This window comes from Psychrobacter sp. PL15 (assembly GCF_035984995.1).
In the GTDB taxonomy this organism is placed as follows: Bacteria; Pseudomonadota; Gammaproteobacteria; order Pseudomonadales; family Moraxellaceae; genus Psychrobacter.
The window spans coordinates 115,344-230,686 of record NZ_JAXCIB010000004.1 but is presented as its reverse complement, the minus strand read 5'-3'; the positions used below and the strand labels follow the sequence as shown (position 1 = coordinate 230,686).

Genomic DNA, 115,343 nt, shown 5'->3' with positions numbered 1-115,343 from the left:
TAATTTTGCTATTTATTTCTGATTTAATAATTAATCTTAACCTATATTTAGGTTTCTTAATTTTTTCTTAATGTTGTAGATTGTTGTCTAGCCCCTGCTTTTACTACCAGTCATCTAGTAGTTGAGCTATAGTCGCCGTTATTATGTTTTATTATATTATGTTGCCTGCATTAGATTACTTGTATTAGCAATGAATGTTGTTAGAAACGGCATTCTTCTAATATTATCACTTTTTAAGTACCCATAATTAAGTAATAACTATAGGGTGACGATAGAGTAATAGTAGGGTAGCGCGCTACGATTGAACTATCGCGCAAAGGTGTTATCGAAGGCTATGCAAAGAGCTATATTTTGATATTGATTGGGCAATAATCCGCGGCGAAGAGTAGATAAATACAAAATCATGGTCTATAGTAACAATCGTTTAAGCACTCATCTCTACATTATTTAAGCACCAGCTTCTAACAGTGACGACATCTATTATGACCATGAATACTCAAATCAAACCAAATATTATCGAGCCGTACATGATTAATAATAAGCCGTCTGATTCTGCCATTGACGGTCGCCAAACGCTAGCCCAGATGCATCAAGGTCAGTCTGGCTTTACCTTGATTGAAATTATGGTGGTGATTGTCATTTTAGCCATTCTTGCCGGCCTAGTCGTACCAAAAGTAGTTGGACAAAGCGATAAAGCGCGGGTAAAAACGACAGAGACCGCGCTAGCGACAGTATCTAACGCACTAGACATGTATAAAATAGATAATTCGCGTTATCCCACCACCGCTCAAGGTCTGGATGCGCTCACTACGCCGCCCGCCGACGCCAAAAATTATCCTGAAGGGGGTTATATCAAAGGCGGTTATCCTACTGATGGTTGGGAAAGCGACATGCAGTATGTCGCTCCAGGCAGCGAAGGTCGGCCTTATGATTTGTTTTCTTTAGGGGCTGATGAACAGCAAGGTGGCGAAGGCCAAGATACGGATATTTATGCCCGACTGTAGTGGTGCTTAGCGTTATTTATTATAGACAGCTTAATACTAAATGACCTATCAATAAGCAACTCATTATAAAAAATACAGCAGCAAGTCATTCGTATAAATAAGCTCAGTGGCAAATAACTTGATATCAAGCAACCAAATATCAAATAGTACATCAGTTCGTAACAGGCTATTTAATAGCTAATGAGTACCAACTAATAAGTACTAATCAATAAGTACCAATCAATAAGTACCAACCAATAAGTACCAATCAATAAGTACCAATCAATAAGTACCAATCAATAAGTACCAATCAATAAGGCGTTATTGGTTGGTATTTTTACTATTATACGCCGTGGTAGCAATAGCAATAAACATGACAAGTTCAATACTGCGCTAGACAGTCTTTTGTCCTTAGTGACCCTGCTATCAACAGTAAGTTTTGATTTTAAACATTAACCGTCAAAGGTAGGTATTTATGTCAATTAAGACGCCAGCATTAATAACAGTACCAACAAAAAAACCAGACTCTAAAAAGACTTATGTGCTGGCGCTGGTCATCGCAAGTACTTCGTTGATGACCGGCTTATTAATGACCTCTATGACTACTCAGGCTGCAGGTCTAAGCGATCTATTTGGTAATAATGGCAATACGGCGCAATCGAAGTTTTTGCCTGTTGATAAAGCTTTTCAAGTGAGTAGTCGTTCTAAAGCGATGGCCAAGGGCACGCGTTTATCGATCGCTTTTGATATCACGCCAGGTCATTATGTTTATAAAGACCAGCTCACTTTAAATTTTCCTAAAGGGGTGAGCGCCACCCCGTTTACTTTTAATCAGTCGCCAGTCTCAATTAATGATCCAACTTTTGGTCAGGTACCGGTGTTTACGCAAAAAAGCGTCGTGGCAACCACGACCTTGACCACCAATAATGGTAAAGGGGCGAAGAATGCACCGCTTATTATTGGTTGGCAAGGCTGTGCAGAAGCAGGATTATGCTATCCACCAGTGAAGATTAAAACCACGGTTGATATTACGGTGTCCCGTAAATAAATATTGAATAGGTCGATTCAAATATTAGTAATAAATAGGTAGCCCTTCATGTCCATCAAGACCCCAGACAGCATCCCATTATTAAAAGCATCGTCACTAACTAAAAATGGCCCTGCAAAAAAGTCTTATTTATTGGCATTTGTTATTGCTGGTAGCTCGTTGCTTACCGGACTAACAGCAACGTCAATGACCACCCAAGCGGCAGGGTTGAGCGATCTATTTGGTAGCAAAAAAACCGATACTCAACCTAAATTTTTGCCAGTGGACAAAGCCTTTCAAGTCAGTAGTAGCAGCAAACCTGCCAGTATTGGCACCCGCTTGGCCATTAACTTTGATATCACGCCTGAGCACTATGTCTATAGAGATCAAATTAAGCTAACCTTGCCTGCTGGCGTGACCGCCGGGCCTTTTAGCTTTAGTCAGTCTCCTAAGTCAATTGATGATCCAACATATGGACAAGTAGCCGTCTTTGATCAGGCCAATGTAGTGGCGACCACCACGCTGACCAATAGTAGCGGCAAAAGCGTAAACAATGCGGCGATTGTTATTGGTTGGCAAGGTTGTGCGTATGCAGGCCTGTGCTATCCACCTGAAAAGATCAAAACTACCGTCAATATTGCTGCTGCACCGCAACAGTCCGCGGTAAATAGCGTCGGCACTGCTGCCAGAAACTCTGCAACTAAAAATAATCTTGCGAATAACGCCCAAGAAAACCTTAATTCTGTGAATGGAGTGGTAGCTGCAGGTACGACGACATCAGCAACTACCAATGTAACTGATGCTAATGGCCTCACGTCTGACGCGGGGCAAGCGCTAACCGATGATGAGGTTATTGACTATGCCTTGATAGATGATGATTCTTTAGAATACAGCTCTCTAAATGAAAACACTGTCAATACAATTTCTGGGGCAGATGGTAGCGTATTAGGTGACGCTACTGACGCTACTGACGCTACTGACGGTGATGCTGGCGCAGTCAATAATTTAGTAGAAAGCGATCCGTTCGGGCTGGCTTCTCATCCGTGGTTGGCATTAGGCTTATTGTTTTTAGCGGGTCTGGGCTTGGCCTTGACCCCATGCGTACTACCGATGTTGCCCATCGTCGCTAATATCGTCGCGCGCGAGGAAAACCCAACAGTCAAAAGAGGGGTTATTTTAACCACTAGCTATGCCATAGGGGTCGCCACTGCTTACGGTATCTTGGGGGCATTGATTGCGGTATTCGGCGAGTCATTAGGTATCATCGGCTGGCTACAAAATCCCATTATCTTAATCAGCTTTGCTATTATATTTGTATTACTCGGCCTATATATGCTTGGAGTATTTACGGTTCGTTTACCACGATTCATTACCCGTAAAATGCAAGGCTTAAGTCAAGCGGGTGATAGCAAGCTTGGTAGTACCGGCGGCAGTCTAGTGGCTGGGTTTTTATCCGCCTTGATCGTTTCACCCTGTGTGTCCGCACCATTATTTGGGGCGTTATTAGCCGTTTCTACCATCGGTAGTCCGTTACTAGGATTTGTGGCCTTATTTATGCTGGGCTTTGGCTTATCAGCACCGTTGATATTAATTGGGGCTACCCAAGGGAAAATTATACCGAAAGCTGGCGAGTGGATGAACTGGGTGAAGCAAGGTTTTGCCTTATTGTTATTCGCAGTGGCTTTGTTATTAATCGAGCGGGTCTTTATCTCGCCAGTGATGCTACTGATATGGGCATTATGGTTCATGGTGGTTGCGACATGGGCATGGAGCTGGATCGGTAAAGGCCGAATGCTCACGCAAGCACTGGGCATGGTAGCGGGTATTTGGGCGGCCTGTTTGATCATCGGTGCAGCACTGGGTAATGATGATAGCTTGCATCCGTTAGCGTCATTAGGCGCGGCGTCAATGATGATCCAATCGACTGATGGTCAATCTATAGGTAATAATAAATCGACCGACGAGACTATTACTACCCTAGCACAGTTAGACCTCATTACTGCTGCAAACCCTAAAGTCTTAGTCGATGTCACCGCTGAATGGTGTATTGAGTGCCGTATTATGGATAAAAATTTATTCTATAATCGTCCCGCGCAAATGCAGGGTTGGAAGCTGGTTAAATTAGACATCACTGAGACCAGCGCTGACTCTAAAGCTATTTTAGCGCGTTATCAGCTATTCGGTCCCCCAACGCTACTATACTATCAAGAGGATCAGCTAGTTGCGAAGCAAGTGGGTGAGGTTGGTCGGCAAGAGTTTGAACAGACGTTGACTAGACTCAATAAATAACGCAATATGCTGAGGGATATAGATTGATATAATTGATTCAATATAAAACAGAGCCACTTGTAGTAGCTTGCCACTGGTATAAACTTAGTAGCTTGCCACTGGTATAAACTTTTCTTGCTTGCTGTGCCTACGCAGACAGAGGCTGCAAAAATTTTATACCAGCAGTACCCTAGTGTTTTTAAGGTAGTTCATCTATAAACTATGGCTACCAAGGTATAACGTTAGTTTTTACTCAACCATACCCTTAAGACTATCCAGATAAATTGACTCTATCTCTATGACTATTTTTAATGTGGTAGCTACAGTTGCCAGGCCAACGCAGCATTTATCAATTGGCGTACTGACGGGTTTGCTTGTTATCGTAGTGCTGCTTAGCGCCTGCCAACCAAGCGACTCCGTGTCTGCTGACCAGCAAAACAACCTCCAAGGCAGCACTGACCAACCCGTTAATAATGATGGGGTCAGTGCTGTAGTTGAGGATGATTTATTCTCTGATATCGTTCCTACTTACGCAGACGCACCAACCGATGAGGCGATAGCAAGCGGCGTAGACGTTAATAGAGATGTCAGCGCCATAACGGTTGCTACTGCCTGTCAAAATGAGACGCTAGTAAAGGCTTTTAAAGCACAGCAATCAGACCGACAGGTTAAAGGTTGTGGGACAATTATCAAGACCTTGCCTGACGACAACGACGGTAGCCGCCATCAAAAGATACTGGTCGAGCTTGAGGGGGTTAGTCCGAAGCAGACGGTATTGTTGGTACACAATATCGATTTGGCACCGCGGGTCGCTGAGGTTTCTAAAGGGACCTCGCTGAGCTTTTATGGCGAGTATGTTTATAATAATAAGGGCGGCTTGGTACACTGGACCCATCACGATCCGGCTGCTCGCCATCAAGGCGGCTGGATTGATAGTAATGGCGTACGCTATCAATAATCATTCGAGTATGACAGTTGATTATAGTTGCCTGCATCCCCTATTATCAGCCAGCTGTTAAGTTGCTATCAACTAATTATCAACTAACTATCAACTAACTATCAACTAACTATCAATCAATTCCAAGCCAAAAAATATATCCTATAAAATGACCATAGAATGCTCAATCGCTGCTAGCAACTGGGACACATTTTCGTTACAATAAATCAACAATTTTGAAGTCACTGTTGCTGTTCTCAATATCCAAGTCCTGTTTATTTTCTAGCTCATTTTTACTATCGTTTATTCTATTTCCTATGTTAGCGGTTACGATAACTTTTATGTTAGTTACCTCATATGTTAGTTACCTCATATGTTAGTTACCTCAGATACTCTGCTGGCTGCAATGCCAGTAAGATAAAGGACATCTATGTTTGCCAGTATGAATTCACCGCGCCAAAGCATTAACTATCAAGGTACGCCGACTTATTTAACTATGGCGATTGGTTTGACGCTCAGCTGTTTTGCGTTATCAGCACAAGCAGCCACTAACGATTCATCGAAGGTAGAACCGCTAGCGATAAATGCCTCTGAATCGCCACAGGCCATTTATAAGGGTTTAAACAACCCTAATGCTGACTTTAATGACAGTGAACTGGCTAATGATGCCTTTGTTGCTCAGCAGACTCGATTGTTTTTTGAATGCACTCAAGTGCAGACCAGTGCGGCGCGGCTAGCCTGTTTTGATAAGGTGTCGCAAGAAGGCAAAACCCCAAGTTACACTACTATTAAGCAGCCGGTAGATCTAGTAAAAACCTTTCAAAGTACGCTCTCAGGCAATCCACAAGTAGTATTAGCTGAGAATGTGATTACCATTAATGCTGCTGCAGGCGACGACGCCAAAACCCTGTCGGCGACCAACCAGCCACTCACCCAAGGCAACTTGGAAACGGGTGAGTTTGTCAAAGATGAAGCGCAAATTTTAGAAGAAGTGGGCGTTACTCAAGATGATATCGACAAGTTCAGCGCACTAAGTCTAGCCTATGATTTAGATAAAAACAGTGAGCGTGGCACTTATTCGGTACGTCCGCATCGTCCTATGTATTTGTTACCTTATTTTTATAATTTCAAACCCAACCGCAATCCTGGTAGCCCGACTCGACAGCTAGAAAAGCCTTTCACCTCCAATGAAATGCGCTCTACTGAGCTGAAGCTACAAGTGTCTCTTAAAACCAAAGTCGCTGAGGATTTATTTGGTACCAGCGCTGATATGTGGTTTGCTTATACTCAGCAGTCGCATTGGCAGGTCTACAATGAAGACAACTCACGACCTTTTCGTGCCACTGATTATGAGCCTGAAGTGTTCATCACTCAGCCTGTGAAAGCCAACTTACCGTTTGGTGGACGCTTGCGCATGCTAGGGGCAGGGGCGTCGCATCATTCTAATGGGCAGTCTGATCCTCTATCACGCTCGTGGAATCGAGTGTTTTTGATGGGTGCTGCTGAATGGGGTAATTTTTCTATTCTGCCAAAACTTTGGACGCGAATAGGTGAAGAGAATGGCAGTGATGATGACAACTCTGATATCGAAGACTTCATGGGTTATGGCGACGTAACTTTCTTATATAACTTGCCAAGCAAACAAAGCATCGGTGGTACAGTACGCTACAATACCAAGACGGATAAGGGCGCGGTACAGCTTGACTACGTTTATCCCTTAACCAGTAATGTGAATGGCTATCTGCAAGTGTTCCATGGTTATGGCGAGTCTCTCATTGACTACAATCATGAAAATACTACCGTCGGTTTAGGGATAGTGTTGAATGACTGGAAAGGTTTGTAGACTACGTCGTTGAATGGCTTATGTCATTGAATAATTTATGTTGTTGCCTAAATAACAGGTATGGTGTTTTATGCGACGTTTAGCACCTTACCAAAGTGGACTATGGTTGGCAGAGTATCTAAGGGTAAGCTGCCAGCTATGCCGCATTTATCGCAGCGCCCCTCAACCTTATCCGCAACTCACCACCGAAAACCCGCCACATACTGATATCTTACATACCTTACGTACCAATCATTCCTTTATTGCCAACTTGCGCCGTCGATTTAATAACCGTTTTAGTAGCGGTTTGCTCTGTCCACGCTGTCATAACAGCATCGCGTGGCTACCTGAACCCTTTCATGTTGATCTTGCTGCTGGCACCGCGCTGCCCATTCAAGCAGCCACCTACTATGACTATCCTATACGCCAAGTCATCCGTGCCTTTAAGCAGCATGAAGATATGACCAAGCTGCCTTTATTGCTACACATCTTGCGCCAACTGCCAAGGCCACATGGTTGTCATCGTGATAACAGTGTCATCGTTGCTATGCCGACCACCAACCAGCGGTTGATTAAACGTGGCTTTGATCCAGTTAGTATTTTATCAGCGCAACTGTCCAAGCATTGGCAAATACCACTGTGGCAAGGTATACAGCGGGTCGATGATACTATCAGTCAGCAAGGATTGAGCCGCGCCGAACGCTTAAGCAACCTAAACGATGCCTTTGCCTTAACTGAAAACCCACCAGTTAAGCGTTTTTTATTATTCGATGATGTGGCCACAACGGGTGCTAGCCTACAAGCACTAGGGCGTACATTATATGACCAGTCTACTGGCTCCTCGGAAGCAAATTCGCACATTTCTTCTAATCCCACTAATGCTTACCACCTCTCCGCTTATACCCTCGCTCATGGCAGTCAATAACCATATTCCACAATCATAGCCCCATCATCTCTCACCACTAGCGTGTTGCTTATGTACTATCTTAACGTTATATTATTTATACAGTGGGTCTAAACTTGTGTTTAATCTCATTAGAGGCAATCGCAGTTTTCTCTTATATACAGCAACGACTAGTAATTATGGAACAAGAATTGCACTGGTTGTAATATAAAATCATTAACCATAGTTTTAGTAAATAAACCATATAATATCAATAAATTAGAGTAGGAATAGACACCTTAAAAACAAGGTGTTAATTACCATTGAATGATTAGCGGCATTTATAGCTAGTGGCACTCATAACTAGCGGCGCTTATATATAGGAATATGATGTGAGTGCACCTGTTAATAGCTTGTCATACCGACTCACAACCAGCTCAGGATTCACCCTAATTGAGTTGATGGTCACTATTGCCGTGCTGGCCATCATCGTGAGTATTGCCGCGCCCAATATCAGTACTCAGCTGGCCAATCAGCGAGTGAAGTCAACGACGGCAACTTTAACGAATGCTCTAAAAGAAGCTAAAGTTGAAAGTGTCATCCGTCGTCAGAAAGTGACTTTGAGTTACGATAATACTAGTGACCCTAGGTTCATTACGACTACTGGTTCAGATGGAAGTGTGATTGCCAGCTACAGCTACACTAGTCAAAGCACTATTAGGCCGTTATCAGTCACTACTATAATCTTTGAGCCCAGTAAACGAGTTACTACCGCCCGTACTTTTACGATTTGCGATAGTAATCTTACCGCGACATCGCGACAGATTGTGGTCAATAAAGTCGCTAACATTACTATCCAGTCGGGAGGAACATGTACATGAGTGGATTGAACTCTCAAAGAGGTGTGGGTCTGGTTGAAGTGTTAGTGGCTGTCTTATTGTTATCCGTTGCGGTATTGGGCTTTAGTGCGCTACAGATGCGAGCCATCACTGCTACTGATGAGAGCTTGGTACGTACTAGGTCTTTGACACTAGTGCGTAATTTAGCCGAAGTCATGCGCGCCTATCCTGAAGCTTATGTTACAGGTAGTGGAGCGACATTTACTACCGTTTTGCCAACCATAGCTAGTGCTGTTCCAACTGTTCAAGCTATTGCCACCAGCATAGCGATAGCTGAGGCAGATAGCGGAGATAGTGTGACTATTGATGGATTAATAATTAGTATTAATGGTGCTAATAACTGTTTATCAACAGGGACGACAACTGATGATGATGATAACGAGATACCAAATAAACTGTGCAGCATTAACCAGCTTGCTGCCCGTGATACGTTGCTAGTAAAAAAGACCGCACTAGAGGAAGATATCAAGCTGGCCGTTGTTAGCTGTCCGGCTGATGCGACCCAACAGGCTATTCAGCAGCAAATGTGTATTATTACCGCATGGAATGATACTAAGGCTTTGATAGATGATACTGATACTAAGGCTTGTGCCAATAGTGACGGCGTTTACAAAATCGGCAGTCATTGCTTAATATCGGAGGCCTATTGATGAGTGAAAATTATAATAACAATAGGGTAAGTTACTCATCAAAGGTACAAGGCTTTACACTTATTGAGCTGATGATATCGTTAGTGTTGGGGCTGCTCATATCAGCTGCGGTTATGCAAGTTTATGTAATAAGCGCGCGCACTATTACCGTGCAGCAAAGCGCATCAGAAGTTCAGAACAGTGCTATATTCGCTTTGCAAGCAATAGAAGATCGTGTTCGCATTGCTAATTTAGGCAATCCTATTACCAATATTAATGATACGACCAGTCATGGCGGTGTGGTACTGACGACCACGAATTTAGGTAGCAATAACGACACTGGGACTGAATTTCTTACCAATAGTAATGGCTTTAGAGGATGGGCTGGCACATCAAATATAAGAGATGTTGCTAGCGATCAGCTGACCATTCAATATAAAAATATCACCCCAAATATTATGTATGACTGTGAAGGAACAGCAGTCCCAGCAGGAGATGCTAACTGGGTTATTGAGCGTTATTTCGTACGTTTGGCGTCAGGTGCTAGCTCTGGAACAGGGGTACAGGATTTGGTTCTAGCTTGTGATGCCGGACGCGTTACGGCTGCTGGCGCGGTATCTGACTTTGGTGGTAACGGTGTTGTTATTATTCCAGCCGTTGATCAATTTAAAGTATTGCTAGGTACGCAAACGAATGTGGCCCAGTTCACTTATCTACCAGCAAATATTTACCTAGGGCTGACGGATAAGCCCGCAATTACTACTATTAAGTTGGGCATTATTATCCGTAGTAGCACGCCATTGATAACCGACGCTGACAAAGATACTTTTACTATCCTTGGCGAGGCGCAGACCTTAAAAACGGATACAACACGGAGCAAGTACTATCGGCGCAGCTATGAGTCCATCGTTTTATTACGTAATGCGCGAGTCATGACAGTGATTGCTACGGCACCAAAGCTTGCATCAACGACCACACCGCCTACGTCTGCTACGCCATAACTGGAAGGTAATATGTCAAATAATAAGCAGTATCAATACTCAAAAAGGCTACCTTCGCACTCTCAACAAGGAGCGGTATTGATTGTGGTGTTGCTATTTTTGGTATTAATCATATTGGCAGGTGCCATCGCAGTCAAACGAAGCACAACCGATCTAAGACTGGCGACCAGTGATCAAATCAACACTTTACTATTACAGTCCGCTGATAATGCCAACCAAAATATAGAACAAAGCATCAATGGTAGTAGTGATACTGATATCTATAATGCCATGCTCTCAAGCACAGGTCCGTTTGGACATTTTATCTTGAATCCTGATAGTAGCGAACACGAATATATCTTTTGCTTTCGTCCGCGTGGACAATTCTTTAATATCAATAAGACAACCATCTCTATTCCGGGTGGTGGCAATGTATTAGGCAGTAGTAATGGCTATTGTGATCCTGCACTGCCAGATGATTATGTTAGCAAGCGTAACGCCAGTATGACTCAAGTCAATATCTCCTTGACTCCTAATAGTGCCAGTAATGAGGCATTTGGTAGCTATACTATTGGTCAAGATAGTAGTGAGGTATCCAGTCAAGCGTTTATGTTCGATATTAATAGTACCGCAATATTACCTGCTTATGCTGGCGCAACAGGAAAAGCTAAAGATTGTTTTATCGAAACCAGTCAGTATGACAGCGTTACTGATAAAAATAATACGATAGCAGGATGTATGGCAAAAGAAGGCATACCCAGTACCGAACTCTATGAGATGGCCAATGTAAAAAATCAGTCACAGCGCACTAGGTGTGTCGAACTTGGAAAAACTAGTAGCGGTAAGTCTATAGATTTACTTTGTAGCCTAATACCTTAAACAGCTAAATAAAATATAACGTTAATCTATTGATAGCATAAGGATAAGACTATGAAATACATACATAATAGACAGTCCGCTAGACGTTCATGGCATACGACTGCATTGTCAGCAGCGGTATTGGTAGGTCTAACCGTTGTCAGTACCTCAGTAAATAGCGCCACCGAGGACAAAGAAATCGGTGATTTAGAAATTTATCAGGCAGCCAAAGGTGGCAAAGTTACTATTATGATGATGTTGGATACCTCAGGTAGTATGGATGTAGATGTGTATGGTAGCCGGGCATGTGACTTACCTTCAGGCACATCTTCTAAAGGAGTTGGTTATGAAAACTCTTCGACCACACCTACATATACCCGAAAGTATTGTGAGGATAGTAATTCGAGATACTTTTATGCTTTCACTTATGGCTTTCTTTTTTTTAGTAAAGACCAATGGTATCGTTGTGGAGTGAGTAATGTGGGTAGTACAAATACTAAATCTTGTGATACTAAAATAAGTAAACCCACGTTCACAGAGAATTACCAAGAAAAGAATTTTTTTTTAGATAGTACTACTTATTACTATAAAGATGATAAATACTATGATCGCCTAACTAGGCTTAAAGACGCCATTTTCACTTTAATGAACAGCACCCAGCTGGACTCTGAAAAAGTAGCTATTGGAATAGGTCAGTATTCTACTCAAAGTGATAGTAGTAATGCACGTAAACCTGCTGACAATCAAAGCGGTAAGATACTTATACCTGCAGCGTTATTAAATGAAACACAGCGTAAATTGATTAAAAAAGAGGTTGCTGAATTAAAAGGCATAGGTGGCACGCCAACCGCAAATGCTTATGCAGAGGTTGGCGCTTATATGCTAGGAACTAAGACACCATCAGATAATAATGACAGTGGTTTTAGCGATTCCGTATCGTCTTCTAAAGAGAACGGTAAGTACATCAGTCCACTGTTATCTGACTCCACCTGTGATGGACAAGGTATCTATTTCTTGACAGATGGTTTACCAAATAACGCATCTAATCCTTTACCACTAATGAAGTCTGCATTAGGAACTAAAGGCAACTCCTTTACTATACCGACCACAGGCACATTACCTAGTAGTGGTAGCAAAGGTATGGCTGAAGTTGGTGAATTTTCTAAAGCCTTACGTAGTGCAACACTCAACCCTTTAGGTGCAAATAAAAAAATCCTAACTGCAGTCGTTGGTTTTGGTTCTTACTTTGAGGTAGACAGAGTTGCGGATGCAGGCAAGTCTAAAGAAAATCAAGTGATTCGTAGGCTTTCCTATCTCGACTCAAAAGGCATACAAAGAACTTCTGATTTTTATAATTGCAACAACATAGAAAACATAGATGCAAAAAATGCTTGTAACTGGGGTGCAAAACCACATGATGACTTACCAACGTCTGTAGGAGGGTTTGGTGAAGGAGGGTTTTATTCAGCACAATCTACAGACGATATTATCGCTAGTATTACCAGTTTTGTTAGTGATCTGGACCAAACTTTGCCTTCTGCTCCCTCAGGGACCATTACTATTCCAAGTGATCCATATCGGGCGTCCAATCAATTACCGTATGCTTATCTTCCGATGCTCGCACCAGATGTAGGTTCAAGCGCCAGCATATGGAAGGGTAATTTGAAGAAGTACAATCTAAACCAGGGTACGCTATTTGGCAATGGGGGCGAAAAGCTATATAAAAATGTCGCCGGTGATCTTAGTAGTACAACCCAAGACATATGGCAAACAGCAGATTTCCAGAATTCTAAAGGAATTGTTGCTAACAATGATATTAGCGCAGGTGGTGTCTATGCTCAGCTGAGTACACCAAAATCGGGTCTTAGTAGTGTACGTAAAATATATGTCGAAGACTATGAGGATGCCAATGCAAATTCTAAAAAACCTATACTACGTGAGTTGAGTGTCAATAGTGATGGTAAACCGGTAGGCTTTAATCTCTTACAAGATACTACTACCTATACTGAGCTAAATAAACGTCGCTTGCTGAGTTTCTTGGGTTTTGAAGAGGCAATATATGATGATGAGCAGATAGATCTGATTTCAGATGCTGATACAAAGATAAGTAATCTAACACTAATTCAGCCAACTGATGACATTAGAGTGCTGGGTGGAGTTGTGCATTCAACACCTACTGCTATCTCTTATAATGCTACTCTGGATGCTAATGGTCGAATAACTGCTTCTCGCGATGACTATGTACTGTTTGGCTCTATGGATGGTGCGTTGCATTTAGCTGATGCTGAAGATGGTGAAGAGAAAGTAGCCATTATCCCTAAGATTATGTTAACGAATCAGCCAGAAGCCTTGGTTAATAATTCTACACGTGATGATAATAAGACCGGTAGTCCTTATTTTGGGGTTGATGCACCATGGTTGGTAGTGACCGATTATAAATATGATTTAGATTCTACTCCAAAAAAAGTCACTGTTGATCAGTCAGGGAAAAAAGGTATGTTTGCCTACGGTGGTCTACGGATGGGCGGTGAAGCCTTTTATGGTCTAGATATCTCTAAAATTAATGACTTAACTGACTCTGCTCCAAAGATTCTCTTCAGTATTACCAGAAATGGTCTAAGCTCTGCAGCTAGTAATAAGTCTAATGAAAAAGGCTTTGAGCGTTTAGGACAGATTTGGAGTAAACCGACCGCTGCCAAAATTCGCTTAAAAAAAGATGATGTGAATCCTACTGATGTGCTGATCTTCGGAGGTGGCTATGATATGGCTTATGAAGAGGATGATTATGTGCCCACTACTGTTGCTCCTGCAAAGGGCAACGCCATTTATATGATTGAGGCTAAAACAGGCGAGCTAATCTGGTCAACCAGTGGTGCAGATAGCTTGTTAAAAAATATTAAAACAGATGCTATGATTCATAGTGTCGTCGGTGAGATCACCGTACTTGATAGAGACAATGATGGTTTGGCCGATCATATGTACGCTGCTGATTTAGGCGGACAAGTCTTCCGTGCTGATTTTGAGAATGCACGTCCTGCTGCTTCTGGTTTTACTCAAGTTAATAGTTTCTCAAGTAAGAAGGTCGTCCGTGTACTTAATGCAAGCGCTGATGACAGCAATGAATATCCTTATCGCTTTTACGAAAGTCCTGTTGTCAGCTTCTATCGTAATGAAGGAGCGGGCGTTAATAGCGGAAACATTTTTGCTTTAGTGAATGTTATATCTGGTAATCGCAGTGCGCCACTGTCTAAGTTGCGCGATGATAATGCGTACGCCAACCGAGTCTACGGTATTATTGACGGTGACGTGACAAATGGTAATTTGTATAATGCTGGTGTATATAATGGCGATTTTGTCCTTAGTATCGAAGACTTAACAGAAGAAGAAAATTTGGTTAACTTAGCTAGAATACTTGGTAACACTCCAACAGACGCTCAGAAGAATACAGCTAAAGTAGATATGATTTCAGGCGATAAGCAAGGCTGGTACTATCCGCTGATCCGCTTCGATGGAAAAAATAATGTGAAGTATAATAAAGGCCTTGGTGATAGTGCAGTGATCAATAGCCTGCTATATACCACGGTTTATAACCCTGAAAAGCAGTACGGCACACCTAATAGCTGCTCAGCTAGAATAGTGGGCGGCTCAGAACGCCAACTTTATTGCTTGCCTTATGGTGTCTGTATGGATACAACTTCAATAACAGGTACTGGTGGTTTTATTCCTGCCGGTCAAGGTATCCAAGAACTAGCGCTGGGAGCATTTAATAAAGACAATACCAATCTAAAGGTGTTAATCGGTACGACACCGTTGAGTGAACGTATAAGTACAGACAATAGGGTCGACTATGTGGGAGGCGGTGATGGTAGTGGCTCTGAATATATATTCAACGAGCGCTATACCTTACAGCCACGCGCTTGGTATGAGCGCCAGCAGTAATTTTTGATGACTCATGACTCTATAACAGGACACCGCGTATGACCGTGCCACTATGTATGCCAGCGCCCAATCGCGTCCGAGGCTTTACCCTTATAGAAATGATGGTTGTCATCTCTATTATAGCCATACTGGCTACTATCGCTATTCCCAGCTATCGCCGTTACGTAGTTATCAACGCTGAGCGTGAAGCGCAAGCTAAAATGTTGCAATTGCAGATACAATTAGAGCGCTGGCGCGCCAAAGCATTGACCTATCAGGGCTTTAAGCCGCAAGTCGTTGCTACTACCAATTCAGTCACTTATACCTATGACGATGACCCCAATAATAAAACTATCTATGTCCCAAACGGCAGCACGGCTAGTAATTATCGCTATAAAATCACTCTTGTCGATGGCACGACGCCTGCTAACAGCCTTGCTCCAGTGCCGTCAACCACGACAGTCGATAGTAGCACCGGACGTACATGGAAGATGTTTGCTGAGCCTAGCAGTAGCTATAGCACAGGCCATAAAATACTACTCGGTAGTCAGGGTCTACAATGTCAGACCAAGAATAATGACAGCAGCATTACAGTGGCTTCTGTTAATTGTGGTACCTATTCGGAGGATTGGTGATGCAAAGTCTAATTAATAATAGCCGCGGCTTCACTCTCATAGAGATGATGATCGTGGTCGCCATCATTGGCATACTTGCTGCGATTGCCTATCCCAGCTATCAGCAATATGTTATTAAGACTAAACGCGTCGACATGATGACGGAGCTACAAAACATTGCTACCCAAATCCAAAGTCGTAAGCTGGCGCAAGGTAAATATAGTAATGCTTTAGTCACAGGACTAGGCGGCGATTACCCTATAAATAATCCACTCTATAAAATTACTTTTACTGATCCGTTAACGTCTGAATGGATGATTACGGCTACTCCAGAACCTAACACGCAGATGGCAAACGATGGCGACCTGAGCCTAAATCATCAAGGTCTGAAGTGTCGCGTCATTGACGGAACAAAGGAATGTAGCACCGGCAATGACTGGAACTAGCTTAAACTGGCCGAATTTTATCTGTCATCCAGCCTGTCTGACAAAAAACGTCAGTTAAACTTACAATATACGCATAAAACTTACCTAAAGTGACAATTTTACGCAATAACAGCGCAATATTAACAATTGAATAAACTTTGTTAAGATAATGATGACCATAAATAGAGCTTACTGTTCACACGTTAGACTTTTTTGCCGATATAAGACGATTAATGTCCTGTACAAGGCTTCCAGTATCTTAATCAAGCATTGTAAGACCACTAAAGTAAGAATATTTGTGGCATTCCCCAGGAATACTAAAAAATTGGCACGCTACCTGCAACAATAATAATAAGACAGTCAGCAGGTTAAATTATTAACTTAGACTGACATCCACAATATTAATCATTGAGGGCGGTTGGTGACGCTAAATAGCGTAACAATCAACCGGTCATCACCTTATTACAAAGGCATGCTTATGAACGCTCAAAAAGGTTTTACCCTAATCGAACTAATGATCGTTATCGCCATTATCGGTATCTTGGCTGCGATTGCTCTACCTGCTTATCAAACTTATACCAAAAAAGCTAAATTCACTGAGGTAGTACTAGCAGCCTCTTCAGTGAAGAATGCTGTCGATATTTGTTATCAAACGAAAGGTGGCGGCTTACCTGCTTCTATAGCAGACAAAGACGCAGTCTGTGTTAATAATGCTAAAGCTGGTGTAGATTTAGACGGTGCAAAAGCAGGTGATCAGGTAGCCTCTGTAACGCTTGCTGGTGCAGGTGTTATTACTGCCACTGGTGGAAGTGAGGTAGATGGAGAGGACTATATCCTTACTCCAGCAACTGATGCAAGTGTTGGTTCATTGACTTGGAAAGCAACTGGTAGTTGTCTCGAAGCTGGTCTATGCTAGGCTAAAAGCTCTAATTTTATTTTAGTAGCATAATAATTAAAAAAACAGCTCTGCATGCTTAAACATTGCAGGGCTATTTTTTTATAATTAGTAAATGTGAATCATATTATTTAAAGGCTATTTGTTATGGATATCCAAAAAGGATTCACTCTTATCGAACTCATGATAGTGATTGCTATCATCGGGATATTAGCTGCCATTGCGCTACCTGCCTATCAGACCTATACTAAAAAGGCTCGTTTTACTGAAGTGGTACTAGCCGCCATCTCAGTAAGAAGTAACATAGATATCTGCTTTCAAGATAAAGACAATTATACGTTGAGTAATTGCGATAGTTTTAGCAAAATAGGTGTTGATGCTGCACAAGTTACCACTTCTAACAACGTCAATTCGATAATGATTGCGCCTATGACAGCAGTAATAACGGTGAAAGGTGAGCCGAGCGTAGATAGCGTTACTTATACATTATCGCCTACTGCTAGTAATAAGAGCTTGACTTGGACCACCGGCGGAACCTGTGTCGCTAAAAGATTGTGCTAAAACCATTCTATAACTGCCCAAAATTCTAAATATCTCATTGCTAGCCAACCACATTTAATATAGAAACGTAACCATGAAAATACTTAACAGCCGCTCTATAGAGCCTAATACCGTATTAATCGTGATGATAGGTCTTGGTTATCTGTTTGGTGCATTAAATACTTTTCATCGCTATCCGTCAGCTGATGATATGTACCCTGATTTGGTTGCTATCATGTTTGTATCGATAGGTTTGGCGTATTGGTATGCGGTATCTTATGTTAAGACCATAAGTCTGGCAACCATAGCGTGGGTGGCTATTTTTGGTTTGATTGCAATACAGCCTTATATTAACCCCATCACCTATCCGACGGGCTTAATTTTTGATTTGTCCGTGATACTGACTTGTATCGCAATCAGCATCTATATCACAAATGCTGCTGATAAAATAAAACTGTTTAACATATTAACAGTAATAATCGTGAGTGTAGGCGTACTCACAGTGATCACGCAGATAGCTCAATATTTGGAACTAGACTTACCTCCATATTTACTGTACTCAAATTATGGAAGTAGACGTATCTATGGCAATATCAGTCAGCCCAATCAAGCGGCATTTATTTTAGCACTTAGTACTGGTGGACTATTATATCTATCGAGTCTTTGTAAAAATATTTATAAGTCGAGTTTGATAGTCTTACCAAGTTTTTTATTGGCAATTGGCTTAGGATTATCAGCGAGTCGTACCGGCATAATATTGATGGCTATTGCTATATTAGGTTACTGCTTACTATTTAAGCTACCTGCGAAGATTAAAGTAATCACAGCCAGTGCCTGTACCACGTTATTATTGCTAGGCTATAGTGTAGGTAGTTACTTGCTCCTAGATAACAACAGTGCTGCAGTCAGTGGTGCTGCACGTATAACCAATACCGCGCTTGACTCGCGCTGGGTATTACAGCAGCAGGCATGGCTATTCTTCCAAGAAAATCCGTTGACGGGAGTAGGCTGGGGTAATCTAATGAAGGCGTCCTTAGACCATGCCCAACAGTTATCATTTTTTTATTCCAATGGTCATTCACATTTCTTCATATCTAATATAGCAGCAGAGACAGGCATCATAGGGCTTCTTGCTTTATGTCCGTTTGCTTACATCTTAGTCAAAAACTTTGATTTTAAGTTGTCTAATTTCCAAGCTGCCGTCTATACATTGCTCGCGATTTTCATCGCTTACTCTAGTTCCGAGTTTCCACTATGGCTACCTAGGTATCTAATTATTTTTGTAGTCTTATTAAGCTTTATAGATAATAAGACATTTGAGCTGTCAGTTAAAATGGGGCAGATGGTTAAATATGTGTTATTGACTTTTTCAATTATTTTAGCGCTAGGCAGTGTCTTTTATCAAATAAACTATCGGGCTTATAGCAAAGTTTTTTACGCTATTGCTGAACCATCATTTAGCTATCAAGAAAAAGAAGACAGGCTATTAAAATTATCACCTGTGATCGGTTTTGAGCAATTTTATGACATATTGTTTTTTCATATGATGTCGGAGGACATTAATAATATTGAATATAAAGCTCAACTAACGAGTAAGGTATTAAACAATACTTTGTCTTATAATATATTAGTTAGATCGGCAAATATTTATTTATTAGCAGATGACAAAGATACAGCGTTAGCGCTTTATAAAAATGCGTGTATATTTAACTATTCGCAATATTGCGACCAGCTGGCAATAGATTTGAGCGATAGGGCAGCACAAGGCAATGATAACTCACGCTGGATAAACTTGCGCTTTCAGCAGTGGCGTCAGGATAATGCTAATCGGACTGGATTGCAATAGCGCTGGGCCACGATTTCAAAGAGCCTAATTAAACCTATTTTGTGCTCAACCAAAATACGGAGCTTAACTAAATACTGCTTCACTTGTTTGCAACAGTCTAATAATTTACCACCTTTGGGCTTTTTAAAGGGAGGGGAAGTCTGCTTATGAAGTTTGGCTATACCTTGGTAAAAGCCTGTATTGCTTTATTCAAGTAGTTTATTTATGTCAGGCATGACGATCATCTGATTGTGAGTGATACATTCGTTCTAAATCATGACGCTACTTTTGCAAGAGGTCTAATACATGAGCCTGCAGATATGTTAATTGACGATAAAGCTCAGATTATAGCAACAGTCGGGTTTTTTTACGTATTCAAATCTTACGATTATGAGTCCACATTTGATAAGACTCAAAAACGTTTTGGTTCACTACTTCTCTTACAGATTCAATATTAAACCCCGTTTTATTTTCTGGTAGCCGCAATATTCTTGGTAGACGACTTATTCCTAACTCCCCATCTGCTAACGCATAATGTCTATAATTTTTATTTATCATTTCATCACATTCGAATTCCACATATACCATACCTTCATTTTTATTTTTAGCCAATCGAACAATATATACAAATAACGCTTCTTTTGCTGCTAACTCCTTTTCAGCAATTTTTTCCAATGTAAGATTAGGCATCCTCCCCAATTTTATATTTTGCCAAAAACTTCCTTCTGCCTTTATTTGATAGTATTTATTAACGCTATCTAGGATGTCTTTAAGTTCTTCTAGTAAGTTCTCAGTTTCCGTTAGCTTCTCTTTAACTGTAAACAGTGGTATGCCCATAATTTCTGAGCGTTCCTTTAGGCTCTTATCTGAAGAATAAAGTATGTTACGTGATTTCGCCAGTAGCCTTCTTATTGCAAATAGTTTAATTAACATAATTTCACTACTGGTAGAGTACATTACTAATGGCTGTAGTTTAAAATCTTGTACGTTTTCTATCATTTGCTTAATTAACTGATCTAAATGATAGAATAAATAATCTTGATCCTCTTTATTACGAAGCGTGGTCTGAACAATTCTAGGTAGTTTTTGAAGTATTAATACTGACACTTGTTTTTCATAGGTCGTCATGCGTTTTTCAATAATGGTTTCTGTAGAGCCATCATCCTGTTCAAGACGTTTTTTTAGTAAGGGTTTTAAGTATTTATTATGAAGACTCTGAATCTCACAAATAAAACTTAAAGGGGTATCAGATATCCCCCTATCCAATGTATAAAATCTACTCATAATATAAGAAACACGAGACAAATATTGTGAGTTATGCATATTATTCTTTTTAATCACAACATGAGTCAAGTAAATATATTGCTTAGTATTGATTCCGCTACTGTCTTCATGAAGAAACCGTCGAAAGGAATAAGGGTTTTTATTAGATTGTTGTGCACTGCCAATTAAAAACCAGTGTTCACACCCTTCTACAATAATAAAATTTCTATTTTCTCCTTCACTTTTAATGAAAGGTGGTAGATAAGTAAAATCTTGAAAGTTTAGATCTGATGAAGCCCATTTCCGAAAGTCTTGACCTTGGATTTTCTGTTTAATAAATACTTCTTTCAGGTATGATTTCACCATATGAGAATCTAGCTTTCGGATTCCAGGGTTTATATGTAAGGTAACGGTATCTATCCACTTCGCTAGATCATATAAAAAAGCTATCCGTATTTTTTTTCGATTCTTCTGTTCTTGTAGTAAATTATGTAAGTTTAAGTTATCTAAGTAACCAAATATTGCTTCAATCTCATCAGCGAGTTCCATAGCATCATAATATTCGCAGCGTGAATTGATGATTTTCAACATAGCTGACACTATGGGCACTAAGTCCTTATTATCAGTTTGAATATTATTTAGAGTTAATTTTAAAGTGAGAGGATGCTTATATGTTAGTTTTTCATTCACATCAAAGTAAATGCCTCGAGGCTCTAGTATATTTTTACGCACACTATTTTGACTTCCTTGGTTTAAGTTAGGAAGAATCTGTTGAATTACATCACGCCAGTCTGGACTTAGATTAGGGTCTATAGATTTCAATTTATAGAGTTGGTATTCAGAAAGCTCACGAATATCCATTGTAATTGTTCCCCAAAGAATTTTGACCTTGTATAAAACCTATATATCGAATGCTTTTGGTAAGTAGACCTCTTGCAAAAGTCATCGCTCAAGTTCGAAGTTAACCATACCTGCAAATAGCTTCATTCTCAAATCATAGCGCTGAGGCTAACGACGATTACCAAAGCTCCTTCTAATGCTCGTATTGAATATGATAGTCCGAATGATGCCCCTTGCCAAGCGCTGCCTTAACTTTTGTATAGAATTTTTCAGTATGTAGATAAAAAAACCACCTAACCGCATATCGCCATTAGGTGGTTTTTTATTATCTCTTAGATTAATTTCTTAAGTGGTTTTAATTATTTAACTACCTCTCTAAATACTGCAACTTACCTTCAACACCATCCCACTTTTCAGAATCTGGCATACTTTCCTTGATTTCTGTGATGTTGGGCCATTTTTGTGCCAGCTCTGCGTTGAGCTCAGTGTATATCTCTTGACCCTTCGGCACTTCATCTTCAGAAAATATGGCATTGGCAGGGCATTCAGGCTCGCATAGTGCGCAGTCGATGCACTCATCAGGATCGATGACTAGGAAATTGGGTCCTTCATAAAAGCAGTCCACAGGGCAGACTTCCACACAGTCGGTGTGTTTGCAAAGGATGCAGTTATCTGTAACGACAAAGGTCATATTGATGTCTACCTGTTATTGGTTCGGCGTATGAATAAAATAGATTGAAAATAAGGCATATTTTAGCGCTTTTACGTCCATTTAACAAACCCATTTAATGATTGATGAGTTGTTTGAGGTTATACAGCAGATCATGGGCTTGTTTGGGCGTTAAGCTGTCAGGATCAAGGTCGTTGAGTTTGTTATATAAGCTAAGCAGTTGTTTTTGTTGGTTATTATAGATTGATGCTTCGTGTTGCACACGAGTAGTAACAGCGCCGATAGTCTCATTATTGCGAGTGCTAGGCTGACGTTCATCGTTTCTTGACTTAGCTAAGTCAGTTTTGTCATCAGTCAAAGACTGTGCAGGCGTCAAGTGTTCTGTTAAATAGCGTTTGGCATCACTGAGCACCTGGGTAGGAATGCCCGCCATTTTCGCCACATGCAGTCCAAAACTGGAGCTTGCCGCGCCATCACGGATTTGATGCAGTAGCAGCAATTGTCCGTCGATATCGCTTGCTGCCACGTGCACGTTACGGATGCCGTCCTGCTTGCCATTATCTTTGTTATCACTTTTGCTGTTATCGCTAGCATTAGCACCATCGCTACCAGCAAAACGACTGCTAAGGTTTTGGCCTAATTGGGTCAGCTCAAAATAATGAGTAGCAAATAAGGTCAGGCAGCCGATTTCTAATAGTCGATTGACACAGGCATGAGCAATAGCCAGTCCATCAGTGGTTGATGTGCCGCGTCCAACTTCATCCATCAGCACGAGTGATTTATCAGTAGCCAGATTCAGAATATTGGCGGTCTCAATCATCTCGACCATAAAGGTCGATTTACCGCCTGCCAAATCATCTGCCGAACCAATACGGGTAAAGATCCGATCGATATCACCAATATGTGCCTGAGTTGCTGGTACGAAACTACCGCAATGAGCGAGTAGAATAATCAGTGCGGTTTGGCGCATATAGGTCGATTTACCACCCATATTAGGACCGGTGATAATCATCAGCCGTTCAGGATGCTGGTCGCTGCCCAGCTGGCAATCATTGGGCACGAAATGGCTGGCGTGTTCGGTATTGTGGTTGCTTGGATTGAGCGCTGCTTCCACTACCACATGGCGACCGGCTCTGATGTCGATACTGGTTGCACTGTGCAACTCAATTTGGTTCTGATTAGGGCTATGTTTGTGTTTATAAGCTTTGTCAGTCTCTGCTGAAGATTTATTAATTAAGCCTTGGTTTTCTGAGTTGTTGCCTTTTAGGTTACTGGTCATGATTGGACGTTGCCAGTTATAGGTAATGGCGAGTTGGGCCCAATTGCTGAGGACATCGAGTTGGGCAATGGCTGAGCTGAGCTGTTGCAGTTCTGCTAAATGGCTGCTGAGAGTAGTGAGAATTTCTTGATACAACTGCTTTTCGCGAGCCAATGCCAAGGTCTGTGCGCTGAGATACTCAGTCTCGACTTCCTTTAGCTCATCAGTGATAAAGCGTTCGCTACTTTTGAGGGTTTGCCGACGGATAAAATGGCCAGGCGCGTTTTTGGCCTGCATCTTGGGTAGCTCAAAATAAAAGCCGCTGACTTTGTTAAAGCCTACTTTTAAGCTTGGTAGTTGATAAGTTTGCCGAGTGCGCTCTACCATCTCATCGAGCGTCGCCTGGATATTGTCATGTAAATGGGTGAGGCGATCAAGATCCTCATCGAAACCGGCTGCCAGCATACCACCATCACGGATATGGGCAGGTGGCTCAAGGATAATGGCGCGTTCAATCAGATCAGCGACTGCTTGTACGGCAGGTAGCTGCGCGGGTAATTGCTGCATCAACGACGGTAATAAGCCCTTGTGCTCAGGACGAATGCCGGATTCGGTCAGCAGGGCCGTTAGGTTTTCGCTGCTGACAATACCCTCGGCCAGCTTACGTAAGTCTCGCGGTTTGGCGCTCATGAGTCCGATACGGCTGCTAATACGCTCAATATCACCAATCGCATTTAGAGTCTCGCGTAGATGCGTGACCAGTTTATGACCTGCAGATTTATGACCTGCAGGGGTTTGATTTAAAGCAGTATGGTTTAAAAGGTGGTTATTTGAACGACTATTATCCGAATCAACTGGCGCATAGTCCGTCTTATTATCTGTGGTTAATAGACTGGCAATGGCATCCAAGCGCTGATTGATTCGGGCATGTTGACGTAATGGACGCTTCATTTGTTGTACTAATAATCGGCGTCCCATTGGGGTTTTGCAATGATTAAGCACCGATATCAATGAGGTGCCATTGGCGCTAACTGGCGTGAACAGTTCAAGGTTCTGCTGGCTATTGGCATCAATAATCAGATAATCGTCGCTATTTTCAACAATCAGCTGGTTAACTTGTGGCACGTGGCGCTGCTGAGTTTGCCTTGCATAATGAATCAGAGCGGCGCAGCTAGACTGAGCCAGTGGCGTATCAGCAATACCCAAACCATCAAGTCGTTGCACTTCAAACTGCTGACATAAGGTCGCTGCTGCATGGTCGCGATGAAAGTCAGTGGCGGCTACTTCTATGATGGGACAATCGAGCTTACTGCGTAACCACAGCAACCATTCTTCACTGATGGCTTCGCTGACAATGCATTCACTGGGCGCAAAGCGAGCTAATACGGTAAGCATCTGCGCTTGTAGGTCGCTAATGCCATTGTTAGCACTTTCAGCTGTTTTGTCAGTGGCTGTACTTAGCGTTTGCGTGGTTAATGTTCCTGCGGCCAGGTCCATTTGGCTGACTGCCGCTTGGTGTGGTTGATTGCTACTGGCTTTAGGGCTGGCAATATCAATAGCAACTACAGTAGGGGTATGGTTAGGGGCTATAAGGGCATCATCAGTAATGGTGCCTGCGGTGAGGGTCTTGACCACTTCTCGGCGCATGATGGTGGCCGGCTTACCTTTACTACTATCATTGTTCTTTTTACTTTTATCGCCGATAACGGGTGAAGCAGTGGCGGATTCGTCAATTTGCTCACAGACCACCACCGTTTGCCCAGCGGCAATCAGTCGCGCCATATAGCTGTCTGCGGCATGAAAGGGTACGCCTGCCATCGCAATAGTGTTGCCGGCTTTATCGGTACCACGGCGGGTAAGGGTGATGTCTAGTAATTGGGCGGCGCGTTTGGCATCGTCAAAAAATAGCTCATAAAAATCGCCCATCCGATAGAGTAGCATCGCTTGGGGATAGTTGGCCTTCATAGTCAGGTACTGCACCATCATTGGGGTATGGTCAGCCAAATTATAGACCGCAGCGCCGATGGTTAAATGCTCAGAGGCCTTTGGTCTTGATAAATTGTGCTCTGATGCAGTAAGTGTCAAGGAAGAATGGTTTTGAACAGATGGCTTAGCAGTCATGCAGGGTCTCTTATTTTTCTGAGCGTAATGGGTGTTTTAAATGAATCTTAACGCCAGTATTTTATTGGCTATCGCCGTTATATTTTTGATATAAATCGTTAAAAATAATACAAAAATAAGGCAACAATAAAGCTTATTTTAACATGACTAACTGGGTTTTGATGCGGACAAATATCTGCCCCTTGCTCTTGTATCCCTCAGCGCGATAACCATATATAATGACGGCACACTTAATTGGGTGATACTTAGTCGAGTGATAAAAAGGCGGCAGGCAGGCCTTTGATGACTATGTGCTGATTATCGAATATTTCCATAGGTTAAAAATTATGTTATCAAAGATTGTAGGCAGTGTAGTTGGCACCAAAAATGACCGAGAACTCAAGCGCATGCGCAAAGTGGTCAGCAAGATCAACGCACAAGAGGCTGGCATACAAGCCCTGTCTGATGAGCAGTTGCAACAAAAAACAGCAGAGCTCAAAGCGCGTTTCCAAAAAGACGAAAGCCTAGATGCGCTATTGCCTGAAGCGTTTGCGGTTTGCCGCGAGGCGTCGCTACGTATCACTGGCATGCGTCATTACGATGTGCAGCTGATTGGTGGTATCACCTTGCACGAAGGCAAAATCGCTGAGATGAAGACCGGTGAGGGTAAAACCTTAATGGCAACCTTGGCTATTTATCTGAATGGTATCAGTGGCAAAGGCGTCCACCTGGTCACGGTCAACGATTACTTGGCTGCCCGTGATGCGGATTTGAACCGTCCACTGTTTAACTTCTTAGGTTTGACAGTTGGGGTCATTTATTCACAGCAGCCGTCGCAAGAAAAAGTAGATGCTTATCAAGCCGACATTACCTATGGTACTAACAACGAATACGGCTTTGATTATCTACGCGATAATATGGTCTTTAGCCTAGGCGAAAAAAAGCAGCGTCCGCTGAACTTTTGTATTATTGATGAAATTGACTCCATCCTGATTGATGAAGCACGTACGCCATTGATTATCTCAGGACAGGCCGAAGACTCATCACGGATGTACGCCTTGATCAACACCATTATTCCGGTATTGATTCGCTCAAAAGACGAAGAAGCCAATAAGAATAATGAAGAAGAAGACTTCTGGATTGATGAAAAAAACCGCCAGATTGAAATCAGTGAAAAAGGCTATGAGAAAATCGAGCGCTTTTTAATTGAAGTCGGCGAGCTTGGCGAAAATGAAAGTCTTTATAGCCCCAGCCGTTTGCCATTACTAGCACACGTACAAGCCGCCATTCGTGCCCATCATGTGTTTGTCAAAAACGTTCACTATATCGTCGATGAAGGCGAAGTGGTCATCGTTGATGAAAACACCGGTCGTACCATGCCCGGTCGTCGTTGGTCAGAAGGCCTGCATCAAGCAGTAGAGGCCAAAGAAAACGCTGAGATTCAAGCCGAAAACCAAACCCTAGCGACCACCACCTTCCAGAATTTTTTCCGCCTATATAACAAGCTGTCAGGCATGACGGGTACCGCTGACACCGAAGCGGCAGAATTCAAATCGACTTACGATTTAGATGTGATTGTGATTCCGACTCATGAGCCGATTGCTCGGGTAGATATGGACGATCAAATCTTCTTAACCAAGTTAGGTAAATACAAAGGTATCATCCGCGAGATTAAAGAGATTCAGGCCAAAGGTGCGCCAGTACTAGTGGGTACGGCAACCATTGAAGCCAGTGAAGAATTATCGTATTTATTGGATCAAGAAGGCGTTAAGCATAACGTCTTGAACGCCAAACAGCATGAGCGTGAAGCAGAAATTATCGCGCAGGCGGGTAGCCCAAAATCAGTGACCATCGCTACTAACATGGCTGGTCGTGGTACCGATATTATCTTGGGTGGTAACTGGCAGTCTTTTATTGAAGATATAGACTCAGTCGGTCCAGAAGAAATGCAGCGCCTAAAAGCCCAATGGAAAGTAAAGCATGACCAAGTGGTCGATGCCGGTGGCTTACACATCGTTGGCTCTGAGCGTCATGAGTCGCGCCGTATTGACAATCAGCTGCGTGGTCGTGCTGGCCGTCAAGGTGATCCAGGTATGTCGCGTTTCTTCTTATCATTAGAAGATGACTTGATGCGAATCTTCGCCGGTGATCGCGTGGTCAACATGATGCGCGCCATGGGTCTGACAGAAGACGAAGCTATTGAGCATAAAATGGTCTCAAAATCGATTGAAAATGCCCAAGGCAAGGTTGAAAGTCGCGATTTTGATGCCCGTAAAAACCTGCTAAAATATGATGACGTGGCCAATGATCAGCGTAAAGTCATTTACGGTCAGCGTGACGATTTGCTCGCTGATATGGATTTGCTAGAAGCCATCAGAATCATGCATGGTGAAGTTTATAACGCCATGATCAGCCAGTTCATTCCGCCAGGCTCAGTCGATGATCAATGGAACGTTGATGGACTTGAAGACGAGCTTGACAGTGAGTTTAAAATAACCATGCCGGTTAATGATTGGCTCGATGAAGACCGTCGTCTGGACGAAGAAGGTCTACGTGCGAAAGTTATCGACACTGCTCTTGAACATTATCACGGTCGCCGTGAGCAAATGGGTGACAAAAGTGCTGCTCAACTTGAGCGTCACTTTATGCTACAGAGTTTAGACAAGCACTGGAAAGACCATCTAACGCAAATGGACCAACTGCGTAAAGGCATCCACTTGCGCGGTTATGCGCAAAAGAATCCTGAGCAAGAATACAAGCGCGAGTCATTTGAGCTGTTCCAAATGATGCTCGGGGCCATTAAATCTGAGACCGTCCAAGACTTGTCACGCGTCCATATCCCGACTAAAGTAGAATTAGAGGCATTAGAAGCGCAACAACGCTCAGATGCGGCAAAAATGCAAATGCAGTTTGAGCACAGTGATGTCGATAATCTAGATAGCCTAGATATGATGGCAGCAGGCCAGTCGCAACCAGACGAACACAATCAAAACCAAGGCGCACGTGCCAATGGTCAGATGCGCGTCAATGTTGCCGGTGCAGCAGGTGCGGGAGCTGGGGTAGCTGCTGCTGAATCGAACCCTTATGCGGGTATGAATATTAGTCGTAATGCGCCTTGCCCCTGTGGTTCTGCGCTTAAATATAAGCAGTGTCACGGTAAGATTTAATCATTATTAGATCGTCCCATAATAAAAAAGTCCCTCGCTACCTCTTGTAGACAGGGACTTTTTTATACTGATAAATCAGGTATAGTCAATGAAAAGTAATATCGATACATAAGCTACTGCTGGCATAAGCTTTTCTTGCTTGCTGTGCCTACGCAGACAGAGGCTGCAAAAAGCTTATACCAGCAGTACCCTAGCGTGTTTAAGGTATTTTAACTATATTTGACAAGCAAGGTGCTTGACAAGTTAGGTGTTGGGCAAAATAGGCGAGTGGTTTGGCATTATGCAAACGTTAATGCGGCAACTGCCACAGCAGTTATGAGGTACTCTGTAGTCCCTGCTTACAATTTCGACATAGGCGTGTATATGTGGACACGCTATAGTATTTAGCATCTTAATATAGGAGAAAAACATGAATCTAGGACGATCAAAACAACTGCGCGCTTCTGTATTTGTGACCAGTTTATTGGTCAGTGCCATTGGCCTTAGCGCTTGCCAACAGCAATCAGAGATTGAGCCCAGTTTAGAAGACAGCATTAATGCGGAAGAGTCAGTTCCTATGTCGGCCGACCCTGCTGAGCCTAATAATGTGGTGGTCACTAATGAGGATGCCTCGTTAAATGAAGTGCAAGAGGATACGGTTGCCACGGTAAATACCGATGTGACTCAGATAACGTATTTGTGCTCACCTGAGCTTAAAATCGAAGCGACTTATAAAGACGCAGACAAGCAAGTGGTATTGGCAACAGAGCAAGGGACCTTGATGCTAACCAAAACCAATGACAGTAGCAGTCCTGAAATGTTTGAAGTAGCGACCGCGCTTGATGGCAGTAAAGGTGCTACCCAATGGCGTGTGGCTCATCAAGAGCGTGCAACTGGCGTAATACGTACGGCGGGTGCAGATGAAGCCGATATAAACACTTACGAATGTAATAAAACTCAATAGGCTGAATGAGCTATATTCCACAGCCTAGTTTTTATAATGGCCATAAAAAAAGCAACGTTCGCGTTGCTTTTTTTGCATCTGATTTTTAGATCATACCTAAAGGTTTACTTATTTGTTATGAGTGCGCGTACCTTCATGCTGCAAAAACCCTTCTTCTGTGATGTCTAGCTCTTCATGCTTGAGCTCGACTGTAATGTTGTCGGTATGGGTATGGGTGGTTTTACTGATCTCGACTTCTTGGATAGCATAAGTGTTTTTCGTAATAGTAGCCACTTGCCGCGATAAGACGATTTCCACTGGGGTGTCACCAATCTCAACTTGCTTACCGTTGATGGTAACCACCGCCTTGCTGTCTAACGAGGGTTCAACGTGACGCAAGATATCTTGGTCATCGTAATTGCCCGATAATAAATCTTGGCTCTCGGCATCGTTATATTCGGTTCGAATAGTGATATATTCCTCCACCAGCTCAATAGGCACTTCAATCATCTTAGTACGCGAGTGCTTGGTAACAGTCACTTTTCCAACGTCTAAACGCTCTTTATTGACCACAGGGCGCTCTTCTAACAGTTCTAGATAATTTGCGCTTTGTTTGCTGATAGTACTAACAGCAGCGTTCTCTGTCAAATTAGGCGACTCTATTAAGTTAGGTGACTCTGTCAAGCTATCAGCATTCTGGTTGATACTAGGATCATCATGCTTTACGGTATTAACATTATCAACATCAGTAGGCGATAAGCTAGCAGTGGTTTGGTTGACGTCATTGTTATTATGATCAGTACTCATGATTGTATTCCCTATTATTAACGGTGAAGTATTAATTATTAAATATGAGTTATTAAATATGAGTTATTGGCTGCCCACTCGAAAAGGTCAGAGACCCACTCTGACCTTAATTTATAAACTAGACGTCGTTATTAATAATGGTTATTAATAGTAGCTACTCATTACATACCACGAGCGCGGCGCACGTCGTCAGCAGTGATATCATCACGGTCAATAATATTACCTTCACGGTCTACAACGTTACCATCACGGTCAATATCTAACTCTTCACGTTGGATAGTCTCAATGATAGTCTCGGTACGACGCTCAGTCGTTTTGCCTACGTTGACTTCTTCTGCAACATAAGTCTCTTTACTAACACGCGCACGTTCAGCTTCTAACTCGATTTCAATGGTCTCGTTACCATCCACATCCCCGATACGGCGATCTGTTGGGCGATCGACATTCGTACGTTCAATGTGAGCATGCTCTTCTTCTAGATCAACTTCAACATTACGTTCTTCAGTAACGACATGCTTACCTACTTTTACTAAACCTGCGACAATGTGGTCTTTATTAACGGTCAGACGCTCTTCTAATAGTTCGAGAGTATTTGGTGCATTGTAATCAGTATCTTGCATTTCCATGCGTTCTTCAGTAGGAACTGTGTCTGCAACGAATGCTTTACGATCGTTTTCGTACTGCTCTTTGTAACTGTACTGATAGTCGTGATCGTATACTTCCATTGCCTCTACTTGTGATTCAGTCAGGCTGTCAAAGAATACATCGTCACCAATGATACGTGCCAAGCCTGCGGGTACCAGCACGTCTTTTGAGCTGAACCAACCGCCGGCATCAACAATTAAATAACGGATACGACCAGTAGTGTCTTCTACTAGTGCGCCCTCGATCTTACCTATTTTTTCTTCATTAGCACCATAAGCAGTTTTTCCTGTTGGATCATAATAATCGTCACCGATTAGGTCGCGATGAGTCGCTTGAATGTCTTGTAAACGAATGAGTTGGCTCATTATTGTCTTCCTTTTATATAAGTAAATTGGTGTCGTCGAATAAAAATAAAAATAAAAATAAAACGTAAAACAATTGCGTCAAAATCTAACGCTAGCTATCAATGTATTATTGAACATTCCTATAAAACACTTAATAGTCATTTGATTTTTCTATTTGCTTTTGCTATTAAAAGTTCAATGCGACAGCTGAGAAAATTATAATATTTAAAAAATTACCATTAGCTGCTGCTCTTGCACCTTATGATTATCGTAACATTGGTTTTTTAAATGAGATATATAAGCCAAGTAGCAAAGTGTGCATCTGACGTAAATCTGTGTAATGGGCTGTAAGCGTAATAACATCGCATAGGTACAAGTTAACGCTTTTTTACAATGCAAACTATTCTTGATATTTTCATAAAGTTTCAGTACACAAGCTTTCAGCTACCAAAATACTTACCTATAAGCTTAAGGTAGGAGCATAGTGCAACACCCTTACGCGAGGATAAGTCTGCGGGTACAAAAAAACCGCATTGTACGCTGACAATGCGGTCCTATTTGATTCTAACAATCAACTATAGTCAATGAAAAGTAATATCGATACATAACGTACTGCTGGCATACGTTTTTCTTGCTTGCTGTGCCTACGCAGACAGAGGCTGCAAAAAGCTTATACCAGCAGTACTGTCGCGTTTTTAAGGTATTTTAACGATACTGATATCTTGAGCCCTATTAATCTATCTTAAATCAATAAGACTTAATCAATATAGTTTGCGACAAAACTCATTATATGATGAGTCTGGTCGCGAGCTAAGGGTTTAGGCCAGTTCGATAGCCACAGCTACTGCTTCACCACCACCGATACATAAGGTTGCGACGCCTTTTTTGCCACCAGTACGTGTTAGCGAGTTAATCAGGGTTACTAAGATACGTGCGCCTGAACAGCCGACTGGATGACCAAGCGCACAAGCGCCGCCTTCGATATTAACCTTAGCGTGTTCAATTTTTAGCTCGTCCATGGTCAGCATAGTCACCATCGCAAAAGCTTCATTAATTTCCCACAGATCGACATCTGCAACCGACCAGCCTGCATTGGCCAATACTTTTTCGACAGCGCCAACTGGCGCAATAGTAAATTCGCTTGGGTGACGCGAGTTTGAAGACGTCGCAATTATGCGTGCCTGATATTCTAGGCCTTCAGATTTGGCTTGTGATTCTTTCATTAAGACGACCGCTGCCGCGCCGTCTGAGATTGAGCTGGCATTGGCTGCAGTAATCGTACCGTCTTTGGCAAACGCAGGGCGTAAGGTTGGAATACGCTCAGCATTGGCAAGACCAGGCTCTTCATCAGTCTCGACCGTTGCTTCACCCTTACGAGTCTTAAAAGTAACCGAGGTAATTTCATTTTTGAAGTGACCGTCTTTGATAGCGGTCAACGCACGATTGAGCGACTCAATCGCAAAGTCATCCATTTGCTCACGGGTATAACCCTTCTTGTCAGCGACTTCTTGAGCAAACTGCCCCATAAGCTTGCCAGTCTCAGCATCTTCTAGACCATCTAAGAACATGTGGTCTTTTACTTCTTTATGGCCCATGCGATAACCCTCGCGTGCACCTGGCATGAGGTAAGGGGCATTAGTCATAGACTCCATACCACCGGCGACCGCAACATTGAAGCTACCGGCCTTGATGCCGTCATGGGCTTGCATAACGGCTTTGAGTCCTGAGCCGCACAGTTTATTAATGGTGACGGCACCCGTGGCATCTGGCAGGCCTGCTTTACGCATGGCTTGACGAGCAGGACCTTGGCCAAGTCCAGCGGTCAAGATACAACCCATAATCACTTCGTCAATACTATCAGGGCTAACACCAGCGCGGGCAACAGCAGCTTTAATAGCGGTAGCGCCTAAATCGGTAGCAGTAACGTCCTTGAGAGCGCCTTGAAAGCCACCCATTGGGGTACGTGCGCCATTAACAATTACAATCGCATCATTCGACATCGTTATTCTTCCTTGTTTATCTGTTTTAATTAAAAACTTATCAATAAATAAGTTAACACCCTGTTATACCCAATTTCGTAGTGGGTAACTATCATCATCCACATTGGATGATTAAAAAGCAAGCACGAGTGAGTCAAAATCAAGCGCGCGTTATTATCTTAAGCGAGCTCATCTAAACGAATGCGTACTACCTTATCGGTAACAGTAGCCAGCTTTTCAATTCTTTCGATGGCTAAATTCATTTGGCTTTCAACCACCGGTAGTGTCAAAATAATTACCGGAACCTGGCCCACTTTATGAGCAGGTTTTTGTAAAATAGCGTCAATATTAATGCCGGCATCGCTCAAGATACGGGTAATATCGGCCAATACACCTGGATTATCATAAGCATGTACGCGCAAATAATAGCCAGTAATCATTTGCTCAGCGCGTAGTATCGGTGTATCAGATAACTGCTCAGGAATAAAGGCTAAATGTGGTACATGATGGCTGTTATTGCCCGGATTATTGTGATCATCAGATCCCAAAACGCGCACTAAGTCCATGACATCCGCCATCACGGCAGAGGCCGTGGCACCGGCACCGGCGCCATCACCATAATATAGGGTCTGACCAAGCGGATGCGAATTCACTAATACTGCGTTTTTGACCCCATTTACATTTGCCAACAGGGTATCTTGTGGAATTAGCGTCGGATGTACACGTAGCTCGATACCCGCATTATCATCATGGCTGGTTTCATCACCAGTACTGTTACGACGAACTGCAAAGCCGACATGCTTGATGCGATAGCCCAGCTCTTCGGCATAATTGACATCTTGCAAGGTGATGTTTCTGATACCTTCGCAGTAGACTTTATCGAACTGTAAAGGAATACCAAAGGCGATAGAAGCCAGTAACGCCAGTTTGTGCGCAGCATCAATACCTTCAACATCGAAAGTAGGATCCGCTTCTGCGTAGCCAAGCTCCTGCGCCTCTGCAAGCACATCTTCGAATGGACGACCTTTATCGCGCATCTCAGTCATGATAAAGTTGCCCGTACCATTAATGATACCTGCCAGCCAATCGACTTTATTGGCAGCGAGGGCCTCACGCATCACTTTAATGATGGGAATACCACCAGCGACTGCCGCTTCATAAGCAACGTGCACCTGGTTTGCTTCAGCCAAGGCAAAAATCTCATTGCCATGTTCAGCCAGTAGTGCCTTGTTGGCAGTGACCACATGTTTGCCATGTTTGATGGCGTGCATGATGACCTCTTTGGCAAGCGTGGTACCACCAATCAATTCGATCACAATATCGACGTTATCGCTGGCGGCGGTTGCCATTAAATCACTGTTTTGGATAATATTAGGGTCAATATCGTCACGCTGACGACGCGTACCGACCTCAGTAATGACGATATCACGTCCGCTGCGACGCTTTAGCTCGCCTAAATTATCGTTTATTAGATTGACCACGCCAGTACCGACGGTACCTAGGCCAAGTATCGCTAGTTTGATGGATTTACTCACAGTATCCTCAAGAGATTAAATGGGTGGATAAAAAATATAGACAAAAAGGGTGCTGCAGATTTTGCATAGCGCTTTATCTTATCATACCGACAAGCATTTGTTGCGTCTACTCACTGTCGCACGCTGATTAGTTAGCGCCTACGGCTTGTGCCAGTTCCGCCGCTGGTAGATAACCGCCCACCTGCTGTCCGGACTCAGTAAAGATAGCAGGGGTACCGCGTACACCCAAGGCTCTTCCAAGTGCCATTTGTGCTTGAACGGGGTTGCTACAGCTAGGTGCCTGTACATTGGCCCCCATTTTGGCTTGATCCATCGCCGCGTTGCGGTCTTGACTACACCAAATGGCCTCCATTTTTGGAATGGTTTCTTCACTACGGGGCCATGCTAAATAACGTACTTCGATGCCGCGAGCGTTGATGTCATCCATCTCTTCGTGCAATTTACGACAGTAACCGCAATCAGCATCCGTAAAGGCGTAAACCACCGCTTTGGTCTTACCTGCTGCCGGATAGATAACCATGTCTTTTTTATCGACTTTTTTTAGCGCATCTCGTGCCGTATTGGCGACTAATTCGCCACTGATATCAACGGGTGCGCCTTGTCCAACAGCGATAATTTGCCCTTGAATAATATGTTTGCCTGACTTGTCAGTAAAAAACGCTGGTAATCCTTCGGCAGTCACCCAATAAATACCATCCATATCCGTTGGCACTGCTGAGAGAATTTTTTCTTCAATACCTGAGGTTTTTAAATTGGCTTGTAAGGCCTTAACCACGGCAGCGTCGTTACCTTCTGCTGTTGTTATACTGGTCTTTGCTTGTGCGCTGTTTACAATCGCAGTATTACTACTACTAGTAGCATCGGTGGCGTTATTAGAGCAACCAGCGGCAACCATGACCAATAATCCACTCATTAAGGCGCGTGATAAATTATTACCCGCCGGTTTTTTGGTAGACGTTTTCACAGTAGCATTAGAAAAAGGTGAGAAGGACATATGACGTTTCCTATAGGCAGGCGTGCCCAATCGTGTGTACATGACAAGAGCATCAAGGTAAGGGTTAGAACGACTGATAAATAAAGGTGACAATACGATGCAGCTAAATGATGCAGCTAAATGATGTTGCTAAATGATGTTGCTAATTAAACGCTTCTTGATGGATCGTTTTAAATGGTTTTTGATACTAAAAAATGCATAATTGATTGAGATAAAATGCTCTATATTAACATATTTTCATAAATGACAGCCAAAAGCTGTCTGCTCATCTTTCTAAATACATCATAAGTGACGCTTCATAATAAAAAACAAGATACATTTTTGCTATGTTATATGATTACGTGTCTAGGTAATCTACAAGAAATTGTATAGTCTATGACTATCAGATTTAACGCTCGTTATTTGATATCCACTCATTTAAACCAACTTATACTAAGGAGACCCCATGGCAGGTGGCAGTCTATTACTATTGCTTGATGACATTAGTCTATTGATGGATGACGTCTCTGTCATGACTAAGGTGGCGGCTAAAAAAACAGCGGGTCTGGTAGGCGATGACCTAGCACTCAACGCCGAACAAGTGACTGGTGTCAAGCCCAGCCGTGAGCTGCCTGTCATCTGGGCAGTCGCCAAAGGCTCTTTTATTAATAAACTGATTTTAGTGCCCGCTGCCTTATTAATAAGCACCGTCTATCCACCGTTAGTGACGTTATTGTTAATGTGCGGTGGGCTGTTTTTGGCCTACGAAGGGGCGGAGAAGGTCATTCATAAGTTTTGGCCTACCTTATTGCCGCATGATGAAGAGCAAAATGCGCGCCGGCAAGCCAACGCCGATGAAACGGTCGATTTGGTCGCCTTTGAAAAGCAAAAAATAAAAGGGGCGATTCGTACCGATTTTATCTTATCAGCTGAAATCTTAGTCATCTCTTTAGGTGCAATAACAGCAGCTGGGGCCGGTATCTTAGAAAAAGCGGTGGTACTATCGATTATTGCTATTGTGGTGACTGTCGGCATTTATGGCCTAGTTGCAGGTATTGTAAAAATTGATGATGCCGGACTACATTTGATCGAGAAGCCAGATGCTAGTGCGGGTACGCGTAAGCTTGGTGAATTCATGCTGGCTGCTGCGCCAAAACTAATGAAGTTTTTATCGATTGCCGGTACGCTGGCGATGTTCTTAGTCGGTGGTGGTATTTTAGTACATGGTATTGGCTTTTTAGAGCATGGCGTAGAAGACTTAGCACATCTAACAGGGGTTTTTGAGAGTGCGACCACTATGTTATTAAATGGCCTGGTTGGTCTAATTGTCGGTGTAATAGTGGTCGCTATTATTACTGTCATTGGTAAAATACGAAATAAAGGCTAAGACGCACCTGCTGCCCATTAAATAAGTAGCTGATTAAAACACGTTCAGTCAAGTATAAAAAAGCCCCAAAGTTGCTGACAACTTTGGGGCTTTTGCTTTTAGACTGATTATACTAGCTTCCGTTATCTGAGCTATCTGAGCTATCTGAACTATTTGAGTTATCTGAACTATCTAGGTTATCAGTACCAGACTCTATTTTTTCGGCTTGCGTGGGTTTTTTATGATCAGTCTTAGGCTTACGACTACGTGCCTTTGGTACTTTAGGAGTCGTTAAGTTAAACATACCCATTTGTGGCAATAATTGCTCAGCCACATTTTCGATCATATTTTTATAACTGGCTATGGTCGTTTTTGACTTGTTTACCTGACTGTCCTCTTTGGCAGATTCCTCTACTAGCGACTGATCAGTTTGAGGTTGTTCCGCTTGTACAACGTCATCCGCCTCAACTGTCACGTCGTAATCTTGATCAAGATGTAGCTGTTTCTCGCTATCAGCACTGATATCATCTGCCTGCGCCTCACTGGCTAGTGCAGTCGCTTCAACATCATGAGCATCGATTTCATGAACTGTTTCAACAGAGTCTTGATGCTGAGCATTATCTTGACTGCGCGGCTCATTTTGCTCTGCAGGCACATCTGCACGACTCACCTCGTCACTAGGAACATTTAATACAGCCTGCTCCTGTTGCGGCTCTTGATAGTCAGAATGCTGACCACGGGGATCATTGCCAGCGCGTTTGCTAATCGCACGCGGTTCAACGGCTGTTTTACCTTGCACTGCGGCAAATTGGCTGACGGCTTGAGTCATCACCTCAAAGCGTGACAGATAATCAGCTGTCAGTGGCTGATAGCCATAGTTGCTAAAGTTGAAGTGACTTAAATTGACATAGCTGGAGTCAGCGTTATTGTTATCAGCTTCGTCATTTTTAGCATTATTACTATCAACAGCAGCGTTATCAGCTGTAGATTGAGCTTGTGATGTGTGCAGCGCAATAGCAGCGATGAAACAGTTAATCACACCCTCATCTGTCAAGCGCGCTTGCGCCTCTGGTAAGGTCGCATGAATAAACTCACCAACCGTACCGCGAATAGCTGGTACATTTACCACTGCTTGCTGACCTGCTGATACCACTGGTGTCGCTTGTGGTTGAGTCTGCTGGCTACGTACAACACGTGGGTCATTACTGGCTTGACCGAACTTATTAGCCGTCACATAATGTTCAGAAAATAAGGCCTCATGAGTAAGCTCAAGCGGGGCGCTACTATCGACGTTATTGGCTGCCGGGCTATTGATAGTATTGATAGCATCATCAGTAGCAATGACCTCAACCGTATTATTATCGCTAGTCTGACGACTTTCAGGAACAGCTGGTAGCGTCTCTGCTTGAGCTGCTACTGGACTTGGGCTCTCAGTACCAGTATCAGTATCAGTATCAGACATTGGTTGCTCAGCTACAATCGGTTTGCTGTCCGTAACTTGACTGTCACTGATTTTACTGTCTTCAGAAACGTTAGACGGTGCTGCATCTTTAGTAACGTCGTCCTTCGTCGCTTCAACCCTATCATTATCAACTTGAGTACTTTCAGCTTGAGTGCTTTCAGCTTGAGTGATAACAGCCTGCGAGCTACCGACAGTTTTGCTATCCGTATCGGCTTGCTGCTGATCAGTATTTTGTTGATCAGGGCTTTGCTGGCCGGCTTTATTAGCTTCTAGTGCAGCACTTTCTGCTAGAGCATTTTCTGCTAGAGCACTGTCGACGCTTTGCGTGTCAGTATTTTGCTTGTCAACGACTTGTTTCCCAGCTGAGTGGCGCGACGCCTGTCCAGACTTACTATCATCTAAAGATAAATGTACCACTTCTGGTGGCTTGAGTTTGGCGGACGCTTCGCTGACCTGCAACGTCACTTCATTAGGGTCTTGGCTGCGGCGAGCGCTAGGCTGGCTTTTGCTGCTGGTAGCCTCAGTAGTCGCTAGTTGTGCACCTTGCTTAGCATTAGCATCAGCGGTTAAGGTCTCACCACGCTCAAGTTGGCCACGTGAGCTACGTTGACTGTGCGGCTTACGCTTAGCACGGGTTTGCTCTTCGCTCGAACTGCTGTCTTGCTGATTGGCGTCATTACGGGCTGCACTGTTACGATCAGAGTCGTTGCGCGCGCTCTCGTCACTACTACGTCCATTGTCTTGACGATTGTTACGGTTGCGATCGCTATTGCGTCTGTTGTCAGGCTGACGATTAGCGTTGCTGTCCGACTGTTTATTACTATTACTACTAGCGTTACTGCTATCTATCTTATTGTCACTCTCTGCTTTATTGTCGGTATCGCTGCTATCACTACTAGCCGTCTCATCGCGCTGATCTCTTCTTTGATGCGGTTTAGAAGATCTTGACTTGCGTGGCTTGCGTCTTCTTCTATCATCGTCATTGCTGTTGTCATCAGGATTACTACTGTCGACGTTACTGTTGCCAGTACTACTGCTACTAATGTTACTACTGTTGTCATTAGTAGTGTTATTACCGCGCGCTTGCTGACGATTAGCATTGCTATCTGACTGTTTACTATCTGACTGTTTATTGCCATTAGGCTGGCTGGTCTGTGGTGCTGATGAACTCTGAGCACTGCTCAACGCATTGCTATCGACTTGACCAAACGAGCCCAAGCTTTGTGCGCCAGTATTGACTAGTGCCTCGATGGCTTCAGCGGCATCACGACTACTGACGCTATGCGCTGTTTGTGCTTGCGGTGCTTGAGCAAATAGATTGGACAGCCAAGCGACGGCTTGTGGCTTGGCGGCAGTGTCTAAGATAGCGGCTTGAGCAGCGACAGGAGCAGCATTTTGCGCCTGATTGCTTTGCGCCTGATTAGTTTGAGCTTGGTTATTTTGTGCGTTACCGTTTTGTGCTGTACGGTTTGTCGAGTTCTGCTCATTCGCATTGTTATGGTTGCGTTGGTCATTGCTACCAGGAGTAGGGTGCTGATTAGCCGTTTGACCGTTATTGCTTTGGCTGTTGGTATTTTGGCTGTTGGTACTTTGGCTGTTGGTACTTTGGCCATTAGTACCTTGGTTATTAGTACTTTGGTTATCATTTTGATTGTTATTTGGCTGTGGTGCTCGGCTGCTCTGCTGGCCAGTTGACCGACTATTTTCAGTATCCGATACTTGACGTGGTTGGCGGGTCGGCTGCTGTTCAGGGCGCTCTTTTTCCGCAGTTTGCCAGTCAACGTTATAGCCAAGATCACTGTGCTCTTGTTGCTGAGTGTCGGTAATACGTTCATAACTGGTCGGGGCAAAACCATCACGGTTAAAGTGCAGCTTAAAGTTAGGCGACTCCAAATGCGCATGCGGTAAGATCGTGATGCGGGTACCACTGTCTTGTTCGAGGTAGACTAGACTGTCACGTTTTTCGTTCAACAAGAATGCTGCAATGTCAGTAGGCACTTCGGCCTGTACTTCACCTTGGCGCTCTTTTAGGGCAATTTGTTCAATCTGGCGCATAATGGATAGCGATAATGAACGCAAATCACGAATCATACCGTTGCCATGGCAACGTGGGCAAATATAGCCAGTCGATTCTTCTAATGATGGGCGCAGACGCTGACGGCTCATCTCCATCAAACCAAATTTAGAGATATCCCCAAACTGGACGCGCGCACGATCATATTTAGTTGCATCAATCAGGCGTTTTTCGACTTCTTTTTGATGTTTGTTGTCATTCATATCAATAAAGTCAATGACAATTAAGCCGCCCATATCACGCAGGCGCAGTTGGCGCGCGATCTCATCAGCTGCTTCTAGGTTGGTATGATAAGCGGTCTCGGCAACGTCTGAGCCTTTAGTCGATTTAGCAGAGTTGATGTCGATAGAGACTAATGCTTCGGTTTGGTCAATAACGATCGAGCCACCTGAGGGCAGACGTACTTCACGCTGATAAGCGGTTTCGATTTGTTTTTCAATATTAAAGCGCGAAAACATGGGTTCATAGTCGGTATATTTACGCAGCTTTTCCGCTTGGGTTGGCATTACCGCGTCAATGAAACCAGCGGCTTCAATGTAAGCGTTTTCGTTATCAATCCAAATCTCAGCGATGTCATCACGTAGGTAATCACGTACCGCGCGCGTGACAACGCCTGCTTCTTGATGCACCAAACGTGGCGATGGGTATTTTTGATTTTGTTCTTGAATGGCTTGCCAGATATTAAGCAAATGGTTCAAATCGTGCTGCAAGTCTTCTTGAGTTTTACCGATACCTGCCGTGCGAATGATGACACTCATACCTTTCGCTAAATCTAGATTACTCAGCATACGCTTCATATCTTCACGAAGTTTGCCAGAGATTTGACGTGAAATACCACCACCACGAGGGTTGTTGGGCATTAATACTAGGTAACGGCCGGCTAAAGAGACGTAAGTTGACAGGGCAGCGCCTTTATTACCACGCTCTTCTTTTTCGACTTGGACGATAAGTTCATCGCCTTCTTTGATCAGTTTTTTGATATTTTCGTCGCGTGGATTACCACTGAGATATTCAGCAGAAATTTCACGAATAGGTAAGAAGCCTTGGCGCTGTGAGCCATATTCGACAAATACTGCTTCAAGCGAAGGTTCGACCCGGGTGACATGGCCTTTATAAATATTAGATTTTTTCTGCTCACGAGTACGGTTTTCTAAATCAAAATCATACAGGTGATTGCCTTTACATAAGGCGACACGAATTTCTTCGTTTTGAGTGGCGTTGATTAAAATGCGTTTCATAATAGTATCCTATGAGTACGCATAACAACGACAAGACTGTTTTCGTGGCAGCAGCAAGCAGGGCTAATATCAAGATTAGCTGTAGATATTAGAGGCGATTTAAAAGGTAATAAATAAACTAAAATGGCTATTTTATAATGGTTCGTTTGTGTGACGGTTACTCATTATTTTTAACCTATAACTGTCAACCTAAATTCGTTGTTGAGACTGTTCAATGAGACCAGACAGTTTGTAAGGCTGCGATGGCTTAGTTCATATTTGTCATAAGGACAAAAAACGGGTTAGGTATAAAACCTAAGCGTTAAATAATTGTTTCTCAACACTCATAGCTCAAGTAGCAAGCTAATATTTTAAACTTATCTTTGATATAAGTTGTAAGCCTATATTAGAGGTAAGACCTGCTTTTATTGCTAAGACAGGGTGGCAATATCAAGGTCTTTATAACGCTGGCGCTATAAAAATTATTACATAGCCAAAATGAGCAAACGAATTATCATTGGTCCAGGTTAACTTATTTAGGTTTAGCCTCTTTATCTATCGTTCTATCTTTTAAATATCATTAATACCAGTGTAAGCTGTAGTTAGGGTGTTGCTGCGCTGTCATTCAACGGGGCGTACTTGGCAAACAGGATAAGTAACCGGCTTATTAGCACGGCATCGTGGCACTTATCTAATATCGTGTCACTTATCTAAAAGTCATTCAAATATCATTATCTGTTTGGCCGCCAATTTCAGGCAACGGTACATTCCTAACATCAAGCTATCATCACTTGCTCAACTGCGCTTGCCAATTAACGTTGCAAAAAATATGCAAATCAAGTCGTGGTCATGCGCTAAATGAGTAATTTGTATGTTGTTATCGCTTGATAAATGGACATTTTGTTCATGTTATTCATACGATTATCTGTGGTATAAATACCAGTTGTTAGGCTTTATGCTATATTTTATCAGACATTTTGCCTTAAAAATTAGATGAAACGTACAATCTAGCATGGTATATAGTATTTACCTCGTTACTAGCAAGTAGTAAAGATGGCAAGGGGCTACTTGAAACAATGAGGATTATTGCCGCAACCTATGCGCAATTGGCGCTCAACATGCTAAACTATAGCAAATCTTTGTGTAAATACCTAACTAAAAATGACAAACTCTAAAACGATTACCGACGCACCCGTCCATGAAGCCCCTGGCATCTTTAATAGTAAAACCCGTCCGCAAAGCGCTGACGATGAGATAAGTAACTTCGAAAAAGTTAATTATCTTGAAGTGACCCGTCATCAGCACGATCAGCGAGTGGATAACTTCTTACTTAATCGCTTAAAAGGCTTACCGAAACCGCATATTTATAAGATGATTCGCTCAGATGAGATTCGAGTCAATAACAAGCGCTGCAAAGCCCATGACAGATTGCATCGTGAAGATGTTGTGCGGATTGCCCCTGTAAAGTTAGCCACCCGTGACAAGCCGATTATCAGTACTGAGTTTGCCAAAAGCTTACTGGCGCGCGTGGTCTATGAGGATGATGGACTGATCGTATTAAATAAGCCTTCAGGCATCGCCGTACATGGCGGTAGTGGACTTGACTTTGGTGTTATTGAAGCCATGCGTGAAGTGACGAATAAAAAATATTTAGAACTGATCCACCGTATTGATAAAGACACCTCAGGGTTGCTCATGATCTCTAAAAAGCGCTCGACGCTCAAAAGCTTACAACAGCATCTTATCGATAGAACTATCCAAAAGCATTATTTGTGCCTAATAAAAGGGCAGCCGGCAATGAACGAGCAGCGTATTGATGCGCCGTTACTGCGCTATACAGTCGCTAGTGGTGAGCGCCGGGTCAAAGTTGATCCTCAAGACTCGCAAGCTAAAGAAAGCCAAACCGATATTGTGGTACATGGCCGGTTTATGGTTGCCAGTCAGCCGGTAAGTCTGGTAGAAGCCAAGCCTTTGACTGGACGCACCCATCAAATCCGGGTGCATCTCGCACATATCGGTCACGCCATTTTGGGTGATAATAAATATAATGTCCATGACAAATCAGGTGTCCATCGTCTGTGCCTACACGCATGGCGCTTGGATATTCCAGGTTATGAGCCGATTATTGCACCACTACCGGAAGACGTCGCCGCCTTGTTGCCAGCAGACGTTGAGCTGCCAAAAGTATAAGCCGCTTATTTTAGGGTTTTAGCAGTGATTGTTTCAGCCGTTACTGCTATGCAAGAGTTATTGTGAAAACATCATAGCTTGAGGTTAATATATGAGTCAGTCAAACGTCAATAGCTCAGTTAAGTCAGAGGTTGCCACAGAGTTATCGTCTATGGACACTATGAATATCTTAGCCGATAAAACACTGATCATCTTTGATTGGGATGGTACGTTAATGGACTCCATAGGCTTGATCGTTGAGTCTATGCATATTGCCGGAGCAGCGCATGGTTTTCATACCACTGACCAAGCGGTAAAAGATATCATTGGTCTCAGTCTGCTGACAGGGATCGATATTTTATATCCGGATGCTACTGATGAGCAAAAGCTAGCGATTCAGCACAGCTATAGCGACTACTACATTCCTAATAGCCATCGCACGCCGCTCTTTATTCATATAGAAAAAATGCTACAGACTTTGCGAAATCAAGGCAAGCAGCTGGCAGTGGCAACCGGTAAAAAACGACGGGGACTTGATCGGGTATTGGATGCATCTGATAGCCATCACTATTTCTCGGTAACCCGCTGCGCTGATGAGTCAGAGTCTAAACCCGACCCACAGATGCTTAATGATATTTTGAATTATACGCAAAAGCAGATAGCTGATGCGGTATTTATCGGTGACAGTATCTACGATATTCAGATGGCAAATAAGCTGGGTATGACCAGTATCGCGGTTGATTATGGTACGGCAACTCACGAAGATCTAGCCGCGCAGCATCCTACTTATCAAGTGGATACGCCGCAAGGTTTATGCACTTTATTGTGTATTCAATAGACAATACGCGCCCCAAAATGTAGTCAGTAAAATTTAGCAAACGAAAAAGGGCGGTATCGCTAATCGACTATTAGCGATACCGCCCTTTTTCGTTTGCTTATTCTGCGTCTTTTGGTTCATTGCCCGCTTGCTGACTGGTTTCTTGCTCAGCACTTTCTGTTTCAACACTGTCTGTTTCAACGATGTCTGCTTCAGTACTGTCTATGCTATGACTGTCTTGAGCTATACCGTCTTGCTCGATATAGTATTGCTCGTTAACAGCGGGTTTAGTGACTTTTTCTTCACCAAGTTTATATTGGTACCAATTTCCCATCACGCCAGCCAGCTCATCAAGACCTTCTTTTCTAAGCGCCGAAAATAGTTGAATGGTACAGTCTAGCCCTAATTTTTTCAGAGCTTGGCGAGTATTGAGTAGCGCATTTTTAGAGGCCCCATATTTGAGCTTATCCGCTTTGGTTAGCAAGATATGTACGGGTAGATTGCCAGCTTTTGCCCAAAACAGCATTTGCTCATCAAAGAACTTTAATGGATGGCGTATATCGGTCATTAATACCAGACCTGCCAAACTTGAGCGTGATACCAAGTATTCTTCTAATTCCACTTGCCATTCTTTTTTCATTTCCAGTGGTACGGCAGCGTAGCCGTAGCCTGGCAAATCGACCAGCCGCCTATCGGTATCGCCAATATTGAAAAAGTTAATCATCTGCGTGCGTCCGGGGGTCTTGGACGAACGAGCCAACTGTCGCTGATTGGTCAGTGCGTTGATTGCTGATGACTTACCCGCATTCGAACGACCTGCAAATGCCACTTCCAATCCCTCGTCAGGTGGACAGAGACGGAAAGTAGGCGCCGAAGTCATAAACTCAGTTTGTTGTATGCGTTGACGGGCTTTGGTGTTAAACGCCGCATGTTCAGCGGCGACATCTTTAAACGGGGTACTCATAAATGACTCGTTAACATTCAAAAATTAAAAATAAAGTTAAATATAGTAGCGAAGGGCCTTAAGTAAAAATGCCCTAAATAAAAAGGATCTTAAATACAGAGGTCCTAAGTAAAAAAATATTAAAGAGTTGTTTTAGATAGATACAGTATGAGAGGTTTGCGGTCAAAGAAGTGACCGTTTAAAACCACTCACAGTGTCATACTATTACTTATCTTCCCTATTGCAATACCTGCTACTAACATCATATTAGTGATAGCATAACACTAAAATGTACAGTCGCTTAGCAAAAGTTACGGGCTTAATTAGGATGTTTTACCAAAGCTAAACCTGATTCGTCTGTATTAATATGATATATATTGTTACAATATTGGTTATACGAATGGAAGGAGGTGTCTTATGCATTTAATCACCATACTTTTCGCCAAAACAGGTCGCGCTTTGAGCGTTAGTATTGCCGCGTTGGTCATCAGTGCGGCAACGATCAGCAGTGTTGCCGCCGCTGACATTCCGACCATTTATAATGATGCTTGTGCCGCTTGTCACGATAGTGGCGCGCTAGGTGCCCTCAAAAAAGGCGACGCCAGATGGCAACAGCTCATACAGCAAAAGGGCATGCCCGCATTGGTTCAATCTGTTAAAGGTGGCATGATTCAAATGCCAGCAGGTGGATTATGTGACAATTGCAGCGATGAAGATTATCGCAAGCTAATCAATTATATGAGTCAGTGATAAGTACGAGTAAAATCAGCAAATAAAAGCGTGAATAGATAGGGTAAAGCGCAGGTTTCACTAACTTTATGCGCTTTTTGTTTTTTTGCAGGGCACGCTACCGCATGGCCAGTAGAAAAACCTCTAGAGGCTACGATTAACTGGGCAAATATCTCAAAGTCTTGCTATAATAATTGAAAATAAACCCTGATATTAGTAAGTACTTTCGGGTTGCTTGTGGTAAAGACCTCAAAATATATGGGTTACCTCGCTATACAGTAGGTTGACGCATATCGAGTGTCTTGTTAAGACAATCACTCTAAATAATGCTTACGTCGAGCCAGTAGGATCTGTATCAATGAAAAAGTTAATTGCTGCCGCCAGCTTATGTGTTGCCAGTTTCAGCGTACAAGCTGCTATGACTGTTCCTGAGTATGACGTTACTGCAGGTAAAAAAATCGTAGAAATGCAATGTGCCGCCTGTCATGGTGTCGACGGTGTGAGCGTGGTTCCTTCGCAGCCTAATCTTGGCGGTCAAAACATTAAGTACGTATATAAACAATTGGTCAACTTCAAGGCAGGCTACCGCAAAAACGGTATGATGCAGGCGCAGGTGGCTAATTTATCCCAGCAAGACTTAGCCGACGTGGCAGGTTACTATTCTGAACAGGCGCCTTGGGGCGTCGGTTTTGGTAATCCGGCGACTGCCACAGAGGCCTCTAAGTTGTTCTTAGGTGGTGATAAGTCACGTAATGTGATTGGTTGCGCTGGCTGTCATGGCCCAGATGCCGCGGGCAATATCTGGGCTGCGTTTCCGCGTCTAGGTGGACAGCATACTCTGTACATCTCAACCCAGCTTAAATTGTTCCGTGCTGCGGGCCGTAACGATGATATCGATAGTGAAGATCAAAAACGCGTCAACGATGCCGGTAAAGAAGGCGAAATGGGTATGATGCAAACCGTAGCGTCAAGATTATCAGATCGTGATATTCGTATTTTGGCGGACTATGTGAGCGCCATACACTAATTAATTACGCTTTAATGATCGTCACAAAGCACCATTATCTAGATGTCCTTGATCATAGCTCAGTCATTACTTAGTCACTAAACCCCGATTTCGGGGTTTTTTTATAGCTGCAGGTCCCCTATAGTATAGATAGTGATATAAGTTCTAGTTGTTATGACGGGTATCAACGATAGGGGCTATCATTTGCTGTTTTTATTATTAACGTTATTCACTTTTGCTCGTTTGGATTGAGATTATGATGATCCGCTATGCCTCTTATTTTATCGCTACGCTTCTGCCACTATTGCTATTTAGATGGTTTGCACCGGCTTCAATCGGTGAGATTGATTTTTGGTTACTGTGGTTGTTAGCTATGGTGCTGGTATCGTTACCAGTAGTCTATGCTGAGATAGCACTAGCATACCGTAGTACCGAAGCGCCGATGGCAGGCATGCAAAAACTCACTCGCGAGGCAGATGTGAGTCCATTATGGCGTAGTTTTGGTTGGTTGGCAGCGATAGTATCTATCCTCATTGCCGCGCTAGTGATATCAGGTGCCAGTAATGGCATATTGTCTGCACTCACTGAGCTTGATAGTGCGCCGGCTGTGCCAAGCTTTGCCGTTGCTGGTGGCTTAATGGTCATTGCTTTGCTGTTAAGCTTATTGGGTGTGGCACCGTTGCCGATTGGCTTAGGCTTGATGATCGTAGGCTTGATAGTGGGTGTCGCAAACGGTTTACCGCAGATTAATTTTGCCATGACCAATATTAGTTTGAGTGAATGGGGACGTGCAGTCGCCTTAGCACTAGTCAGTGTTGGCGCAGGTACAGGACTGTATTGGTTCGGTCAGCATCTAGTGACCAAGCAGACCATAACAGCAGTAGAACCGGACCACTATAATACCTCGCCATCTCGTGCGCCAAGTGGTTCTAATACTTATCGCGCCACTAAGTTGGTGCTACCCATTTGGATATTACAGTTGGTGGTAGGCGTTATCGCCTTATTAATTAGCGGTTTGAGTCTGCCTCCTATCGGTCAGCTACTATATTGGGTAGGGGTATTATTCGTCGCCAGCTACCTGCTTCACTATGGCGCTCAGCAGTTGGCGCATAAATTTGGACTGTTGGTCAGCTTAGTGATGACCTTAGGCATAGGGCTGCTATTAGTGATTGCGATACCGACCACTTGGCTGGTTGGGTTATTGGTCGTTATCAGCAGTGTGGCCGTGCTATTATTATCTGTTTTTGCCGGCTGGCGCATGAAAGTTAGCCATTTGCGCAAGTCTCTAAATTTCAGCAACGAAGCGTTATACAATCTGTGGCGAATAGCAATCCGGCTGATTGTGCCATTAGCGTTGATTTTAGCCTTGATAGGTTGGATTATTCAATGGTTAAGCTAGTGGCTGGTGATACTGATACGGTGGTTAGTAGTGATAATGAAAACATCGAGCCGAAATCTCAGCAGGTAGAATTAATTACCGTATATTTAGCTTATGCTGAAGACGCGCAGCGCCAACATTATTTAACCTTACAAGTAAGTCATGGGGCAACGCTATACGAGACATTGGTGCAAGCGGGCTGGTTGGTTCAGTTTACAGCGTTAGCATTATGGTGTGAGCAAGTGGCGAATATCACTACGCCAACTGCTAAATTATGGCACGTAGGCATCTATGCACAAAAGCAGCCGCTCAACTATCAGCTACAGCCCTTTGACCGTATTGAAGTTTATCGTAGCTTGAGCGCTGATCCGATGTCTCAGCGCAAAAGTAAATCAGGTGGTTAACGGTTAAGCATATCTGTTGTTGACACTTATGAGGCTGGTAAGGTCTCAACCCCTTCAATTCGATTGACTATACCTTGGTCGTCAAAGTAAACAATGAGATGTTGGCTGGCATCTTTGACATCAGCAATGCCTTTACGACGACCTTCTGTTCCTGCTTGGTAATCATAAATGTAATCCCAGCGATTGGGTTTTAGAGTGTCTCTAATCGCAGGGCTACCAAGAATATAAAGCACTTGGTTTTGGTTCATACCTACTTTTACAGTTTTTGCTTGTGTTTGAGTAATAGGGGTCCCTTGCGGCAATTCAATCTTATACACACTCAGGAACGAGCAGCCAGACATGGCAAGGGTGGCGCTAAACATACCGGTAATGACCAGCTTACGTAATGCGCTTGAACCGTTTAGCGGACGACGATTAAGCGGACGAAAAGTTAATGGCTTTATCATGATAAGATGACTCATAAAAAATGGGTTGGGTGCGGTTAAGTGCATTTGATGCTAGTTTTACCGGCAATCGCCGATAAATCATACGTCATTTACTTGCAATTGCCTACCACTTACGACATTATTTACTAGACTCTATCCGAGGTATCTGGTTCTATATAGTTCCTGTTCATAAACTTGCGATAAAATCCATAGAGAAGGGCATGCTATAAATGAGCCCAAGACCATTCGTTTAGACATTATTTTAATTCCTAACAATCAGTAAATGACAACCCACAACGATTATTTACCTCATATTTTTTTAAGTTTTTATGTGCTAAGACTTTGACAGTCAGGAGGGATATTATGGCTTCTTTTACCAATCAAGATTTACGTAAAGCGGGATTAAAAGTAACGTTACCGCGCATCAAGATTTTAGAGCTGCTGGAACGAGCAGAGCTTCATCATATGAGCGCAGAAGAAGTGTACAAGGCGTTAATTGAACAAGGCGAAGACGTGGGTTTGGCGACCGTTTATCGTGTGCTGACCCAGTTTGAACAAGCGGGTATCGTTGAGCGTCATAACTTTGAAAACAACCTGTCAGTGTTTGAGATTGCTCAAGAAGAGCATCACGATCATTTAGTTTGTGATGTTTGTGGCAAAATCATTGAATTTCATAACGAAATTATTGAAGAAGAGCAAATTAAAGTCGCAAAAGAACATGGTTTTAAACTCTCTGGGCATTCATTAGTGCTCTTTGGTATTTGTAACAAGCAAGAATGCCGAGACAGTGCCAGGTAGTGTGTCAGTATGACTAATAAATAAAAAACGGCCCTCGCTATGAGGGCCGTTTTTTATTGCTGTTTTTTGTTCTTAGATTATAATACCTATAGTCAATGAAAAGTAATATCGATACATAACCTACTGCTGGCATAAGCTTTTCTTACTTGCTGTGCCTACGCAGACAGAGGCTACAAAAAGCTTATACCAGCAGTACCGTCGCGTTTTTAAGGTATTTTAACTATATATAAATAATCGATTTCAGTGAGCTTAACTGAGCAATAAAGCATACCTAGGTAGTATTTAACGATAAGCTATCAGCACCTTCATTTAAATCAGTCGTCGTATTTTTACCACTTAGCTTAATCTTTAGGCGCAAATCGTTAGGAGAGTCGGCATGCGTAATCGCCGCTTGATAAGTGATCTCGCCGTTTTCGTATAAATCAAAGAGTGCTTGATCAAAAGTTTGCATACCGCTATCACGAGAGCGGGTCATGATTTCTTTAATGTCATGAATCTCACCCTTGCGAATGTAATCACTAATCAGCTGTGAGTTTAATAAAATCTCAATAGCGGCGCGGCGACTCTTGCCATCGGGGGTTGGAATAAGTTGCTGGGCAACAATGGCCTGTAGGTTCAGCGACAAATCCATAAACAACTGATTGTGTCGGTCGGTCTCAAAAAAGTGAATGATGCGGTCGATAGCTTGGTTGGCATTGTTCGCGTGTAAAGTGGCGAATACTAAATGTCCCGTTTCTGCATATTGAATGGCATAGCTCATAACCTCACGGCTGCGAATCTCGCCGATTAAGATGACATCTGGTGCTTGGCGCAGGGTATTCCTCAACCCGGCTTCAAACGATAAGGTGTCAATACCTACTTCACGCTGGGTAATAATACAGCCACGGTGCTGATGTATAAACTCAATAGGGTCTTCTATGGTGATAATGTGCCCATGAGAGTTCTGATTGCGATGTCCTACCATCGCCGCAAGCGTGGAAGATTTACCAGTACCGGTTGCGCCGACCAGCAAGATAATACCGCGATTTTTCATTGCCAATTCTTTTAATATGGGCGGCAGCCTTAGCTCCTCGACAGTAGGGATTTTATTTTCGATCTTTCGTAAAATCATCCCTGCCATATCACGCTGCATAAAGGCACTGACCCGAAAACGTGCTTCCTGTGCTTCGTCCGTGATCGCAAATTGACACTCATTGGTGTCTGCAAATTCTTGTTGCTGATTTTCTGTCATCACACTTTTGACTAACTTCATGGTCTGATCAGCGGTCAGTGGGGTTTTCCCAACAGCTAAAATCTGCCCATTTATTTTCATCGAAGGCGCCACGTCAGCGGTAATAAATAAATCAGAACCGTTTTTCTTGATCATTAGTTGTAGTAGTTTATCAAAATCCATAGCGTCCCTACTTTCAAAATAAATTGATTAAAAATGGTCTTAAATTACCCTCCAGCGATCATCAAGACTAATCATCAAAGAGTGAGGTCATCAAAAGCAAAGGGTATTAAAAATAAAAGCTGTCGACATTCAATAACGATGAACTCGCAGTATTATAAAAATGCCTCTGGCTGTTTAGCATGCGGCCGAGCCACATCCTTACTAATAGTACCCTTGCTTACTAAGTTTTTGAGTGATTGATCAAGGGTAATCATACCTTCACTGGCACCCGTTTGGATAGAGGAGTACATTTGTGCGACCTTGTTTTCACGGATCAAGTTGCGAATCGCCGGTGTACCCAGCATAATTTCATGTGCCGCCACCCGTCCGCCTGTTTGACGGCGCAGTAACGATTGCGAGATAACCGCTTGTAATGACTCAGATAGCATCGCGCGAATCATTTCTTTTTCGGCAGCAGGAAAAACATCAATGACGCGGTCAATAGTTTTAGCCGCCGAGCTAGTGTGCAAGGTGGCAAAGACCAAATGACCAGTCTCAGCCGCTGTCAAGGCGAGCCGAATGGTCTCAAGATCACGTAACTCACCAACCAAGATCACATCAGGATCCTCGCGCAGTGCCGAGCGTAGTGCAGGTTCGAAGCCCAATGTATCACGGTGTACTTCGCGTTGGTTAATAAGGCTTTTTTTGGATTCGTGGACAAACTCGATAGGATCTTCAATGGTTAAGATGTGCTCTTTACGGCTGTCGTTAATGTAGTCAACCATCGCAGCCAGCGTCGTTGATTTACCCGAGCCAGTAGGACCTGTTACCAACACTAAGCCGCGCTTAAAGTCTGAGACTCGCTTAAATACATCACCCATTCCCAGATCGTCTAGGGTCAGAACCTTGGCAGGAATGGTACGAAATACGGCGCCAGCACCACGATTTTGGTTAAAAGCATTGACTCGAAAGCGTGCTAAATTAGGAATCTCAAAAGAAAAATCAGTCTCATAAAACTCTTCAAAGTCAGCGCGTTGCCGATCATTCATGATGTCATATATCAACTGATGCACCACTTTATGGGTCATCATCGGCATATTAATACGGGTCATTTCCCCATCGACCCGAATCATCGCTGGCATCCCTGCTGAAAGGTGTAGATCTGATGCTTTATGCTTGACAGTAAAGCGCAATAGATCTTCGATACTTAGGATACTTTTTGCAGTCATAGTCAGAAATTCCTATCAATCAATAAGGGTAAGATAAAACAACCACCAAAGTATTTTACGAAATACCAGCATATGAAATTATATTGAATTGCTCTTGTTAAAATTACTGTATATTAAAATTACTGTATATTAAAATCACTACATATCAAAATCACTACATATCAAAATCACTATGTATCAAAATCACTATGATTTTCAGTAGCTTGTTTCAAAATATGTCACAATATCATAACAAGACTATTAAAATTTAACCATCTGTGACGCTAAGAAAATGTAAAGACCACCGTTCACCACCTTATTTTATTGAGTTTCACTTAATGCTATGCTGATCTAACAACAGCTGTCTAACAATAGTTAAAAAATACCCTTCAAGTCAAAAATATACTTTGTGAGTTTTTATGAATACTACGTCTAATCAGCACGATGCCAATAATATCCAGACCAATACTAGTGAAGGTCCCAATACTAATGAACATATTAGCAATAATATGACTTCAGCTTTTGATAAAGATAGTCTAGTTGATAACTGGCAACAAGTAAGCCAACAAGTCGAGCAGGCATGTACACAAGCAGACGTTACCGAAGCTGATAGCGTACCTATTGTGACTTTACTGGCCGTTTCTAAAACTAAGCCTGCCGAGATGATTGCCACTTTAGCCAGCCAAGGACAGCATGATTTTGGCGAAAACTATCTACAAGAAGCGATCGAAAAAATTGCTATCCTAAAAGATCATCCTGACGGTGAGAAGATAGTTTGGCATTACATCGGTAGTATTCAGCGTAACAAAACCCGTGATATAGCTGAGCATTTTGACTGGGTACAGACCCTTGAGCGCGACATCATTGCCAAAAGATTGAATGATCAGCGCCCAGACGATATGGCACCGCTTAACGTGCTTATTCAGCTCAATATAGATGATGAAGACAGTAAGTCAGGCTGTCTGCCGGAACAGTTGCCAGAGTTGATAGCAGCTATTAAAGGTTATGAACGCTTGCAGTTACGTGGACTGATGATTATCCCGGCCAAAGCGGATAATGATAGTTTTGCTCGAACCCAGCAGATATTTGCAGATATCAAGCAGCAGTATCCAGAACTGCCGGCGTGGGATACGCTCAGTATGGGTATGAGTGGGGATATGGCAGAGGCCATTGCCAATGGCTCTACTATGGTGCGGGTTGGTACAGCGATATTTGGTGCGCGCGCTTAGTAAGTTCAGCTACAACAGCCAAACACACCATATCGCTATTATTAAATAATATCTCTAAATTTTAAATAATATCTTCAAACTTGGTCACTAACAGCTGATTAATTTTGTGGTTATCAGTAGCCAAAATTTCAAAGCGATAGTTGGCGTATTCAATACTGTCCGTCTTCTTAGGGATCTTGCGCAGCATATACGTCATAAAGCCGCTAATGGTTTCGTAATTTTGGCTGTTGGGTAAGTTAATAATTCCTAATGAGCGAATCACATCTTCAATCGGTGTCATGCCGTCAATTAACCAAGAGTTATCGGTACGCTGGACGATAGGCTGCTCCTCCAGCGTAACCAGCTCACCCATGACGATGCTCATCACGTCTTTTAGAGTAATTACTCCAACCACTAGCCCATATTCATTAACGATTACCGCAAAGTCAGCACCAGTAGACTTAAACATTTCTAACACTTCAAATAGCGACAAGGTATTGGGAATAAACAGCGCTGGTTTTAATAACGCCTTGTCCGTTAAGCAAACCTCCTGCTGCTCGAGCACCAAAGCCAAAAAGCTGCGCGACTCAACATAACCCGTAATATGCTCCAAATCATCATCATGACAGACCAAAAACTTATTATGTGGCTGCTCAATCATTACCTTGACCACTTGTTCGGTGCTGGCTTGGCTATCGAAATAGACAATATGTTCGCGAGGGTTCATCACCGAAGTTACTGTACGCTCTTGCATTTCAAAGATATTTTCAATCAAATGGTGCTCTTGTTGCTTGAGCACACCGGCTTCAGCACCGGCATCCATCACTGCATAGATGTCTTCTGAGGTCATATCGTCGTTACGTACGGTTGAGATACCTATTAGCTTGAATATCAAGTTCGCTGCGCCATCAAATACCCAAATAATAGGCTTTAGGATGAAGATCAAAAAAATCATTGGCTGTACTAATTTTACGGCAATGAGTTCAGTGTTCGACATGGCGAGACGTCTAGGCATTAAGTCAGCAAATAATGAGAACACACTAGTGACCAGTACAAACGACACCACCGATGCCAACGCCTCATTATTAAACAACAGCTCCAAATAGGGACTGATGGCCGACTCACCGATAGCGCCCGCTGAAATGGCCACGGCATTAAGAACCACTTGTACCACGGTGATAAAGCTACCGGGATGCTCTTGCATATTAAGGACGACCAGCGCTCGTACGTCACCTTCTTTGGCCAGAATTTGCAGCTTGACCTTACGGGCAGCTGCGATCGCAATCTCAGCGCTAGAGACGAAGGCGCTGAGCGCAATTAATAATAAAAGAAACACACTAGCGGTTAGCAAGCTCATGACATACTCGGATAGCAACTGGTTAGGACGACCATTAAGATGTGGGATAGGTGTGGTGGTATAGAATAAGCCATCAGTTTCATTATGCGACTAACAAAATTCTGATAATAAAAAAGCTAGGTAAGTACCCAGCTCATTATAAAATACGCTAATTCCTGTGCTTAAAATCTAAAGCTATTATCATTTCAAACAATCGATATGACAGATATTAAACCGTGATCATTGTCACATCGATTGAGGGATAGTTAAACGTTACCCTTTAATTGACCATTTGTTCACCAATGGATAACGACGTTCACGTCCAAAGGCTTTGTGGCTGATTTTAGTGCCAATAGGCGCTTGACAGCGTTTATACTCACTATTATCAACCATTCTGATAATTTTAGCGACCACATCCGCATCGAAGCCTTTATCAATGATGTCTTGATAGCCCATATCTTCATCGACATATAAGGTCAAGATACCATCCAAGACATCATAGTTTGGCAAGCTGTCTTGATCTTTTTGGTCTGGACGTAGCTCAGCTGATGGTGGCCGTGTTATAACACGCTCAGGAATAACTGGTGTGTCCTCGAGGCGGTTGCGGTAGCTTGCCAAGTCATAAACTTGTGACTTGTAAACGTCTTTTAAGACATCAAAACCACCTGCCATATCACCATATAAGGTAGAGTAGCCGACGGCCAGCTCTGACTTGTTACCGGTAGTGATGACCAAATGCCCAAACTTATTAGATAAGGCCATCAAAATGACACCGCGGGCCCGTGCTTGAATATTCTCTTCGGTAGTATCTGCAGGCGACTTGTTAAATAAAGGCGCAAGGGTGTGGCGAATACCTTCAACCGCGTCAAAAATAGGGCAAACGGTATAAGAAACATTTAAGCGTCGTGCTTGTGCTTGCGCGTCCTCGAGGCTGATTTTTGAGGTGTATTCATACGGCATCATTACAGCATAGACTTTATCAGCACCTAGCGCATCGACTGCGATACATAAGGTTAACGCTGAATCGATACCCCCTGATAGACCGAGAATAATCCCAGAAAACCCGGAAAGATTGACATAATCACGTAGGCCAACCACTAGAGCTTGGTACATCTCTGACTCACGGCTCAATGATAGTGGTGATTTTACTTGAGTATTGAATTTAGACGTGTTGACATCTAGAGTGGCCAGTAATAGCTGATTCAAAAAACGCGGGGCTTCGTGAGCAATAGTACCATCTGCCTGTACCACCATAGAGCCGCCGTCAAATACTAAGTCGTCTTGACCACCAACCGCATTGATGTAAACGATAGGAAGCGTATGCTCGTGGCTGCGTTTCGTCAGCATCGCTTTGCGAGCATCCTGTTTCCCAATCTCAAAGGGAGAGGCATTTAGACTGACGACCAGATCAGCACCTTGCTTTTTTAGATCAGCAATGGGGCTTTTTTCCCATAAGTCTTCGCAGATAAGTAGGCCTATTGTGATGCCTTTATAGTCAAATAAAACCTGATTTCGGCCTTTATCGAAGTAACGGCGCTCGTCAAAGACCCCGTAATTAGGTAAGAACTGTTTGTGATAAAAGCCCTTTTGATGACCGTTATGTAGAATAGCAGCAGAGTTAAAAGTACCATGATGGTCGACATGGGGATAGCCGACGATCATCACGATATCGTCAATATCACTTAGGGTAGACAGGGCGCTTTTGACGCGACCTGACAAGCTTGGACGCAACAGTAAATCTTGCGGCGGATACCCTAATAATGCCAGCTCTGGGAAGACGATAACATCAGCGCCTTGCTTGCGAGCTTGTAACGCCAGCGCGCGCATTTTTTCAGCATTGCCAGTGATATCACCGACCAAAAAGTGTGATTGCGCTAAGGCAAAAGTGACGGTATCTTGTGGCATAATAGTTTTGCTAGTCTCATGTGAGGCGGTAAGGTTAGGGTTGTCAGTGTCTTTAGACATTTTTATTGTTCCTATCATTATATGGTTTAAAATTTGGTGGATCAATCTCAGTTCAAAATAAAACTAATGCAAAATGAAGCCGCAATTATCCAAAACATGACCCTTAATGTTAAACCCGAATTTCGAATTAGCATTATGAGTGTAAAACTTTAAGCAGGCGCCAACGTACTGTTGATGCACCATACTTAAGAGACTAAGGCCAGCTACTAAAAAGTAGCTTTTAGAGTCCTTTTAAAAGTGATTGTGAAAAGTAATTGTTAAAAGTAATTCTACAATAACAGTCTTAAAAATACATTAAGCACTAAAAGTAGTGAAAACAGACGGTGTAAAATTGATTCAACTTTATTTAGAAAATAAAAAAATAATTTATTCAGTATAGCATTAATTGTTAGTCCTACGAGAACGCAGCAGTGAATTACCCTGACCAGTGTCTGTGTAAGAAGTCGAGATCAAAGGCATTAGTCCGCTACCGTTTTTAAGCATTGTATTCTAAGCATTACCGTTACTATTCAGTTAGACTATACAAAGAAAGTTGTAAGTAAAAATTACAACACAGTATTATTTATTTGCTATCTCTTGCTGCATAATGAGAGCTGGTAGCCCCTGTTTTGTCGGGTTGTCTTTTATACTGCGGCACCCCATGCTATACAAAATAATAACCGCTAATAACTATCGCCAGCGATTACAGCTTATGGATATTGCCTATAGGTTGGCGTCTATATATTTAAAAATTTTGCAGTAAAAGCGCACTAGGTTTTTGCTGTCTGTTCTTGGTTTATACCCTATGATTGAAAACTGGACAAAAGAATTTGTTATTCAGCGCTTGCTAGCAATTACTTTGTTAGTAGTGCTGTTTATATTATGTTTTCAAGTGGTGCAGTTTTTTATTGTGCCGGCATTGTGGGCAGCGATTTTGGCCTATGTGACCTTTCCAATTTATAAATTCTTTCATGAAAAAGTGCGGCTCAGTTCGGACTTTAGTGCGGCTATTATGACGGTTAGCATCTCTTTAATAATAGGCGTGCCCCTGGTTATTGGGGTATTTATTCTGCAGCAAGAAGCATTGAGTTTAATCAGCAACTTGGTTTATCGCATTAGAGTGGGCTACGTAGATGTGCCCGATCCTATTAAAGACATACCCATTATCGGTCAGCAAGTCAAAGATGTTCTGTGGAGAATCAACAAAAATCCTGAAGGCACGCTTGAAGCCTTTCGCATTTGGGTTCAGTCGCATCTATACTATGGCAAAGTAGCGTTTGATGTGGTGTTCAGTAGCCTTGCCAAACTTGGGATGGCTCTGATGACGCTATTCTTTTTTTATCGTGATGGTACCAATCTCATACGTCAAATTCGCCAAGCCTTGCGCAATATTATCGGTAATCGTATTGATGGTTACATCGACTCTGTAGGTACTACCACGCGCGCGGTAGTATACGGTATTGGTCTAACCGCATTGGCGCAGGCAGTACTGGCAGGTATCGGTTATTATTTTTCCGGCTCACCAAGTCCAATATTATTGACGCTTATTACCTTTATGGTCGCGCTTATACCCTTTGGGACGCCGTTTGCCTGGGGTGCCGTATCGATTTGGTTATTAAGTCAAGGACAGACCACCGAAGGTATTGGTCTGGCATTATGGGGTGTACTAGTAATAAGTTGGGTCGACAATCTTATTCGTCCTATTGTTATTAGTGGGGCCACTAAAATTCCTTTTATCATTATTTTTATTGGCGTATTAGGCGGCCTAACCGCATTTGGTTTCGTTGGTTTGTTCATCGGCCCTGTCGTACTGGCAATTGGTCTTGCGGTATGGCGTGAGTGGATATCTCAACATAAAAACGAAATTTTTGCACCCCAAGAAGTGCTGTTAACCGACGGGCCAACCGAGAGACCTGCTGATGACCACAATGACCACAATGACCACAATGACTACAATGACTACAATGACCACAATAAAAACAACCCTGACTGAAGCCGTTATGCTGTAGTAGAGACTATATTAGGCGTAACAACGCTGGTGTGAAACAATACATTGCATAATCATTCTGCATAGATAATACCGCTATCTTAAATAATAATATCTCAACAATAGAGTTGCTCAACGATGCCTAACACCCTATCTTCTACTGTTAATATTCACGAATCAGCTCAAACCATTAAACCTCTCGTTATAGTCGCTGATATCAACATCGCCGGCCTCGATGAGTTTTTTAACAGCTCAACACTTGGGCAAGCTACCGAACAGACGGTCAAGATTGTGACTTTGGCAGGACGTGATATCAATGCCCAATTGCTACTAGATATACAGCCTGATGTACTATTGATAAGGTCTGTGACCCCGATAGGTGAGTCGTTATTGGCCGATAATCGTAGCGTAACATATATTGGTTCTACCACTATTGGCACCGATCATGTTGATCAAGATTATTTAAATACGCGCAATATTACTTTCGCTAATGCCGCAGGCTGTAGTAAGCATTCGGTAGCGCAGTATGTGCTGACGGCTATTCTGACTTTACGTCCGCAGCATTGGCAGCAGCCAATGACGCTAGGCATTGTTGGACTTGGCAATATAGGCAGTACGCTTGCTCAATATGCTACTGATCTAGGCTGGCAAGTGCTGGGTTATGACCCATTGTTACCCGCCTCACGGTTTAATAATGCCAGTTTTGCACAGGTACTTGGTCAAAGTGATGTGGTGAGTTTACATGTGCCCTTGACCGACAATGATGGCGTTAATGGTAGTAAGCAGAGCGACTATCCCACACGTCATCTTATCAATGCCGCCGCTTTGGCCGCTATGCCGCCGCACACCATGTTAATTAATAGCGCGCGCGGGCCGGTAATTAATGCTGACGATCTAGCAGCAGATATTGACCGCACAGCGCGACAAGTGGTGCTCGATGTGTTTGAGCATGAACCACAAATCAATGAAAGTCTATTGTCGAAGCTGGCCATTGCCACCCCACATATCGCTGGCTACACTTTAGAAGGTAAACTGCGCGGTACCCAAATAATCTATGATACGTTATGTGAGGAATTAGCCATAACACCGGCCCAGTCCATGCATAACTTACTACCAGTCAACATGTTTTTATGGTCAGATCTACAAGCTTATCCAGGTAGATTAATAAAATATTATGACATTATGCAAGACGATGCCTTATTACGTGGCACGCTAGTCGATGGTCAGGTTAGCGGGGCTGATTTTGATCAGCTGAGACGTGATTACCACTTGCGCCGCGAATGGCAGTTTTAAATGAAAAGTTTTAGATAATATAACAGCAGCATATCAATAATTAGCAATAAACTGTAGGCAAACATGACCAAAAATAATAGCCACATTTCTGGCTCTATGCCTAATGCTACGCCAACATACGCTCCCACGATGACGTTGGCAATGGCACATAAGCGTGCGCAACTTCTTAATGACATTCGGCAGTTTTTTATAACCCGCCAAGTACTTGAGGTTCAAACGCCACTATTGTCACAAGCGGCTAATACCGACACATTCTTACAATCAGTAGCTGCTAACGTTACCTATCAAGACCAACCACGCATTTACTATCTGCACACCTCACCTGAATTTGCGATGAAGCGTTTGCTTGCCAGCTGGCAGGTGCCTATCTATCAAATTTGCCCAGTCTTTCGTGATAACGAGATAGGGGCGCGGCATAATATTGAATTCACCATGCTTGAGTGGTATCAGCCACATTACAGCTTAGATGCCCTTGCGACCGAGTTGGGCGAGTTGTTAGAAGTGCTTTACGACTATCAAATAGTAATGAATCACTATCGCTATGTTGATGCCTTTATAGACTTTGTGGGCATTCACCCGCTAACCGCCAGTATTTCGGCGCTGCAGGCGCTGGCAGAAGACAAGGGTTTGACAGGCTTTGATTTTTCTATAGTGGACAGTAGCTTAGAAAATACAGCAAATAGCAGTGACAAAAGGAAGAATGAAAGAAAGAATGAGAGTAATAATGAAAGGAATGAAGACAGCCGCCAAAGCTGGTTAGATCTGTTGTTCAGCCATGCCGTAGAGCCAAACCTAGGCCACGATTTACCCACCTTGATAGTAGACTATCCACCTGCAACTGCCGCCCTAGCAAAAACCGCCCTCGATGAGGACGGTAATATGGTGGCTAAACGTTTTGAGTTATATATCAATGGCATTGAGATTGCGAACGCCTATGATGAGCTAGCAGATGGACCCGCACTAAGACAACGCTTTGAACAAGACAACGACTTGCGACGTCGTCATAACCTACCACAAATGCCTATTGATAAGCATTTACTGGCCTCTTGTAATGACTTAATACCCTGTAGTGGTATCGCTGTCGGTCTAGATAGATTGCTCATGGTAATAACGGGAGCGAGCTGTTTACAAGAGGTAATCTCTTTTCCTAGTAGGTTGGCCTAAGTCGCTAACAAGACCCAGTATACGACTATCCTGCAGTTATTAATGCCTATGACTAACATGCCGGTAATAAAAACCAGGTCATCAGTTAAGCCATTCTATGCGCCATAAGCCAGTTAATGGCATGATTTAATAGTGACGACTTCAGTATTTGCGGTGTATCGTTAAAATACCTTAAAAACGCGACGGTACTGCTGGTATAAGCTTTTTGCAGTCTCTGTCTGCGTAGGCACAGCAAGCAAGAAAAACTTATGCCAGCAGTATATTATGTATCGATATTACTTTTCATTGACTATATTCGCTCATAGTCAGCAGAGTTGTTATAAGCTTGCGACAGCTTCTTTAATAGGTGTGTCACCATTACGCATGCTGAAGACTTGCTTACTAGTGTTACTAGCGTTTAAAACAGCAACTAGGGTAGTGGCAACATCTGCAATCGTATTGCCTCCAGCATTAGGATCATTTACAGTAATATTACCAGTGCCTGCCTGCTCTTTTAAGGCACCAGCCTGTACGATGGTATAGTCAAGCGTGCTGTCATTTACCAGCCACTGATCTGCATAATGCTTACAGATATAGTAGTCTTTTAAATTCGTAATGGCAGCACTGTCCCATTTGCTGGTATCTAATGAAAACACTGTACTGAGCATGATATAACGTGTAATGCCTTTATCTTGTACCGCTTGCATGGTCTTGACCGCACCGTGTAGATCGACTTCTAAAACGCTTGTACCACCCGAGCCTGCTACAAAATAAGCGGCGTCGATATCGTCAGCAATCTGGCTTTGAATAGCGTCTTTACTGGCAGTAATATCTAAATTCAATTGGGTATAACTGTCGACGTCAAATAGCTTCTTTTCCTGCCGTGTGGTTCCTACTACCTGATGGTCATCAGCCAGCAGCTGCTTGACCAAATCACTACCCACTCGACCACTCGCACCAATCACTAGAATTTTCATGTGCTTTCCTATTATTCATTAACGAATTCATTGTTTTACATATTTACCGTAAAGCGCGACAAGTGGTATTGGTCATGCATGTTATACATGACTAATATCACTATATAAGCCCTAATGGTAAAAGCTGAATATACAGTAACAAGTACTAGGTACCCACTTTGTTATGAAGCGTGCCAATTACATGATATTTAGTTGCAGAGTGTATAGGGTTTGCAAGATAGGCTTTAAAAGCTAACTATTAACGTACTAGGCTGTTAAGCCCGTCAGCAAAGGCTTTTTTATCACGGTCACCATACGGCTTTTGTCCGCTCATTTGCTGCAGTTCTAATACTCCTGTACCGCGCATGGTATCCATAAAATCGCGCATATTGAGCTTTTGCTTAATGTTATTTTTATCATAGATGACCCCGCGCGTGGTTAATACCTTGCCACCTTTATCAAGAATATCATTCGCTAACGGGATATCACTAGTGATGGCCAAATCACCTGCTTGTATATGCTCGACAATATAGTCATCGGCTTTGTCGAATCCTTGCGGTACTACAGTCATGACCAATAATGGCGATTTGCGCAACTTGATGGGCTGATTGGCGACGAATATCGCCACCGTTTGCGTGCGCTCAGCAGTCTTAATAATCAAGTCTTTGGCAATCAGTGGCACCGCATCGGCATCAACCCAAATTTGCATTATTGCTTTGCCTTATCGTTACTCTTCTCTGGTGTTTTATAATTTGCAGTTATAGTTAATGCGTCCTGTGCAGCGCTAAGGTCAGATTCTTGGGTTTTAGCCTGGTCTGGGGTTGCAGTATTATTGGCGCTATCGAGCTTAGAGTCATGGATCGCTACACTTTTTTTATCGAGGCCAACCTTGTTAGGCAGTACCGCAACCAGTTTATTCAATGCTATTTCCAAATCGGTGACGTCATTAGGCATTAAGGTAATATGGGCAATTTTGCGGTCTTCACGCTCCGCTTTATGATAGCTATGATAATGGGCGCCATCAATATTTAGAACGGCGCTGATATCAGGATATTGTCCCAGTACATTGATCATAATAGAAGGATGAACGTTGTCAGTATCGCCCAAAGGTAGGCCGACCACGGCGCGAATATGGTTTTCAAATTGGCTGGTGATTGCTCCTTCGATACTCCAATGCCCAGAGTTATGGACGCGTGGCGCGATCTCGTTAGCGAGTAGGTAATCATGTCCGCTGGCATCTTTACTGACAAATAGCTCGAGCGCCATTACACCAACGTAGCCAAGATGGTTCATCACGGTCGTAATAGCATCGGTAGCTTGCTTAAATAAGTGACTGGTACCCACTGCCGGTGCTTGGGTTTTGGCGAGGATACCATGGTGATGGTGGTTTTCGACTAAATCATAACAGCGAACACTACCGTCTTGTGCACGTGCAGCGATGATAGACACTTCGCGGCTAAAGTTAATAAAACCTTCGGCAATTAATGGCGCAGGCGTTGAGGTCAAACTACCTTTACCACTGACCGCCGCTTTTAGCTCTTGCCATGCCGCTTTAATGTCACTGTCTTGCTTGATCACAAACTGACCTTTGCCGTCATAGCCACCGCGACTGGTTTTGAGCACAATAGGCAGACCTAACGTATCGCAAGCTTGCTGTAGTTCAGCTTGCGAGCTGACGACCATAAAAGGTACTGTGGCGATATCTAACGTATTGAACATCTGCTTTTCTTTTAAGCGATCTTGAGCAATGCTAAGGGCAATCGGTGGTGGAAACATACCCTGTTTTGAGCCGCTACTTTTTGAATCTGTACTTTTTACGTTTGACTGGGACAATTGAGCCAACTGTTCAACAGTTGCAGTGGGTGTGTTTTCAAACTCTAAGGTAAATACATCGGCAGCAGCAATAAAGTCCGCTAACTGTTCACTACTAAATACGCGCCCATAAAGACTGGCAGGGCACTCAGCATTGTCTTCTAAAAATACACATTGATAACCGAGTGGCATGGCTGCCTGTGCGAGCATCATACCGAGTTGACCACCGCCTAAGATGCCAATAGTACGAATGGTTTGGGTGACAGGGTAAGCGTTGGCTGTGGTCATGATAGGCTCTTTGTGTTGGCAAGGGGTTTGAATAATTTGGCACGTCAAAATAGGAAAAGGTGCATGATATGCACCTTGTATTTAGTAAAACCTATCTATTAAAAAATATCAAGTTAAGAACACTCAAATGAAATATAATTGAATCTATCTGAGCTAGAAAATCAATTTTCTTGATGAAACATTCACCGTCTGTATATATTAATTTTAGCTATTAATAATACCTGGGATGGGGCTGGCTAGGATAGTTTCGGTTTGTGATTGACGTAGATTGTGTAGCTTAGTTGCAATTAAATTATCATGTAGCGCTAAAATTTGAATGGCCAACAGCGCAGCATTATAAGCGCCCGCACTACCGATAGCCAATGTCCCCACCGCAATACCTTTGGGCATTTGTACGATAGAAAGTAAACTGTCCCAACCACTGAGCATGGAGGATTTTACCGGTACACCTAAGACTGGCAATGGCGTTTGACTGGCACACATACCTGGTAAATGCGCTGCGCCACCTGCGCCAGCGATAATCACCTGTAGGCCGTTGTCTTTTGCACCTTTGGCATAATCAAATAGTCTATCAGGCGTTCGATGTGCCGAGACCACTTCACATTCAAAAGCGATATCAAAATCTGCTAACAATTGAGCAGCCCCATACATGGTTGCCCAATCAGATTGTGAACCCATAATAATGCCCACTTTTGGCTGACCGGCAGGGGAAGTGATAGGGCCGTATTGATCAGTAGAATGGGCAGTAGCCGATGTCATGCTCATAATGCGATATCCTCAAAAAGACCATCATACAAAAGTTTTGCCCTAGTCGTAAAGCTGAGTTTTATCGTTGCTTTTAAAATATGCTTATGAACTAGGCCAAAGCCAAGCGTTTAATCGTGGCGATATTGCACAAAGTTAGCTTTTTTGAGCGGTAAGGGTGCAGAAGTATCTAGTTGATAACAGGTCAAATAACCACTATCAACTGCTGCTGAATAATCGGTACAAATTACCTGCGCGCTAAGGGGTTCAGGCTCACCTGTCAGCCAGTAATGTCCAACAAATACTGGTTTATCAGTCTTAAGGGTAAAGTTGATATGTTCCGCCATGGCATCGATTGGAATTTGGGCCATTCCTGAGCTAGGGGCACGTGCAATTTGATGAATGGTCCGCGAATTTAGCTCATCAAGCCACCATCTTACGCGAACCTGCGTGCGTTCAGCGCCATCTTTATCGACCATCACTAGACCATCAGGCAGTGGTGTTTCTACGCCTTTTAATACACGCTCTAACGCTTCATAAGATGAGGTATGCTTTTGTGCCGTCATCATCAGTGCTGCAGGTGTCAGACAGTTATTGTCTGTCAGCAGAGGCTTGAGCACTGCCATACTGTCTACATCCCAGCAAGCATGGACAAAACAAGCATAGTCGGTCTCAAGCCATAAAGGAATCTCATAAAACCGCTGTAGCCAGTATTGATGATTCTCTGAGCCAAAGGGCAGTTCGGCTAAAAAGGCCTCATGCTGGCGCACATGCACGTCATTATGTGAGCGTAAATAATGCTTCGAATAGTGGTTGTCTTGGTTGTCTTGGTTGGCGTTTTGGCTAGAATTGTCACTGGGATCAAGAGTAGCGAAAGTCAGTGCGTTGTACTCATGATTGCCCATAACTGCATCGGCAACCCCAGCGTCTAGCATGGCAAAAACGATCTCCAACGTCGCTAATTGTTGGGTACCGCGATCGATTAAATCACCAATAAACAGCGCCCGATGACCGTCTGGAGGCATAAAACACTCACCATTATGTGTATAGCCCAGTTGCTTAAGCAAACCAGTCAGCTTGTCTGCATAACCATGAATATCACCAATAATATCTATAACCATAAGTCGTCATCAAATCTTAAAATGTAAAAGTGCTTAAAACGTATAATAATGCTAATCAGCACAGCCGCAGTACTGTTCAAACTAGCGCTATGGGACAATAGTAGAGATATGTACTTAAAACACAGCTCTAAAAAGTTGGAGACAGTAGCGCATTAATAAAATGCGGCAGTACTTGTGGCTGCAATATAATAGTCGCTATTACTCCAAATGCGCCGCCCCACAGATGCGCCATATGGTTGATATTTGAGCCGCCTCGCTTATTGGCATAAATGCTATAAGCAACATAAGCGACCGCAAACAATATCGCTGGAATAGGGACGATAGCAAACAGATAAATAGTTTCCCACGGGGCGACTAGAATAAAGGCAAAAAGTACTGCTGATACCCCGCCTGAGGCCCCAAGACTTAAATAGCTGGCATTGTTTTTATTCTTAATATAACTTGGAATCATAGCTATTATAATAGCCACTATATAGAATACCACGAAACCATAGCCGCCTAAAAATGGCTGATATAACCCTTCAATAGCACGACCAAAAAAATATAAGGTAAACATATTAAACAGTAAATGCATACTGTCGGCATGAATAAAACCATGAGTCACAAAGCGGTCCCACTGACCACCACTAACCGCTGGTGGATAAAAAATCAGCCGGTTAAACAGCGTTTTATTTTGCCATGCTAATAAACTGATAATAACAGTGATAATAATAATAAGAGTCGTGTGATTAAACAAAGGGTAATCCTTAGACCAAATCTGATGAACCAATACCATTAAAGTCTAATGGTTAGCGCCAATCAGCTAAATAGTAGTGAAGTGGTGATGCAAACGCGTTAACGACGTCTACCTATTTTATTTCATCCTATTTTCTTTTATCTGAGATAGATTCATTTTAGATAATTAAAGCTAAACCATAATCATGAGTCAACAGAATTTACATAGGTATACATATCTGTCTCTGTTAACGCTCTAAACAAACTTTAATTCCTAATGTTTATTTTGAACGACTTTTGGCAGGTTTTCACCTTAAAATTAATGCCGTTAAAGGCTGTATTTATGAGCATCATCGACCAATTAGAACAAACCGTGACTCCTGCAGTATTAGGGGCCAATAGCAGTGTGGCATATCTTAGCCTGCTTGAGCAGTTTTATGCAATTTTAATCACCCGTCTGGTGGTCCCAGAAATATATACGCAGCTACAACGCAGTGACAGCCTGGTAGAAACAGCCACGAGCAGTACATTATTTGAACAACTATGGCAACAGTCAAGCCAGCGTCATTTATTAATCCAAGAACTAGCAAGCACTCACCATATCGATGAGACCACCACAGAACAGCTGGTTATAAAGGCCGCATATCTAGCGTATCAAGCGCTTAAAAAATCGGCAAACGGGCAGTTTTTGCCAGCATTTTTGCAAACGCAGCAGTCTGATATCCGTCAGTATTTACCCGTCTGGACATCAGCGGTCGTTATGCCTGTGATAGCGGTGGCGACAGAAGAAGCAAAGGTGTTGCTAGAGGAGCCGACTTATATTAACAAGCAAGCGCCCAATACAGCCGTTGCTGCTGAGCAAGCGCTTGCGACCGATGATCTGCCCCTAATCATTGAAACCAATGCAGGTGCTACACCTGTTGCCACCGATGCTATTCATGCCAATCCTTCTGCTTATCATGGGCCAGAAATGCGTGCGGAAATACGCAGTCGTAATCAGCATAATAATTTATTATTGCGCTGGTCATTACTTGGTGGGGCCTTGTTAGCGATTGCTTTGGTTTGGGCGTTGTTTTTTAGGAATGATGCTGAGTCCGTACCACCAATCGTGGTCACACCAGTGGTTACCACTCCTGAAATAGTGACACCAAAATCAGTATTGACACCTGTACAATTAATGGTGGCGGTCGACGATAGTGGTAACTTGTATAGCTGTTCAGCAATGGTCGGTGATGTGAACTTACAAACGTCGCTCAAACAGGCTTTGATGGTCAGCTTCAGTGGGCAATCCAGTATTTGTGAGGTGACCATACAGAAAGGGCTGGCAACCACGCTAGCAAACATGAGTATTGCCACGCTGCCCGATATCTTAACTCTGATGAGAACCGTACCATTTTCGAGGCTGCAATTGCAAAATGACAGTATCAGCCTAGAAGCACCGAATGATGTTCTATTACAGCGATTGCTAATCGATATGCGTACTTTATTACCGGCGATGACGATTACGACCGCTACCCCTAGCGCAATCGTACAGCCGCCTGCTAATACGTACGACGACACTCATAATAACAATAATAATAACAATAATAATAACAGTAATTATAATGATGACTATAATAATAATATAGGTATGCAAGATAGTGGCAGTCGTCCTATAACCAGCGATAACAATCTAATTACCAATCAACCGAACCAACCGCCTGTTAATAATACGAGTAACAACCTTAATAGCAATGTTAATAGCAATAGCATCGAGCCTACATTACCACCACCGCAGAGTAGTATTAACAATAATAACAACAGGTCACAAAATAACCAACCTGCTCAGTCTTCAGGGCAAATGTCACTGGCTGAAGCTGATGAGATTGCTAACGCCACTATTATCTCTGAACCAGCGCAGGGTGGGCGTCCTATTAACCAATAGCATTATGAATTAGTAATTAATATCATTCTAATACCAAACCCATAATATATAGTATAATTCAGCTATGACTATACCAACAGACACCCTAAAAGATCATAACTTTGGCAAACTCTCGAAGACCGAGCGTAACCCCAGAGCCCGTCAACGTCTCCTTATTCTATATCAATATAGCATAGGCAAAGCCACTAACGACATTGCCAAAGACCTCTACATTCACCCTGAAACCGCCAGACGCACCAAGAAACGTTATCTTCAACGTGGACTTGACAGTATCTATGACCGTCCCCGCAAAGGTCGACACAGTAAACTGGCGGAAGCCGACATAGATGCCTTTAAAGCCATGATCGTCTCTGAGCAAGAAAAGCGAGCTGGCGGTCGTCTAACCGGTAAAGACATCCAACAGATAGCCAAAGAGCACTATAATGCTCACTATACCGTTAACGGTATTTACGAGATGTTAAAGCGTATCGGTATGAGCTGGATAAGTGCTCGTAGTCAGCACCCAAAAGCCAATGATGCGGTACAAGAAGCTTTTAAAAAAACTTTATAACCCATGTCAAAGAAATATTACCTGAAAGTATTGATTTACAACAAGTCGATATCTGGTTTCAAGATGAAACTCGCATAGGACAACAAGGATCACTGACTCGAGTTTGGCATTACCGCGGTCAAAGACCTCGGCTTATCAGACAACAACAGTTCTTATTAACCTATATCTTTGGTGCTTTCTGTCCTGCTACGGGAAACAGTGTGGGACTGGTTCTGCCTTGGGTTAATAAGCAAACCATGCTCTTGCATATGCAAGAGATCAGTAAAGCGGTTCCCGAAGGTCGTCATGCGGTGGTGGTGATGGACGGGGCATTATGGCATCAACCAAGCTTGAATCTGCACAATGTGACGATGCTTAAACTGCCCCCTTATTCACCTGAGTTAAACCCGGCTGAAAACGTGTGGCAGTATCTCAAACAGAATGAGTTGTCTAATCGCTGTTATGAGGACTATGAGTCTATTGTTGATGCGGCTTGCTGTGCTTGGAATAAGTTGCTTGAGCAGCCAGAGAGGGTTCGCTCTTTGACTACTCGGACTTGGGCGCAACTTTAGTTATTGGGTTTGGTATAAGTAACGACAAACAGCTTGTTGCTGATGACACAAACAAAAGGATTGCAGAGGATAGCCATGGTCAATTCTTTTGTTTGTTTTAAATATGTTCACTTCTAGCACTTATTTTATTATCTGCCAACTGTTACTATTTTCACCAGTCAAAATGATTCTCGTATTGCAAGTAACCCAACATATCTATTTATGATATTGAACGGTTATGTTGTTTATTTGTAGCGGATAACCGTTATGGTTACGTGTGATAACTGAAACATTACCTATCGTAGCATTTACACTACAGCGATTTTATTGCGATGTGCGGGATATCACTCTTATAATAGTGGCATATTGCTACAAGTGACTCTCTTTGATAGTGAGTCGACTATATTTAAATCATATAAACAGCAACTAGTAGAGGATTTACACTATGGATGTTATCAGTCATTTAACACGAACGGTTAGCCCAGCGGCACTTGAAGATGATCGCAGCCCAGCGAAGCGAAGTCTACTTGAACAGTTCTATGCCATCTTTGCAGCTCGGCTAGCAGATAAAGATACTTATGGACAATTTGCGAACGAAGATATTGCCCGTGATGACCAAGGATTCTATAATCGTGTATGGACTGACGATGCGCAACGTGATCGTATCTCACGTGAACTTGCCGGCGCGCATAATGTTGATGCGACTGCAGCTCGAGGCTTGGTCGCTATGGCGGCGCCATTGGCATATCATGAAATAAAAAGCCTGGCAGGAACCACTCCTGTACCGCAATTTTTAAATGATAATTTAGCCAGTTACCAACATCATATTCCTGCATGGGCCACTAGTGTTGCTCCTGCCGGCACGATAGCGGCTGCTTCTACTGGTAACCGGATCTCAGATACGGTCAGTACAGCGCCCTTACAGCGTGAAGAAGAAAACAGTGGCAGCTTCATGAAAGCATTGTTACCCATTATCGGCCTGATTATTTTAGGTGCGTTGGCTTGGGCTCTACTTAGGGGCTGTCAGGAAAATCCTGAGCCGATTGCAACACCAATTGCGACAGAAGAGCAGGTAGCCGAAGGGGACAATCAAATGGCGGTTGCGGCTGATATTGAGCCTGCGTCACTACGTATTGCAACCGGTGATACTGCCAATACGTTATATGCTTGCCGTATAAATGTGGGTGACGAAGCGTTACAAACCAACGTTATGAATGCCTTGAATACGACGTTTGGTGACGAAGCAAATAAATGTCGTGCTGATGTCGATGATAGCTTTGCTACAGACATGCCAGCAGCAGCCCAGCTTGCTTCTATATTGCCGCTGATCAAAAACGTACCAAACGCCAGTATGTTAATCAAGGGTAATGAGATCGTTGTTAACGCTCCTGACGCTGCGGCATTGGACCAATTAGTTTCTGATTTACAAGCTGTTGCGCCAGCAATGACCGTAACTGCTGAAGAACCATTGGACTTACAAGCGGAGATTGATGACAGCTTAACCGCCTCTCAAGCTGCTGTCGATAAGCTTGGCGAAAATCCAGACCCACGTGATGTTGCTCGCGCATTAAGTCTACAAGTGGTCAACTTTGCAGTGGACCAGGAAATTATTCCTGATGCCAACAAAGCAATCTTAAACCGCGCTGTTGAGATCATGGAACAAGTGCCAGATATGAAGTTGGTTATTATCGGCCATACTGATAAAACTGCCGATGCTGCATATAACATGAAGTTATCACAAGAACGCGCTCAGTCTATGAAAGACTACATGGTATCGAAAGGCGCTGACGCGAGCAAATTGATGACCAAGGGTATGGGCGAAACGGATCCTATCGCTGACAACTCAACTGAACAGGGTCGCTTCCGCAACCGCCGTATCGAGTTCATGGTATATGACGAATCTGCTATGGCGAGTGATGGCACGGTGATAAGTGACAACGCGCTTAACCTAGATATGAATCCATTGGATAGTAATAACGATGACTTGCTGCCAGATGGTGATGATCCAAGTCGTGGCACAGCGTTGGACCCAAAAACTAACACTCAGTAAACGACCAGTAAAAGAACCGAACAGCTCTGAGTATAAAACCTTAAGCAAGTAATATACTTAGCAGTTGCCATTTATAATATGATTGATACTAAAAACACTGTATCTTTGAGCAATGGCTCTGACTGGAAGTCATGGCCATCATCCGTTTAGGTCCTTCAGGCAGTCATGTGTTGACTCATTGAATAAACAGTCATGCGCTGAACTTTTTGTTGGCTCAGGTATACCGCAAACGCCTTGCCCTGTAACTCTATTTTCAGGGCAAGGCGTTTGTGCATAAGTGACTGTATAGTTAAAACACCTTAAAAACGCGACGGTACTGCTGGTATAAGCTTTTTGCAGCCTCTGTCTGCGTAGGCACAGCAAGTAAGAAAAACGTATGTCAGCAGTAGCTTATGTATCGATGTTACTTTTTATTGACTATATCTTCTGCTAGCGGTGAGCAAGTTGCTATTGAAAGCGCTGAACGACAACCCTGCAACATAAGGAAATGAACATGTCAGGATCAAATGAAGGTTATAAGTCTGTATTTAGAGAGGGGCTGTTTGCGAATCAAACGCATATCGTGACTGGCGGTGGTAGCGGCATAGGGCGTTGTACCGCTCACGAGCTTGCTGCGCTCGGCGCAAGGGTCATATTGATCGGGCGCAATCAGGATAAGCTCGATGCTACCAGCGCCGAAATTAGTGAAGATGGTGGCGCGGTTGGTACTAGGGTTTGCGACATTCGTGAGGAAGCTGCTGTGACGGATATCGTCAAGAGCATCGTGGATGAGTATGGTGAGATTCACGGACTGGTCAACAATGCAGGCGGCCAGTTTCCGGCCCCGCTCAGTTTGATTAGCCAAAAAGGTTTCGAAACAGTGGTGAGAACCAACCTAACTGGGGGCTTTTTGATGGCGCGTGAAGTCTATAATCAGTCGATGAGCAAACATGGCGGTGCTATCGTCAACATCATCGCCGACATGTGGGGTGGTATGCCAGGCATGGGTCATTCTGGGGCGGCTCGGGCCGGTATGGAGAACTTTACCAAAACCGCTGCTGTCGAGTGGGCCAACAGCGGAGTGCGGACCAATGCGGTAGCACCTGGCTGGATTGCATCCAGCGGACTGGATAAATACGACGTCAGCATGAAGCCCATGATTGCCCAACTTGCCGAGAGTGTCCCGCAAAAAAGACTGGGTACTGAAGCTGAAATTAGTGCAGCGATTTGCTTTCTTCTTAGCGAAGCGGCTTGTTTTGTCAACGGCGCCACGCTTCGGGTTGACGGCGCTGCGTCTTTAGGCAATAGAGTGTGGCCGCTCGCGTACGCCAAACGAAAGCCAGAATTCAATGGCTTTCATCGGAGTGTGGTACCAAAAGTGCTGCGTGAAGACTAGGTTAGCGGTTAGCAGAGAATAAGCAGGTTTATAGGTTCGAAAGTTCGAAAGTTCGAAAGTATCATAAACAGCGCCTATAAATAATGGCCATAGGTAAGAAGCTATAGGTAAGAAGCTATTATTTATAAGCAGTAGGGTCTTTGGCGGTAGTATTACTGTCATATGTGGTTGCCTTAGGTTGAGCACTAAAAAACGTCTGTGATATCGTTTGTTTGGCTTGTTGCCAATGCTCGAACTGCTGGCAAGTACTCTCAAGATCACCCTGCCATATTGGAATCTGTCCGCGCATCGTTTTAATACGCTTTTGATTTGGATACGGTAAGTCCTGGGCGGCCTCGGCAGCTTCATGGGCGGCGACCCGATCATTACATACCAATGCAATATCGCAACCGGCCTCAATGGCTGCGTGTACGCGTGCGCTAATATCTCCTACCGCTTGGGCTCCTGCCATAGATAAGTCATCAGAGAACAACACTCCCTTAAATTTTAGCTGTTTTCTCAAGATATCTTTTAGCCAAATTTTGGAAAATCCAGCGGGCTTGTTATCTACTTGCGAAAATATCACATGGGCTGGCATCAAGGCATCGAGGCATGATAGCGTTTGTGCAAAGGGTTGCATATCACTGGCCATAATCTCATCAAGGCTACGAGTATCGATCGCTTCTACCACGTGCGAGTCAGGCGCGATAGCACCATGACCGGGGAAATGCTTGCCTGTGGTGGCCATTCCTGCTGCTTTCATGCCGCGCATCAGCTGAGTGGCTAGGATGATAATAACCTTCGGATCTCGATGAAAACTACGGTCACCGATGACTTGGCTGATACCATCTCTATCGAGCACTGGTGCAAAGCTGAGATCAATCCCTACTGCCAACACTTCCGCTGCCATCAAATAACCACAATCATAAGCACAGCTGAGGGCAAAGCTAGAATTTTGATCAAACAAGTCACCCAGCTTACCCATTGACGGTAAGGGAGTGAAGCCTTCACGTAAACGCGCCACTCGTCCGCCTTCTTGATCAACGCCAATTAAAATGTCAGGATTGTGATAGCGAATATCGTCGCACAGCGTCCGCACTTGCGCCGCATTGGCCACGTTGCGTGCAAACAATATAACCCCGCCAACCTGTGCCTGTTTGATTAAGCTGACATCCTCAGCAGTCAGTGCTGTATTATCAATATCAATCATTAATACGCCATACATTGCATGATCCTCACAGTGTTATACACTGTTATATTCTGGGGTTAATTTTAAACGATGTTGTGGTCTATTTTTTATCAAACTGCTACGGCCTCAACCTTGTTAATCTTACTAACGATTAGTCTGAATTTAAGGTTCTGTTATTGATATTACTTCATTGATATTACTTTATTAATAGTGCTTTATTAATAGTACTTTGAATATGCGATAACAAAAAACAGTCAAGCTTTGCGATTATAATCTAATTATGCCAGCTATTGCTTGCTGAGCGAAACGTGATGGTTTAATAAGCCAGTAGCATTATTTAGTGGTTGCTCAACATCAACGGTTTACCAGTTAATAATGAATCGGCCGTCCATAAGGAATATGACAGAAAGTTTGGTATATATGGTCGCAAAGTGTAATATTGTTTATACAGGTTTGAGACAGTTTAGCGGCTCCAGTCATGCTATTATTAGCTATTTTTTAGCGATGCATAATCAATTAGAAACACTTTTTTAATCTAATCTTATATTTGACAATCAATTTATACGTTCAGTTTAGGCAAATAGTTAAAGTGATGCTTTACCTCAATTAATTAAAATAGATTTTGTATAGAATATTCAGTATTTAGCGACAAAATAAAAATAAGTATGGTGCGTTTATTGGCTTTTAATGCTGGCTCAATTAATCACTCAATAGTAAAGCTTAATAGTAAAGCCCAATAGTAAAGCTCAATAGTAAAGACAGTACCGTAAAAATAGCTAATAATAAAACCCGCTATATGTGACCAGAAGTGATTGATTTAGCCATTTTTTTTGATAAAAATAGATAATATTCAAGATATTTTTCACTTAAGATAACTAGGTATATATGATGAAAAAACAACCAGCACAGTGGTTACTCAGTGTGGCATCAGTGGGCATCGCTGGTCTTATTCTTACGCAAAGCTACGGCACTGCGGTCGCAAATACCGAGACGGAAGGTTTCGTACAGACACCCGAACAAAAGATAACCACCCGCCAAGTAGCGGCCTTACTTGATCGCAGTCACTATCTCAACCAGCCCCTTGACAGCGCAATGGGTAGTGAGATTTTATCAATGTATATTGATAGTCTTGACCCTAACCATACCCTATTCTTACAATCCGATGTCGACGAATTTAAGAAAAAGTATGCCAGTGATTTTGGTAATCGGCTTAAGCGTGGCGATCTATCTGCAGGGATAGAGGTCTTTGAGCGCTATCGTAAACGCTCAAATGAGTATTTTGAGCTGTCGACAAAGATGCTCAAAACGGATCTCGACTTGACCAGTAGCGATACCATTGTCTTTGACCGTGAAAAGCTCAATCATTTTAAAACTAAAAAAGCGCAGCGTGACTATTGGACACGTCAGCTTAAGTTTCAGTTGATTAGCATTACCCTAGGTAAAGAAAGCGAAACCGCTAAAGAAAAAGTATTTTTGGCCAATCCAGATATTACTCGTGGACAAGACTTGGTACGCGACGATGATCGTACCCCAAGTGAGATTCTACTCAACCGATTATCACGGCAGCAAGAGCAATTCACCCGTCTCAAAGATGATGAGGTCATGGAAACGCTGCTAAATACCGCCATGCTTACTTACGATCCGCACAGTAACTATTATGCCCCTGTACAAGCGAATGAGTTACAGATTCAATCTAGTCTGCAGCTAGAAGGAATTGGGGTTTCTATTCGTCCTGATCGCAAAAATCCAGACTATACTAGAATTGTTACTTTAGTCGATGGCGGACCAGCGGCGAAATCAGGGCAAATAAAACCTAACGACTTGATTATCGGTATTGCCAAAGATGGCAAAAATATGACCGATGTGGTCGGTTGGTCGACGCGTGAAATCGTCAGTCTGATTCGGGGTAAGCGCGGTACCTCAGTGACGATAAAATTACGTCAGCCCAATATGCCAGATGCCAGTGCCCGTACAGTGACTGTGGTGCGTGATATTATCGCTCAAGAAGAGTCTGGGGTTACTCATCGGGTAGTAGAGGTACAGCGCCCTAATATTGATGCCAGCCCTAAACGCATTGGTGTCCTTGAAATACCTAGCTTTTATCTGAATTATCGCGCCCGCCGTAATGGTGAAGACTATCGTAGTGTCAGTATCGATACTGAAAATGCCATTAAAGCGTTGAATAAAGAAAATATCGACGGCCTAGTAATTGATCTGCGCAATAACCCGGGTGGTTCGTTAGACGAAGTAGCCAAAATGCTAGGCCTGTTTATTAAGAGTGGCCCGCTAGTACAGATCCGTGATAATCGCGGTAATATCCAAGTCTACCGTGACGATGATGGTGGCGAACAGCTGTATGACGGCAAGATGGTGGTGATTACTAACCTAGCGTCTGCCTCTGCTAGTGAAATATTTGCCGCTGCTATTCAAGATTATGGCCGTGGACTGGTAGTTGGTAGCACCACAACCGGTAAAGGTTCAGCACAAATTCAGCTGGATAATTTAGCCTTGGGTTCTGCGACTTTAACCCAGCGTAAGTTCTATCGTATCACGGGTGGTAGTACTCAAAATAAAGGGGTTGTGCCTGATGTTGAGCTGGTCAATATTTATGATGATGCCACCTTTGGTGAGCGTGCGCAGAAAAAAGCCTTACCTTGGGATACTATCAAGACCGCAGCTTACAAACCTGAAGCGAAGTTTAGTGACAGTATACTAGCAACACTGAATCAGCAGTCTAAAATTCGTCAACAGCAAAACCCACAGTTTTCTTACTTAACGGCGCTAAATAACATTCGTGATATGGACGATGAGAAAAAACCTATTAACATTAATATTAATAGCCGCCGCGCCAAAATGAAGCTGATTGAAAAGAGTTCCTTAGAAGCTGAGAATAGACGTCTTATAGCGACTGGTGAACGTCCATATGCCAATTGGAATATCTATCAGGCAGCGATGGATGCAAAATTTGAAGAACGTAGTCGAATGAAAGTTAACGAACGCCCACAGTTACTAGAAGATGAAGCCTTTATTAACGAAGCGGCCTATTTAATGCTAAGCGCTGATCCAAAAGTTAGCTTGAGTCCTGAACAAAAGCTGTAGATTATAAGTCACTATAAATTGCATGTAAGCATATGCTTACGTGTAATGACGCCTGAGCCTCTTACTAAGAATAGCCCAATCTGCGATTATACATTCACGGCACGATTGAATGATACTCTTTATTTATACTAGGGATTGGTATTTATAGGTAGTTTGTAGATTGGGTCAAGGATGGCTTGCTGAGTAAGGATGATAGGGCAAGATGCCCGATGGTTACAACATATTTCGGGATTAAATATGGCGTAACAGTAACAAGGATGGTTAGTAACTAAGACCGTGTAACGCTTGTCGTTACACGGTCTTATTGCGTTTGCCATAGCAAAATTTATATCTTACAGTCTATTGAGTATGATACGACTGTCTCACCTATAGTTAAAATACCTTAAAAATGCGACGGTACTGCTGGTATAAGCTTTTTGCCGCCTCTGTCTGCGTAGGCACAGCAAGCAAGAAAAACTTATGCCAGCAGTAGGTTATGCATCGATATTACTTTTCATTGACTATATATGAATAAGTCGTGTCTGTTGATCGTACAAAAAAAGCCAGTAGATAGTCTACTGGCTTTTTTTAATTTAATAAGTTTTATGCGAAGCGCTAGCAAAGATTAACTTAATGGCACCGCCGCATAAAAATCATTAATAACAATCGAGGTGATTGCTATAAGATTAATGCTCAACGCCGCCGGCACCATGTACATGGCCGTGACCTAGCTCTTCTTCAGTAGCGGCACGAACTTCTTGAATTTCAACATCAAAAGTCAAGCGCTTGCCTGCTAGAGGATGATTGGCATCAACAATTACTTCGTCATCATTAACATCAGTAACGGTCACTAACATCACTTGGCCACCAGCTTCTGACTGGAATTGCATACCAGGCTGAATATCATCAACACCTTGGAAGTTGTCGCGCGGTACATGTTGTACTGCTTGATCTTGATATTCGCCGTAGCCATCAACAGGCTCAACGACAGCATTGACTTTTTCGCCAGCAGATTTGCCTTCTAGTTGCTGCTCAAGGCCTGGGATGATGTTGCTGTGGCCATGCAAATAGGCAAGTGGTTGACCTTCTGGAGACTGGTCAAGTACGTTACCTTCGTCGTCTTTTAGCGTGTAGTTGAACTTGACGGCAGTATCTTTTGCGATAGTAGTCATAAATTATCCTAAATATATTAATATAAAAATTTAAATACGGTTGTAATAAACCTAAAAAAGCCAATCAGCCAGCCAAAAGCCACGTCAGTAGTCAATTATCATCAGTTTATTAGAGTAACTTTAACAGTTAACATCTTTAATTGAGATGGGAGGAATAACTTTCAAGGCAAAAAACATAAAAAACACTAATTAATGGGGATAAGGTTACGTTTATTAGTATTATCGGCGTTAATACGGTTCATAGGTCACGGTTTACCAGTTGCGTTTTTATACTAGGACTTCTACCATGACTGTAAACATAAGGATAAAAATCGCTATGACTTCAATAAAAAATATCTCTGACAGCCAATCAGATGACCGTTCGAATAGCCATCCAGATAGCCATTCAACGAACCTAGTTGCTAAACCAGCTGCTAATATCAGTTACCGACTCGATTTTGAGCGTTTTTTGGAACATTTAATTAACGTCAATCTAACCTTTACAGCTGGCACTGATGAGCCAAGTCTATGGTTGCCGGCATGGATTCCGGGCAGTTATCTGATGCGTGAATTTGCGCGTCATATTACAGCGGTACATTATCAAATAGTAAGTAATAACGATGAAGCATCTAGTAATGATTATCAAGCCCTTGATAATTACGATCAGACTGAGCCTCATAACAGTATGCACCGTGCCAAAAAAATAGATAAAAATACATGGCAGTTACCACAAGTTAAAGCAGGCCAGACCTTAAGTGTGCACTATGAGGTCTATTGCTATGATTTATCGGTGCGTACAGCTTATGTTGATCAGAAGCGTTTATATGGCAATTTTACCTCGTTAGCTTTAGCGGTTGAGGGGCAAGAACAGTCCCCCGTACAAGTGAGTTTGCTAGTACCCGCTGAGTTTTTAACCGCACTGGATATAGCAGATAAACGTTTAGCAGACGAAGGCGAAAATACAAGCAGTGTGGTGTTAGCCTGCGGACTAGACGCTACCCATTTACATAGCGACAGCCAACATGGCTATGGTCTACAAGCAGATAGCTATTATCAGCTGATTGATCATCCGTTTGAGATTTCTATACAGGAAAAGTTTGATTTTATTATTCGAGATAAACAGCATCAAACACTGAGCCATCGCTTTTTTCTCTCCGGTACGCATAGCGCTAACCTGGGGCGGCTTCAGCAAGATATCACTCAGATTTGTCAGACTTACTTAAATTGGCTGGGAGATGCACCGTTCAGTGACTACACATTTATGACTTATGCCAGCGGTCAAGATTACGGCGGTCTTGAGCACATTAACTCTACCAGCTTGATTACCCCACGTCGGGATCTACCGAGTACCAATGAGCCTGAATTACCCAGTGCCGCTTATCAGCGTTTCTTAGGCTTGTGTAGCCATGAGTATTTTCATGCCTGGTGGGTCAAGACTGTACGTCCCGACGTTATGTTGGATGTTGATTTACGTAAAGAAGCCTTTACACCATTATTATGGGTGTTTGAGGGTTTCACCTCTTACATCGATGACTTTATGTTACAAGCATCTGGGGTCATCGATAAAGCCTGTTATCTCACCCTCCTAGCGGAACAGATTAATCGCTACTATCAAACCCACGGACGCGTGCACCAAAGTGTGGCTGAATCTAGTTTTGACGCGTGGATTAAGCTCTATCGCAGTGATGAAAATACTGGTAATGCGGGTATCAGTTACTACAACAAAGGCGCTTTAGTGGCGCTATGCTTGGATCTGACCCTACTACAAAAAAGCAAAGGTCAATATCGCTTGTTCGATGTGGTCAAGGCCTTTTATAGCCAAGCCAAACAGCAAAATAATCAACGTATTGGCATTAGTTCTGCCGACATGGGCACGGTAATCGGGCAATTTATGCCCACGGCAGATTGGGATGATTTTGAGCGCCGCTATGTCAATGGTGTGGAAGAGCTGCCTATTAAGCAGCTATTGACTGCAAACGGTATCAACGTCCACACTGATCCTAAAGAAACGGCTGATAAGCAGGTTCCTTGGGGTATGCGCTGCAGTGAGACGCCAGCTGGGCTAAAAGTGAATCAGGTACAGCGTGGAAGCATAGCTGCCAAAGCGGGCATCTCGGCCCATGATGTCATTATTGCTCTTGATGGTATTAAGGCTGACAATAAGCAGCTCGCCACTGTATCAACGGTACAACGTGGGATCGAATGTCATCTATTTCGTCGCGATGAGCTGATGTGTGTCAGCGTCATACCCAAGGTAGTCTCTGAAATGCAAACACTACAGGATTCTGAGACTATAGAATCGGACAATATCAAAGAACCTTATTCTCATAAAGTCAGTCTGCTTTTAGCGAAGCCAGATAACTTGTCAGAAAACGCAGTGGGTAATTCAACGATTACCTCTTTTGCATGGCAAGCATGGCTTGAGGTTATGACGCGTTATGACAGTTGAGTTACTCAGTTACCTAACTATAGTTAAAATACCTTAAAAACGCGACGGTACTGCTGGTATCAGCTTTTTGCAGCCTCTGTCTGCGTAGGTACGGCAAGCAAGAAAAACGTATGCCAGCAGTAGGTTATGCATCGATATTACTTTTCATTGACTATATTAGCAATCAATTGACCAGTCACTAAAATTCTTGTAATAAAAAAGCCCTTGCCAAACAATTATGTTTAGTAAGGGCTTTTAGTTAGCAATCAGTTTGACATTTAGGTGCTAGATTAACTGGTTTTATTAGCTTCTACGCCTTCTGGCGCATTGGTCTTATCAGGAATAACGTTATCATCAGTCTTATGAGTAGCAATCCAGTCTTGCATTAGCTCAATCTCGGACTCTTGCGCATCGATTATTTCTTGTGCCAGCTGGCGCATTTCTTCATCTTTGCCGTATTTGAGTTGTACTTTTGCCATGTCCACTGCACTGACATGATGGGGCATCATACCACGAGCAAAGGCCATGTCGGCTACTGGGTCTGCGATACCGAGCATCATCACGTTATTCATGGCGTCCATACCATCGGCATAGGCTTGTTGCATTGCTTGAGTTTCAGGCTTGGGGCTGGCGGCATCAGGGTGGCTGGCAAGCCATTTTCTCATAATATCAATTTCAACTTGTTGCGAGTCGATAATATCTTGTGCTAATTTACGCATGGTCGGGTCAGTACCATACTTTAGCTCAATGGTGGCCATATCCACCGCGCCGCGATGATGTCCGAGCATACTTTTGGCAAACGCGGTATCTGGGTCGTTATAGGTCATACCAATCATCATCTCGTCATGCATATTGCTCATTGATTCTGTATAGTCTCTATGCATATCTGTCATCTGCGAATCATCCATCATACTGTCACCTGCCGCCATGTCATGTCCAGCATGTGGATCCATAGCGTCAGCATCGCTTTCGGGTACTGCAATGGGTGGCGGCATGACCTCTGCTATCGGCGTTGCTTTGGTGCCCTCGGCAGCTGGCTGACAGGCGCTAAGCGCAAGGGCAGCAGTTACACTAGCGGCGAGAAGGGCGAAACGATAAGACGTGGTCATGACATATCCTTAACTTAAACGGGCTAAACTAAATAGCAGGCTGGCGAGATAAGAGGTAAATATATATAAATAGATCATATGAGTTTAGCAGATAAACCTTACCAGTTCGAGACGCTATCTTTGAGATGTCGTAACGGCTGTAGGCAGAATACGTTTTAAATGTGGAAGAGCAAATCAAACCCCTTCCGAAACGTATTAATCGACAATACCCAATTGCCAGCAGCGCTCAGTATTGAGGTGAAGACGGACAAACTCTCCCACCGGCAGTGAGCCCAGCTCAAATCCTGCGACCGACCAACGAATGAGGCGCAAACAAGGCAAGTTCACATGGGCAGTCATCCGCCGGACTTGACGGTTTTTACCCTCATAAATAGTGATCATCAGCCAAGATGTCGGTCGGTTTTTACGCTCACGAATAGGCGGATCACGCTGCCATAAGGCGATAGGTAAATCAACCTCATCGACTATGCTAACGGTTGCCGGTAACGTCTTGCCATCTTTTAACACAACGCCAGCCGTCAGCTCAGACAGCTGCATTGCGGTGGCCATGCCCTCAACTTGCACCAAGTAAGTTTTGCCCTGTTTATGATTGTCTTGCTTAAAATTATTGGCACGTGGTGGCTGAGTAATGGCTTTATTGACCCGCCCATCATTAGTCAAGATTAATAGCCCTTCTGAAGTAGCATCCAATCTACCTGCAACGCGCAGTGACTTATCGGTAAAATAAGGGGCTAGAGTGGTGTGCGAGTTACCGCCATCATCGCGAAACTGACTTTGTACGCCGTAAGGTTTATTGAATAAAATCAGACTTGAGGTCGGCATAAAATAACTATTCCTGAAATAAATCATGTCCCAAAATAAAACATGAATAAAAGATTGCACCGTACAATTATAACGCACAAAGCATCATGGTTATTTGCGCTAAGAAATTTACAGTAGAAAATCCGTATTAAAGGATCTTAAAACAACCCATATACCAAGTCATATTAATGTAGGGTACTTGTTCACTCAAGTTAAAAAAGGCCGTACTGCCATAGTAGTCGTGACAGTTTTGATGTTTGAACGTGATTTATGTACAAGAAGTATTATCAGTTAGGCCTGTAGTTTAGTACACTGGTGAGAATAATCTGTGATATTTCTTTCAACAATTAATCCGATAAAACAAGCAACTATTACTGATGTTTTATTTCTGCACTACTATTTGCAACAACTTCGCCAAGTGCGCTTGCGACATTTAATATGCCACCAAGGAGTTTGATCACATGTCCTATGATAAGGTTATCCTACCAAGAGACGGTGAAAAAGTAACCGTAAACGCCGATTTATCGTTCAATGTACCCAATCATCCCATCATTCCGTTTATTGAAGGGGATGGTATTGGTGTAGATATTACGCCTGTGATGATTCAAGTGGTTAATGCTGCGGTAGAAAAAGCCTACAAAGGTAAAAAATCCATCATTTGGATGGAAGTATATTGTGGTGAAAAAGCGGCTAAAATTTATAATGGTGCATACATGCCAGCAGAAACCCTGGAGATTTTACGTGATTATGTGATCAGCATCAAAGGCCCATTGACCACGCCAGTAAGTGGCGGTATGCGTTCATTAAACGTTGCCCTTCGTCAAGAGCTTGATTTATACGTTTGCCAGCGCCCAGTACGTTGGTTCGAGGGCGTGCCAAGTCCAGTTCATCATCCTGAATTGACTGACATGATTATCTTCCGTGAAAACTCAGAAGATATCTATGCAGGTATCGAGTGGAAAGCCGGTACTGACGACGCTATAAAAGTGATCAACTTCTTACAAAATGAAATGGGCGTTACCAAAATCCGTTTCCCAGAAAATTGTGGTATCGGTATCAAGCCAGTATCAAAAGAGGGATCGCAGCGCCTTGTGCGTAAAGCGATCCAACATGCTGTTGATAATGATTTGCCAAGTGTGACCCTGGTGCATAAGGGTAACATCATGAAATATACTGAAGGCGCGTTTAAACAATGGGGCTACGAGCTTGCCGCTGAGCGTTTCGGTGCTGAGTTGTTAGACGGTGGCCCTTGGATGACCATGAAAAACCCAAAAACGGGCAACCAGATTATAATCAAAGACGTTATCGCTGACGCATTTTTACAGCAAATCTTAATGCGTCCTGCAGATTACTCCGTTATTGCTACCTTGAACTTAAACGGTGATTATATCTCTGACGCGCTAGCGGCAGAAGTGGGTGGTATTGGCATCGCACCAGGTGCTAATAAAGGGGGCGCCATCGCTGTTTATGAAGCGACTCATGGTACTGCGCCTAAGTACGCCGGCCAGAATAAAGTAAACCCCGGCTCGCTCATTTTATCAGCCGAAATGATGCTGCGTGATATGGGCTGGACAGAAGCCGCTGACCTCGTTATCGAAGGTATTCAAGGCGCTATCAAGAACAAAACTGTGACTTATGACTTTGAGCGTCTCATGCCGGATGCTATCTTATTAACGACTTCTGAGTTTGGTAAAGCGGTGATTAAGCATATGGATGTCTAATCGTGTTATTTAATTTATGCCGTTTGCTAGTTAAGAAGCCATTTACTTAAAGGTATAGTTAATGAAAAGTAATATCGATACATAATATACTGCTAGCATAAGTTTTTTTTGCTTGCTGTGCCTACGCAGACAGAGGCTGCAAAAAGCGTATACTAGCAGTACCGTCGCGTTTTTAAGGTATTTTAACTATAGATGGTTTTTTATGAAGTTTTAAAACCTCCTAATAAATAAAATGTAATAAAAAACACCCCAATAGTCTTAGACCATTGGGGTGTTTTTTTATAGGCTTAAAGTTATTTAAGCCCAAGTAGTTACGCACAGCTATCTAAGCGTAACTACTCAAGCAAAATGACTTAAGCAAAATGACTTAAGCAAAATGACTTAAGCAAAACTACAACGATGCTATCGCGTCATTGAATAAAGTACTTGGACGCATAACTTGCTCAGCTAGTTTTTCATCAGCTAAGTAGTAGCCTTTGATATCCACAGGCTTACCTTGAGCTTCATTAAATTCTTTAACAATAGCGTCTTCATTACTTGCAAGATTTTGCGCAAGTGGTGCAAACTGTGCTTTAAGATCAGCGTCTTGGTCTTGCTCGGCTAGCTCCTGAGCCCAGTACATGGCCAGATAGAAGTGACTACCACGGTTGTCTATCTCACCAGTTTTACGTGATGGGCCTTTGTTATTCAATAATAGTTTTTCTGTCGCCGTATCAAGCGTATCTGCCAATACTTGAGCTTTGGTGTTATCGTCGTGAGTTGCCAAATGCTCCAAAGATACCGTTAAGGCTAAAAACTCACCTAATGAATCCCAACGTAAATGGTTTTCTTCTAATAACTGTTGCACGTGCTTAGGTGCAGAACCACCAGCGCCCGTTTCAAACAAACCACCGCCTTTCATTAGTGGTACCACTGACAGCATTTTAGCACTGGTTCCTAACTCTAAAATTGGGAATAAGTCAGTTAGATAGTCTCTTAAAATATTACCGGTAGCAGAGATGGTATCAAGACCGCGAGCCACGCGCTCTAAGGTGTAACGCATCGCACGAACCTGTGACATAATTTCAATGTGCAGGCCTTTGGTATCATGATCTTTTAAGTAGGTATTAACTTTTTTGATCAACTCATTTTCGTGTGGACGGTAAGGGTCTAACCAAAAGATAACTGGGGTATCTGATTCGCGTGCACGGCGCACGGCAAGTTTAACCCAATCTTGGATAGGCTCGTCTTTGACTTGACACATGCGCCAAATATCACCCTTTTCAACAAGCTGCTCAAGCAAGACTTCATCGGTTTCTTCGTCAACAATACGAGCCATACCCGAATCGCTGGCTTCGAACGTTTTATCATGCGAACCATATTCTTCTGCTTTTTGTGCCATCAAGCCAACGTTAGGGACAGTGCCCATCGTGGTTGGGTCAAAATTGCCATGCCACTTACAGAAGTTAATCATTTCTTGATAGATACGCGCAAATGTAGACTCAGGCATAACGGCTTTACAGTCATACATTTTTCCATCAGCGCCCCACATTTTACCACCTGAACGAATCATAGCAGGCATAGACGCATCTACAATAACGTCACTTGGTGAATGGAAGTTGGTGATACCTTTTGATGAATTAACCATCGCAAGGCGTGGGCGATGTACTTGGCATGCATGTAAATCGCGTTCAATTTCTTCACGCTTACTGGCTGGTAGCTCGGCAATTTTTTCATACAAACTTGCCATACCGTTATTGACGTTAATACCTAACTCGTCAAAGAAAGCGCCATGTTTATTGAAGGCATCTTTATAATATGTTTTGACCGCATGCCCAAATACGATAGGATGCGATACTTTCATCATGGTGGCTTTTACATGCAGTGAAAACAAAATGCCGGCTTCGCGGCAATCTTCCATTTCACGCTCATAAAATTCAAGTAACGCTTGTTTGCTCATGAACATCAGGTCGATGACTTCTTTATCAAGCAAAGAAATCCCCGATTTGAAGACACTGATAGTGCCATCTTCAGCCACACGCTCCATACGTACGCTACGCGCTTTATCTAAAGTAATAGATTGCTCGCCAGCATAGAAATCACCATTGTGCATGTGCGATACGTGTGTCTGTGACCATTGTTTCCATTCACCCATAGAATGCGGATGCTTACGAGCAAAATTCTTAACTGCTTTCGGTGCACGGCGGTCTGAGTTACCTTCGCGTAAAACAGGGTTAACCGAACTGCCTAGGCTCTTACCATAGCGCTGACTAATTTCTTTCTCTTCATCAGTTTTTGGCTCGTCTGGAAAATCAGGTATCGCGTAGCCCTTGCTTTGCAATTCTTTAATTGCGGCTCTAAGCTGCTGGACAGAAGCACTAATATTTGGCAGTTTAATAATATTGGTGTTTGGATCCTGCGTAAGACGACCAAGCTCAGCTAAATTGTTAGGAACGCGTTGTTCTTCACTTAAATATTCAGGAAATTCAGCCAACACTCGTGCGGCAACTGAGATATCAGTGGTTTCAATAGCAATTCCTGCGGTTTGGGTAAACGCTTTAACAATAGGCAAGAATGATAAGGTCGCTAGCGCTGGGGCTTCGTCAGTTTTTGTATAAATAATTTTTGACATTGTAGTATGACATTCCTTTGGGTTATCGTTAATAAGGCTCAAATATAATTCAATAGTTCTAGACAGCCTTTATGCAATAATGGGCTATGTGGTTAGATCAAGTACATTATTGATAGTCTCTTGGAGAGTTTCGAGTCTGCTTCGTTGACTGGTCTTTCGTTAGCCGACCTTAACCCTTGCTAGAACTGGCGTTAAATTTCGCTAGAATTCGCTAGAACTAGAATTCACTAGAACTAGAATTCACTAGAACTAGAATAAGGCACTTTACTTATATGGTCTACACTGTTTGAAAGTGAATGGCGGACAGCGTCTTTAGTTAACTCACTATAAATCTGATACGATGTCAATCTCGCACAATGAACTAGGTGACCCGTTTTTGCTTGTTTCTCATGTCTGTGAATTATATTAAAGTATTACGAGGCTTATTCTACCAGTCATCAGCATAAATATCATCTTTTCCATACAAGCACTGCTTTTTAGACAGAAATAATAGAACAGATAATAAAACTACCAACAAAGATGTGTTGCAATCAAACACACCCCAACAGCCTTAGAGCGTTGAGGTGTTTTTTTATAAGCTTAAAGTTGCTTAAGCCCCATCAGCTAAGCTCAGTTAATTGAGTCCAGTTAAAACGCTGCCAAAGTTATAAAGAAGCGATGGTTTCGTTGAATAGTTTACTTGGACGCATAACATTTTCAGCTAATTTTTTATCAAAGAAATAGTAGCCATTGATATCTACCGGTCCGCCTTGAGCGTCGTTCAGCTCTTTGACAATGGCGTCTTCATTGCTGGCTAGTTTTTTAGCAAGTGGCGCAAATTTCTCTTTTAGCTCCTTATCGTCATTTTGTGCAGCCAATTCTTCGGCCCAGTACATGGCTAGATAAAAATGACTACCACGGTTGTCTAACTCACCTGTTTTACGTGCTGGCGATTTGTTATTCAATAATAGTTTTTCGGTTGCCGTATCCAGGGTATCTGCCAATATTTGCGCTTTGGCATTGTGTTCGTGAGTTGCCAAGTGCTCCAAAGATACCGCCAAGGCTAAAAACTCACCTAATGAGTCCCAACGTAAGTGGTTTTCCTCTAACAGTTGCTCAACGAGCTTAGGAGCTGAACCGCCGGCACCAGTCTCAAACAAGCCACCACCATTCATGAGTGGGACAATGGAGAGCATTTTTGCACTGGTTCCTAGCTCTAAAATTGGGAATAAATCAGTGAGGTAATCCCGTAGCACGTTACCGGTGACCGAGATGGTGTCTTTGCCTTCTTTTAAGCGCTCTAAAGTAAGACGAGTGGCTTCTCTAACCGGCATGATACGAATATCTAAGCCGCTAGTGTCATGATCTTTTAGATAATGTTCTACCTTCTTGATTAATTCTGCATGGTGTGGACGATTTTTATCCAACCAAAAAACAGTCGGTATATTGCTCGCACGGGCACGAGTCACGGCTAATTTAACCCAGTCTTGGATCGGTGCATCTTTTGCCTGATTCATACGCCAGATATCTTCAGCTTTTACCCTGTGCTCGGTTAACACATTGTTATCACTATCGAGAACTTGCACCTTACCAGCAGAGGGTATTAGGAAGGTTTTATCATGCGAGCCGTATTCTTCCGCTTTTTGCGCCATTAAGCCCACATTAGGTACTGAACCCATGGTAGTGGGATCGAACGCGCCGTGTTCTTTACAGAATTTGATGGTTTCATCATAGATGCACGCGTAGCTACTATCAGGGATAACCGCTTTGGTATCGTGCAGCTGATTATCAGCGCCCCACATTTTACCTGAACTGCGAATCATCGCCGGCATTGACGCATCGACAATCACATCACTGGGTACATGCAGGTTGGTGATGCCTTTGTCTGAATTGACCATGGCAAGATCTGGGTTACTCTCATAGATGCTCTGAATATCGGCTTCGATTTCTTGGCGTTTTTCTTCAGGTAACTCTGCTAATTTAGAGAGTAGATGACTAAAACCATTATTGACATTGACGTCCAGCGCTTTAAACGTATCGCCATGCTTGGCAAATAGCGCTTTAAAGAAAACTTTTACCGCTTCGCCGAAGATAATAGGATCAGAAACCTTCATCATGGTGGCTTTTAGATGTAATGAAAACAACACATCAGACTCTTTGGCATCTTGTACTTGCTCTTCAAAAAAAGAAACTAAGGCATCATGACTCAATATAGCGGCATCAATGACTTCACCGGCCAGTAAAGGCGCTGGCGCTTTTAACTCAGTAACAGTCCCATCTTCGGCGGTAAACTCAATACGGTACTCAGTCGCTTTATCTATAGTCACTGATTCTTCAGTATCAGCAAAGTCGCCATGGCTCATCGTCGCCACATGAGACTTAGAGTCTGTGCTCCATGCACCCATTGAATGTGGGTTTCTTCTGGCGTAAGCTTTAACCGCTTTTGGCGCTCGTCTATCAGAGTTACCCTCACGTAGAACCGGGTTGATAGCACTACCTTTAATTTTGTCATAACGAATACGAGCGTCTTTTTCTTTATCCGTTTCTGGGTGATCTGGGTAATCAGGTAAGGCATAGCCTTTATCTTGCAACTCTTTAATTGCTGCCTTTAACTGCGGGATAGAGGCACTGATATTAGGCAATTTGATGATGTTTGCTCGAGGTTTTTTTACCAGTTCACTTAATGCGACGAATGCGCTAGGGATACGTTGTTCTTCGGGTAAAAAATCTGAGAATAAAGCAATAATTCGTCCAGCTAAAGAAATATCAGCGGTTTCAATAGTGATTCCTGCAGTTTGGGTAAAAGCCTTAACGATAGGCAAAAATGATAGGGTCGCGAGCGCTGGGGCTTCGTCAGTTTTTGTATAAATAATCTTTGACATTAGTAAGGTATTCCTTGGATTTATAGTTTTGGTCATCGCTAATAGTTGTTATTAATAATAAGGCTCAAAAATAATTCAATAGTTCTAGACAGCCCTCATACAATAATGGGCTATGTGGTTAAATCAAATACATGATGGGTAGTCTCTTGGAGAGCTTTGAGGCTGCTTAGCTTGTTTCGTTGACTGGTCTTTCGGTAGCTGGCGTTAACGGTCGCTAGAAGTTAACGGTCGCTAGAATAAGGCACTTTGACTATAGCGTCTAAACGACCTAAAAATTGAGTTGCTGACGGTGTATTATAGTTAACTATCTATAAAGCCGATGCGATGTCAATATCGTATGATGAACCAATTGTACTATTTTTTCTCGTTTATTATGTATACAAATTATATTAAGCTATCAAAAGCATTATCCTATCAGTCATCTAGGGTAAATAACATCCTTTGCATACTCGCACTGTTTTTTTGAACATAATTGTGCATGCCCAGATAAGTACAATCATTTATAGTCGACGCTTCATTAGCAGCTGCACCGAGCTGAATAGTCGGTAAAGTAGACCTATACGCCTCCCTGATATGACAAATAATGATTCAAGGTTAATCTGCTTGTATTTAAGCTAAAAATCCAGCTTATTTTTGCAAATTGTGACAGCAGCTTAACCAAAATTTGTTAGTCTAATGGATAATTAAAGAATTAATAATATAGCGGTAATGAGTGATATGACTATGAGTTTACAGTACGCACTAGTCGGTGATATGAGCTGGCAGAAACGCGCCGAATGGCAGACCCCTGATACCCCTTTTATGTCTTTTGCCTTTTGGCAAGCATTGAGTGACACTGGTGCCATTGGTGAGCAGGCAGGCTGGTTGCCTATTTTTGTATTGGTGTATCGCCAAAACGAAGTAGATGCCGACACGGATGCGGCCATAGATAATAGTAGTAATAGCGATAATAAGGATGATACAGCGCTCATGCAGCCTGTTGCTGTGATGCCTGTGTTCGTAAAAGGCCATCACCAAGGTGAGTTTGTCTTTGATCATTCATGGGCGGAAGCTTATGCACGTTACGGTATTGATTATTATCCAAGGTTGGTGACTAGCGCCCCCTACACGCCAGTCACCGGCGAGCGGTTTTGGTTGGTGCAAGGTGAAAGCCTTAGTGACAATATTATCCAAACGGCGATTGCAGGAGTCGATGACATTGCGCAGCAAGTAGGCGCATCAGGCTGGCATGGTTTGTTCGTCACGCCTAAGCTCGCCAAACTTGCGACCGCAGAAACGGCTATTATACCTAGCACTGACGAGATAGATAATATAATACAAGGCCGCAATGCCGGATTAGATAAGGCCTCTCTAAATACACCAATGCTTGAGCGCCAAGGCTGTCAGTTCTTGTGGCAAAATAAGAACTTGACTGAAGGCGAGCAACCTTTTACAGACTTTGATGACTTTTTGATGACCTTGAAGGCGAAAAAGCGTAAAACTATTCGTGCTGAGCGTAGAAAGGTCGCTGAGCAAGGTATCATATGCTATCGCAAATGCGGTGATGATATTACTGATGCAGATTGGAAAGCGTTTTACCATTGTTATGTGATGACTTATGCAGTAAGGGGGCAACAGCCTTATCTAAGCATAGATTTCTTCATGGCATTGGCACAAAGCATGCCTGAACATCTGTTCCTAGCGCAGGCGTTTGATAGCAATGGTGAGATTATCGCCAGTAGTTTGTTCTTATATGATGTTCCTGAATCTAAGGACGAATCATCAACGGCTACTTTATATGGTCGTTACTGGGGCGCGCTTGGCGAGTATGACAGTCTACATTTTGAACTGTGCTACTATCAAGGGATTGAGTTTGCCATTGAACAGGGGTTAACTTATTTTGATCCAGGCACCCAAGGTGAGCATAAGCTGATTCGTGGTTTTATCCCTACCAAGACCCATTCCTTACACCGTATCTATGATCCGCGCTTTGTACCAGCGATTGCAAATTTTTGTAGCGAAGATCGTATGCGTATGGCGCAGTACCGTCAGCAAGCTCATGAGGCACTGCCATTTAACGTGGATAATATGCCTGATTTTGATGTAAATGCTTAACGGTTATTTCCCAAATATGTAGTCTCACTCTTAATGATATTTAGCCCTTAACTATGTCTAACTTCAAACCTTCTTGTGCGCTCAAAAATCATCCACCTTTAGAGTTGTTATCATGGCTCAATACTGAAGGGTCTTTGACCGCAGTACTAGAAGCACAAGCGGGACAGCCTTTAAGAGTACAACGTAGCTTTGAAGGCTATCGAGTGCTGTCGCTGACTCAGAAACGGCAATTAGGGTTGCAGGGTTCAGCGCTTAACCGTCCGCTGCTGGCATGGGTGCGCGAAGCGCAGTTATATGGTAATGATGAACTACCCTGGGTATGGGCCCAAAGCATCTTCCCATTAGCTAGCTTGCAAGGGTGTGCACGCCGTTTACAACAGTTAAAAGGCACGCCTATTGGCTATGTATTGTTTAAGCGTTGCCGCACCTTGCCCAATCAACGTTTTATTTGTCATACTACTCAGGGTTGGCAACGACAAACGCGTTATGATTGGTATGGTCGCAAATTATTGATCAGTGAGACTTTCTTGCCGCAATTCTACCAAAAGCTGCTGGAGACTTAGCTCTTTCGTTGTTAAACCTCAATAGTTAACCAAGTAGTCAGATATTTTTTGATTTGCTGTTATTATTAGCTGCCCACTAAAGCAGCCATCATAGATTTTCATAATTATCAGCCACGATTTATATTCGTAAGTTGCTGATTTATATTTATTTATATCGATAAAATATCACCGTGCAGCCTACTCAAGCTAAGGTGAGCGTTTTTTGCGTCCGTAACATAAAGTTTCATGGTACACTGGTTTTACAGCAAAAATTAAGATGCAGGATCGTATCCAATCTACTGCTGAGCATGGTAAGCCAACTATAGGCTACTCTCTTTTAATAGCGTTATTCCATAAACTTATTGTCATCGCTTTATGCTAATAAAGCCCTTCTAATAACAGTCACTATATAGGACATGAATATGTTTAAAGATATATCAATTAAGGAATATGATCCCGTACTTGCTGAAGCAATGGCAGCTGAAAGCGTTCGTCAAGAGAATCATATTGAGCTGATTGCCTCAGAAAACTACTGCTCACAAGCGGTGATGGAAGCACAGGGTACTGATTTAACCAATAAATATGCAGAAGGTTATCCAGGCAAGCGTTATTATGGTGGTTGTGAGCATGTAGACGTGGTTGAGCAATTGGCCATTGACCGTGCCAAAGAATTGTTTGGCGCAGAGTATGTAAACGTCCAGCCGCACTCAGGTAGCCAAGCGAACTCAGCCGTATTCCTAGCACTTCTTGAAGCCAATGACACTATTCTTGGCATGAGCCTGGATGCGGGTGGTCACTTGACTCATGGCGCACATATTAACTTTTCAGGCATCAACTATAACGCCGCACAATATGGTTTGGTTGAAGAAACGGGTCTGATTGATTATGATCAAGTTGATAGCTTAGCGCGTGAGCACAAGCCTAAGATGATTATTGCTGGTTTTTCAGCGTATTCACAAGTTGTCGATTGGCAGCGTTTCCGTGATATCGCTGACGAAATTGGCGCGTACTTACTGGTGGATATGGCGCACATAGCTGGTCTTGCTGCGACTGGCGTTTATCCCAATCCAGTACCGTTTGCAGACGTAGTGACTACCACCACGCATAAAACGCTACGTGGCCCACGCTCAGGTATGATTCTTTCTCGTGATGAAAAACTTGCGAAAAAAATAAACTCAGCGGTATTCCCTGGCAACCAAGGTGGCCCGTTGATGCATGTTATCGCTGCTAAAGCGATCTGCTTTAAAGAAGCTTTAGAAGATAACTTTAAGACTTATCAGCAGCAAGTGGTTAAAAATGCCCAAGCAATGGCTACCATCATTCAAGAACGCGGCTATGACATCATCTCTGGCGGCACTGAAAACCATCTAATGCTTATCAGCTTGGTCAAGCAAGAATTGACAGGTAAAGAAGCGGACAAATGGTTGGGTGATGCGCATATTACGGTCAATAAAAACGCTGTACCCAATGATCCAAAATCTCCGTTCGTGACTTCTGGTATCCGTATCGGTACACCAGCAGTAACGACTCGCGGCTTTGATGAACAAGACGTGTCAGAGTTGGCTAACTGGATCTGTGATGTTATCGATAGCCGTGGTGATGAGCAAGTGATTGCCGATACCCGCAAAAAGGTTGAAGCTATTTGTGCTAAAAAACCGGTTTATGCTAAAAACCAGAAAGCAGCTGTCTAATAAGCTAGAAATTAGCCTTCATAAAATTCAGTCAGACTGAAAAATAAAAACCGCTTAGCTTATGCTAGGCGGTTTTTTTGTGTCTCACTTGTTTTAATCTAATTCGATTGCATTATCGGCTTACATAAATGGCAATTTAGTGAATATTTGCAACACGGTGGCGTTGACGATATCGACAAAGAAGGCACCAACCATTGGTACAATCAAAAACGCCTTAGGCGAGGGCAGATAGCGGTCGGTTACGGCCTGCATATTAGCAATAGCGGTTGGGGTTGCACCCATCCCGAAGCCGCAATGGCCGGCTGACAACACAGCGGCATCATAATTTTTGCCCATGACTCTAAAGGTTATAAAGTAAACATATAGAATCATAACGAATGTTTGCACCAGCAAGATAATTAACACAGGGCCTGCCAGTTCAGTCAACTCCCACAGTTTCAATGACAACAATGCCATCGCCAAAAACAGACTCAAAGAAGCATTACCGATTACATCAATAGCACGGTCAAACATGTCAAAATCAAAAGCTATGGTCAAGGAGTTACGAATAATCACACCGCCTGCTAATGCCCAGACAAAGGTGGGCAATTCAAACGCAGTGCCTGCTGCAATTAGGGTCATTATGTCTGCAAAAGCTAGAGCCGCCGCAAATAAGGCTAAGGTTTCAATGGTAGAAGAAGCGGTAATCAGGCGAATGTTATCAGGTTTTTCAAACATCTCTTCTTGTCTATGATCACTATCTTCGCTATGTTTGGTACTATATAGCGACTGCTCAGCAGCGAGTTTTTCCACCTCACTCGGGTTTGGATTGTCTGGTGTGGGGGTTAGGCCAAGATTTTTGATCAATCTGCGAGCAACAGGGCCGCCAACGATACCGCCCGCTACCAATCCGTAGGTTGCAACCGCGATGCCTAATGTCGTCGCTCCGACCACACCGTACTGCTCTTCTAATACCACGCCCCACGCTCCTGCCGTGCCGTGTCCACCAGTTAGAGCAATAGAACCCGTTACTAGTCCGAGTAGAGGATCAAGTCCAAGTGCGCTGGCCATTGCCACGCCAACGACATCTTGCAAGACAATAAAGACGGATACCACGATGGTAAAAATCAATAACGGCGTACCACCTGCTTTAAGCCTACCAAAATCAGCACTTAATCCAATAGATGCAAAAAACATCAACATGGTAGCCGTTTGTAATCCTTGGTGAAAGTTAAAGCTATAGCCCCAAATGAAGTTAAGGGCATAGACAACAACTGCAGCAACTAAACCACCCGCAACTGGCTCTGGAATATTAAAGTCCTCTAAGAACTTAATTCTCTTAACCATAAAACGTCCAAGTAACAGCACTAATGTTGCAAATATCAGCGTGTAATAGCCATTTAGCGTAACTTCCATAGGTTGATCCTTCTTATAAATATAAATTAACCTAAATTTGGGATAGAATCAGTCTTATCCCAAATTCATATTGTTGTAATAAGTAGCTAAAATGAATTGTTTTGGCGTACATTCAATTTAGTGCGGCTATTGTAATGATTAGCGGTTAAAAAATATACAATTTCTAGAATTTCTACTGGTGATTATATGTTTTTCTTTCCTATTTAAAAGTGGTAGTTTGCGCATAAAAAAACGCCAGCACGGATGCTGACGTTGTAGTGTTACTTGTTTTAGACTAAGTCTATATTATCTATAATTGTCTTGACTGATGTGTACATAACCCATTATTAAGCACGGGTTTCGCCATGACCATAGACAATCCATTTTTGTGAAGTCAGACCTTCAAGTCCCACTGGACCACGGGCATGAATCTTGTCTGTTGAAATACCAATCTCAGCGCCGAGTCCATATTCAAAACCATCAGCAAAGCGACTTGAGGCGTTAATCATGACGCTCGCTGAATCCACTTCACGGATGAAGCGTTGCGACTTGCTATAGTTATCGGTAATAATCACGTCAGTATGTTGACTACCATGAGTATTGATATGTTCGATTGCTTCATCTAGGCCGCTAACAATTTTAACAGCCAGTATTGGTGCTAGATATTCGGTATCCCAGTCTTCTTCAGTTGCGGCTGATAGATGACCTTTAAGCTTGGCATTGTCATTCAGAATCGCTTGCGACTTGTCATCGAGACGCAGTTGCATGGCATCATCCGCTTTTATTATGGCTTCAGCAATTTGTGGCAATAATTCATGGGCAATTGCTTCATCAACTAATAAGGTCTCCATAGTATTACAGGTGCCATAACGATGGGTCTTGGCATTGACGCTGACTTCGATAGCAATTTTTGGTTCGGCATCGCGATCGATGAAGGTATGACAGTTACCATCTAGATGCTTAATGACGGGCACTTTTGCATCACGGCTAATACGTGCAATCAAGCCTTTACCGCCACGTGGCACAATCACATCAACGTATTCTGTCATAGTAATCAATTCGCCAACCGCAGCGCGATCAGTGGTTTGTAGTACCTGAACGCTATGCTCAGGTAATCCGGCGTTTTTTAGACCGCGGTGGATACATTTAGCAATTGCCTGGTTAGACTCAAACGCTTCAGAACCGCCGCGCAAAATAATGGCATTACCCGATTTGAGCGCTAGTGATGCTGCCTCTAATGTCACGTTGGGACGCGACTCATAAATCATACCAACCACGCCGAGAGGCACACGCATTTTACCTAAATGTATTCCTGACGGCTGAAAAGTCATATCAGTGACTTCGCCGATAGGATCCGGTAGCGTTGAGACATCTTTAAGACCCTGAAGCATGCCATCAAAACGCTCATCGTTGAGCTCTAAGCGATCAAGTAGTGCGGCATCAAGATTATTCTTTTGGCCGTTATCCATATCAGTCTTATTAGCCGATAAAATATCCTGCTTGGCACTGACTAATTCATCATGAATGGTCATGAGTGCTGAGTTCTTCGCACTGGTATTGGCAGCAGCGAGGGCACGAGAGGCTGCACGTGCTTGCTGACCAACGGTTTGCATATAAGCGGTAATGTCTGTGGTATCTGATTGACTCATAAATTATTTTCCTTATAGGGATAAATGGGCGTAGGGATAAATGGGCGATAAAGGGCACTCTAAATTTTTTATAAATTTCAGAGTGTCATAAAGAGTGTCATAAAAAGGCGGCAAATAATTTGCTAAATGCAGCAAAAGCGCCCAAACAGGCGAAAAATGTGCCAAATATCAGTAATGATTGATAAAAACGGAAGGATTAACACCTTTAGTGGCGTTATGCTATTTAACATAGAGGAGATTAGGGTAAGAGTAAAGACGAATTTGTGAACAGCACCCCTTTACAATCAGGTTTTTAGCACTTTTGTAGCGACCATTTGTATCTTCTATAAGGTGCCTGCTAAGATATAACTTTTATAGTGGGACTAATTTTAAGAGAAAGAAGCTACCGGCGTGGCGACTGCTAATGCCCCTACTGACTCGATATCAAATGATGACGTGGCTGTGGCTAGTGCGAACGGCAATATGGTTAATACTGGTACGTCCAAGGATGATGTGGCTGTGGCTACTGCTGAAGATGGCTTTGCTATTGACGATTCTGAAATATTGGACGGTACTGAAACCGAAGAATATATTTCAACTTACTAAGTTAGCAGATAAAACCACGCTTAGTACGCTAAGATGATAAAATAAAGCCCAGAGCTGCAAGCGCAATCTGAGCCTTATTCGATGCCAGCACAAAACAGCAGGACAGACAGAGAATTTGCCTTTTTGTCTCTATATTTTTACTCATATTCATTGGAAGTCTGTTAAACCATGCTTGATATTGCAAAAAATTCGACCCGACCTATCGCCTTAGATCTTCAAGACGTTCATAAAAGCTTCGGCTCATTGGCAGTGCTAAAAGGCGTGTCCCTCACTGCCTATGATGGTGATGTGATCTCTATCTTAGGCTCTTCTGGCTCTGGCAAATCTACTTTATTACGCTGTATTAATCTGCTTGAAAAGCCAACCCAAGGCAGTATCAGTATTGGTAATGAACAGCTGATACTAAAGCCTAATAAGTCTGGTGAGATGCAAGCAGCAGATATCAAGCAGCTAGAGAGCTTGCGCGCGCGCGTGGGCTTCGTGTTCCAAAACTTTAACTTATGGCCGCATAAGACGATTTTGCAAAATATCATTGAAGGGCCGACCCAAGTTTTAAAAATCAAAAAAGATCAGGCCATCAGTGATGCTGAAAAATTACTTGATAAGGTCGGTCTGCTTGATAAGAGAGACGCCTATCCTGCGAACCTATCTGGTGGTCAGCGCCAGCGCGTAGCGATTGCACGGGCGCTTGCAATGCAACCCCAAGTATTATTATTCGATGAACCTACCTCCGCCCTTGACCCTGAACTGGTCAATGAAGTGCTTGCCGTGATGCGTGAGTTGGCAGAAGAAGGGCGTACCATGCTGATTGTCACCCACGAGATGCGTTTTGCTCGGGAAGTGTCCAGCCAGGTGGTATTTTTACATCAGGGTGTTATTGAAGAGATGGGCACACCTGAACAAGTCTTTGATAACCCTACTTCTGAGCGTGTTAAAGACTTTATGGCGGCGCATCGCTAGGCTGGTATTATAAAGAGCTATAGAAAACTATTGCTGTGAAATGCTGGTCTGTTATAAAGTCACCTTTGTGGAGTGCCTGCTACAAATTGCTTACCATCAAACGCCTGCTATAAATTGAGAGTACTAAAGCAGTCATGATGAGATGACTGATTTCACGTGCTAACTGGCCATCATCAGCGATTAAACAGTCATTATCAGCAATTAAGTCAAAGTAAATATTTAATGGACTGTTAAGAGGTTAAGGCAATCTTAACCTGACTTTGTATCTTGTTCAAACCCGTTTCTAACAATCCCATTAAACTGCTAAGGTAACCTTTTATTACTGGATAATGACAGTCAATATGTAAAACGTTTGTTTTTGATATTTGAGTCAGGTATTATCGGTAAGATTATAAGCTGTTAATAACAGCCCCTATTTCATTTTTTATTGACTGATTTTATCGTCTGGCAAGGAATTCAGAGGGTAAGGTATCAGCAACACCCATCAGAAAATAAGGAACGCACAATGTCGAACTCCCGTCTATTGTGGTCATCGATGACCATTACCGCAGCCCTAGCGCTAGGTGCCTGTAGCCAACCCGCTAACGAAGCCACCGATGCTGATGCTTCTGCTGCAGACGTGGCCGGCAAAACTATTCGTATCGCTACCGAAGGGGCTTATCCTCCCTTTAACTATACCAATGCCGATGGCAGTATAGCGGGCTACGATATCGATGTTGCTAATGCCTTATGTGAGCAGATGAAAGCCAAATGTGAGATTGTCGCTCAAGATTGGGACGGCATTATTCCAGGTTTGCTGGCACAAAAATACGACGCAGTCGTTGCTGGCATGTCCATCACACCTGAACGTCAAGAAAAGGTCGATTTTACCGAGCCTTATTTTGCTAATACCATGGTGTGGTTGACTGATACCAAGGGTAGCTTTGATCCTATGGCGATCAAAGACCTAACGCTTGGTGGTCAACGTTCAACGACTCCTGGTGCGTACTTACAAGATAATTATGAAGGTAAAGACGGCAATACTGTGCAGTTATATGATAATTATGACAATGCTTATTTAGATCTAAAATCTGGTCGTAGTAACGCAGTATTGGCCGAAAAAGTCTCTGCTAAATCATGGTTAGCTGACAATCCTGACGGTTTTGGTATCGTGGGTGATGAAATTGATAATGATGACAATATTGCTATTGCTGTTCGTAAAGGTGATCCCCTCAGAGACGATTTTAATAAAGCCCTTAGCGAAATCCGTAGTAACGGTGAGCTGGCGCGTCTTGAGCAGGCAAACTTCAATAAGTAAATTGCGAGTCAATACCCTGCTGGTAAATATACTAAGGAATAGCAAATATGACCATTTCAATGACCTCATCAATGAAAACCAAAGCATTATGGCTAGCACCGCTTAGTGCGGCAATAATAATGCTCGCAGGCTGTAATAACAGCTCAACTCCAGAAGACAGCGCAGCAGCCGATACCGCAACTGACGCCGCGCCAATGAAAATAAAAATCGCTACTGAATCCAGCTATAAGCCTTTTAGCTATACTGATGCTGATGGCAAGCTTATCGGCTATGAAATTGAGTTAGTCGACGCCCTATGCGCGCAAATGAAGGCAGATTGTGAGCTTATCTCGCAAGATTGGGACGGTCTTATCCCAGGTCTAAATGCGCAAAAGTTTGATGCCATTATCGCTGGCATGTCGATTACCCCGGAACGCAAAGAAGTAGTAGAGTTCACCGATCCCTATTTTCATACTGGCATCATCTTGATTGGCAAAAAAGGTGATGACATCAGTGTTGACGGTCTAAAAGATCAACCAGTGGCGTCACAGCGCTCAACCGTAGCATCGCAATACTTGCAAGATGAGCATGCAGAGGCCGATATCAAGCTTTATGATACCCAAGATAATGCCTATCTAGATCTCACGTCAGGTCGTGTTCGTGCGATGATGTCGGACAAAGTGACGGGTATTGATTGGTTAAAAACAGAAGCGGGTAAGGACTATGAAGTCAAAGGTCAAGAGATCAGTACTGACGAAGACGCGATGGGTATTGCTTTCCGTAAAGCCGATCCTTTAGTTGCCAAATTTAATAAAGCGTTGGCTGAGCTAAAAGACAACGGCACGTATGACCAAATCACTGGCAGCTACTTTGGCACCAGTTCAACGGCTGCTGCACAAAAAGCAGTCGCAACCGGTGGCGTGAAAGAAGTCATGGTCGTTGATGATGCTAATGTTGAAGAACAACCAGCCAAAGCAGCTGGTTACTAAGCACTCGCTAGCCAATAGCCGTCAGTAAAACTTTTATTAAGGAAGAACGTCAAGGATGACCATGAGCAAAAACTTTGCCCCAACTATAGCCCACACTAACTTCATAACAGCCCGCCGTGGATCGACTTCATTGCTGGCGACTGCTGCTATCTTAATGTTAGCAGGTTGTAGTGGGGGTCAAGATAGCGCTGATGATAATGCTGCTGCTAGTACAGACGCCACAGCTGTAACCACAGAAGAAGTGTTACGTATCGGCACAGAAGGGGCTTATGCGCCTTTTAACTTTACCAATGCTGATGGTACGCTTGGTGGCTTCGATGTCGATATGGCCAACGCTATATGTGCTGACATGCAAGTCACTTGTGAGATTACTGCTCAAGATTGGGACGGTATCATCCCTGGTCTCAAAGCCGGCAAATATGACGCGATTGTAGCGGCTATGTCAGTGACACCTGAACGGGCGCAGCAAGTTAGCTTTACGGATCCGTACTTTAGTAACAGTCTAGTATTTTTGGCCAAAAAAGACAGCAGTTTCGATCCTAGTGATAGCAGCGATATCAATGCGCAATCCATTGCCGCTCAGCGTTCTACGGTTTCTTCACAGTGGTTGGAAGGTGCGTATCCAAAAGCAGATATGAAGCTATACGATACGCTTAGCAATGCCTTTTTGGACTTAGAGTCAGGCCGTGTTGATGCTATGATATCTGATAAACTACCAGCCATAGAATGGCTTAGCTCGCCCACAGGCAGTAATTATGCTTTGAAAGGGGATGAGATTGACATCAATGATAATTTTGCGATAGCAGTACGTCCTGGTGATGAGCTACAAGCAAAGATCAATAAATCGTTAGCGAATATAAAAGCCAATGGCACTTATGATGAAATCAATCAAAAGTACTTTGCCGTTCCGGTCTCCGCAACGCAGTAATTGCTGCCACGACAACTCATGAAGTCCCTGCCACAGACACTGTTTTGCAGTAGCAGCGACTATTAAATAGACCGATGATCAGGCCAAAGGATATCGCTATCTAAGCGATATCCTTTTTTTGTTACAAAACTGACCATCCAATCCTGCCGAATCTAAGTGGTTTTTGTGGTTTTTAATAGCATAAGGGTCTCTTTAAGCTGAGCTTTTGCGTGCAAGCGTTAACATAGTTGAGCATGATTATGATAAAATCAGCGCTCATTTTTGTCGAATCAGTTACCGCGTGAATTACCGGCAGTATACACGTGGCTCTAACACCCAGGGGTAATATGCAGCGCTATATAGACGGTGCTAAATTATTAATACTGATTCTGCTATTTGATATTTCGCTAACTTGCTAATATAAAGAGATCGAGTGGACCATTGTGTTTGATTTACAAGGATTTGGCGCGCTATTACTGAGCGGCGCTACCGTTACCATCCAACTTGCCGTGACCAGCTTAATTATAGGTATGGCTTTGGGGTTACTGGGTGCCACTGCCAAGCTGTCTAATGTTTGGTTGCTACGTAAGATTGCGACTGTATACACGGCGACCATGCGTGGTATTCCTGAATTGCTATTAGTGCTGTTTATCTATTACGGTGGCTCTATCTTGCTGATGAGCATCCTCAAAAAGTTCGGCTATAATAATTACGTCGAGATCAGTGCCTTTTGGGGTGGGGTAATGGCATTATCGATTGCTTTCGGTGCTTATGCAACTGAAATACTTCGAATGTCGATCCAAGAGATTCCGGTTGGTCAAAGTGAAGCGGCGCAAGCCATTGGGATGCGTCCTTTGCAGACTTTTTATCGCATTACTTTGCCGCAAGTTTGGACAATTGCTTTGCCGGGTTTGGGTAACTTGTTTTTAGTGCTGCTTAAAGACACCGCCCTAGTATCAGTAATCGGTCTCAAAGATATTATGTACCAGTCATCGCGCGCCGCGCAGTCAACTCAGCAGCCGTTTACCTTTTATATGGCAGCGGCTGTTATTTACTTAGGCCTGACGATGATCATTACTGGCTTTATGATGTGGCTTGAATGGCGCGCCAATCCAGCAGCGCGCTATGCCAAAAAGCTGAGCCGTCAATCAACCAACCGTCAATCGACCATAGGGTAGGGAGAGTCTCATGGATTGGAATTGGCAGGTTATTTTTGATCATATCCCAGACTTACTAGGCGGCGCAGTATTGACTGTACAGCTGGTAGTCATCTCCGGTATCATTGGGCTGTTTTTTGGCTTGATTTTAGCGCAACTGCGTTTGTCTAAAAGCTGGCTAGTACAGATATTACCGTTTCTTTATATCTTCTTTTTCCGAGGCACGCCGCTGCTAGTACAGATATTTTTGATCTATTATGGACTTGGGCAGTTTGAAGCCGTTCGTAATTCTTTCTTATGGGAACCGGTGCTCAGTCAGGCCTATTGGTGTGCAATTATTGCCTTTACCCTGAACACCAGCGCCTATTTGGCGGAGATTATCCGCGGTGCTATTCAGACCATACCGGTTGGCGAGCTCGAAGCTGCCGACGCTATCGGCATGTCAAAATGGCAGAAGCTCACGCGCATTACGCTACCCCGCGCCTTTGGCATTGTGATTCCTGCTTATAGTAATGAAGTCATCTTTATGCTCAAAGGTAGTGCTCTAGCCTCGACTATCGCCTTGATGGATATCACGGGTGTTGCCCGTACTATCAGTGCGCGTACTTATACCTTGATGGAGCTGTTCTTCGCGGCCGGTATCGTTTATTTGCTATTGTCATGGGTCATTTTATTCAGCTTTAGAATGTTTGAAAAAAGAATGAATCGCTATATGACTTATGTGCCACCAGATGTGACCACCCATACTATTACCTAGAGCATGTTATCAAGTCTTGCTGTCTTTATTACCCATACCCATAAATTTATTATGAGAGCTTAGCATGAGCCAATCGTTACCTAGTCCTGTAGTAAACGCCGCCGAAGAGAATGAGGTCAAAGCTACTGCTAGTTATGACAAGCGTGCAGTTATTGGTAAAGTGGTCTGTGTTGGTCGTAATTATGCTGCGCACGCTCATGAATTGGGTAATGAGGTACCAACCTCACCAATATTATTTATGAAACCAGCCTCATCTGTGGTTTTTGTTGGTAAGGACTCAGTTGCTAATAGTATTGTCCGTCCAGATTCAACAATACACGGTGATACTCACTATGAAGTGGAGTTGTGCATTCAGTTATCAGCTGATTTGAATAACGCCAATATTGAGCAGGCACAGCAAGCGATTGGTGGGGTGACTCTAGGGTTGGATTTAACCTTGCGCGACTTACAAAGTCAGCTGAAAGAAAAAGGCCAACCTTGGGAGCGTGCGAAGTGTTTTGACGGCGCTTGTGTATTGGCTGAATGGATCGACCCGCAAGCGTTTGGCGACTTTCGCAAAGTTAGCTTTCAGTTAACTATTAATGATCAGCTTAAACAAGATGGCGATAGTGCGTTAATGCTATTTCCAGTGTATGAGTTACTCGCTGAGATTAGCCGTGCCTTTAGTCTACAAGCGGGCGATGTCATCATGACTGGCACGCCAAGTGGTGTTGGCATATTACAGGCTGGTGATCGGTTAAGGCTTAAACTTGGTGAGCACGAGTGGCAGGCGCGCGTACAATAAAATTCCTGAGTTAAGACTCATTTTTATAAGTTAAAAATCTCAAGCCTGGCTTGGGATTTTTTGGTTTAACGAGTCCTGGTCAAAACTGAGCCATCATTAAAATAAAGCATCATTAAAAACTATCCTCAAACGGTCAGCTGTTTTTCAACGAACTGTCATAAATGCTAAGTACACTCAGGTATGTTTACGCTTTGGTGGCTTGATAAGTCCAGTCATCAAAATGCCATTTATGACAATCTAGCCTAACAGCAAGGTGACCGATAATGACCGTACTTAATGAGACACAAAACCTCGCCCACGAAGTCGTTGAAGACTCCAACCCTACTAACAATACTGATTTTCAGACCATTATTAAGCGCCGACTGAATCGTCGTAATATCTTAAAGGGTGGTACAGGCCTGACGGCTGCAGCGTTCTTTGGAACTTTGCCATTAGTTGGCTGTAGGGTCGGTGGTAGCAGTAATAATCTAAATCCTATCACCACTACTGATAATAATGCTGCTATCCCTGCGATAGGTGATTTAAAACGCCCTGAGACTTTAAGGTTCACTGCTGTTCCACACTCGACTGCCGAGACCATGAGCGTGGCTGCGGGTTATAAAGCTGAGATGATATTACCCTTAGGTACGCCACTGATTTCTGGCATTGATAATTGGAAAGACAACCGTGAGCAGTCAGCTGAGTCATTTGATTGGCGTATGGGTGACAACCATGATGGCATGTGGTTCTTTGGTAAAAAAGGCAGTGCATATGATGCAAAAGCCTCAGATAATGGCCTGTTAGTCATGAATCATGAGTACGTCAATAGTGCCGAGCTGAGTCCTTTTGGTTATTTCGTGACTCCAGATGAGGATGCTGAGACTATATACCAAAGTCGACGGCTGGCAAGTGATGTACGCCGTGAAGTCAATTGTCATGGGGTTTCTGTGGTTGAGATGACCCGTCGTTCAGATGGCGTGGGTTATGAAATGGTACTCAACTCAAAATACAATCGCCGCATTACCAGTAGTACGCTGGCGACCTTTACCGGACCAGTTGCAGGCTCAGACCTAGTCAAAACTAAATTTGACCCAACCGGTTATCAGACCCGCGGTATCAATAATAACTGCGGCGCTGGCTTATCACCTTGGGGCACGTATCTAACCACGGAGGAGAATTTTTTAGGGGTCTTTGCCCGTGGGCAGGATGCCAGCCAATTAAGTGCCGCGCAAAACGCTGGCCGTGCGCGTTATGGGGCCACAGAGGACTTTTCTGGTTGGGGCTACTTATGGCACACCCCTGATGCTAAGGAGGCCAAAGTCGCCGATGAGTTCTTACGCTGGGATATGACAGTGGTCGGTGCAACAGCGGCTGATGACTACCGTAATGGTTTTAATACCTTTGGGTTTATGACTGAAATAGACCCTTTCGACCAAAATTCTATACCGCAAAAGCGTACGGCACTGGGACGTTTCGCCCATGAAAATTGTGCCTATGCCCCCGTTGAGCAAGGTAAGCCAGTGGTTTTTTATATGGGTGATGACGCACGTGGCGAATATATCTACAAGTTTGTCTCTAATGCTTTATGGTCAAACAGTGATATTGGTGGTGGTTTAAAAGCAGGTAGCAAATATATGGACGAGGGTACATTACATGTCGCTATCTTTAATGATGATGGCAGCGGTAAGTGGCAGCCGTTGATACATGGGAAAAATGGACTGGATGCTTCTAATAGCGCGCTGCCGTTCAATGGACAAGACGAGGTTTTAGTTTTTGCCCGTGCTGCTGCTGACGCATTGGGTGCGACCAAAATGGATCGCCCAGAATGGGTGTCGGTCAGCCCCATAACTGGTGAGGTTTATGTCACCTTAACCAATAATAAGCTGCGGGGCGAACGTGAGGACCAGCCAGTCTCGGCCACTAATCCACGCAGTTATCAAGCGCGCGGAAAAGCACGCGGTAATGACAATGGCCACATTATCCGCTGGGCAGAGACCGGTGGTGACCATGCGGCAATGAGCTTTGAATGGGATATTTATTTGTTTGCCTCACCTAGTGATTTGGCCGTAGAAAACTTATCAAAATTAAATGATAACAATGATTTTTCTTCACCAGATGGTTTATATTTTGATCCGCGTGGGGTACTGTGGATTCAGACTGATGATGGTGCATATACTGATACCAGTAGCTGTATGTTACTGGCGGCACTACCAGGCAATGTGAGTGACGGCGCGCCTACAGTAACCTCGGCAGGGCAGCAGACTCGAGTCGGTACGTTCGCAAATAATGATAATATTAAACGTTTCTTTGTCGGCCCTGAAGGTTGTGAAGTGACTGGTATTACCATGACCCCAGACTTCAAAACGCTATTTATTAATATTCAGCATCCTGGTAATACCTGGGGTGCAGCCGATGGTGGCAGTACACCGCGCTCAGCCACAGTCATGATTACCAAAGAAGATGGTGATGTGATATTAGCGGAGTCATTTGGTCCAGCGGCGTCTACGACCTAAAAATAGCAGATTTAAATAAAAATTCTACATAAAATCCCAAGCTATGATTTGGGATTTTTTATTAAATACGGCTTCACTTTAAATAGCACTAGGAAGCAGCACTAAGCAGCATTGTAGTATTAACCAGTGATTTAGAAAACGAACGCGGCATTATAATGGTAATAAGAAACGTCAACGCAGTCATCGCTATTATTGGCCTTTGATCTATATTAATATCAAGATGATAGCAGGTGGTGCATTGACTACCCTATAGTACAAATATCCCTTACAACAAGCATACCTGCAACACAAATAATCTACTTTTGTTTATAAAATTATAGGATAGAATACCACTCTATCCTTACTACTGAATATGCCAGAACTATGCCCAGTCCCAATTCGTTACATGACGATTATACTATCCATAATCAGGGTACTAGTGAAGCCAGTACTCAGCCTGAACTTGATGCTCAAGCTAGCTCTGAATTTAGTTCTGATAAAGCCAGCTCTGATGCTAGCACGTCATTTCAGGGTGACGTGTATGAGCAGCTGGCTCAGCTGGAATACATTTATGTGGATAAAACAGCCAGTTTTATAACAGAGGAGAGTAGCGCTGCAACCTTAGGTGAGCCCCTTTCTTTAGGCGATATATTTGAAGGGTTGGCTCAGTTGGCAACCATGGGTATAGTAGAAGTCACTGATATAGTAGAAGCCGTCCATCGTGAGATTATTTTACGACCATTAGGGCGCTTGGATGATCGCAATCTCACCAAGTGGCAACGCGGTCTTACTGGACGGATATATAGTACGGTACGTTATGCAATGTTGGTGGTAGGTACTAATTTAACATCAGGGCTTTGGCTGTATAACAACATACGGAATCAAAAAAACGTCCCCCCTCTACCCAGGAAATTGAGGCGGTTGGTCAATATTCTCAATGGCGTTATGGGTGATCATCTTGTTAATCATCATAATCCACTCGCTGTGCCGATGGCTCTATACGATCGCTCTTTACATAAAAAATATAGCCATCTACAGCAAGGTGAAATATCAGGTCGTATTATCATTTTATGTCATGGGCTTTGTATGAGCCATTTAACCTGGAATGTATTCAAGAATAATAATCTAGGTGAACGCATTAGTCGTAGCCAGCCGAAATCTACCATTTTATATCTTAATTACAATACTGGACGACATATTTCAAGCAACGGGCGTAACCTCTCTCAAGTACTACAAGATTTAGTCAATAATAATCCAGGCATCACTCAAATTGATTTAATTGGCCATAGTATGGGTGGTTTAGTCGCTCGTAGCGCCCTATTTTATGGTAAAGAGCAAGGCTTTAATTGGGTAAAACAAGTACACAATCTCGTTACTCTAGGGTCTCCGCATCAAGGCGCAAGCTTAGAACGTATAGGCAGTTATGTGCAAGATAGGATTGCTAAGCTTCCTTTTGCTGGGTCATTAGCCAAGTTAGGTGATTTGCGTAGTGCAGGCATCATTGATCTACGTTATGGCAGTATTCGTGATGCCGACTGGAAGTCTTTAGAAGGTCGCAGCGTTTTGCCACCAGAGTTTCGCCATCCTACTCAGCTGCCTTTGCATGTCAATACCTACCTCATTGCGGCGACCTTAGTTGATTCTAGTTACGATTCTAAAATGACAGGACTGCTAGGTGATGGTCTGGTTACGATAGAATCTGCCTTAGGTGAGCATACTGGCGAGCATGCTTTGACCGTACCGGAAGAACGTAAGGCCATTTTTTATGGGCTCAGCCACTACAACTTACTCTATAGCAAAAGGGTACATAAGCAGGTCATCGAATGGCTATTAGATAATGAGTAGAGTGATGCTAACCAAGGCGACGGCTCAAAAATTAAGTCTCGGCCTGGAAAGTAGCCCTCATATATATTCTTATCCAAATGACTTAAATATGATGTTATGAAGAGCATCAGTCCTAGTATTGCTGCATGTATAGTCAATGAAAAGTAATATCGATACATAAGCTACTGCTGGCATAAGTTTTTCTTGCTTGCTGTGCCTACGCAGACAGAGGCGGCAAAAAGCTTATACCAGCAGTACCGTCGCGTTTTTAAGGTGTGTTAACTATATCAGTAAAGTAGCGTTAATTACCGGCATAAAAAAACCCTCAAGCGTCACACTCGAAGGTTTTAGATAACAAGCAGGCTGAGTTAAACTAATAAGTAAACATTACTCAGCAAATATTGCCGCAACATCCTCTTTATTAAAACGATAAATCTCACCGCAAAATCCGCAATCCATCTCAAAAGCGCCGTCTTGTTCTTCGCAAATCTCTAAAGCTTCGGCTTCACCAATCTGCTCAATCGCCATTTCACACTTCTGTTTTGAGCAGGTACAACCAAATGCTAGCGCCACCGGTTCAGGTAATACTACCTGTTCTTCATTGTACAGACGATATAACAGTTCATTGGTCGGTAACGACGTTAGTTCTTCGGGCTTAATCGTGCGTGTCAGTACAGATAAGCGTGGCCACAAATCGGTATCGACCTGTTCTTGTTCTTCGTCGTCACGGCGCGGTAACAACTGTACCAGTATGCCACCCGCTTGTAGACCGTCTGATGCTAGGTTAATCAGCGTTGGAATTTGTGCCGATTGTTTTTGGTAATGGGCCAAGCAGTCGGCTAGATTGTCATGACTGCGCTCGACAATCCCCTGATAGGGCTCGCCACCCTCAGGTTGAATATTAATAAATAATACCCCTTGGCCTACAGCACCAAGCTCAGCAAATGCGTCATTGGCGTGGGTCATGCTGTCCCACGCCTGTACTTGCTCATCGCTATCCGCTTTCCAGCTGGCTAGCGCACGGATGATACCGTCTTGGTCACATTCAGCCATAGCCCAATTAAGCAGACTGTCACTATCTGATGACTGTAATTGAATAGACAGATGACCATCAATTTTAACCGTACCAATAAGCAAGCTTGCCGCGGTCAGCATCTCACCTAATAAGCGTTTAATAGCTTCGGGATAGGGCTTTTGAGCGATTGTAGTGGCATAACTGCGCGATAGGCGAACCACATCGCCACGCACGGGAGAGTCTTCGATAAAAAAGCGCTGACGTAGGTCATTATCGATAGAGATGCTGTCAGTATTTGGCGTTTGGTCGTTTTGATTTGCTTGAGTCATAAGTCAATTGTCTTGTTAAGAAGTTGGTAGCTTTATGGGGGTTACTCGCAAGTTATCAATAATAAGATTGGGAGGAATACGTCATAAACCAATAGATCAACTATAGTCAATGAAAAGTAATATCGATACATAACCTACTGCTGGCATAAGTTTTTCTTGCTTGCTGTGCCTACGCAGGCAGAGGCGGCAAAAAGCTTATACCAGCAGTACCCTAGCGTTTTTAGTATCCTAGCGTTTTTAAGGTATTTTAACTATATTGGTTGAATGCTTAAACGCTATCATAATAAGTTTTATTTCCACTGCATGAATCCTATCGTCTATCACGACCAGCTCGGTTTATTATTGAGATAAAAAGTCTTTACTCAGTAACAAAAGCAAGAAATTCAAAGCAGAGCGATAACAATTAAATATTTATTCCTAAGGAAAAAGTTACTAACGGTAGCGAAAGTGTTGTACAGTAACATTAAGTTGCATTATGATAACTCACAATAACAGCACGGACGCATAGCGTTAACTTAATTGACACTAGTAGCACGCAAGCTCGCTCCCAATTTTATGATGATGTGATAAAAGGATGTATCTAATGACTTATTCTATCTCCAAACCGTTAACCTTAGTAGCCTGCATAGCATTAGGTTTAGCTGGCTGTAACAACAGCAGCCAAACAGCCACTGATGATGCGGCGACCGCCGATGGTGCAGCCACTACTAACGGCACGCTACAAAAAATCAAAGAGTCAGGAACTATCGTGGTCGGTCATCGTGACTCTTCGATTCCTTTCTCTTATATTTCAGATGATCCCAACCAGCCTATCGGCTATGCTCATGATTTAGAAATGAAAGTAGTTGAAGCGGTTAAGCAAAAGCTAAATATGCCAGACCTCAATATTCGCTATAACCTCGTCACCTCACAAACTCGTATCCCATTAGTACAAAACGGTACCATTGACTTTGAGTGTGGCTCAACGACCAACAACGAAGAGCGCCAAAAACAAGTCGCCTTCTCAAACGGTTTCTTTGAAATTGGTACGCGATTATTAACCAAAACTGACTCCGGTATTAAAGATTTTGAAGACCTAAAAGGTAAAACGTTAGTAACCACAGCGGGCACCACTTCAGAGCGTTATATCCGTCAATATAACGACGAAAAGAAGATGGGTATCAGTATCATTTCGGCAAAAGATCATGGTGAAGGCTTCTTGATGTTAGAGAATGGCCGCGCTGATGCCTTTATGATGGATGATGTCTTACTTGCAGGCGAAAAAGCCAAAGCGAAAAATCCTGATGAATGGGTCATCGTTGGTACGCCACAATCATTTGAGATCTATGGCTGTATGATGCGTAAAGACGACCCTGAATTTAAAGCCGTGGTTGATGAAGCGTTGGCCAATGTCTTTAGCTCAGGCGAGATCAATGCTATTTATGACAAGTGGTTCCTAAATCCGATTCCACCTAAAAACGTCAACCTAAACTTTGAGATGTCAGATAACTTAAAAGCACTGATCGCTAATCCACATGATAGTGCCCAGCCTAAAGTTGCTACGGCACAGTAATGACCTTTTGTCCCTCAATATAGCTCACTTGTGCGCCTAAGCCAGTGTTTAACACTGGCTTAGCGCATGAGATGAGCCTATTTATCGCTGCTCGGAGAGACAACAATGAACTATAGCTGGAACTGGGGTGTGCTATTTGAGCATACCGGTATCGGCAATGAGCTGTATATTCACTGGATGATTACAGGTCTTGGCTGGCTGCTATTGATTGGTGGTATCGCGTGGGTCATTGCTATGGTTATTGGTACCATCTTTGGTATCATGCGCACTTTACCGAACAAAGCGGCCCGTGGCATTGGCACCGCTTATGTCACGTTCTTTCGTAATATTCCTCTGCTGGTCCAGCTATTCTTTTGGTTTTATATTGCTCCTGGTTGGTTGACGCCTGCGGTACAAGACTGGTGGTATAAGGAATTATCTCCGAATACCTCAGCTATGCTCTCAGCCAGTATCGGCCTTGGGCTATTTACAGCTGCGCGCATTGTTGAGCAAGTGCGTACTGGTATTGAGTCGCTACCTGAAGGACAAATCAATGCCGCTTATGCATTAGGCTTTAGCATTCCTCAAGCTTATAAAGAAGTGTTGCTACCACAAGCCTTTCGGGTAATTTTGCCACCGCTTAGCTCGGAGCTGACCAACTGTTTTAAAAACGCGTCGGTAGCGTCCTTGGTGGGGGTAATGGAGCTGATTAGCCAAACCAAAACCATCAGTGAATATACCCAAAATAGCCTGGAGATTTACACTTACGCGACCATCATTTATTTGGTGTTCAACCTATCACTGATTGCCATTATGGGACTGATTGAGCGCAAACTTCGCGTGCCAGGGCTTATCGCAGGGGGTCAGAAATGAATATGATGACCGAACTTACTACCGCTTATCCCGCCTTAATAGACGGTATGCTGACTACTTTAAAGGTCCTGTTTTTAGCGATTGTTGGTGGTATCAGTTTAGGAACGGTATTGGCCTTAATGCGCCTATCTGGCATTAAAGCGTTAGAAATTCCTGCAAAGCTATACGTCAATTACTTTCGCTCAGTACCGCTGTTACTAGTACTGCTGTGGTTTTATTTTGCGGTACCGATGATTTATTTTTGGATAGCGGGCAAATACCTACAACTAGATACTGCCTTTGCTTCTTGTGTACTCGCCTTTATGATGTTTGAGGCGGCCTATTTCTCTGAAGTAGTGCGCGCGGGCATTCAGTCTATTGGTAGTGGACAGGTCAATGCTGCTAGAGCATTAGGTATGAATTACGGGCAATCGATGCGCTTAGTGATTTTGCCGCAAGCCTTTCGTAAGATGCTGCCATTGATTTTGCAGCAATGTATTATTTTATTCCAAGACACCACTTTAGTATTTGCTATTGGCTTGACAGATTTTTTCCGTGCCGCCTATGTGCGCGGTGAGCTAATGGGCTTACTAACACCCTATATATTAGGAGCGGGTGCCGTATATTTTATCATTAGCCTCAGTGCCTCTATAGGGGTACAGCAAGTTCAAAAACGCCTAAGGTTCTAGTGACGACTGTCAGTAGACAGCCTTAAAAATAAGCTTTTGTAGAATACGATTAATTTTTATATAATTATTTAAACATACTACTACCCAACAAGATTAAGGTTAGGAGCCAGCAATGAGTAATGCTGATACGTACATGAATGATTTTGGCGGTCTAGTCACGAATAATGGTCATGCTAGTGATGAGATTGTCATCGAGATGAGTGATGTTAGCAAGTGGTATGGTGACTTTCAGGTGCTAAAAAATTGCACTTCGCATGTGTACAAGGGCGACGTGGTGGTAGTGTGTGGACCATCGGGCAGTGGTAAATCAACCCTTATTAAAACTGTCAACGGCTTGGAGAATTTTCAAAAAGGTCAGATAATGGTTAATGGCATTTCTGTCGGAGCGCCAAAGACTAATCTACCCAAACTACGTAGCCGAGTCGGTATGGTGTTTCAGCATTTTGAGCTGTTTCCGCATTTAACCATCATTGATAATCTGACGGTAGCACAAATTAAGGTATTAGGTCGCAGCGAAAGCGAAGCCAAAAAAAAGGCTATGGCCTATCTAGATCGAGTAGGGCTGACCGTACAAGCAGCAAAATATCCAG

Annotated in this window: 85 protein-coding genes (1 of these 85 only partly in view); 55 read left to right on the top strand and 30 right to left on the bottom strand. The window is 43.2% G+C overall.

The window, feature by feature from the left end; all coding sequences use genetic code 11:
- Positions 1-488 precede the first annotated feature (488 nt).
- The 16 genes from gspG to RCH20_RS05340 all read left to right on the top strand — a co-directional run bounded on the left by gspG (position 489) and on the right by RCH20_RS05340 (position 19,524).
- Positions 489-1,004 carry a type II secretion system major pseudopilin GspG gene (gene gspG, locus RCH20_RS05415; RefSeq protein ID WP_442793100.1) on the top strand — a complete coding sequence of 172 codons (516 nt, stop codon included), beginning with the start codon at positions 489-491 and terminating at the stop codon, positions 1,002-1,004.
- Between the two features lie 454 nt (positions 1,005-1,458).
- A complete protein-coding gene (locus RCH20_RS05410; RefSeq protein ID WP_327192852.1) occupies positions 1,459-2,031 on the top strand; it encodes a protein-disulfide reductase DsbD N-terminal domain-containing protein in 573 nt (190 codons plus the stop codon).
- Positions 2,032-2,079: 48 nt separating this feature from the next.
- Positions 2,080-4,299 (top strand): cytochrome c biogenesis protein CcdA, encoded by a 2,220-nt coding sequence (locus tag RCH20_RS05405; protein ID WP_327192851.1) that lies wholly within the window; start codon positions 2,080-2,082, stop codon positions 4,297-4,299.
- Positions 4,300-4,576: 277 nt separating this feature from the next.
- Positions 4,577-5,236 (top strand): DUF3465 domain-containing protein, encoded by a 660-nt coding sequence (locus RCH20_RS05400; RefSeq protein WP_327192850.1) that lies wholly within the window; start codon positions 4,577-4,579, stop codon positions 5,234-5,236.
- A gap of 409 nt (positions 5,237-5,645) precedes the next feature.
- Entirely contained in the window at positions 5,646-7,058 is a 1,413-nt protein-coding gene (locus RCH20_RS05395; protein WP_327192849.1) for a phospholipase A, read from the top strand.
- A gap of 70 nt (positions 7,059-7,128) precedes the next feature.
- Entirely contained in the window at positions 7,129-7,962 is an 834-nt protein-coding gene (locus RCH20_RS05390) for a ComF family protein (RefSeq protein ID WP_327192848.1), read from the top strand.
- A gap of 350 nt (positions 7,963-8,312) precedes the next feature.
- Entirely contained in the window at positions 8,313-8,801 is a 489-nt protein-coding gene (locus RCH20_RS05385; RefSeq protein ID WP_327192847.1) for a pilus assembly FimT family protein, read from the top strand.
- Positions 8,798-9,469, top strand: coding sequence for a type IV pilus modification protein PilV (gene pilV, locus RCH20_RS05380; protein ID WP_327192846.1), 672 nt, complete (start codon positions 8,798-8,800; stop codon positions 9,467-9,469). Before RCH20_RS05385 ends, pilV begins: the two co-directional genes overlap by 4 nt.
- Complete coding sequence (locus RCH20_RS05375; protein ID WP_327192845.1) at positions 9,469-10,449, top strand: PilW family protein; 981 nt, start codon at positions 9,469-9,471, stop codon at positions 10,447-10,449. Before pilV ends, RCH20_RS05375 begins: the two co-directional genes overlap by 1 nt.
- Positions 10,450-10,461: 12 nt before the next feature.
- On the top strand, positions 10,462-11,307 hold the full coding sequence (locus RCH20_RS05370) for a pilus assembly protein PilX (protein ID WP_327192844.1): 846 nt from the start codon (positions 10,462-10,464) through the stop codon (positions 11,305-11,307).
- Positions 11,308-11,358: 51 nt separating this feature from the next.
- Positions 11,359-15,225, top strand: a complete 3,867-nt coding sequence (locus RCH20_RS05365; protein WP_327192843.1) for a PilC/PilY family type IV pilus protein — start codon at positions 11,359-11,361, stop codon at positions 15,223-15,225.
- A 38-nt stretch (positions 15,226-15,263) separates the two neighbouring features.
- Positions 15,264-15,839, top strand: coding sequence for a type IV pilin protein (locus tag RCH20_RS05360; protein ID WP_327192842.1), 576 nt, complete (start codon positions 15,264-15,266; stop codon positions 15,837-15,839).
- Positions 15,839-16,264, top strand: a complete 426-nt coding sequence (locus tag RCH20_RS05355; protein WP_327192841.1) for a type IV pilin protein — start codon at positions 15,839-15,841, stop codon at positions 16,262-16,264. Before RCH20_RS05360 ends, RCH20_RS05355 begins: the two co-directional genes overlap by 1 nt.
- A 457-nt stretch (positions 16,265-16,721) precedes the next feature.
- Entirely contained in the window at positions 16,722-17,159 is a 438-nt protein-coding gene (locus RCH20_RS05350) for a pilin (protein WP_327192840.1), read from the top strand.
- A gap of 126 nt (positions 17,160-17,285) precedes the next feature.
- Complete coding sequence (locus RCH20_RS05345) at positions 17,286-17,699, top strand: pilin (RefSeq protein ID WP_327192839.1); 414 nt, start codon at positions 17,286-17,288, stop codon at positions 17,697-17,699.
- Between the two features lie 73 nt (positions 17,700-17,772).
- Complete coding sequence (locus RCH20_RS05340) at positions 17,773-19,524, top strand: O-antigen ligase family protein (protein ID WP_327192838.1); 1,752 nt, start codon at positions 17,773-17,775, stop codon at positions 19,522-19,524.
- 354 nt (positions 19,525-19,878) lie between these two features.
- On the opposite strand, the gene RCH20_RS05335 is transcribed toward RCH20_RS05340, so the two are convergent.
- The 3 genes from RCH20_RS05335 to mutS form a co-directional block, all read right to left on the bottom strand.
- Positions 19,879-21,627 carry a hypothetical protein gene (locus RCH20_RS05335; protein WP_327192837.1) on the bottom strand — a complete coding sequence of 583 codons (1,749 nt, stop codon included), beginning with the start codon at positions 21,625-21,627 and terminating at the stop codon, positions 19,879-19,881.
- A 346-nt stretch (positions 21,628-21,973) separates the two neighbouring features.
- Positions 21,974-22,297 carry a ferredoxin FdxA gene (gene fdxA / locus RCH20_RS05330; RefSeq protein WP_209955566.1) on the bottom strand — a complete coding sequence of 108 codons (324 nt, stop codon included), beginning with the start codon at positions 22,295-22,297 and terminating at the stop codon, positions 21,974-21,976.
- A gap of 94 nt (positions 22,298-22,391) precedes the next feature.
- The gene (gene mutS / locus RCH20_RS05325) at positions 22,392-25,655 is read right to left on the bottom strand and encodes a DNA mismatch repair protein MutS (RefSeq protein ID WP_327192836.1); all 3,264 of its coding nucleotides are present in this window, start codon (positions 25,653-25,655) and stop codon (positions 22,392-22,394) included.
- Positions 25,656-25,981: 326 nt separating this feature from the next.
- On the opposite strand from mutS, the gene secA reads away from it, so the two are divergent.
- Entirely contained in the window at positions 25,982-28,801 is a 2,820-nt protein-coding gene (secA, locus tag RCH20_RS05320; RefSeq protein WP_327192835.1) for a preprotein translocase subunit SecA, read from the top strand.
- A 409-nt stretch (positions 28,802-29,210) separates the two neighbouring features.
- Positions 29,211-29,744: a hypothetical protein gene (locus RCH20_RS05315; protein ID WP_327192834.1), complete on the top strand. Its 534-nt coding sequence runs from the start codon at positions 29,211-29,213 to the stop codon at positions 29,742-29,744.
- Between the two features lie 108 nt (positions 29,745-29,852).
- On the opposite strand, the gene RCH20_RS05310 is transcribed toward RCH20_RS05315, so the two are convergent.
- The 5 genes from RCH20_RS05310 to RCH20_RS05290 all read right to left on the bottom strand — a co-directional run bounded on the left by RCH20_RS05310 (position 29,853) and on the right by RCH20_RS05290 (position 35,946).
- Positions 29,853-30,530: a YsnF/AvaK domain-containing protein gene (locus tag RCH20_RS05310; RefSeq protein ID WP_327192833.1), complete on the bottom strand. Its 678-nt coding sequence runs from the start codon at positions 30,528-30,530 to the stop codon at positions 29,853-29,855.
- Between the two features lie 161 nt (positions 30,531-30,691).
- Entirely contained in the window at positions 30,692-31,540 is an 849-nt protein-coding gene (locus RCH20_RS05305) for a PRC and DUF2382 domain-containing protein (protein WP_327192832.1), read from the bottom strand.
- 797 nt (positions 31,541-32,337) lie between these two features.
- Complete coding sequence (locus RCH20_RS05300) at positions 32,338-33,519, bottom strand: thiolase family protein (RefSeq protein WP_327192831.1); 1,182 nt, start codon at positions 33,517-33,519, stop codon at positions 32,338-32,340.
- A 158-nt stretch (positions 33,520-33,677) separates the two neighbouring features.
- On the bottom strand, positions 33,678-35,033 hold the full coding sequence (locus tag RCH20_RS05295) for a homoserine dehydrogenase (RefSeq protein WP_327192830.1): 1,356 nt from the start codon (positions 35,031-35,033) through the stop codon (positions 33,678-33,680).
- A gap of 127 nt (positions 35,034-35,160) precedes the next feature.
- Positions 35,161-35,946 carry a DsbC family protein gene (locus tag RCH20_RS05290; RefSeq protein WP_327192897.1) on the bottom strand — a complete coding sequence of 262 codons (786 nt, stop codon included), beginning with the start codon at positions 35,944-35,946 and terminating at the stop codon, positions 35,161-35,163.
- Positions 35,947-36,472: 526 nt separating this feature from the next.
- On the opposite strand from RCH20_RS05290, the gene RCH20_RS05285 reads away from it, so the two are divergent.
- Positions 36,473-37,393: a DUF808 domain-containing protein gene (locus RCH20_RS05285; RefSeq protein WP_209955550.1), complete on the top strand. Its 921-nt coding sequence runs from the start codon at positions 36,473-36,475 to the stop codon at positions 37,391-37,393.
- A 112-nt stretch (positions 37,394-37,505) separates the two neighbouring features.
- Here the strand turns inward: RCH20_RS05285 and RCH20_RS05280 are convergent, their stop codons facing one another.
- A complete protein-coding gene (locus RCH20_RS05280; RefSeq protein ID WP_327192829.1) occupies positions 37,506-42,146 on the bottom strand; it encodes an Rne/Rng family ribonuclease in 4,641 nt (1,546 codons plus the stop codon).
- Between the two features lie 1,140 nt (positions 42,147-43,286).
- Between RCH20_RS05280 and RCH20_RS05275 the strand changes: the two genes are divergently transcribed.
- Together RCH20_RS05275 and RCH20_RS05270 are read left to right on the top strand one after the other, a co-directional pair.
- Entirely contained in the window at positions 43,287-44,315 is a 1,029-nt protein-coding gene (locus RCH20_RS05275) for an RluA family pseudouridine synthase (RefSeq protein WP_327192828.1), read from the top strand.
- Positions 44,316-44,466: 151 nt separating this feature from the next.
- A complete protein-coding gene (locus RCH20_RS05270) occupies positions 44,467-45,132 on the top strand; it encodes an HAD-IA family hydrolase (RefSeq protein ID WP_327192896.1) in 666 nt (221 codons plus the stop codon).
- 97 nt (positions 45,133-45,229) lie between these two features.
- Here RCH20_RS05270 and yihA read toward each other — a convergent pair whose 3' ends face one another.
- Positions 45,230-46,075, bottom strand: a complete 846-nt coding sequence (gene yihA, locus RCH20_RS05265; protein WP_327192827.1) for a ribosome biogenesis GTP-binding protein YihA/YsxC — start codon at positions 46,073-46,075, stop codon at positions 45,230-45,232.
- Between the two features lie 396 nt (positions 46,076-46,471).
- Between yihA and RCH20_RS05260 the strand changes: the two genes are divergently transcribed.
- The 4 genes from RCH20_RS05260 (at position 46,472) to RCH20_RS05245 (ending at position 49,571) form a co-directional block, all read left to right on the top strand.
- Complete coding sequence (locus RCH20_RS05260; protein WP_209955541.1) at positions 46,472-46,804, top strand: c-type cytochrome; 333 nt, start codon at positions 46,472-46,474, stop codon at positions 46,802-46,804.
- 337 nt (positions 46,805-47,141) lie between these two features.
- Positions 47,142-47,810, top strand: a complete 669-nt coding sequence (locus tag RCH20_RS05255) for a c-type cytochrome (protein WP_327192826.1) — start codon at positions 47,142-47,144, stop codon at positions 47,808-47,810.
- A 235-nt stretch (positions 47,811-48,045) separates the two neighbouring features.
- Positions 48,046-49,188 (top strand): hypothetical protein, encoded by a 1,143-nt coding sequence (locus tag RCH20_RS05250; protein WP_327192825.1) that lies wholly within the window; start codon positions 48,046-48,048, stop codon positions 49,186-49,188.
- Positions 49,176-49,571 (top strand): RnfH family protein, encoded by a 396-nt coding sequence (locus RCH20_RS05245; protein ID WP_209955536.1) that lies wholly within the window; start codon positions 49,176-49,178, stop codon positions 49,569-49,571. Before RCH20_RS05250 ends, RCH20_RS05245 begins: the two co-directional genes overlap by 13 nt.
- 26 nt (positions 49,572-49,597) lie before the next feature.
- Here RCH20_RS05245 and RCH20_RS05240 read toward each other — a convergent pair whose 3' ends face one another.
- Entirely contained in the window at positions 49,598-50,032 is a 435-nt protein-coding gene (locus RCH20_RS05240) for an outer membrane protein assembly factor BamE (protein WP_209955534.1), read from the bottom strand.
- A gap of 327 nt (positions 50,033-50,359) precedes the next feature.
- Here RCH20_RS05240 and fur point away from each other — a divergent pair, with 327 nt between their 5' ends.
- A complete protein-coding gene (gene fur, locus RCH20_RS05235; RefSeq protein ID WP_209955532.1) occupies positions 50,360-50,794 on the top strand; it encodes a ferric iron uptake transcriptional regulator in 435 nt (144 codons plus the stop codon).
- 271 nt (positions 50,795-51,065) lie between these two features.
- Here the strand turns inward: fur and RCH20_RS05230 are convergent, their stop codons facing one another.
- Both RCH20_RS05230 and RCH20_RS05225 read right to left on the bottom strand, forming a co-directional pair.
- The gene (locus RCH20_RS05230; protein WP_327192824.1) at positions 51,066-52,187 is read right to left on the bottom strand and encodes a PilT/PilU family type 4a pilus ATPase; all 1,122 of its coding nucleotides are present in this window, start codon (positions 52,185-52,187) and stop codon (positions 51,066-51,068) included.
- 152 nt (positions 52,188-52,339) lie between these two features.
- Entirely contained in the window at positions 52,340-53,395 is a 1,056-nt protein-coding gene (locus RCH20_RS05225; protein ID WP_209955527.1) for a type IV pilus twitching motility protein PilT, read from the bottom strand.
- A gap of 488 nt (positions 53,396-53,883) precedes the next feature.
- Between RCH20_RS05225 and RCH20_RS05220 the strand changes: the two genes are divergently transcribed.
- The gene (locus RCH20_RS05220; RefSeq protein WP_209958765.1) at positions 53,884-54,603 is read left to right on the top strand and encodes a YggS family pyridoxal phosphate-dependent enzyme; all 720 of its coding nucleotides are present in this window, start codon (positions 53,884-53,886) and stop codon (positions 54,601-54,603) included.
- A gap of 61 nt (positions 54,604-54,664) precedes the next feature.
- On the opposite strand, the gene RCH20_RS05215 is transcribed toward RCH20_RS05220, so the two are convergent.
- The gene (locus tag RCH20_RS05215) at positions 54,665-55,939 is read right to left on the bottom strand and encodes a hemolysin family protein (protein WP_209955525.1); all 1,275 of its coding nucleotides are present in this window, start codon (positions 55,937-55,939) and stop codon (positions 54,665-54,667) included.
- A gap of 252 nt (positions 55,940-56,191) precedes the next feature.
- A complete protein-coding gene (locus tag RCH20_RS05210; protein WP_327192895.1) occupies positions 56,192-57,823 on the bottom strand; it encodes an NAD+ synthase in 1,632 nt (543 codons plus the stop codon).
- Positions 57,824-58,667: 844 nt separating this feature from the next.
- On the opposite strand from RCH20_RS05210, the gene RCH20_RS05205 reads away from it, so the two are divergent.
- The 3 genes from RCH20_RS05205 (at position 58,668) to epmA (ending at position 62,306) form a co-directional block, all read left to right on the top strand.
- On the top strand, positions 58,668-59,855 hold the full coding sequence (locus RCH20_RS05205; RefSeq protein ID WP_327192823.1) for an AI-2E family transporter: 1,188 nt from the start codon (positions 58,668-58,670) through the stop codon (positions 59,853-59,855).
- 183 nt (positions 59,856-60,038) lie between these two features.
- Positions 60,039-61,142, top strand: coding sequence for a 4-phosphoerythronate dehydrogenase (locus RCH20_RS05200; protein ID WP_327192894.1), 1,104 nt, complete (start codon positions 60,039-60,041; stop codon positions 61,140-61,142).
- Between the two features lie 63 nt (positions 61,143-61,205).
- Positions 61,206-62,306, top strand: coding sequence for an EF-P lysine aminoacylase EpmA (gene epmA / locus RCH20_RS05195; protein WP_327192822.1), 1,101 nt, complete (start codon positions 61,206-61,208; stop codon positions 62,304-62,306).
- Positions 62,307-62,623: 317 nt separating this feature from the next.
- On the opposite strand, the gene RCH20_RS05190 is transcribed toward epmA, so the two are convergent.
- The 6 genes from RCH20_RS05190 to RCH20_RS05165 all read right to left on the bottom strand — a co-directional run bounded on the left by RCH20_RS05190 (position 62,624) and on the right by RCH20_RS05165 (position 67,981).
- Positions 62,624-63,262, bottom strand: coding sequence for an NAD(P)H-binding protein (locus RCH20_RS05190; RefSeq protein WP_327192821.1), 639 nt, complete (start codon positions 63,260-63,262; stop codon positions 62,624-62,626).
- 238 nt (positions 63,263-63,500) lie between these two features.
- Positions 63,501-63,950: a YaiI/YqxD family protein gene (locus tag RCH20_RS05185; protein WP_147223756.1), complete on the bottom strand. Its 450-nt coding sequence runs from the start codon at positions 63,948-63,950 to the stop codon at positions 63,501-63,503.
- On the bottom strand, positions 63,950-65,341 hold the full coding sequence (locus RCH20_RS05180) for a 5-(carboxyamino)imidazole ribonucleotide synthase (RefSeq protein WP_327192820.1): 1,392 nt from the start codon (positions 65,339-65,341) through the stop codon (positions 63,950-63,952). Before RCH20_RS05180 ends, RCH20_RS05185 begins: the two co-directional genes overlap by 1 nt.
- Before the next feature lie 204 nt (positions 65,342-65,545).
- Positions 65,546-66,106: a 5-(carboxyamino)imidazole ribonucleotide mutase gene (gene purE / locus RCH20_RS05175; RefSeq protein WP_209955512.1), complete on the bottom strand. Its 561-nt coding sequence runs from the start codon at positions 66,104-66,106 to the stop codon at positions 65,546-65,548.
- A 110-nt stretch (positions 66,107-66,216) separates the two neighbouring features.
- Positions 66,217-67,206: a metallophosphoesterase gene (locus RCH20_RS05170; protein ID WP_327192819.1), complete on the bottom strand. Its 990-nt coding sequence runs from the start codon at positions 67,204-67,206 to the stop codon at positions 66,217-66,219.
- A gap of 127 nt (positions 67,207-67,333) precedes the next feature.
- Positions 67,334-67,981 (bottom strand): rhomboid family intramembrane serine protease, encoded by a 648-nt coding sequence (locus RCH20_RS05165; protein WP_209955508.1) that lies wholly within the window; start codon positions 67,979-67,981, stop codon positions 67,334-67,336.
- A 282-nt stretch (positions 67,982-68,263) separates the two neighbouring features.
- Here RCH20_RS05165 and RCH20_RS05160 point away from each other — a divergent pair, with 282 nt between their 5' ends.
- The 5 genes from RCH20_RS05160 (at position 68,264) to RCH20_RS05140 (ending at position 74,349) form a co-directional block, all read left to right on the top strand.
- Complete coding sequence (locus tag RCH20_RS05160; protein WP_327192818.1) at positions 68,264-69,844, top strand: hypothetical protein; 1,581 nt, start codon at positions 68,264-68,266, stop codon at positions 69,842-69,844.
- A gap of 64 nt (positions 69,845-69,908) precedes the next feature.
- Positions 69,909-70,394: a winged helix-turn-helix domain-containing protein gene (locus RCH20_RS05155; protein ID WP_209956879.1), complete on the top strand. Its 486-nt coding sequence runs from the start codon at positions 69,909-69,911 to the stop codon at positions 70,392-70,394.
- On the top strand, positions 70,391-70,945 hold the full coding sequence (locus RCH20_RS05150) for an IS630 family transposase (RefSeq protein ID WP_327192893.1): 555 nt from the start codon (positions 70,391-70,393) through the stop codon (positions 70,943-70,945). The genes RCH20_RS05155 and RCH20_RS05150 overlap by 4 nt, the downstream gene beginning before the upstream one ends.
- Positions 70,946-71,369: 424 nt before the next feature.
- Positions 71,370-72,974 carry an OmpA family protein gene (locus RCH20_RS05145; protein WP_327192817.1) on the top strand — a complete coding sequence of 535 codons (1,605 nt, stop codon included), beginning with the start codon at positions 71,370-71,372 and terminating at the stop codon, positions 72,972-72,974.
- A 493-nt stretch (positions 72,975-73,467) separates the two neighbouring features.
- Positions 73,468-74,349, top strand: coding sequence for an SDR family oxidoreductase (locus tag RCH20_RS05140; protein ID WP_209955501.1), 882 nt, complete (start codon positions 73,468-73,470; stop codon positions 74,347-74,349).
- 118 nt (positions 74,350-74,467) lie between these two features.
- On the opposite strand, the gene nagZ is transcribed toward RCH20_RS05140, so the two are convergent.
- Positions 74,468-75,553 carry a beta-N-acetylhexosaminidase gene (nagZ, locus tag RCH20_RS05135; protein WP_327192816.1) on the bottom strand — a complete coding sequence of 362 codons (1,086 nt, stop codon included), beginning with the start codon at positions 75,551-75,553 and terminating at the stop codon, positions 74,468-74,470.
- Positions 75,554-76,405: 852 nt separating this feature from the next.
- Between nagZ and RCH20_RS05130 the strand changes: the two genes are divergently transcribed.
- Entirely contained in the window at positions 76,406-78,616 is a 2,211-nt protein-coding gene (locus RCH20_RS05130) for a carboxy terminal-processing peptidase (protein ID WP_327192815.1), read from the top strand.
- Positions 78,617-79,281: 665 nt separating this feature from the next.
- On the opposite strand, the gene RCH20_RS05125 is transcribed toward RCH20_RS05130, so the two are convergent.
- Positions 79,282-79,767 carry an FKBP-type peptidyl-prolyl cis-trans isomerase gene (locus RCH20_RS05125; RefSeq protein WP_209955494.1) on the bottom strand — a complete coding sequence of 162 codons (486 nt, stop codon included), beginning with the start codon at positions 79,765-79,767 and terminating at the stop codon, positions 79,282-79,284.
- Between the two features lie 316 nt (positions 79,768-80,083).
- Between RCH20_RS05125 and RCH20_RS05120 the strand changes: the two genes are divergently transcribed.
- The gene (locus tag RCH20_RS05120; protein WP_327192814.1) at positions 80,084-82,195 is read left to right on the top strand and encodes a M61 family metallopeptidase; all 2,112 of its coding nucleotides are present in this window, start codon (positions 80,084-80,086) and stop codon (positions 82,193-82,195) included.
- 269 nt (positions 82,196-82,464) lie between these two features.
- Here RCH20_RS05120 and copM read toward each other — a convergent pair whose 3' ends face one another.
- Together copM and RCH20_RS05110 are read right to left on the bottom strand one after the other, a co-directional pair.
- Positions 82,465-83,283: a CopM family metallochaperone gene (gene copM, locus RCH20_RS05115; protein WP_327192813.1), complete on the bottom strand. Its 819-nt coding sequence runs from the start codon at positions 83,281-83,283 to the stop codon at positions 82,465-82,467.
- Between the two features lie 195 nt (positions 83,284-83,478).
- Entirely contained in the window at positions 83,479-84,105 is a 627-nt protein-coding gene (locus tag RCH20_RS05110; protein WP_209955490.1) for a pseudouridine synthase, read from the bottom strand.
- Positions 84,106-84,545: 440 nt separating this feature from the next.
- On the opposite strand from RCH20_RS05110, the gene icd reads away from it, so the two are divergent.
- The gene (gene icd / locus RCH20_RS05105; RefSeq protein WP_209955488.1) at positions 84,546-85,805 is read left to right on the top strand and encodes an NADP-dependent isocitrate dehydrogenase; all 1,260 of its coding nucleotides are present in this window, start codon (positions 84,546-84,548) and stop codon (positions 85,803-85,805) included.
- A gap of 391 nt (positions 85,806-86,196) precedes the next feature.
- Here the strand turns inward: icd and RCH20_RS05100 are convergent, their stop codons facing one another.
- Positions 86,197-88,416, bottom strand: a complete 2,220-nt coding sequence (locus RCH20_RS05100; RefSeq protein ID WP_327192812.1) for an NADP-dependent isocitrate dehydrogenase — start codon at positions 88,414-88,416, stop codon at positions 86,197-86,199.
- 644 nt (positions 88,417-89,060) lie between these two features.
- Positions 89,061-91,277 (bottom strand): NADP-dependent isocitrate dehydrogenase, encoded by a 2,217-nt coding sequence (locus RCH20_RS05095; RefSeq protein ID WP_327192811.1) that lies wholly within the window; start codon positions 91,275-91,277, stop codon positions 89,061-89,063.
- Positions 91,278-92,000: 723 nt separating this feature from the next.
- Here RCH20_RS05095 and RCH20_RS05090 point away from each other — a divergent pair.
- The 3 genes from RCH20_RS05090 (at position 92,001) to glyA (ending at position 95,604) form a co-directional block, all read left to right on the top strand.
- Complete coding sequence (locus tag RCH20_RS05090) at positions 92,001-93,371, top strand: GNAT family N-acetyltransferase (RefSeq protein WP_327192892.1); 1,371 nt, start codon at positions 92,001-92,003, stop codon at positions 93,369-93,371.
- A 53-nt stretch (positions 93,372-93,424) separates the two neighbouring features.
- Positions 93,425-93,934 carry a chorismate--pyruvate lyase family protein gene (locus RCH20_RS05085; protein WP_327192810.1) on the top strand — a complete coding sequence of 170 codons (510 nt, stop codon included), beginning with the start codon at positions 93,425-93,427 and terminating at the stop codon, positions 93,932-93,934.
- A 401-nt stretch (positions 93,935-94,335) separates the two neighbouring features.
- Positions 94,336-95,604, top strand: coding sequence for a serine hydroxymethyltransferase (gene glyA / locus RCH20_RS05080; RefSeq protein WP_209955479.1), 1,269 nt, complete (start codon positions 94,336-94,338; stop codon positions 95,602-95,604).
- Positions 95,605-95,724: 120 nt separating this feature from the next.
- On the opposite strand, the gene RCH20_RS05075 is transcribed toward glyA, so the two are convergent.
- Together RCH20_RS05075 and RCH20_RS05070 are read right to left on the bottom strand one after the other, a co-directional pair.
- Positions 95,725-96,999 (bottom strand): sodium/glutamate symporter, encoded by a 1,275-nt coding sequence (locus RCH20_RS05075; RefSeq protein WP_327192809.1) that lies wholly within the window; start codon positions 96,997-96,999, stop codon positions 95,725-95,727.
- 326 nt (positions 97,000-97,325) lie between these two features.
- Positions 97,326-98,627, bottom strand: a complete 1,302-nt coding sequence (locus tag RCH20_RS05070; RefSeq protein WP_327192808.1) for a glutamate-5-semialdehyde dehydrogenase — start codon at positions 98,625-98,627, stop codon at positions 97,326-97,328.
- Between the two features lie 390 nt (positions 98,628-99,017).
- On the opposite strand from RCH20_RS05070, the gene RCH20_RS05065 reads away from it, so the two are divergent.
- The 10 genes from RCH20_RS05065 to RCH20_RS05020 all read left to right on the top strand — a co-directional run bounded on the left by RCH20_RS05065 (position 99,018) and on the right by RCH20_RS05020 (position 110,358).
- Positions 99,018-99,212: a hypothetical protein gene (locus RCH20_RS05065; RefSeq protein ID WP_327192807.1), complete on the top strand. Its 195-nt coding sequence runs from the start codon at positions 99,018-99,020 to the stop codon at positions 99,210-99,212.
- A gap of 168 nt (positions 99,213-99,380) precedes the next feature.
- A complete protein-coding gene (locus tag RCH20_RS05060) occupies positions 99,381-100,172 on the top strand; it encodes an ABC transporter ATP-binding protein (RefSeq protein WP_209955471.1) in 792 nt (263 codons plus the stop codon).
- Positions 100,173-100,677: 505 nt separating this feature from the next.
- The gene (locus RCH20_RS05055; protein ID WP_209955469.1) at positions 100,678-101,469 is read left to right on the top strand and encodes a transporter substrate-binding domain-containing protein; all 792 of its coding nucleotides are present in this window, start codon (positions 100,678-100,680) and stop codon (positions 101,467-101,469) included.
- Between the two features lie 47 nt (positions 101,470-101,516).
- The gene (locus tag RCH20_RS05050) at positions 101,517-102,437 is read left to right on the top strand and encodes a transporter substrate-binding domain-containing protein (RefSeq protein ID WP_327192806.1); all 921 of its coding nucleotides are present in this window, start codon (positions 101,517-101,519) and stop codon (positions 102,435-102,437) included.
- A 154-nt stretch (positions 102,438-102,591) separates the two neighbouring features.
- Positions 102,592-103,365, top strand: a complete 774-nt coding sequence (locus RCH20_RS05045) for a transporter substrate-binding domain-containing protein (protein WP_327192891.1) — start codon at positions 102,592-102,594, stop codon at positions 103,363-103,365.
- 422 nt (positions 103,366-103,787) lie between these two features.
- A complete protein-coding gene (locus RCH20_RS05040) occupies positions 103,788-104,522 on the top strand; it encodes an ABC transporter permease (RefSeq protein WP_209955463.1) in 735 nt (244 codons plus the stop codon).
- A gap of 10 nt (positions 104,523-104,532) precedes the next feature.
- The gene (locus RCH20_RS05035; RefSeq protein ID WP_209955461.1) at positions 104,533-105,258 is read left to right on the top strand and encodes an ABC transporter permease; all 726 of its coding nucleotides are present in this window, start codon (positions 104,533-104,535) and stop codon (positions 105,256-105,258) included.
- Positions 105,259-105,322: 64 nt separating this feature from the next.
- The gene (locus tag RCH20_RS05030) at positions 105,323-106,042 is read left to right on the top strand and encodes a fumarylacetoacetate hydrolase family protein (RefSeq protein WP_209955459.1); all 720 of its coding nucleotides are present in this window, start codon (positions 105,323-105,325) and stop codon (positions 106,040-106,042) included.
- A gap of 263 nt (positions 106,043-106,305) precedes the next feature.
- The gene (locus tag RCH20_RS05025; RefSeq protein WP_327192805.1) at positions 106,306-108,534 is read left to right on the top strand and encodes a PhoX family protein; all 2,229 of its coding nucleotides are present in this window, start codon (positions 106,306-106,308) and stop codon (positions 108,532-108,534) included.
- A gap of 363 nt (positions 108,535-108,897) precedes the next feature.
- On the top strand, positions 108,898-110,358 hold the full coding sequence (locus RCH20_RS05020) for a PGAP1-like alpha/beta domain-containing protein (protein ID WP_327192804.1): 1,461 nt from the start codon (positions 108,898-108,900) through the stop codon (positions 110,356-110,358).
- 366 nt (positions 110,359-110,724) lie between these two features.
- Here RCH20_RS05020 and hslO read toward each other — a convergent pair whose 3' ends face one another.
- Entirely contained in the window at positions 110,725-111,681 is a 957-nt protein-coding gene (hslO, locus tag RCH20_RS05015; RefSeq protein ID WP_327192803.1) for an Hsp33 family molecular chaperone HslO, read from the bottom strand.
- A 583-nt stretch (positions 111,682-112,264) separates the two neighbouring features.
- Between hslO and RCH20_RS05010 the strand changes: the two genes are divergently transcribed.
- The 4 genes from RCH20_RS05010 to RCH20_RS04995 form a co-directional block, all read left to right on the top strand.
- Entirely contained in the window at positions 112,265-113,233 is a 969-nt protein-coding gene (locus tag RCH20_RS05010) for a glutamate/aspartate ABC transporter substrate-binding protein (protein ID WP_327192802.1), read from the top strand.
- A 105-nt stretch (positions 113,234-113,338) separates the two neighbouring features.
- Positions 113,339-114,085: an amino acid ABC transporter permease gene (locus RCH20_RS05005; RefSeq protein WP_327192801.1), complete on the top strand. Its 747-nt coding sequence runs from the start codon at positions 113,339-113,341 to the stop codon at positions 114,083-114,085.
- Positions 114,082-114,753: an ABC transporter permease subunit gene (locus RCH20_RS05000; protein WP_209955446.1), complete on the top strand. Its 672-nt coding sequence runs from the start codon at positions 114,082-114,084 to the stop codon at positions 114,751-114,753. The genes RCH20_RS05005 and RCH20_RS05000 overlap by 4 nt, the downstream gene beginning before the upstream one ends.
- 133 nt (positions 114,754-114,886) lie before the next feature.
- On the top strand, positions 114,887-115,343 hold the 5' portion of the coding sequence (locus RCH20_RS04995) for an amino acid ABC transporter ATP-binding protein (protein ID WP_209958762.1). Its footprint extends 326 nt past the window's final position; only the first 457 of its 783 coding nucleotides appear in the window; it begins with the start codon at positions 114,887-114,889; the stop codon falls past the right edge of the window.

Excerpts from the sequence above, each read along its gene's own strand:
- RCH20_RS05145 (WP_327192817.1), top strand. The coding sequence starts at position 71,370 with ATGGATGTTATCAGTCATTTAACACGAACGGTTAGCCCAGCGGCACTT.
- RCH20_RS05025 (WP_327192805.1), top strand. The coding sequence starts at position 106,306 with ATGACCGTACTTAATGAGACACAAAACCTCGCCCACGAAGTCGTTGAA.
- RCH20_RS05055 (WP_209955469.1), top strand. The coding sequence starts at position 100,678 with ATGTCGAACTCCCGTCTATTGTGGTCATCGATGACCATTACCGCAGCC.
- copM (WP_327192813.1), bottom strand. The coding sequence starts at position 83,283 with ATGACCACGTCTTATCGTTTCGCCCTTCTCGCCGCTAGTGTAACTGCT.
- RCH20_RS05230 (WP_327192824.1), bottom strand. The coding sequence starts at position 52,187 with ATGGATTTTGATAAACTACTACAACTAATGATCAAGAAAAACGGTTCT.
- purE (WP_209955512.1), bottom strand. The coding sequence starts at position 66,106 with ATGAGCATGACATCGGCTACTGCCCATTCTACTGATCAATACGGCCCT.
- RCH20_RS05255 (WP_327192826.1), top strand. The coding sequence starts at position 47,142 with ATGAAAAAGTTAATTGCTGCCGCCAGCTTATGTGTTGCCAGTTTCAGC.
- RCH20_RS05215 (WP_209955525.1), bottom strand. The coding sequence starts at position 55,939 with ATGAGCTTGCTAACCGCTAGTGTGTTTCTTTTATTATTAATTGCGCTC.
- RCH20_RS05410 (WP_327192852.1), top strand. The coding sequence starts at position 1,459 with ATGTCAATTAAGACGCCAGCATTAATAACAGTACCAACAAAAAAACCA.
- RCH20_RS05290 (WP_327192897.1), bottom strand. The coding sequence starts at position 35,946 with ATGAGTGGATTATTGGTCATGGTTGCCGCTGGTTGCTCTAATAACGCC.
- RCH20_RS05085 (WP_327192810.1), top strand. The coding sequence starts at position 93,425 with ATGTCTAACTTCAAACCTTCTTGTGCGCTCAAAAATCATCCACCTTTA.
- mutS (WP_327192836.1), bottom strand. The coding sequence starts at position 25,655 with ATGACTGCTAAGCCATCTGTTCAAAACCATTCTTCCTTGACACTTACT.
- RCH20_RS05185 (WP_147223756.1), bottom strand. The coding sequence starts at position 63,950 with ATGCAAATTTGGGTTGATGCCGATGCGGTGCCACTGATTGCCAAAGAC.
- RCH20_RS05355 (WP_327192841.1), top strand. The coding sequence starts at position 15,839 with ATGCAAAGTCTAATTAATAATAGCCGCGGCTTCACTCTCATAGAGATG.
- RCH20_RS05305 (WP_327192832.1), bottom strand. The coding sequence starts at position 31,540 with ATGAGCCAACTCATTCGTTTACAAGACATTCAAGCGACTCATCGCGAC.
- RCH20_RS05310 (WP_327192833.1), bottom strand. The coding sequence starts at position 30,530 with ATGAGTACTGATCATAATAACAATGACGTCAACCAAACCACTGCTAGC.
- RCH20_RS05345 (WP_327192839.1), top strand. The coding sequence starts at position 17,286 with ATGGATATCCAAAAAGGATTCACTCTTATCGAACTCATGATAGTGATT.
- RCH20_RS05050 (WP_327192806.1), top strand. The coding sequence starts at position 101,517 with ATGACCATTTCAATGACCTCATCAATGAAAACCAAAGCATTATGGCTA.
- RCH20_RS05395 (WP_327192849.1), top strand. The coding sequence starts at position 5,646 with ATGTTTGCCAGTATGAATTCACCGCGCCAAAGCATTAACTATCAAGGT.
- RCH20_RS05340 (WP_327192838.1), top strand. The coding sequence starts at position 17,773 with ATGAAAATACTTAACAGCCGCTCTATAGAGCCTAATACCGTATTAATC.
- RCH20_RS05360 (WP_327192842.1), top strand. The coding sequence starts at position 15,264 with ATGACCGTGCCACTATGTATGCCAGCGCCCAATCGCGTCCGAGGCTTT.
- RCH20_RS05070 (WP_327192808.1), bottom strand. The coding sequence starts at position 98,627 with ATGAGTCAATCAGATACCACAGACATTACCGCTTATATGCAAACCGTT.
- RCH20_RS05285 (WP_209955550.1), top strand. The coding sequence starts at position 36,473 with ATGGCAGGTGGCAGTCTATTACTATTGCTTGATGACATTAGTCTATTG.
- RCH20_RS05390 (WP_327192848.1), top strand. The coding sequence starts at position 7,129 with ATGCGACGTTTAGCACCTTACCAAAGTGGACTATGGTTGGCAGAGTAT.
- RCH20_RS05220 (WP_209958765.1), top strand. The coding sequence starts at position 53,884 with ATGACTTCAGCTTTTGATAAAGATAGTCTAGTTGATAACTGGCAACAA.
- RCH20_RS05060 (WP_209955471.1), top strand. The coding sequence starts at position 99,381 with ATGCTTGATATTGCAAAAAATTCGACCCGACCTATCGCCTTAGATCTT.
- RCH20_RS05170 (WP_327192819.1), bottom strand. The coding sequence starts at position 67,206 with ATGGTTATAGATATTATTGGTGATATTCATGGTTATGCAGACAAGCTG.
- RCH20_RS05300 (WP_327192831.1), bottom strand. The coding sequence starts at position 33,519 with ATGTCGAATGATGCGATTGTAATTGTTAATGGCGCACGTACCCCAATG.
- RCH20_RS05190 (WP_327192821.1), bottom strand. The coding sequence starts at position 63,262 with ATGAAAATTCTAGTGATTGGTGCGAGTGGTCGAGTGGGTAGTGATTTG.
- hslO (WP_327192803.1), bottom strand. The coding sequence starts at position 111,681 with ATGACTCAAGCAAATCAAAACGACCAAACGCCAAATACTGACAGCATC.
- fdxA (WP_209955566.1), bottom strand. The coding sequence starts at position 22,297 with ATGACCTTTGTCGTTACAGATAACTGCATCCTTTGCAAACACACCGAC.
- RCH20_RS05225 (WP_209955527.1), bottom strand. The coding sequence starts at position 53,395 with ATGACTGCAAAAAGTATCCTAAGTATCGAAGATCTATTGCGCTTTACT.
- nagZ (WP_327192816.1), bottom strand. The coding sequence starts at position 75,553 with ATGTATGGCGTATTAATGATTGATATTGATAATACAGCACTGACTGCT.
- RCH20_RS05275 (WP_327192828.1), top strand. The coding sequence starts at position 43,287 with ATGACAAACTCTAAAACGATTACCGACGCACCCGTCCATGAAGCCCCT.
- RCH20_RS05350 (WP_327192840.1), top strand. The coding sequence starts at position 16,722 with ATGAACGCTCAAAAAGGTTTTACCCTAATCGAACTAATGATCGTTATC.
- RCH20_RS05280 (WP_327192829.1), bottom strand. The coding sequence starts at position 42,146 with ATGAAACGCATTTTAATCAACGCCACTCAAAACGAAGAAATTCGTGTC.
- yihA (WP_327192827.1), bottom strand. The coding sequence starts at position 46,075 with ATGAGTACCCCGTTTAAAGATGTCGCCGCTGAACATGCGGCGTTTAAC.
- RCH20_RS05010 (WP_327192802.1), top strand. The coding sequence starts at position 112,265 with ATGACTTATTCTATCTCCAAACCGTTAACCTTAGTAGCCTGCATAGCA.
- RCH20_RS05375 (WP_327192845.1), top strand. The coding sequence starts at position 9,469 with ATGAGTGAAAATTATAATAACAATAGGGTAAGTTACTCATCAAAGGTA.
- RCH20_RS05315 (WP_327192834.1), top strand. The coding sequence starts at position 29,211 with ATGAATCTAGGACGATCAAAACAACTGCGCGCTTCTGTATTTGTGACC.
- RCH20_RS05000 (WP_209955446.1), top strand. The coding sequence starts at position 114,082 with ATGAATATGATGACCGAACTTACTACCGCTTATCCCGCCTTAATAGAC.
- RCH20_RS05030 (WP_209955459.1), top strand. The coding sequence starts at position 105,323 with ATGAGCCAATCGTTACCTAGTCCTGTAGTAAACGCCGCCGAAGAGAAT.
- fur (WP_209955532.1), top strand. The coding sequence starts at position 50,360 with ATGGCTTCTTTTACCAATCAAGATTTACGTAAAGCGGGATTAAAAGTA.
- epmA (WP_327192822.1), top strand. The coding sequence starts at position 61,206 with ATGACCAAAAATAATAGCCACATTTCTGGCTCTATGCCTAATGCTACG.
- RCH20_RS05045 (WP_327192891.1), top strand. The coding sequence starts at position 102,592 with ATGTTAGCAGGTTGTAGTGGGGGTCAAGATAGCGCTGATGATAATGCT.
- RCH20_RS05260 (WP_209955541.1), top strand. The coding sequence starts at position 46,472 with ATGCATTTAATCACCATACTTTTCGCCAAAACAGGTCGCGCTTTGAGC.
- RCH20_RS05075 (WP_327192809.1), bottom strand. The coding sequence starts at position 96,999 with ATGGAAGTTACGCTAAATGGCTATTACACGCTGATATTTGCAACATTA.
- RCH20_RS05210 (WP_327192895.1), bottom strand. The coding sequence starts at position 57,823 with ATGCCACAAGATACCGTCACTTTTGCCTTAGCGCAATCACACTTTTTG.
- pilV (WP_327192846.1), top strand. The coding sequence starts at position 8,798 with ATGAGTGGATTGAACTCTCAAAGAGGTGTGGGTCTGGTTGAAGTGTTA.
- RCH20_RS05180 (WP_327192820.1), bottom strand. The coding sequence starts at position 65,341 with ATGACCACAGCCAACGCTTACCCTGTCACCCAAACCATTCGTACTATT.
- RCH20_RS05125 (WP_209955494.1), bottom strand. The coding sequence starts at position 79,767 with ATGACTACTATCGCAAAAGATACTGCCGTCAAGTTCAACTACACGCTA.
- RCH20_RS05110 (WP_209955490.1), bottom strand. The coding sequence starts at position 84,105 with ATGCCGACCTCAAGTCTGATTTTATTCAATAAACCTTACGGCGTACAA.
- RCH20_RS05205 (WP_327192823.1), top strand. The coding sequence starts at position 58,668 with ATGATTGAAAACTGGACAAAAGAATTTGTTATTCAGCGCTTGCTAGCA.
- RCH20_RS05165 (WP_209955508.1), bottom strand. The coding sequence starts at position 67,981 with ATGGTATTGGTTCATCAGATTTGGTCTAAGGATTACCCTTTGTTTAAT.
- RCH20_RS05035 (WP_209955461.1), top strand. The coding sequence starts at position 104,533 with ATGGATTGGAATTGGCAGGTTATTTTTGATCATATCCCAGACTTACTA.
- RCH20_RS05240 (WP_209955534.1), bottom strand. The coding sequence starts at position 50,032 with ATGAGTCATCTTATCATGATAAAGCCATTAACTTTTCGTCCGCTTAAT.
- RCH20_RS05130 (WP_327192815.1), top strand. The coding sequence starts at position 76,406 with ATGAAAAAACAACCAGCACAGTGGTTACTCAGTGTGGCATCAGTGGGC.
- RCH20_RS05400 (WP_327192850.1), top strand. The coding sequence starts at position 4,577 with ATGACTATTTTTAATGTGGTAGCTACAGTTGCCAGGCCAACGCAGCAT.
- RCH20_RS05005 (WP_327192801.1), top strand. The coding sequence starts at position 113,339 with ATGAACTATAGCTGGAACTGGGGTGTGCTATTTGAGCATACCGGTATC.
- RCH20_RS05270 (WP_327192896.1), top strand. The coding sequence starts at position 44,467 with ATGGACACTATGAATATCTTAGCCGATAAAACACTGATCATCTTTGAT.
- icd (WP_209955488.1), top strand. The coding sequence starts at position 84,546 with ATGTCCTATGATAAGGTTATCCTACCAAGAGACGGTGAAAAAGTAACC.
- RCH20_RS05405 (WP_327192851.1), top strand. The coding sequence starts at position 2,080 with ATGTCCATCAAGACCCCAGACAGCATCCCATTATTAAAAGCATCGTCA.
- RCH20_RS05335 (WP_327192837.1), bottom strand. The coding sequence starts at position 21,627 with ATGGATATTCGTGAGCTTTCTGAATACCAACTCTATAAATTGAAATCT.
- RCH20_RS05020 (WP_327192804.1), top strand. The coding sequence starts at position 108,898 with ATGCCCAGTCCCAATTCGTTACATGACGATTATACTATCCATAATCAG.
- RCH20_RS05370 (WP_327192844.1), top strand. The coding sequence starts at position 10,462 with ATGTCAAATAATAAGCAGTATCAATACTCAAAAAGGCTACCTTCGCAC.
- RCH20_RS05245 (WP_209955536.1), top strand. The coding sequence starts at position 49,176 with ATGGTTAAGCTAGTGGCTGGTGATACTGATACGGTGGTTAGTAGTGAT.
- RCH20_RS05090 (WP_327192892.1), top strand. The coding sequence starts at position 92,001 with ATGAGTTTACAGTACGCACTAGTCGGTGATATGAGCTGGCAGAAACGC.
- secA (WP_327192835.1), top strand. The coding sequence starts at position 25,982 with ATGTTATCAAAGATTGTAGGCAGTGTAGTTGGCACCAAAAATGACCGA.
- RCH20_RS05160 (WP_327192818.1), top strand. The coding sequence starts at position 68,264 with ATGAGCATCATCGACCAATTAGAACAAACCGTGACTCCTGCAGTATTA.
- gspG (WP_442793100.1), top strand. The coding sequence starts at position 489 with ATGAATACTCAAATCAAACCAAATATTATCGAGCCGTACATGATTAAT.
- RCH20_RS05140 (WP_209955501.1), top strand. The coding sequence starts at position 73,468 with ATGTCAGGATCAAATGAAGGTTATAAGTCTGTATTTAGAGAGGGGCTG.
- glyA (WP_209955479.1), top strand. The coding sequence starts at position 94,336 with ATGTTTAAAGATATATCAATTAAGGAATATGATCCCGTACTTGCTGAA.
- RCH20_RS05155 (WP_209956879.1), top strand. The coding sequence starts at position 69,909 with ATGACTATACCAACAGACACCCTAAAAGATCATAACTTTGGCAAACTC.
- RCH20_RS05095 (WP_327192811.1), bottom strand. The coding sequence starts at position 91,277 with ATGTCAAAGATTATTTATACAAAAACTGACGAAGCCCCAGCGCTCGCG.
- RCH20_RS05100 (WP_327192812.1), bottom strand. The coding sequence starts at position 88,416 with ATGTCAAAAATTATTTATACAAAAACTGACGAAGCCCCAGCGCTAGCG.
- RCH20_RS05365 (WP_327192843.1), top strand. The coding sequence starts at position 11,359 with ATGAAATACATACATAATAGACAGTCCGCTAGACGTTCATGGCATACG.
- RCH20_RS05250 (WP_327192825.1), top strand. The coding sequence starts at position 48,046 with ATGATGATCCGCTATGCCTCTTATTTTATCGCTACGCTTCTGCCACTA.
- RCH20_RS05120 (WP_327192814.1), top strand. The coding sequence starts at position 80,084 with ATGACTTCAATAAAAAATATCTCTGACAGCCAATCAGATGACCGTTCG.